The following is a 108267-nucleotide window of genomic DNA, read 5'->3' on the forward strand; positions in this document are numbered from 1 at the left end:
GGCTGGTGGTGCAGCAGGTGGGTTCGATGTGGGATGTCGAAGGTGCGGTCGACAGCACCTGGGTGCCGTTTTTCCGCTACCCGAAGCTGATCCTCAGCCAACCTTTCCTGAGCGCCGACGATGCGGCGGCGTTTGCCCACGAGCAGATTGGCCACCAGCGTGATGCGCAGTATTGCGGGGTGATCCTGCAAACCGCCAGGCAACGTTTTGTCGCCACGCTGCCTTGGCTGTGTCCTTATGGGCAGCGGTTCAACCTGGGCGCGCTGTTTCCGACGGATCACGCGGGTAGCTTGATTGTGCCGCAGGGCTTCACGCTGCACGGGCAGTACGCGTCGTGCACAGCGCTCGCGCTGCTGGACCGCACGCGCATGGAGCGTTTCGGCTGGTCGCGCAACGAGGCTTATGTCGACTGGCAACTGTTTGGCGATGATGACCTGCGCTACCTCATCGGCAACCGGCACCAGGTCGCGGTGGCGTACTTGTCCAGCGCCGAAGACGCGCTGCTCGGGTACGACCTCAGTGGTTCCGCCGCTGAACTGGCGTTGTTCAAGCAACTTGAGCCGGACGCCAACGGCAGCGTAATGATACGGCGGCGCAGTGCTGGCGATGTCCGGCCCGAGAACAGCGTCAATCTACTAGCGGCCCTGGGTTTGCGCATTGTGCGAGGCAGCCGCCTGTGGGGCGCGCCGGGTGCGCTGGCCCTGCATTGGCAGGCGTTTGCGCTGCCGCGGGCGTACGAAGCGCCGCAGCAGGTGGCGTTCGGCGCGGTATTTTCCAGCCCCGAGGAGGCGATGGCCGATGCGCACGGCCGTGTGCCTCGTGGTCACGGCTCGACGCAAACCTGCTTCGCCTTTGTGCTCAAGCATGCGCAGAAGGCTGAATACGTGGTGTCCCAACGTGTGCCAAGTGACCGGGATATTCCGTTGTTCAGCCAGTCGAGCCTGTTCGCCACTGGGGATGACGGTGCTTATACATACCCCGAGGGCTTCGCGCTGCATGCGCTGTTTTATGCCCGGCAGTGGGCGCCCCAAGGGCTGTCGAACCCGCAGCAGTGGCTGGCGGCGCATTTCATTTCGTCCGCCGACCTGTACACCGCGTTCCTCGCCGCCAAACGTTGGCGCCCGGCGGGCAGCGAGACCAGCTTGCCGGTGTTCATCTCTACCCTGGATAACGCGTTGCTACGCTTTCAGGCGCCCGTGTCGACGACGCTGTTCGACCCACAAAAACACGCATCCGGCCAATTCGAGGACGTGCATACACGCTTGGCCAGCGGCTTGCTGACGGCTCAGGCCTTCGTCAAAGAGGTGGTGGTGCAGTGCAATATGAGCGTGGTGGTCGCCAATGAGTGCTGGGATGAGGCCGGCACGCTCACGGTAGATTGGCTGCCCTACGCCGACTTTAACCGCAGGGTGTTGAGCCCGGCGTTTTTCAGCCAGGCCGATGCGGTGCGGTATGCCCAGATGCGCTTGGGGCCTGGGCGGGAACGTGTCTTCGGCGGTTTGATCCTCAAGCGCCTGGACGGCTTGTTCGTGGCCTCTGAACCGATGCCGGTACCCACGGAAGACTTCGATCCCAAATGGATTCTGCCCGACGAGGACGTGCCGCTGGACCGCCTGGCGCCTGGCATGACCCTGGTCGCGCGCTATCGCTCGCGGGTGGATATGCTGCCGGCGTTTCTGTTGGATGAGGACGAACTGGCGGTCTATCGCGGCATGTTTTCTACCGCGGTATTGGCCAAGGCGTTCGCCTGCAATCATTTGTGGAACCATGAATACTTGCTTGGGCTCAACGGCTCATTGATCGGTTTCAACTGCGATTACCCCAACAGCGACCTATTGACGACCCAACAGAAAAGCCAGATGGCGTTGGATCGCCAGGCGTTGCAACAGGCCTTGGCCCCGGCCAGCGTCACCCCCCACGACCCACAGAGCAACCTGATCGAGCAGCAATTGCGCGAAGGTAGTAAAACGCCCACCGAGTTCGTCAATCAGGTACTCAAGACGGCCACGATGCAGGTGGTGCAAGGCAGTGAGTTATGGGGGCCAGTGCAGCAACTGCCGCGAGGCTGGCAACCGGCCCATGGTTTTGTCGCACCGCACAGAGGCAATTTCGCCACCACCGATCGTGCCCTCAGCCCGGTGTTCCGCCATATCGATGACGTAGGCCGTTACGTGCATGAGCTGGCGGGAGACCGTAGCGAACTGACCTTCGGCTTTATCATCAAGGCCGGTAACGGGCACTGGATGGCCAGCCTGCCGGTGTGGAGCGACGGTCAGCAGTTCCCCACCAGCCGAGTATGGCCACGCGGGCAATTGCCGCCGGGGTGCAGCCTGCAGGGGCTCTATGTGCACGCGCCGGCCCTGCAACCGCCTGAGCTGGGCGCTTCGCCGGTCTATGCGGCGTTCGTCAACCCAAGCCTGTTGCGCGGTGCGTTGAATGCCGTGCGCGAATACAAAGCCAACGGTGACACTTTCCTACCGATGTTCCTGTCGTGTGCTGACGGTGGGTTGCTCAAGTATCAGGCTGCGGTGCATGACAGTGACTGGGATTCGCACAACCGGTTGCAGGCCTATGTGAAAAAACTCAACGGTCCGTACAACCCCATCGAATACGTGCGCCAGGTTGCCCGCGCAGGCGTGCTCGAGGTGCTGGTCACCGGAGATATCTGGGCGAGCCAGGGGCCGGTCACGCAGCGCTGGAAAGACCGTGAGGCCATCGCCTACAAACCGGGTGCTCACGAGCGAGTCGCCCTGGGCCCGCTGTTTTCCCATGCCGACGACGCCGCGCGCTACCTTTGGCGGCGCCTGCGCCATGATGGAAAAAACGCCTGGCTGGGGGCAATTCTGGGCAATGGGACTGCCCCCTCCAGCACTTTTTTGGTCACCGATCCCGTGCTGGACAATGGGCCGATCGTGGAGGTGGGGTTACGTGCCGCCACACCGGCCTACCAGCGCTTGTTCGGCCATGTGATGAACCTGCGCGAGCCCAAGCCATCACCCAAATATCCGGCGGGCTATCACGTGATCGGCGTGCAGCAGATCTACAAGCTTGAACCTGAGCGCGAAGCCCTGAACGATCGGCATGAGCAGGCGCTGGCGATCAATTTTGTCGCGCAAAAGGAAATCAGGGCGTTTGTAGAAATGCTGCGTACCGATAACGTGGTGGGGGCCCGCTACTACGTCACTCCACGTAACGGCGCGTTGTTGGTGTACCTGCCCAGTTATCAGCAGAGTGAAAGCAAGCTGCTGCGTGAAGACTGGCCGTATCACCTCAGCGACAAGCCCAGCCAAGTCATCACGACCCTGGCCAGTTCCGGCAAGTTGTACGTCCTTGAACCGGACAGGTTCTGGCAGCCGCGCGGGCAAGTGTGGCCGCGGTTCTTGATGGCGCTGCGACGGCAGTAAGGCGCTTGCGCAGGATGTTATTTATGTAGCACCCCACTTGGCGACGACGCTTTCAAGATGAGGACATGTTCAGGCCTGCACTGTGATGTGCGGGCCTGATTTATCGAATCTTGATGATGAGGTGTATTCATGGAAGAACCCTACAAACGTGCAACACGTGATGCCCGGTATCAACCACGATCAAGTAAAGGATTACGTTATGCCGGCGCACACTGAAACTGTATCGGCGAACACCCTGAGTCCATCGTTCCCGATGGCGGACGATGCTGCTCGTTATGCCATGGCGCAATTGCCAACCCCCCTGGTGACGTCCATGGGCGGTTACATTCTCAGGGCTGCCGAAGGCGTCTTTTGTGCGACCCAACCCGTTGCAAGCACGTTGCAGAACTTGCTGTTTGCGGATGCCATCACCATGGAGTCCGCCCATGACCGCCAGTTGCCGAAGGGCTATCGCTACGTCGGATACTATTTTCACAACGTGGACCGTAGCGCTGAAATACAACGTTTGCGGCCCAGTTGGACGGCGCAGCACATTGCACTGATCCAGAGTGTTCCAAGTGCCATTGAGGTCGTGGCGTCCCATTCGCACGGCATGCTGTTTTTCACCGGCAGTCCAGAGGGTTCGCTGGTTAGATTCTTCTCTCAAATGTTCGCTGAGGCGGTCATGACAGCCCCACCGAAGGAGCAAGGACTGTCGCTGCCTGTTGGACGCACACCCGTGGAGGACTATGTCCGCGAGCTGATGGGATACGGTGACGTATCGGTAGTGGTGACCTCGGACGTCTGGGCGGGATGGCGGGGGGCGCTTACTGCGCAATGGCAAGCGTTTACGGCGAGCCCGCAGACGCTCGTGTACCAGCCGTATTTCAGCCAGGTTTACCCGACTGCCGAGGGGGCCATGGCGGCGACTCATCGCTTGATGTTGCGCAGGCCAAAGCTTCAGCAAATGGGGTTTTTACTCAAGAACCTGAGCTCGGGGTCCTTTACTGCGACTGAGCCGATAGAGGCTCGGCCGGCGGACTTTGACCCCCTGCGAATCTTGCTCACCGACACCGACGGTGGGTTCTACTTGCCGAACAATTTTTACTTCGAGGCGTTCTATGTGTTTGCCGGTGCTGTCTCTGTTCCGTCGACAGTACAATATCCAAGGCTCTATGCGCGGTTTGTTCAGCCCAAGACATTGGCCCATGCGCTCTACAGGAAGTACCTGGGCAAAATTGCCGTGAGTGCGCTGTACATCAGCCTCCTTGACGGCGCGCAATTGCGCTACACCTTTTCCGGATCAACGGCTGAAGCCAAGCTCTACAACGCGGACCAGGTGCCCGAACGCAGTGTTGATAACGGCCTGCAAGCCGAGTTGGACAGCGGGCGCCTGACGGGCGAGGCGTACGTACGGCGTGTGGCTGCTGCGGGCGATTTGAGCGTACTGAAGACCAGCGCGCTGTGGCGTACCACCGGCCAGATCAACGCGCATTGGCAGCGGCCCGCACAGCGTGCCTTTCCGGGTTTGAGCCCGGTGTTTGTGTTGGCAGACGATGCCGCGCGGCATGCCCATGGGCTGATCGGTAGCCGCAGGGAGCGTGAGTACATCGGCCTGATTCTCCAGAACGCACAGCAGCGCTTCATCGCAACGCTACCGCAAGCGAACCCCGCCAGCCGCTTCGACTTGAGCCGGGTTTTCGCCGTCGACAGTGCCGGTGTGCCTACCGAGTTGCCCGAGGGGTTGAGCCTGTATGGCCTATACAGTTCGCGCGCGCGCAGCGAGACGGTGGGGCGGACATGGGAAGGCGTCGAGGCGCAAGTTGCGGCGCAGATGTTCATGGATACCGATATCCATCGAATACTCGCACTGGGCACCGCCATTGCGATGGCCTATTTGTCCGGGTCGCCAGATAGCCTGCTGGCCTTCCAAGCGTTCACGGCGGGGCCTGGTACGTCGTTGTTCGAGCTGACTGCGCCGGGCAGTGGCGGCAGCCAGCTGCATCAGCAATTGCAGGCTCGGACCCAGGTCCCGAGTGGCGTCGTGCTGGAGCTCGGCCTGGCGGGTGAGCTGCGGGTCGTGGCGGGCAGCCCGTTGTGGGGGCCTCCTGGCAAGGTCGAAAGCGACTGGTCGCCCCCTCACGTGCTTGACCGTCGTGGGGTGCCCGCGCAACCCGAGCTGGGGCCGGTCTTTTCCAGCGCCCGCGAGGCCGTTGCCGAGGCCTGCGAGCGAGGGCGCCGGGCGTACGCAATCGACGCTTGCGGCCTGGGGTTTGTGCTCAAGCACAAGACCCGCGATGCATTCGTCGCCACGCAGACGGTGCCGGGCGAGGTGCTGGATCGCCTGTACCACGCCAGTGAATTCGGTGCGCCAGCGTTGATCGAGTCATTTGCGGTGCACTGCGTCTACTACCGGGCCAGCCGGTTGCCCAGAAGCCTGACCGGATATGCCGCCTGGGTCGCCCGGCACTTTATCGGTGCCAATGATTTTTATCACGCGCTGTTCGACCCGCAGGGCGTGCGTCGCTTGAACCCGTTGCAAGACCTGACGCTCTACCTGTCGCCGCTCGACGGGAGTTTGCTGGAGTACCGCACCGGCGATGAGCCCTCGTGGTTGTTTCAGGACGACAAGGGCGCAGTCGATCCGCGTGCGCTCCCGGCCAAGCTCGGGTTGACGCTGACCGAGCAGGCGTACGTGCGCCATGCGGCACGGGATGGGCAACTGACGGTATTGACGACCAGCGAGTGCTGGGACGAGCCGGGGCGAGTGGGCGCCGAGTGGGTCCCTTTTGCACAAATCAACCGACGTCAACTGGCCCCGGTGTTTCTGAGTGCCGATGATGCCGCGCGTTATGCACAGACGCGCATGGGTTACGCGCGTGATCAGGTTTACGGCGGGCTGATCCTGCGGCGCACCGACGGTTTGTTTACCGCCACGGAACCGGTCGCGGTGTACGTGGAGGATTTTGCGCCAGGGTGGATTCGCCTGGATTCATTGGTTGACCAGTCACAGTTCCTGGGCGGTAGTACCGCGGTAGCCCGCTATCACTCGCGGGTGCCAGGGCAACTGCCATTTGCACTGAGTGACAGTGAGCGGGAGTTGTACCAGAACATGTGGGCGACGGATTTCCTGGGCGCGATGCTCAACCTGTCCCCTCTCGACCCGCACACGTTTACTGGCCTGGAATACTTGATGTGTGCCAATGGCGCCTTGTTGAGTGTGGCGACCCAAGGCGGTGCGCTTGAGCACTCTCTCGCCGGGTTGTTGAGCGTGCGTGCCGGCGCCGAGCCGCTGGACAACGCGATCGAACGTTCCTTGCGCGACGGCACGCTGCAGCCCCGCGAATATATTGATCGGGTCGCCCGCGCGCTGGTGTTGCGCGTCGTCACGGGCAGCGGTTCGTGGGGCCGCGCGGGGCGTGTCGAAAGCTGGCTGACGAAGTGGCCCGGGGTGACAGTGGATGTTCCGTTCAGTCCGATTTTTGTGCAGATGGACGATGCGTTGCAGTGGGTCCGTGAGCAAAATGACATTCGTCAGGTATTGAGCTATGGCGTGGTACTCAAGGCCCGTCACGTTGAACAATACGTGGCCAGCCTGACAACGCTGGTGGACGGGGGACCGTTGAAATTGGATCGGTTGTTGTTCAATGGTGCGCCGCCAGAGGGCTTTGAGTTAAAGGGGTTGTACCTGTGCCCGCCGGAGCAGCCGGAAATTTTGCCCGATAGCGCGGTGTATCGAAATTTTGTGTCGCCCACCGACCTGGCGCGAACCTGGGGTATCAGGGGTTCGAAAAAGCAAGGGTATTTGCCGGTGTTCCTGGGGTGTGCCGACGGTGCGTGGTTGCAGCTGGAGCCCAGCAATGGCGTGCCCGTCGGGATGGATATGAACGCGGCGGCTACCGACCTGGCGCGCCTGAGCCGGAGCATGTTGTTGCCTCTGGCGTATGTACGTCAGGTGGCTGTGGGCGTGCCGCTGACGGTGCTGGTAACGAGTGCGATATGGAGCATTAAAGGCCGGGTGACTCGTGATTGGATGCCGCGTCGTGCTGCACCGGCAATAGATCCTGGACTGACATTCGGGCCGCTCTTTTCCCACCCGGATGACGCGGCCCGCGACGCTCGTCGCCGGCTTGGGGCCGGTACGTCGGGCGAGTTCATCGGGCTGGTGCTGGAGGACTCGGCGGGTACTGCGTTCCTGGCAGCCCAGCCGCAGATCGACCTGGGTATTGAGTCGTACGCTTCCCAGCGGCTGTTTTTGTACGAAAGCACCTTGCTGGCGCCATCCCCACCGGTACCGGCCTACCCCGCAGGCTTCAAGCTTTACGCGGCCCACTTGTTCTTCAAGGCCAGGGCTGCCGTCGAGGGTGACAGTGTCGAGGATCGGCGGGTGAGTGAGCATTTTGCGTCGCGACAAGCATTGGGTTTTTACCGCAACCTGTTACGGGTCGGTGAGGCCCGGGGTGGGTCTTGCTATCTATCGACACGCCAGGGCGCCTTGCTCAATTACCAGCCCGGCTGGACGGAGCGCGAAGAACAGCTGTTTGCCGACGGACTCCTCGACCCAACGCCGTACCCTCCCTCGCAGTGGCTTGCTCGTCTAGCCAGCGATGGCGTCTTGATGATACTGGAGCCTGACGACTACTGGCCGCGTCGGGGCGTGTTGAAAGTGGAATGGACAAAGCAAAACGGTGAAGAAGTGCCACGCCAGTCCATTCAACCCGGGCATCCCGCCAGGGACGAACTCTGACGACGCAGGCTATTTATCTACCGATCTGAAACCGCGCCCGGCCCCGACAATCAAGGGGCCGGGCGTTGTGCCTCGGCATTCTTTCAAGGAGTGGTCATGGCTATCAGATTGTCACGCGAAGAGCGGGCTGCCAGTTCGAACCGTGGGGCTGCAAAGTTGCCCACGCTGAGCCCGGCGTTTATCAAGGAGATTGATGCTGCCTACTGGGCGCATATGCACATCGGCGAACGCCGTGATGTGGAGTACGGCGGGGTGATTCTGCGCGATTCAGCCGGCCTGTATTTCGCAAGTTACCCGTTCCAGGGTGGGACCCTGCAGTTTGATCTGCGCGATATATTGGCGTTGGGAGACGATGGCCTCTTTCTACAGCCGTCGGGCTATACCTGTGTGGCCAGTTACCACTCCCATCCTGCTCAACATGCGCATATCAGCAGTCGAAACCCCAGTTTCGATGAGCGCATGACCAAGGCATTTCTTGGGTTTTTCTCCGGTACGGACTTTTACTCGGATGTGTATGAGCGCAATTTTTTTCCCTCTGCTTATTTGTCAGGGCCGGACGGTTCGCTGATTCGTCACACCCCCAGCGGTTCGCCGGCGGAATTCAGTTTTGCGTTGTGGGTGCAGGCCGGCAAGCCAGCCAACAATCCTGTCGGGGTTTATGGTCCTTTTGACGAGTTCATCAAGAAGGTTTCCAGCTTCGGTTCGCTGAGTTTTATCGTGTCCACCGAGTGGTGGGGCGGCTCTGTCGGGCAGGTACCCGCCGATTGGGTGGTGTTCGAACCCTTTACCTCCTCCGAGGTAACCGAGCAACCGTTGTGTTCAAGCGTCTTTGATCAGGCGAAGCTGGCGGTGATGACGGCGCTACCTTCGCCGGCGCCAGAGGCTCAGGTGGGTTATGTGCTCAAGCACCTCACCGAAGAACGCTACGTGGCCACCGTGGCAGCCCCCAGGCATGCGCCGTTGTTTGCGTTGGATGGCGTGTTTCCAAAAGGCCCTGACGGTACGCCGCAATTGCCTATCGACTATCGCCTGGAGGCCATTTACTTCAGCGACTGGTACGCCAAAGAGGAGGTGTCGGCCCGGGAAGACTGGCTCGCCAGCGTGTTTTTCTCCCCGGCACAGGTGGTCGCGGCGATTCAACAGGGGCAAAGCACTGAGGCGTTACACGCTCCCAGCCGTGGGTTGGACCTGTACATGCGAGCCTTGGACCACACCCTACTTCAACTCAAGGTGCCTTCGGCGGCGTTGTCCACCGAGCTGTTCAAGCGCGCGAGTGACGGTACGATCAATGACAACGGCGCCCAGGCGGCGCTGACCGCAGGCACCTTGAGCCCACGCAACTATGTGCGCAGGGTGATCGACGCCACGCCGCTGTGGGTGGTGCAGTCCGGAGGGCTGTGGCATGAAGTGGGCAGTGTGGACAATCGCTCGGCGTTGTTGAGCCCACTTTACTCGGCCACACTGAGTCACTCGTTTTTCTCCGCCCGTGATGCGGCGGTGTATGCCCATGAGCAAGTCGGTCAACAGCGCAGTTTTTACTATGGCGGGTATGTACTAAGGGACGCAGATGGTCGCTTTGTGATCACCCAACCGCTGGAAAGTGTCGTGCATCCTTTTGCGTCCACGCTGTTTTTTCCGGTGAACGAACCAGGCCCGCTGATTCCGCCAGAGCCTTATGAGCTGTATGCCCGTTACGGCTCCCACACAGCGCTGTCTATGGTCGACCCCGATTGGGTTAAACAGCGGGGCTGGTCACGGGACGAAGCCTTGATCAACTTGCAGGTGTTTTCCACCGAAGAGATGTACTCGATCATTCAGGATCGACGGGTGGTGTACTTGTCCGGGGCTGAGGACTGCCTGTTGGAGTACACGCCGAATCAGTCACCTGAAGAAGCGTTGCTGCTGGCCAATATCGCGCCTGGTGCCGGGGAGAACAGCCTGGGGCGGCGCCTCGATCGCGGTGAGATCCGGCCGGGCGATTGGGTACGGCGCCTGGCCGTGGCTGGGGAGTTCAAGATCGTTCAGGGCAATGCATTGTGGGGGCCACGTTCGGTGGTCTACAGCGATTGGTCGCCCAATTTTACCTATGCCCCCCGATCCGGTCCGCCTGATTACATAACCTATGGCGGTATCTTTACCAGCGCCGATGAGGCGGCTCGAGACGTGCAATCGCGAGTGCAGGGGCGTCGGTTGCCGGAAGAGGCGTGCTTTGCCTTTGTGCTCAAGCATGAAAGCCGGCCACAGTTCATCGCCACCGAAGTGGTTGGCGCGCGCACCGTAGAAGATCTGTTCAAACTGAACCGTCTGTTTCCCCGTGTACACCGGCGGGACCTCTACCGACTGCCCGAGGGGTTTAGGCTGCATTCCTTATTCCGCTCGCAGCAATGGTCGCCTCACTGGCTGTCGGGCGCCTCTGGCTGGTTAACACAGCATTTCGTCATGCCCGACGTATTGTTGGCGGCGCTCACTCGCGCCCTGGAGGATGAAAATGCACACATGGCGATTTACTTTTCCACGCTTGACGGCGCGCTGTTACGGTATAGACCCTCGCCTATAAACCTGGAAAAGGGTGGCGAGGCCGACCGGTTACTGGGGGAGGCAAGAACCCAACTGTCTTCTGGTGCGAAGACACCGCAGGCGTTTATTCAGGACTGGGCGGCCAGGGGCGACCTGCAAGTGGTGCGTGTCAGCCTTTACTGGGACAAGGTCGGGCTGGTCGGTACTGAGTGGAACGGCTATGAACACATTGCGCCGCGCCGTTTGACCCCGTGTTTCGCGTTTGCAGATGATGCCGTGCGCCACGCCCAGACATTGGTCGGTAATGGGCACAAACGCACGTATGGCGGGGTCGTCCTGCAGTTGGTCAATGGGCTGTTTGTAGCGACAGAGCCCCTGCTGATTCCTCCTCAGGGCGCGACACTGAGTTGGGTCTACCCCGATGCTACGATTGCTACCGGGCTTTACCCAGGCGGCAGTACCCTCGTTGCCAACTACCGGTCGTTGCCGGAGCGAGAGGTGCCCATACTGCTGTCGCCGACGCAAAAAGCCGTTTACCAAAGCATGATTCCCACTGAGGTACTGGCTCATCTACTGCGCCAGACCACTAAGATCAAACGTCAATACGTGTTCGGCCCCACCGGTTCGATACTCAGCTATCAATTGTCAGACACTATTGATGAGGCGCAGCTCAAAAAAAGCCTGAATCTCAATGGCCGCTACACCGGCGACTTCGTTGACAATTTCGCCGAACAGAAAATGCGTACCCAAGCCCTGCTGCCTCAGGACTTCGTCGAGAGTGTGGTCCGCGCCGGCGAGTTGCGCGTGGTGCAGGGCGATACCTTGTGGGGTAGCCCCAGGCTGTTAAGACCCAGGTTTTCACTGAATCAATATCAGGCCAAGCCATGGGAGGTTATCTCCACACCTGCCGATTCGCCATGCGGTCCGATATTTACACGCCCTCTGGATGCCGTCCGGCACGTCCAGCGCCATTGGCGACCACAGGCTCGTGTTGCTGTCGGCTATGTGCTTAAGGCATTCGGACGGGAGTATTACGTGGCCACCCAGCCCTTTCTCAGAGATAGCCATGAGAATTTAAGGGCGATCTTCCATGATGGAAAAGTACCTCAGGGTTATTCGATTATTGGCGTGTATTTGTGTGCGTCGACCGAAACGATCGCTACGGCTGACGATGCAATGGCCCAGCATTTTTTCGCACCAGCGAGGATCGCCCAAGCGCTGCTGTTCATGACCACGCCTCGCAACGGGAACACGTTGCCGTTGTACCTGCTGTGCGCTGACGGCGCGCTGCTTGGGTATACCGTGCCCAAGACGGCGTCCGTGTCGCAACGCCTGAGCAAGGTGAGTCAGGACGCCACGCAACTGCGAGATGGCACGCTGACGGTGCGTGACTATGTCGTCAAGTTGGCTGAGCTCGGTGAGTTGCAAGTCAGGCTCACCAGTGAAATATGGGGGCGCAAGGAGCGTGTCACTGCGCAGTGGCAGCCCAAGCGGGTGGCCCACACGTTTACCAGCGATCCCTATTTCCATTCGTTCTGCGGGCCACTGTTTTTCTTTGCCGACGACGCCGCGCGTTATGGCCAGCAGTTGATCGCACCGTTTCAGGCCAAGACGTATCTGGGGGCCCTGCTGGTGCCCCCGCGCCTATCGGGGTTTGTTGCGATTGACCCGGTGGAAGACCGGCCCGGGCTTGGCAACAGTTCGCTGGAGTGGTTCTTCTGGCCTGGGCATGCCGGGTTCGACGTACCGGCGGGTCACGACTTGCATGACTACAAAATTGCTGCGGTGCATGCGTTCTTCAAATCAATCCCGTACACCAGCAGTCTCAAACCACTGGACATCAGTCTGCTGCCCAATTTTGTCTCCAGTCAGGACCTGAACAGTTACCTGTCTGTGCACATCAGCAATCTTCCCGACGCCCAATGCATCTATCTCTCTTGCCGGGGGGGTGGCCTGCTCAAGTACGTACCCGCAGTGTCGAGCGCGGAGTCGACACTGCTTAGCGCTCGGCCTGCGCCTTCGCCCAGTGCATTGGTCAGTCATTTGTGCCGTTTGGGCAGCTTGTCGGTATTGATCACTGACACGTTCTGGAAAAGGCGAGGGGTGCTGGGGGTCGAATGGGCAACGGTCAGTGGGGAGGCCGGCGAGCCCTGGTATGGGCGTGCAAAAGACGAACTCTAATCTCAGCGCCTGCGCATCAATCCGATAAAAAACAACCCGCCAATCGCCGCTGTGGCCACGCCGATGGGCAGGTCTTCGGGGGCGATCAGCGTGCGCGCAGCCACATCGACCCAGACCAGAAACAGGCTGCCGAGGAGCGCGCACACCGGCAGTAACCGTCGATGCTCGGCGCCCACCAGGCGCCGGGCAATGTGCGGGATCATCAGGCCGACAAAACCGATGGAGCCACTGATGGAGACCAGCACGCCGGTCATCAGCGAGGCCACCAGAAATACCTTCAGCCGCACGTTGCGCGCATTCAGGCCCAGGGTCACGGCGGTCTGTTCGCCGGCCATCAGCGAGTTCAGCGGGCGGGCCATGCCCACCAGCACCAGCAGGCCCAACACGACCGCGGCGGCCGGAATCGCCAGCAGTTCCCAACGTGCCAGGCCCAGGCCGCCAAGCATCCAGAACATCACCGCCGAGGCTGCGCGATGATCGCCCATGAACAGCAACAGGTTGGCCGCCGCCATCATCACAAATGACACCGCCACCCCGCACAACAACAGGCGATCGCTTTCCAGCCGCCCATTGCGGCTGGCCACCGCCAGCACCACCAGCATGCTCGCCAATGCCCCGATGAACGCGGCGATAGGCAAGGTCAGCAGGCCGATGACTTCTCCCACATGCAGCACCACGATCACCGCGCCCAAGGTGGCGCCGGAAGTGACGCCCAACAGGTGCGGGTCGGCCAGCGGGTTGCGCGTGACGGCCTGCAACACCGCGCCAATCAATGCCAACCCAGCCCCCACCAACGCGCCCAGTAGCATGCGGGGCACGCGGATCAACCAGACGATATGTTCCTGCCCGGCAGGCCAGTTCACCTCGCCGATGCCGAAGGCTTTGTACACCACGATCCGCCACACCACGTCCACCGGCACCCGCGCCGGGCCGAAGCCCAGCGAGATCACGCAAGAGACCAGCAGCACCGCAGCCAGGACGATGAGCAGCAAGGCGTAGCGGCTGCTGATCATTCGCCGTGGAACCCCTTGGCCAGTGTCTCGACGGCCAGCACGTTATCGATGCCCGGCGTGGCCTGCACGTAAGGGATCACGATAAACCGTTGGTTCTTGATCGCGTCCACCGCTTGCAGCGCCGGATTGTTCATCAGGAACGCCTGCTTCTGCTCGGCGGTGATCTCGCTGTAGTCAACGATCACGATCACCTGCGGGTTGCGCTCCACCACCGTTTCCCAGTTGACGCGGGTCCAGCTGGCGTCCACGTCATCCAGAATGTTGTGCCCACCGGCCGCGTCGATCAGCGCCTGGGGCATGCCGAGGCGGCCAGAGGTCATGGCGCGGTCTTCGCCGCTGTCGTAGAGGAACACGCGGGGTTTGTCGGCGGGCAGGTCTTTGCGCACCTCGTCTATCTGCGCCTGCATTTGCGCGATCAAGGTATTGGCGCGGTCCTGCACGTCGAAAATCTTGCCCAGGTTGCGCAGATCATTGTAGGTGTCTTCGAGGGTCGCGGCGGGGCGCTTCATCACGAAGGCACAGGATTCGGTCAGCTCATACACGTTGATGCCCAAGGGTTGCAGCGTGCTGGGCGTGAGGTCGCCGCCCACGCGCATGCCGTAATCCCAGCCGGCGAAGAAGAAATCCACATTGGCGTTGAGCAGGGTTTCCACCGACGGGTATTTACTCGCCAGCTCGGGTAGACCTTCGAGGATCTCGGCCATTTCCGGGGTGACTGACTTCCAGCCGGTCACGCCGCTGTAGCCGGCCATGCGCGGCTTGAGGCCCAGGGCGAGCATCATCTGGGTCATATTGATATCGTGGCTGATCGCGTGTTTTGGCGCTTCCTGGAAGGTCACGTCGCGGTTGCAGCTTTTGATGGTGACCGGGTAATGGGTCGCTTCGGCGAACGCGTGGGCAGAACCGAAGAGCAACGCGAAAGACAGCAGGGAGCGCAGGATCATGGTTGGGTTATCCAGGTGATTCGGGGGTAGCCGGACAAAGGGTGGGTGTCGATCAGTGCTTCGACGCCAAACACCTCGCGCAGCAACTCGGCGGTCAGCACTTCATGGGGCGTGCCGCTGGCGACGATGCGCCCGTGGTGGATCACGTACAGACGATCACAGAACGCGGCGGCCAGGTTCAGGTCGTGGATGCTCGCCAGGGTGCCGATGTTGAGGCGCTTGACCAGCCGCAGCAGCTCCAACTGATAGCGTGGGTCGAGGTGGTTGGTGGGCTCGTCGAGGATCAGCAGTTGCGGTTGCTGGGCCAGGGCGCGGGCCAGGATCACACGCTGTTTTTCGCCGCCGGAGAGGGTGGCGAAGGCGTGGTCTTCGAAGCCTTGCATGCCGACGGACGCCAACGCATTTTGCACCAGTTGCCGGTCATGCAAGGTATCTCCATCGAACACGCCCTTGTGCGGTGTGCGCCCCATGGCGACCACTTCATCGACCCGCAGCCCAAAGGCGTCGGGAAACTCCTGTAGCACCACCGCGATGCGCTGCGCACACCATTTTGAACTCTGCTTCCACAGGTTCTGATGGTCCAGCCGCACATCACCCTGTTCCGGTTTGCTGAACCGGTAGGCGCAGCGCAACAGGCTGGTCTTGCCGCTGCCATTGGGCCCGATCAGCCCGACGAACTCCCCCGCACCGACCTGCAGGCTCGCATCACGCAGCTGGAACCGGTGATGGCAGTGGCCGTGGTCCGACGGCGTCCAGGCCAGGTCGGTGAGGGTGAGTGAAGTCATCAGAAGCTGTAGTCCGCGGTCACGAAGAATGAGCGTGGCTCGCCGAGGATCCACTGTTGCCCGTCGTTGTACTGGCTGACGGCATAGGTGCGGTCGAACAGGTTATTCAGTTGCAGGCCCAGGGTGGTGTTGCGCATGGCCTTCCACGACACAGTGGCGTCGACCACGGTGTAGCTCGGCAGCTCGTTCTGGTTGGCCATGTCGGCATAACGCGCATCGACATAACGCACACCGGCACCGGCGCGGATGTCGTCGGTCACGGCTTTGCTCAGCCACAGGTTGGCGGTACGGCGTGGCACGTCCACCGGGCGGTTGCCGTCGCGCGAGACTTGCACGCCGTTGACGTCCTGGCTGAAGTCGTCGTACTGCGCATGCACGATGGCGGCGTTGGCTTGCAGGGCCCAGGCGTGGGGCAGTTGCAGGTCGAGGCTGGCTTCCAGGCCTCGGGAAGATTGCTGGCCGACTTGTTGCTGATGCTCCGGGTCACCCGGAATGTCGGTGAGCAGTTTCTTTTTGACGATGTGATAAGCCGCCAAGGTCCATTCGCCGCGCTGGTCCCAGAAGGCTTGCTTGATGCCGATCTCGGTCTGCTTGGCCGTGGATAGGTCAAATTGCTGCTGGCTCGGGCTCAGGGAGATCAGGCCGCCGACGCCGTCGGTGCTGGTGGCGTATTGGCCGTAGATCGAGGTATCGGGCGTGATCGCGTAGACCAGGCCGGCTTTCCAATTATTGCCGGTGAGGGTCTTGTCGGTCTGGCTGCCATCGCGCAGGCCCTCGCGTTCGACGTGGGCGTAGTCGCGGCGGATGCCGGTGATCAGCGACAGTTGGTCGGTGAGTTGCAGGCGGTTTTCGGCGAAGCCGGCGACGGTTTTGGTGGTGGTGGAGAACAGTGGCGCGAACGCGTTTCGGCTACTGAACGGCGCAGGTGCCGGGTGATTGATATCGATCGGCTGGCCGCTGGGCAGTACATCGTTGAACGGCGAGTTACTGGCCAGGCGGAAGCGAATCCGGTTGTACTCCACGCCGGTCACGGTCTGGCTGTCGAGGCCGAACAGCGTGTGCTTGAAGGTGAAAGTCTGGCGGTCGCCCACCTGCTCCTGATTGTGCTTGATACCAAAGTTGCCACTGCGTGTGAGCTGGCCGTTGGTGAAGTTGTAGTTCTCGGCGTTCTGCCAGCGGCGCTGGTTTTTCAGGTAGAACAGCTCGTTGGTGGCGCTGACACTGTCGTTGATCTGCCACTCGCTGGTCAGGCGTGTCCATTGGTCGTTGTAGTGCTGAGTGTCGTTGCTGACGTTGTAATTCTTGTCGCGCAGGCCCTTGTGCAATTGGCCGTTGATCAACGGCGTGCCGAAGTAGTTCTGCGGACGCTGGTCGCCGTAGTCGCTGGCCAGGGTGAAGCTCAGGTTATCCGCTGCCTGCCAGCGCAGGGCGCCGCTGACGAAGTCGCTGCTGGAGTCGCCACGGTCGATAAAGCCGTTGCTGCGCAGCCGATTGAGGTTCAGGCGATAGCTCAGGGTGTCGGTCAGCGAACCGCCGCTGTCCAGGGCTTGCTGCTGGCGATCATAAGAGCCGTAGCCCAGGCGGATATGGTTTTCGATCTCGCCTGCAAACGGCTTTTTCGGCACGGTGTTGATCACTGCACCGGTGGCGCCTTCGCCATACAGCACCGAGGCCGGGCCGCGTAAAACGTCCACCCGCTCTACCGACCAGGTGTCCACCGGGAAGGTCGAGGTGCCCATGCCCATGTACATGCGGTTGCCGTCGTACAGCTGCATCACCGAACCCTGGCCGGTAAAACCACGGGCCGACAACGAGGTGCCGCCATCGCCCGGCGTGCCGGTACGGCTGATGCCGGTGGCGCGGGAGATTGCGTCTTGCACACTGGCATCGCCGCGTTCGCGGATCTGCGCGCCGGTCTGGCTTTCGACGCTGCCAGGGGTTTGCAGCGACGTGAGGTTCAAGCGCGAGCCGGCGGTGGTCGGGGTCTTGAGGTCGACGCGTTCGTCATCCACAGCGGGCGCGGTGATGGGGCTGGCGGGCAGGGTCAGGGCTTGGGCGTTGTGATGCAGGGCGAGCAGGCACAGCCCGGACGCAAGGTACTTGTTCATCGGTCGATCAGTCTTCTTGGAGGGGTACTCGCCGCAGGGTGCGGCGAGCAACGATAACGCAGAAAGTGTTATAAGTTAACACTTATTCGCAGCGCGGCCAAAGTCCGCGCAAGGCTACAGAAAGGCTCTGTGCCGGGCATCTCGCCTGCTTCATGCAGAACCTGAGGCGGATTCACGTTGCGCAAAAAAACGTGAAAGCACCAGGCGGTCCAATGCCCACACCAGGATCAACGAGGCGCCCACCAGCGGAAAAATGATCGCCAGGGCGAGCATGATCACCATCGCGGTTTTCCACTTCGGCAGGTCATGACGCAGCGGTGGAACGCCCAGCCCGCCTTGAGGCCGCCGCTTCCACCAGATCACCACACCGCTGACCGCGCTGAGCAAAATCATCAGGCAAATCAGCAGCACGATCAGCTGATTGACCCAGCCGAACATCTTGCCTTCGTGCAGCATCACGCCGGTCTCGGTGGTCCGCGCGACCAGGTTGTAATGTTCCCAACGCACATCGGCCAGCACCTTGCCGGTGTATTGGTCCACGTGCAGGGTGGCGTCATTGCGTGGGTCGTTGGCGAACACCGCGACGGTGAATACACCTTCGGCGGTGGTGGGGAAGGTGATGCTGTAGCCGGGCTCGACGTGACGTGCATTGGCCAGGTCGACCACCTGCTGCAAGCGCAAGGTGGGCGCCGCCGGACCCGAGTGCATGGCGCCGTGGTTCATGTGTTCGGCGTGGTCGCCGGACATCGGCATCGGCGTGTTTTCCATGGCCCAGGGCACGGTCTGTTGGCTGGCCGTGTTGAGCACGCGCGCCTGCTGATCCGATTGCGGCACGTTGTTCCACATTGCCGCCGGAAAGGTGTTCCACAGGTCGGCGTATTGCTTGCCCCAGAAGCCGGTCCAGGTCATGCCGCTGAGCAGCATCACCAGCAACAAGGACGCGCCCCAGAAACCGGTGACTGCGTGCATATCGCGCCACAACACCCGGCCACGACTGTTGAAACGCGGCCACAGCACACCTGCCGAAGACTTGCCGCGCGGCCACCACAGGTACAGGCCCGACACCACCAGCATCACGCCCCAACCGGCGGCGAGTTCCACCAGGCGGTCGCCGACGGTGCCGATCATCAGCTCGCCGTGCAGGGCGCGGGCGATGGCTTGCAGGTTGTATTTCGAGTCCTGCTCGCCGAGGACCGTGCCGCGATAGGGATCGACGAACACGGTCACTTCGCGGCCTCCGTTGTGCATCACGAATTGTGCGCTGCTGGTACTGTCGGCAGGGGGCAGGTATTTGCTGATCGCAGCGTTGGGGAAGGCGGTTTTGGCGCGTTGCAGTTGCTCATCGGCGCTCAGGGCGTGCTCGGCGGTCTGGACCTTGAGCAGGTCGCCGTACATCAGCGGGTCGAGTTGGGGTTTGAACAGGTAGATGATGCCGGTCAGTGCCAGCAACACCATGAAAGGGGCGACGAAGAGGCCGGCGTAGAAGTGCCAGCGCCAGGCCAGGTTGTAGAAGGAAATCTTTTGAGTGTTCATCAGGGGCTCCGCAAGGCATTAATTTTTTATGTCCGTGATGCTTTTAGAAGTTCATATCGACTTTGGTCCAGAGCGTGCGCCCTGGCTCCTTGATGGCTTGCGGGTCACTGGCCGGGTAGCCGAACCCGGCGTTGCCGGCCAGGTTCAGGTGCTCGGCGTAGGCCTTGCCGAACAGATTGTCGACGCCAGTGCTGACCTTGAAGTGTTTGTTGATGCGATACGCCGCGTTCAGCGAGAACACACCAAAACCGCCGCTCTTGTCGAAGTCCTTGCCGACCACGTTGCCCTTGTTCTGGTCGATGCGGTTTTGTGCGGCGACCACACGCCACAGCGCGCCGGCGCTCCAGTCATCTTCGCTGTAGGTGAGGCCCAGGCGTGCATCCAGTGGCGGCATTTGTGGCAGCGCCTTGCCGTCGCTGCTGTTCTTGCCCCAGGCGTAAGCGAGGGTGGCGTCGGTTTTCCAGTGGCGCGTCAGTTTGTACGCCGCGCCCAATTCGCCGCCCATGATGCGCGCGTCGACGTTACGCGCCTGGGAGGTGGTGCCCATCATGCCGGGCCGGTAGTCGAACAGGATGAAGTCCTGCACCCGACCGATGTAACCCGAAGCCCAGGCTTCAAGGTCTTCAGCTTTGTATTGCGCGCCGAAATCGAGTTGGGTGGTCTTCTCTGGCTTCACGCCGTCGAAAGCATTCACTGAACCGCTCGCGCCGGTGTTGGGCGAAAACAGCTCCCAGTAATCGGGGAAACGTTCCGAGTGGCCCAGGCCTGCATAGAGGGTGGTGGGGCTGTCGGCCAGGTCGTGTTCATAGCGCACGAAGCCGGAAGGCAAGGTGTCGGCGCGAGTGTTGTCGGCGGTCGGGTTGGGCCGCGTCATCATGCCGGAGCCGGTGCTTTGCCGGAAGTCCTTGGCCGAGGCGCGGTCCAGGCGCGCACCGGTGATCAGCCGTTCGCGGTCGGCGGCGTACCAGGTGAGTTCGCCGAATACGCCGTAGTTATGGAAATTGGCATCCTTGACCCGTGGCAGGTCCTTGTAGGTGTCGACACCCATGCTGCTGCGCTGGCGATGTTCGTTGGTCTGCGCATCCAGGCCGCTGATCAGCTGCACATCGGCCCAGCGCCAGGTGGCCTTGATCCGCGCGCCGAGGGTGCGGCGATCGACGTTGGACGCCATAGGCCCGGCCATCATCCCGGTGCCCGAGGGCGTGCGCAGGCTGTAGTTGTCCATCACGTGGTCGGCGTAGTTGTAGTAGACCTGGGCTTCGACCTTGTCGAGGACGTCGCCAATGTTGGATTTTTCGAAACGCAGCCCCAGGCTTTCCCGCAGGAATTGCGAGCCATCCATGCCGCGTCCGGCGTAGCGTGCTTCGCCATCGCCACGGCCGGCGGTGAGTTCCAGCAGGGTGTCGGCGTCGGGGGTGAAACCGACGGCCACGTCGCCGTTCCACTTGTCGTAGCGCGAGGCGACGGTGTCGTTGTTGCCGTCCTTGTAGTCATCGGCATGGGCCTGGTTGCCGATCACCCGTACATAGCCCAGTGGCCCCCCGGCAGCGGCATCGATGACTTTGTCAAAGCGCCCGTTGGAACCGGCCAGCACGCTGGCGTTGAGTCGCGTGCCCAGCTCGCCGAATTGCTCCGGTTCACGCTCGAACAGCACGGTGCCCGCCGAGGCGCCAGGGCCCCAGAGTACGGTTTGCGGGCCTTTGATCACGGTGAGCTTGTCGTAGGTCTCTGGCGAAATGTACGAAGTGGGCGCATCCATGCGGCCGGGACAGGCACCGAGCATCATGCTGCCGTTGGTAAGGATGTTCAGGCGCGAGCCAAACATGCCACGCAGCACCGGGTCGCCATTGGTGCCGCCGTTACGCACCAGGGCGAAGCCGGGGATGGTCTTGAGGTAGTCGCCGCCATCGCTGGCGGGCACCGGCTGGCGCGGGTCTTTCGGGTTGGTGATCACAGTCAGCGGTGAGCTGGGGGCGATCGCCGTAATGACGGTGGGGCTCAATTCATTTTCGTCGGCGTGAGCCATCGGAGCCAGCAGTGCGCCGCACAGAACGGCGAACACGGGAGTACGTCCCAAACGGGTGTCAGCAGAAAACCTGGACATGACAAATTCCATCAATCAATCGTAAACAACACGGCCAGCAGCCTGCGGCTGTCTGTCTAAAGTCGGCCGGGGTGAAGTAACGCTGTGAAGTGCTTACGAAGCGATGGGCGGCGCGCGGCTGCGGGCGCCGGGGAAGATGCTCTGCCGGGCATGGCCCAGGCGCGTGGCGGGGGTGAGGGCGTTGGCGGGTGGCGGACTGCTCAGGGTGAAGGTTGAAACGCCGCCGGGCAGGGCGGGGCAGCTGTAGAGCAGGTCGCAATAGCCGCACTTGGACCAGAGGGCGTGGTGTTCGTTGGGGGCTTTTGGGTGATGGGAGTCGCCGTGGTCCATCGGCATGTCCATCGACATACCGGCGTGATGATCCATCGGCATCGCTTGGGAAATCAGCGGACCGATAAAGATCATCAGCATGGCGAACAGGCTGATCCAACCGCCGCGCCTTACGCGGGCGTGCGGGGAGAGCCTGGCGCGAGGGGCGCCCATCGAATGTCAGCCTATTGCGGGTGCTTGTGCGCGTGGCCGGCCATCGGCGGTACTTTCTGCACCGACACGTCCACCTCGATCTTGCCGGCTTTTTCGAAGGTCAGGGTCAGCGGGAATTGCTTGCCGTCGGCCAACAGGCTGCGGTCTTTGAGGCCCAACAGCATCACGTGGTACGCCATGGGCGCGAAGGTCAGGTCACCCTTGGCCGGCACGGCAACGCTGGGCACTTGTTGCATCTTCATCAGGTCGCCCTGCATGACGTGTTCGTGCAGCTCGGCCTTGTCCGCCACTGGCGTTTCGACGCTGAGCAGGCGGTCCGGGGATTCGCCGGTGTTATGAATCACAAAATACGCGGCGACGGTGGGCGCATTCGGCGGCAACTCCTGGGACCAGGGTTCGCTGACCACCAGGTCGCCGGCCTTGTAGTCCTCGGCATTGGCAGCACTGAACACCGGCAGCAGCAACGCAGCCAGAAGCAGGGAAGATTTGAGCATGGCAGTTCTCCAGAACGGTTCTAAACGCAGTTCACTTGCGAAGAAAATCAGACCGTTGGAGAGGCGCGGGGGTTGAGGCTTGGCCATTGCTGGCGCGGGGTCGGGCTTTGCAGCCGGGGCGGCGGCAAGCTCTGTGAAGTGTTGAATTGCGTGAGGTACAACTGCGGCACATGCCCCGGCAACGCCACCAACGGCGCCGAGCCCGAGCAACACCAGCAATGTTGCATGGTGGAGTGATCGTCCTGCTGCGGCGCCGGGATTTCCAGCTGGCCCAGGGCGATGGTCTTGAGCGTCGCACCATTGGACGAGCAGAAACTGCCCCACAACAATTGCTGCACCGGGTCCTGGGATTGCTGCATCGCACTGGCCAGCGGCATGGCAAAGGCGTTGAACAGCACTGCAAGGCAGGCGATCCAGGCGATTGCAAAGCGTTGACGGGCCATGGCGGACAATCCGTAGGGTTAAACGATCAGGCGGGTATTTAGCCTGATCGTGGGGGATAAGTAAAAAGGGCTGGTGTGGTTTGGTGTCGCAGTGCTATCAGATCGCTGTGGCGTGAAGCTTCAGGCCCAACGCTTTCATGACTTTCATGATAGTCGTGAATTCGGGATTGCCAGTGGCGGAGAGGGCTTTGTATAGGCTTTCGCGGCCGAGACCGGCGTCGCGGGCGATTTGGGTCATGCCTTGGGCGCGGGCGATATCGTTGAGAGCGGTGCGAATCAAAAGACCATCGCCTGCATCGTCTTCAAAGCAGGTCTCCAGGTAGGCGGCCATTTCCAAAGGGGTTTTCAAATATTTTGCCGCGTCGAAGCGAGTATAGGATTCGCTCATGAGTCATTCCTCATTGCCAAGGTTTAATGCAATTAGCTTTGCACGCTTGATGTCCCGGCTTTGTGTTGATTTGTCACCACCGACTAGCAGCAGATAAACCGCCTTGTTTCGACGAGTGAAGTAAACGCGATACCCAGGACCGTAGTGGATTCGCATCTCGGACACCCCATCACCTACAGGCTCACAGTCACCGAAGTTTCCGGCTTCTGCCATTCGTATTCTCTTCACAATACGCACTTTTGCGAATGGATCCCGAACGGCCTCCAGCCATTGGACAAACTCAATGGTTTCATTGAAATCAATCATCTCGGATCGTATTCCTTGGGATACATCATGGCAAGTGCGACGCACTGTGAAAACAGTGCATCTCCATCGCGGATGCTGGTGCGAATTCGCGAGGAAGAGAGGTTAGGGCGGGGGCTTTTGGCTGAGCCAGCCAGCTGGTTCGGAAGTGTTTGTAGGCGGATTCGGCTTTTATGAGAAGGCCAAATGGTTGGTCATTTTTCGGGTTATTTGAAACGAGAGGAATTGCTCGGCGTTGCGCAATTGATTGAGCTGGCGCAATTGCTCGCGAAGGCGGAGTGTCATCCAATAGATTTGGTGACTGACACACAGCCTTCGCGAGCAAGCCCGCTCCCACAGGGATTTGTGGTGGTTAGAGAGTGTTGATTGCCTGTAGTAGAGAAGGCATGGTGGTAAATTCTCGATCTACCTGAGCCAGAACGGGCCGCTTCAACACCAACACCGGCACCCCAAGCTCCCTTGCCACCTCCAGCTTCGGCTCCGTTGCCGTGCTACCGCTGTTCTTGCTGATCAGCACATCAATCCCACGCAGCTCGAACAACGCCCGCTCATCCTCGATCAAAAACGGCCCGCGCGCGCCGATCACTTCGCAGCGTTCATTGCCCGGATAAACATCCAGTGCACGCAGCGTCCAGAACTGCTCCGGCGGGATCTCATCAAGGTGTTGCAACGGCTCGCGCCCCAGCGTGAACAGCGGACGCTTGAAGGGTTTGAGCGCTTCAATCAACGCGGCCCAATCACTGACCTCGCGCCAATCATCTCCCGCCTGCGGCTGCCACGCCGGGCGGCGCAAGGCCCAACATGGCACGCCGCTCAACTGCGCGGCCTCGGCAGCATTGCGGCTGATCTGCGCTGCATACGGATGGGTCGCGTCGAGAATCAGGCTAATCCCTTCATCCCGAACAAACTGCGCCAAGCCCTCAGCGCCACCATAACCACCGACCCGCACTTGGCAGGTCAGGTCGGTGGGCACGCGGCCAACGCCAGCGAGGCTGTAGATATGTTCCGGGCCCAATGTGCGAGCGATAGCCAGCGCCTCAGTCACGCCGCCCAGCAGAAGGATGCGCTTCATAGTAGCTTGACCACTTCCAGCAAGGTGATCGGCAACGCCTGGCGCCACGTGTCAAATTCCCCCAGCGGCTGCGCCTGGGCCACGTGGATACGCGTCAGTTCGCCGCCATGCCGGGCGCGCCACTCCATCAAGGTCATTTCACTTTGCAGGGTCACGGCGTTGGCGACCAAGCGCCCGCCCGGCCGCAGGTGTTGCCAGCAGGTGTCGAGTACGCCGTCGCGGGTGACGCCGCCGCCGATGAAGATGGCGTCCGGGGCTTCCAGTCCGTTCAACGCCTCGGGCGCCTTGCCGCGAACCAATTGCAGCCCGGGCACGCCAAGGGCGTCGCGATTGTGTTCGATCAGGCCTTGGCGACCTTCATCCGTTTCAATCGCCAGGGCGCGGCAGCTCGGGTGAGTACGCATCCATTCGATCCCGATGGAGCCGCTGCCCGCGCCCACGTCCCACAGCAGTTCGCCGGGCATCGGCGCGAGGCGGGCCAGGGTCATGGCGCGTACATCGCGTTTGGTCAGTTGGCCGTCGTGTTTGAAGGCTGAATCCGGCAGGCCCGCCAGGCGCGACAGACGGGGTGTTTCGCCGGAGGCTACGCAATCAATGGCAACCAGATTCAAATCGGCGACTGACGCGTGTTGCCAATCCGTAGCCAGACCGTCGATGCGCCGCTCATGCGCGCCGCCCAAATGTTCAAACACGCTCAAGCGGCTCGGCCCAAACCCGCACGAAGCCAACAAAGCGGCAATCAACGCCGGACTGCGCCCGTCATTACTCAACACCAACATCCGCACGCCACTGGCCAGATGCGCATTCAGCGCCGACAGCGGCCGGGCGACCACGGATAAGGTCACCACGTCCTGCAACGGCCAGCCCAAGCGCGCCGCTGCCAACGACACCGACGAAGGCGCCGGCAAAATCAGCAACTCTTCAGCCGCCACCTGTCGCGCCAGGCTCGCGCCTACGCCATAGAACATCGGGTCCCCACTGGCCAACACACAGACCGGCTCGCCACGCCGAGCCAGCACCGGCTCCAGGGAAAACGGGCTCGGCCACAACGCCCGCTCGCCGCGAATACACACCGGCAACAGGTCCAACTGGCGCTGAGCACCTATAATCCGCGTGGCGCGCAACAGGGCATGCCGGGCATTCCTGCCCAGCCCCTTGAAGCCGTCTTCACCGATGCCTACAACCGTCAGCCAGGGCGACATAAAGATTCCTTGAACGACATCCGACGGGCAGGCTTTTCATGCCGCCGGACAAAGCAGGCATAATACCGCGCCTTTACCCATCAACCGGTAGCCCCGTGAACCCAACGCCCGCTGTGAATACCTTGCGCCCCTCGGCTTGTCCGGGGTTGCTGCGTATTGTCCAGGCGCTGGACGGCGGCATCTGCCGGATCAAATTGGCCGGTGGTTCGATCACTGCCGCCCAAGCCCACGCGGTGGCGGATGCCGCCCAGGCCTATGCGGGCGGGGTGATCGAGGCGACCAACCGCGCCAATCTGCAGATTCGTGGGATTGGCACTGAAGAAAGCGCGCTGATTGCGATGCTGTTGGCGGCCGACCTCGGCCCCAATAACGCGGCTGGCGACGACGTGCGCAACCTGATGCTCAGTCCGAGCGCCGGGATCGATCCGCAGATGCTCTTCGATACGCGCCCGCTGGCCGAACAGATCCTGAATACCCTGCAGAGCCACCCGCGTTTCCATGAGCTGTCGGCCAAGTTCGCCGTGCAACTGGATGGCGGTGAGGCGTTGGCGATGCTCGAACATCACCATGACCTGTGGCTGTCGGCGTTCGTGCGGGAGGGCGAGACGCTTCTGGCCTTTGGCCTGGCGGGTTGTCCGGGGCTGGATGCGCCGCTGGCCGCCGTGCCATTGGACCAGGGCCATGCACTGGTGGTGGCCGTGCTGGAAGCATTTCTGGACATCGCCACGCCGGAACAGACGCGTATGCGGCATCTGTCTGTGGATAACTTATTGAGTCGTCTAACACTGCCGCTGCTGCCCTCCGATGGCTTCAACCGCCCGCCCAGTGGCGCTTTGCAGCACCTCGGCACTTATCCACAGCATCAAAATAACAAGCTCTACATCGCCGCCATCGCCCCCTTGGGTCGCCTGGATGCGACGATGCTCAAGGGCGCTGCGCACCTGGCCAGCGAATACGGCGACGGCACGCTGCGTTTCACCCCCTGGCAGGGCGTGCTGCTGCCCAACGTCGAAAAACCGCACGCTGTGACCGAACACCTGGCGCAGCTTGGCTTTCTGTGTTCAATCGACCAGCCCCTGGCGCGCATGATCGCCTGCACCGGCTCCAGCGGTTGCGGCAAGGCCCTGGCCGACACCAAGGCCGACGCGGTGCAACTCGCTGCCTTGAGCACTGACCACAACGTGCACCTGTCCGGCTGCCCGCGTTCCTGTGCCGCTGCGCACGTTGCGCCGGTGACCTTGTTGGCCGTGAGCCCCGGCCACTACGACCTCTATTTTCGCGAGGCAGCCCAGCCCGGTTTCGGCCGGCTGCACGCACGCAACCTTTCTATTGAAGCGACGGGCGCCCTGCTGCGCGCCCGCCCACGGAGCAACACCGATGATTGATTACATCCGCGACGGTCAGGAGATCTATCGCAACTCCTTCGCCATTATTCGCGCGGAAGCCAAGTTGGACCGCATCCCGGCCGATCTGGAAAAACTCGCGGTGCGGGTGATTCACGCCTGCGGCATGGTCGACGCCATCGACGGCCTTCAGTTCTCCGAAGGGGCGGGCAAGGCCGGGCGCGATGCGCTGGCTGCGGGCGCGCCGATCCTGTGCGATGCGCGGATGGTCTCCGAAGGCGTGACCCGCGCACGCCTGCCGGCCAATAATCCGGTGATCTGCACCCTGCGTGATGACAGCGTGCCGGAGCTGGCGCGGGAGTTGGGCAACACCCGTTCCGCTGCCGCACTGGAGCTGTGGCGCCCGCACCTGGAAGGCAGCGTGGTGGTGATCGGCAATGCACCGACCGCGTTGTTCTACCTGCTGGAAATGCTCGATGCGGGCGCGCCGAAACCGGCGTTGATCCTCGGCTTCCCGGTGGGTTTTGTCGGCGCCGCCGAGTCCAAGGCGATGCTGGCCGCCGACAGCCGTGGCGTGCCGTTCGTGATCATGCAGGGCCGCCTGGGCGGTAGCGCCATGGCGGCCGCTGCGGTGAATGCCCTGGCCACGGAGGTCGAATAATGCAGACACGTGGACGTTTGATCGGCCTGGGCGTGGGCCCCGGTGACCCGGAACTGATCACCCTCAAGGCCCTGCGCCTGCTGCGCGAATCGCCGGTGGTGGCGTACTTCGTGGCCAAGGGCAAGAAGGGCAACGCCTTTGGCATTATCGAAGACCACCTGGTGCCGCAACAGACGCTGATGCCGTTGGTGTACCCGGTGACCACCGAAGTGTTGCCGGCGCCGATGTCCTACGAGCAGGTGATCAGCGATTTCTACGACGCCGCAAGCGTTGACGTCGCCGCACACCTGGACGCCGGCCGTGACGTGGCGGTGATCTGCGAAGGTGACCCGTTCTTCTACGGTTCCTACATGTACCTGCACGACCGCCTCTCCGAGCGCTATGAAGCGCAGGTGATTCCAGGTGTTTGCTCGATGCTCGGCGGTGCCTCGGTGCTGGGCGCGCCGTTGGTGTATCGCAACCAGAGCCTTTCGGTGCTTTCGGGCGTGTTGCCCCATGACGACCTCAAGCGCCGCCTGGCGGATGCCGATGCGGCCGTGATCATGAAGCTGGGTCGCAACTTCCCGAAAGTGCGCCAGGTGCTGGAAGAGCTCGGCCTGGCCGGGCGTGCGCTGTATGTGGAGCGCGCCACCATGGCCAACCAGAAGATCGTGCCGCTGGAACAGGTCGACCCGTCGTCGTCCCCTTACTTCTCGCTGATCATCGTGCCCGGTGAACGGTGGCAAGGTTGATGAGCCCGGCGATTGTTATTTTGGGCCAGGGCAGCCTGGCCACAGCGCGCAAGATCCAGCAGGTCTACCCCGGCGCGTTGATCCACGGCCTGGCCGGACGGGTCGACGGTGCGGACCAGGCCTACAGTGAATTCGGCGCGACCCTGCGCCAGCTGTATCAGCAAGGTACGCCGCTGATTGCGTTGTGCGCGGCCGGTATCGTTATTCGTACCTTGGCGCCGCTGCTGCTGGAAAAAGGCGAAGAGCCCGCCGTGCTGGCCGTGGCCGAAGACGGCAGCGCGGTGGTGCCGTTGCTTGGCGGCCTCGGCGGTGTGAACGTGATGGCGCGCGAAATCGCCGCTGCGTTGAACGTGGCCGCTGCGATCACCACCAGTGGCGAGCTGCGTTTCGGCACCTGCCTGCTTAATCCGCCTGCAGGTTATGCACTGGCGGATCTGGAGCTGGGCAAACGTTTCGTCTCCGACCTGCTGGCCGGCGAAAGCGTACGCATCGAAGGCGCCGCGCCGTGGCTGGACCAGGCCAACCTGCCCCAGGACCAACAGGCACGCCTGGCGATTCACGTGGGCAGTAACGCGCGCATGCCTGCCGCCGATGAATTGCTGATCTATCCGAAGAACGTCAGCGTGACCTGCAAGCCCGGCGCGCAACTGGCTGAGCGTGTACGCACGGCGTTGCATGAGGCGGGCATCGCCGTGCAGTCCCTGGCGTGCCTGCTGGCCAGTGATACGCAGATGGCCGAAGCGTCGTTGCATGAGGCAGCGTTGGTGTTGGGAGTACCGCTGCGATTTGCCAGCGTGATCCAGGACGCCGATATCGTCATCAACGTTGCCGAGCAACCCCTGGACTTGTCGCAAGTCGGCCGCGTGCGTGGTCGCCTGGCCGTGATCGGCCTGGGCCCCGGCGCTGCCGAGTTGATGGTGCCAGCGGTCAAGGCTGAACTGGCACGCTGTACCGATGTGCTGGGTTACGAAACCTACGTGCGCATGGCTGGGCCCTTCCGTGACGATCAGGTGCAGCACTGCACCGACAACCGCGAAGAAATGCAGCGTGCCCGCCACGCCTTCGAACTCGCGGCCCAAGGTCGTTCGGTGGTGGTGGTGTCGTCTGGCGACCCCGGTGTGTTCGCCATGGCCGCTGCGGTGATCGAAGCCCTGCACGAATCCGGTGATCCGGCCTGGCATCAGGTCGACCTGGAAATCCTGCCGGGTGTTTCGGCCTCGCTCGCCACCGCCGCCCAGGCCGGTGCACCGTTGGGTCATGACTTCTGCGTGATGTCGCTGTCAGACAACCTCAAGCCCTGGTCGATCATCGAAAAGCGCCTGGACCTGGCCTCCCAGGCCGACCTGGCGCTGGCGTTCTACAACCCGATCTCGCGCTCGCGGCCGTGGCAACTGGGACGTGCGCTGGAAATCGTCGCACTTCATCGCACGCCTGAAACGCCGGTGGTGCTGGGCCGGGATATTGGCCGGCCAGGCCAGACCCTGCGCGTCACTACCCTGGGGCAACTGACGCCGGAGCAGGTGGACATGCGCACCATGGTGCTGATCGGTTCGTCCACCACCGTCACCTTCCCGCGAGCCGGTGGCGGTGAGTGGGTGTACACGCCGCGCTGGTACGGCGAGAAACCCGCCTCCTGAAAAGGGCCCCTCGGGGGCCTGAAAGCTCCGAATGACCCAGGGATTTTCCTGGCGTTGTCCGGGGCTTTTTCTTTTTTCTGCGACGAAATCCGGAAGCCTGTCAGGCATGCCGCGTGATTGCTGGGCGGCACGGTTTGACGGCGTGCGCCAAGGGATGTTTGTCGTCTGGAAAACGCTCCAGCCAGTGGACTAGGGTGGACATAAGCCCCGAGTTGGGGTGCTTGTGGAGAACCAAAATGGAGCGACATCACAGAAGGATCAACAATAAAAAAAGGCGCAAGCTGATTGCCGCCTACAAGTTGCCGGGAGCGTCTGGAGCGCTTAAGGCTTTGCCGTTGGACATCGAGGACGACTTCAACGCCGCCGTGGTCAACAACGGCGTCATCTCGTTTGCCGAAGGCTTGTCCGGCTTGAATCGGGAATACGTGCGCAAGAGCTATTTGCTGGCCAGCAGCTATGTCAGCGATGTGTTGAAAGTACAGCGCGGTACTGAGGGTTGGTACGACGAGTTCATCAAGGTGATGGTCAGCCTGGGGTGGCTGCCGGTGCGCAGCCGCTTCGAACGGGTTTCACGTTCCGGCAAGGGCCTGACCGTGCAATGGGCGGCGCTGAATATCATCACCACCCTGCTGGCGTCGACCTCATTGTCCGGGCACTTGCTGAGCACTTTGCCGAAACTGGCGGCCGATGCTTTGGACGCATTGAAGCAGGCGCCGGGGACGTTCGAACTGTTCAAACGCAACAGCGCGGTACACCAAGGCGGCGACTTCGGCCTGGCGTCCTGTGCCGAAACGGACGGTGAACTGATGATGGTGCTGGTGACCTACAGCAGCCATGGCGTGAGCAAGCAGGTAGGGCTGCCCTTCCTGGAGTGGGACAGCTCCTCGTTCGAGGCCTTCAGCGGGCAGACGTGCCTGGTGCTGAATACCTCGGTGGTCAACGAAAAGACGATCCAACTGATGCGCGAGAGTGCGGGTGACAAGGTGCAGTTGGCAATCGCCAAGTACCGGATCTAAGGCACCAGGTAACCGCGCACACCGGTGAAGATGATTTGCGCGGCCAGGGCGCACACAAACAACCCCATCAACCGACTGACAATCTGCAAACCCTGGTCACCGAGGATGCGTTCGATACGGTTGGACAGGTACAGCACCACGCCCACCGTGAGGCTGGCCAGGGCGATGCTGAGGATGGCGGTGAGCTTGTCATCCCAGTGCGGCTGGCTCACCCCCATGACCAGCAGCGCACCGATGGTGCCGGGGCCGACGGTGAGGGGAATGGTCAGCGGCACGATGGTCACATCCTGCTGCACGTTGTCGGTCTGCACCGCCGACTTGCCCTGAGCCATGCCCAGGGCGGAGATAAACAGCACACTGCCGGCGCCGATGCGGAAGGCGTCGACGGTGATGCCGAACACGCTGAAAATCACGCGGCCGAACAAGTAGAGCAACACGCTCGATACCAAGGTCGCCAACGCCACTTTCCACGCCAGGCGCCGCCGTTCTTTGCTGGAGTAGCCACGGGTCAGGCTGATAAAGCAGGACAGCACGAAGAACGGGCTGTAGAGCACCAGCATTTTCAGGTAGACACTGAATAACACGTGGAGCATGTGAGTGGCTCGCGGCAGAGAAAGAGTCGGGGAAGTCTATCAGGCGACAGAGAACAAATGTGGGAGCGGGCTTGCTCGCGAATGCGGTGTGTCAGTCAATGCATCTTTAACTGATCCACCGCATTCGCGAGCAAGCCCGCTCCCACATGGGGACTGTATTTCAAGTCAAGAAGGTGCGTGTTCCGGGCGTTGCTGACGCTGCGCCACCCAGAACTCCACCAGCTCACGCAACTGCGACAACTCCACCGGCTTGGCCATATGCCCATCCATCCCGGCCTGGCGTGCGCGTTCTTTATGTTCCGACAGGATGTGCGCCGTCAGCGCCACCACCGGTGTGCGAATACGCTGGTGGCTGACTTCCCACGCGCGCAGCTGTTGGGTGGCCGAGAAACCATCGAGGATCGGCATTTCACAGTCCATCAACACCAGGTCATAGCGCTGGGCTTTCATCGCTTCCAGCGCTTCTTCGCCATTGCTGGCGGTGTCGGGGTTGAGGTTGAGCTTGCCGAGCATGCCGCGGATCACTTTGGTGGAGATGCTGTTGTCTTCGGCCACCAGGATGCGGAAATCCGTCGGCACGGTGATGGCCGCCGGCGTATTGAGGACCGGGCGAGGTGGAACGTTGCCCTTGCTGCGTTGGGTCAGTTCATCGGCCAGGGTGGTCTTGAGCGTGTAGCCGGCCACGGGTTTGGCGAGGATGCGCTTGATCCCGCAATTGCGCGCGATGATCTTGCTCGGCGCGTTGCTGATGCCGGTGAGCATGATCAGCAGGATGTCGTGGTTCAGACTCGGGTCTTCCTTGATCTTCGCCGCCAGTTGCATGCCGGTCATGCCGGGCATGTTCTGGTCCAGCAGCACCACGTCGAAGTAATCGCGCAGGTGCGCCTTGGTGCGCAACAGCGCCAGGGCTTCCTTGCCCGATGGCACGGCGCTGACGTTGAGGCCCCAGGCCGAGCATTGCTGCACCAATACTTTACGGCAGGTGTCGTTGTCGTCCACCACCAGCACCCGTGCGCCCTTGAGTGGGCCGTCGAGGTCGGAGGTCGGGTGTTCCAGGCGTTCCGGGTCCAGCGGCAGGGTCAGCCACAAGGTGCTGCCCTGGTGGCTGCCGCTCTTGATGCCGAACTCGCCGTTCATCAGCAGGATCAGTTGGCGAGCGATGACCAGGCCCAGGTGACCGTTCAGGCGGGTGGCGGAGAAGAAGTTCTTGCTGTGCAGTTCGCTGTGCAGCAGGGCGTCACGCTCGGCGGCTTCCATCGGCAAGCCGCTGTCTTGCACGGCAATGCGCAGGCGGGGCTTGGTGCTGCGATCATCCAGCGCGACGACGATCAGCACTTCGCCTTCGTCGGTCTTCTGCAGGGCGTTTTCCAGCAGGCTCAACATGGCCTGGCGCAGGCGCGTCGGGTCGCCGCTGATCACGCGGGGCACCTGGGGTTGGATAAAGCTGATCAGCTCGACGTTCTGTTGTTCAGCCTTGGCGCGGAAGATACTCAGGCAATCTTCGATCAGCGCATTGAGGTCGAACTGCACGTCATCCAATTCGATCTGGCCGGATTCCAGCTTGGAGATGTCGAGGATTTCGTTGATCAGCGTGAGCAGTTCATTGCCGGCGCTGTGGATGGTCTGCACGTAGTCGCGCTGTTTTACCGACAGCGGCGTGCCCAGCAACAGTTCGGTCATGCCCAGCACGCCGTTCATGGGCGTGCGGATTTCGTGGCTGATCTTGGCCAGGAACTCGGCCTTGGCGGCGATCTCGGCATTGCTTGCCGCCAGGTCACGGCTGAGGCTGAAGCGCGCTTCGACAATCGCCCGCTGGCGTTCGCCCAGCGCCAGGCTCATCAACAGACCGCTAAGGCAGATAAACGCCAGCAGTGTGACGATCAGGCCCTGGGGCGTGACCATCGTCAGGCCCAACAGCGCCGGCAAAATGATCAGCGTGCCGATGTTGAACACCACCATCGCCGCCACGAACAGGCGGGCCGGACGGTAGCCTTTCTGCCAGTGGTAGGCCGAGACGAACAGCATGCTCAAGCCGGCCAGGGCCACCAGGGCATAGGTGATGATGTTCAGCGGCAGGGTGTTGACGAACAACAGCAGCAGGCCGCACAGCACGATAAACAGGATGTCGGCCATCAACAGCTTGTTCAGCGGGTGTGGGCCCAAAGGCATGAAGAACCGGTAGGCAAACATCAGCCCGCACGGCGCGGTCAGCAGCAGGGCCAGGTAGGCGCCTGGGGTCTGGATAGCGTGCCAGTTCGGCAGCCAAGGGCCGATCAGGTTCAGCAGCAGCGCGAGGCTGAGCATCAGCAGGATCTCGCAGGCCGCCAGCCACAGGCTGCTGCGCGAGCGGTGGTAGGCGAAGCGTGTGAGGTTGTGCAGGATCAGCATCAATAGGCAGCCGAACAGCAGGCCGTAGATCAGCGTCTGGGTCTGGTCGGCGGCGGCGAGCACGGCCGGTTCCAGGGTGATATACGGGCGCAGCTCATGTTCCGAGACCAGGCGCAGGTAAACTTCCAGGGGCTTCTGGCTCTGGGGCATCGGCAGCATGAAGTCGCTGCTCGGCAATGGGCGCTCCGCCTGGGGCTGGCGTGTGCCGGTGCTCTGCTGCTCCACCAGGGTGTCGCCGTCCAGTACATAGAGGCTCAGGTGGGACAAATCCGGAGCAAAGACCCGCAGCACTTGTTCGTGTCTGCCGGGTTGCAGCTTGAAACGCACCCACAACGCACCGTCCGGTTCCGCGGCGGTAATGCGGTCCAGTTCGATGGGGCTGAATTGATTGGTGTAGCGCGAGGAACGGATGTCGCTCAGTTGCAGGTCGGCCTGTTCATCAAGCAATACTGCCCAGCCACTGCCTTGCGCGGCGGCCTGGGCCGGGAACAAGCAGAGCAGTGTCAGCAGACTGACAGTGAAACCTATGGCGATCCTGAGCCAGCGCACGGCGAAATCCCTTCGTAGGTTGATGCACGGTTAACTATGCGCGGGTAGGCCTGCATACGGCAAGGGCCAGAGGCCCTTGCCTAGCCGAACGGATAGCGACTTACTGGCTTTCGCCACGCTCCCGCGCAATGGCGCGATAGCCGATGTCCTTGCGATAGAAGCAGCCTTTCCAGTCGATTTTTGCAGCCAGCTTATAAGCCTGTTGCTGCGCGGCGTCGACGCTGGCGCCCATGGCGGTGGCGCACAACACACGGCCACCGGCGGTCACGACCTGGCCATCCTTGAGCGCAGTGCCCGCATGGAACACTTTACCTTCCAGCGTAGCCGCCGCGTCGAGACCTTCAATCACGTCGCCCTTGGCGTAATCGGCAGGGTAGCCACCGGCCGCCAGCACAATGCCGACGCTCGGACGTGGATCCCACTGGGCTTCTACCTTGTCCAGGGCCTGGGCCAGGGCAGCTTCCACCAGCAATACCAGGCTCGATTGCAGACGCAGCATCACCGGTTGGGTTTCCGGGTCGCCGAAGCGGCAGTTGAACTCAATGACTTTCGGGTTACCGGCTTTGTCGATCATCAGGCCGGCATACAGGAAACCGGTGTACACATTGCCTTCGTCGGCCATGCCACGCACGGTCGGCCAGATCACCAGGTCCATGACGCGCTGGTGCACGTCGGCGGTGACCACCGGGGCAGGGGAGTAGGCACCCATGCCGCCGGTGTTCGGGCCGGTGTCGCCGTCGCCGACGCGTTTGTGGTCCTGGCTGGTGGCCATCGGCAGAACGTTCTTGCCGTCGACCATCACGATAAAGCTGGCTTCTTCACCGTCGAGGAACTCCTCGATCACCACACGGGAACCGGCGTCACCGAATGAGTTGCCGGCGAGCATGTCGCGCACGGCGTCTTCGGCTTCCTGCAGGGTCATGGCGACGATCACGCCTTTGCCGGCGGCCAGGCCATCGGCCTTGATCACGATCGGCGCACCTTTTTCACGCAGGTAAGCCAGGGCCGGCTCGATCTCGGTGAAGTTCTGGTAGTCGGCAGTCGGGATCTTGTGGCGCGCCAGGAAGTCCTTGGTGAATGCCTTGGAGCCTTCCAGTTGGGCGGCACCCGCGGTTGGGCCGAAGCAATCCAGGCCACGGCTGCGGAACAGGTCCACCACGCCGGCAACCAATGGCACTTCCGGACCGACGATGGTCAGGGATACATTTTTTTCCGCGAAATCTGCCAGCTGCTCAAGGGCCAGTACGTCGATAGCGACGTTCTCGCACTTGGCTTCAATGGCGGTACCGGCGTTGCCGGGTGCTACGAATACTTTCTGGACGCGCGGGTCCTGGGCAACTTTCCAGGCCAGGGCGTGTTCACGGCCACCGCTGCCAATGATCAAAACATTCATGTCAAAAACCTCAAATTCTGTCAGTGGCGGAAGTGGCGCATGCCGGTGAAGACCATGGCGATGCCGGCTTCATCAGCGGCGGCGATGACTTCTGCATCACGCATCGAGCCACCCGGTTGGATCACGGCGGTAACACCCGCTTTAGCGGCGTTGTCCAGGCCGTCACGGAACGGGAAAAATGCGTCGGAAGCCATCACCGAACCCACCACTTGCAAACCAGCATGTTCAGCCTTGATCGCGGCGATACGCGCCGAGTTCACGCGGCTCATCTGGCCGGCGCCGACACCGATAGTCTGGCGGTTCTTGGCGTAGACGATGGCGTTGGATTTAACGTATTTAGCCACTTTCCAGGCGAAGATCAGGTCGTTGATCTCTTGCTCGGTCGGCGCGCGCTGGGTCACCACTTTCAGGTCTTCGCTGCCGATCATGCCGATGTCGCGGCTCTGTACCAGCAAGCCGCCGTTGACGCGCTTGTAGTCCCAGGCAGCGGCACGTTCAGCCGACCATTCGCCGCAGGCCAGCAGGCGCACGTTGGCTTTGGCCGCCACGATGGCGCGGGCTTCCTCGCTGACGCTTGGGGCGATGATCACTTCAACGAACTGACGCTCAACGATCGCCTTGGCGGTCTCGGCATCCAGCTCACGGTTGAAGGCGATGATGCCGCCGAACGCCGACTCGGTGTCGGTGGCGTAGGCCAGTTCGTACGCTTGGCGGATACCGCCTTCAGCGTCCGGGCTCACCGCCACGCCGCACGGGTTGGCGTGCTTGACGATCACACAGGCTGGCTTGACGAAGCTCTTCACACACTCCAGCGCGGCGTCGGTGTCGGCCACGTTGTTGTAGGACAGCTCCTTGCCTTGCAGCTGGGTCGCGGTGGCGATGCCCACTTCGGCCGGCTTGGCTTCCACGTAGAACGCCGCGCTCTGGTGCGGGTTCTCGCCGTAGCGCATTTCCTGGGCCTTGATGAACTGGCTGTTGAAGGTGCGCGGGAATTGGCTGCGGCCTTCGGTCGACAGGGTTTCAGCCGCCTGGTTAACAGTGCCCATGTAGTTGGCGATCATGCCGTCGTAGGCGGCGGTGTGTTCGAAGGCCTTGAGCATCAGGTCGAAGCGCTGGGCGTAGGTCAGGCCACCGGCTTTAAGGCTTTCCAGCACGTTGGCGTAATCGCTGGCGTTGACCACGATGGCCACGTCTTTGTGGTTCTTGGCCGCCGAGCGCACCATGGTCGGGCCGCCGATATCGATGTTTTCGATGGCGGTCGGCAGGTCGCAGCCTGGCTTGTTGATGGTGGCTTCGAACGGGTAGAGGTTAACGGCCACCAGGTCGATCGGCTTGATGCCGTGCTCGGCCATGATCGCGTCGTCGGTGCCGCGACGGCCGAGGATGCCGCCGTGGATTTTCGGGTGCAGGGTTTTGACCCGACCGTCCATCATTTCTGCGAAACCGGTGTAGTCCGCCACTTCCACTGCGGCCACGCCGTTGTCCTGCAGCAGTTTGAAGGTCCCGCCCGTGGAGAGGATTTCCACGCCCAGGGCTTCCAGCTCCCGGGCAAATTCGAGGATGCCGGTCTTGTCGGAAACGCTGATCAAGGCGCGGCGGATCGGCAGGCGGGTAGTCTGGTCGGTCATTTCAATTTCCATCAAAAGCAAAGGAGTCAGCAAAAAAGGCGACCGTTTTTACGCGGGCGCCTTTCTGGTTTGATTGAATGCTTACAGCAAATCGTATTGCTTGAGCTTTTTGCGCAAGGTGCCACGGTTGAGGCCCAGCAGCTCACTGGCTTTGGTCTGGTTGCCCTTGACGTAGTTCATCACGCTTTCGAGCAAGGGCGCCTCGACTTCGGAGAGCACCAGGTTGTACACGTCCGTGACGGAAGCGCCCTCAAGGTGGGCGAAATAATTGTGCAGCGCCTTCTCGACACTCCCGCGAAGGGTCTGGCCTTCTTCGCTCGGCGTGTTGAGGTGCTGTTTCAAATTGACGTTGTCGCTCACGGGTGTTGTTCCACTCACTAAAGTCTCGGTCATCATCGTCATGCGGCCACCCCCTCTCCGTCCCCTGTCCCCAGGCTCTTGTAACGCTCGCTGAAAAACTCACGAACGTTGGCGCACTGTGCTTCCGTATCATCCAAACGATTGAAGTGGGCGCGAAACTCCCTGGCGCCCGGCAGGGTTGCGAGATACCAGCCGACATGCTTGCGAGCAATGCGTACTCCCATCACGTCTCCATAGAAGGCGTGCAGGGCGGCCAGATGCTCTAGCAGAATACGTTCCACCTCGATCAGCTCCGGTGCCGGCAACACTTCACCGGTACGCAGAAAATGCTCGATCTCACGAAAAATCCACGGCCGCCCCTGGGCAGCCCGGCCAATCAACAAGCCATCGGCGCCGGTCGCGTGCAGCACGCGCCGGGCTTTCTCGGCGGAGTCGATGTCGCCATTGGCAAACACCGGCATCGACACCGCCTGCTTGATCGCGGCGATGGTGTCGTACTCGGCTTCACCTGTGTAAAGGTCGGCGCGGGTGCGGCCATGCACCGCCAGCGCTGAAATGCCTGCCTGTTCGGCGATCTTCGCCACCGTCAGGCCGTTCTTGTTGTTCCGGTCCCAGCCGGTACGGATCTTCAGGGTGACCGGCACATCCACTGCGGCGACAACGGCCTGCAGGATCTCGGCAACCAATTGCTCATCTTTCAACAGGGCGGAACCGGCGGCCTTGTTGCAGACCTTCTTGGCCGGGCAGCCCATGTTGATGTCGATGATCTGCGCCCCCAACTCCACATTGGCCCGGGCCGCATCCGCCAGCATCTGTGCATCGCCACCGGCGATCTGTACCGAGCGCGGCTCGGGATCACCTTCGTGGATCATGCGCATCCGCGATTTGCGGGTGTTCCACAAGCTCATGTCGCTGGTGACCATTTCCGAGACTACAAGACCTGCGCCCAAACGCTTGCACAGCTGACGAAAGGGCTGGTCGGTAACCCCCGCCATCGGGGCGAGGATCAAGCCGTTCTGCAATGTATATGGGCCGATGCGTACCGCCGACATAGGACTTCCCTGTTGTGGGGCCGGATCATTAGAGTTCGAAAAAGGGTTGGCATGATACCCGCTCTCGATGACTGGATAAAGGCTGAATTGGATAAAATCTGAACAGTTATTTCTTTATCGCCACCGGTTTGGTTGCGCAGGGCAAAGTCAATAACCTGCCGTCAAATCTCAACCCATGCACCGATTCACTCGGGCGAGTGAAAGCTCAGGCTGTAATTCACGGCTTTGTTGCCGGGATCGAGGATGTCCAGGGAGATATGGATCGGGGTTTGCGATGGCATTTCGCTAACACCGGCCAACTCACCGCTGAGGTATTCGGCGGGCTTGAAGCGACGACTGGCAATCAGGCTGCCATTCAAATCGGCAAACCGCAGCTCCAGCAGCGGAAAGGGCTGGGAGAAGGTCGCGCGGTTATAGATGATCGCGTCCACCACCAGTGCCCCGGCGAAATCCGGGTGGCTGCGCACCACCAGGTTGCTGCTCTTGATGTGGGCGATATCGACCCGTGATGGCACCGTGCAGCCCAGTGTGGGGCACAGTTGCTGGAACCACGGGCGATAGGCGTCCTGGCGGGCCAGGTCGTCGAATTGATAGGCAATGTACTGGCCTGCCAGACCGGCGGCGGCGATCAGGACCAGCAATAGCCAGATCAGCCGGCGGCCCCAGCCCGACGGGCGTTTTTGCGCGTAGAGGTGCAGCGGGTCGTCTTCGAGGTCCAGCAGTTGGTCGTCTTGCACGCTCGTTTGGGCGCGCGAGCGCTTGCGACGGGGTTTGGGGCGTTCTTCGGGTTCTACGTCATCGGCCGATTGGGTCAGCGGCGTAAACGGCGGGTCGATGTCGTCATCGTCGGGCGTTGAACGCAGTGGCGGCTCATCGTCGATATCGTCGGTGTGGAACGACATGGAGGGTTCGGTGCGCTGCTGAATCGCAGGTTCCGGTTCGTCCTCTGTGACGTGGAGGCGCTCTTCAGGCGGCTCGCTGAACAGGCTCGCTGCCCATTTTTCCTCTTCGGCCTTGACCGTGTCGCGGCTGGCGCTGAAGGATTCTTCCTTTTGGCGGCGGTCAGTGCCGGGCTGGCGACGATCTGCGCCCATCGGCAACGTGTGCTGAATCTCGCGGCGTTCCAGCTTGGCCAGTTCTTCGTCCAGGTCCAGGTTGTCCAGGTCCAGCTCTTCGGCAGTCCACTGCTTCTGGCTGATGGCTCGCGCTGGCTCAAGCGTCAGCTCTACCGGCACGTCTGGCACTTGCGGTTCAGGCGCGGACACCTGGTCGCGCTGCTCCAGCAACTGGCGAGCGGCATTGAACACTTGCAGGCACGAGCCGCAGCGCACCACGCCACGGGCCACGCTCAATTGAGCGTGGTTGACGCGAAAGCGGGCTTGGCAGTGCGGGCACTGGGTGACGAAACTGTCGGTCATGCGGCTATCCGATTCAGGCAAGCGCTCATTCTAGCGCCGACGACCGCTGATGCGTACCCAGCCATCGCGGTTGGCGATCGGGTCCAGCTCGAAATCCTTGGCGTAGGCGGCAGCGACGTCTTCGCCTTGCTCGGCCAGGATGCCCGACAGCGCCAGGCGTCCGCCCGGCTTGACCAGGCTCGACAGCTGCGGCGCCAGGGACACCAAGGGGCCTGCGAGGATGTTGGCCACCAGCACGTCGGCCTGCACCTGGGGCAGGTCTTCAGGCAAATACAGTGGGAATTTGCCTTCAGGGACATTGTTGCGCCCGGCGTTATCGCGGGAGGCTTCCAGGGCCTGCACGTCGATGTCGGTGCCCACAGCTTCCTTGGCACCCAGCAACAGCGCAGCGATCGCCAGGATCCCCGAGCCGCAGCCGAAGTCCAGCACGTGGCTGTCGGTCAGGTCCTGGCCGTCCAGCCATTCCAGGCACAGCGCGGTAGTGGGGTGAGTGCCGGTGCCGAACGCCAGGCCTGGGTCGAGCAGCAGGTTGACGGCATTCGGCTCAGGCGCGGCGTGCCAGCTCGGCACGATCCACAGGCGCTGGCCGAAGCGCATCGGCTGGAAGTTGTCCATCCAGCTGCGTTCCCAGTCCTGGTCTTCGATGACTTCGCTGTGATGCTCCGGCAGCGGGCCGCCGGTGAGCAACTCCATATGGGCCCGCACGGCGGCGGCATCGGTGCCGTCTTCGAACAGGGCCAGCAAATGGGTGTGGGACCACAGCGGAGTGGTGTTGAGTTCAGGCTCGAAGATCGGCTGGTCTTCGGCGTCCATGAAGGTCACCGAAACAGCGCCTACCTCGAGGAAAGCGTCTTCATAGGTTTCGGCTTGTTCTGGGCTGATGGCGAGACGGACTTGCAGCCAAGGCATGGCGGGCACCTTTGAAAAAATGAATGTGCGACTACATCTGTCGCGAAAGCGCGGGAGTTTACGCGAGAGCGGAGTGTGTGGCGAGGGAGCTTGCTCCCGCTGGGGCGCGAAGCGGCCCCGCTCTGTTTAAAAGAATGGGACTGCTGCGCAGTCCAGCGGGAGCAAGCTCCCTCGCCACAGTGGCCTTTGAGTTATCGGCGGCCAAAAACAACAAAACCGCCCGAAGGCGGCTTTGTTGGGTGGAGCACTTACTGGTTAGCCAGCTTGTGTTCCAGGTAGTGAATGTTCACACCACCTTCGCAGAAGCCTTCATCGCGGACCAGGTCCCGGTGCAGCGGGATGTTGGTCTTGATGCCGTCGACCACGATTTCGTCCAGGGCGTTGCGCATACGGGCCATGGCCTCGTCGCGGGTGGCGCCCCAGGTGATCAGCTTGCCGATCAGCGAGTCGTAGTTGGACGGAACCTTGTAGCCGCTGTACAGGTGCGAATCCACACGTACGCCGTTGCCGCCGGGCGCGTGGAAATGCTTGACCAGGCCAGGGCTTGGGATAAAGGTTTTCGGGTCTTCGGCGTTGATGCGGCACTCCAGGGAGTGGCCGTGCATCTTCACGTCGTCCTGGGTGAAGGACAGCGGGTTGCCGGCGGCGATGCTGAGCATCTCCTTGACGATGTCGATACCGGTGACCATCTCCGACACCGGATGCTCTACCTGCACACGAGTGTTCATCTCGATGAAGTAGAAACGACCGTTCTCGTACAGGAACTCGAAAGTGCCCGCGCCACGGTAGTTGATGTCGATGCACGCCTTGACGCAACGAGCCAGTACTTCCTGGCGCGCTTTTTCATCCAGGCCCGGTGCTGGTGCTTCTTCCAGAACCTTCTGGTGACGACGTTGCAGCGAGCAATCGCGGTCGCCCAAGTGGATGGCGTGGCCTTGACCGTCGGACAGCACCTGCACTTCCACGTGACGTGGGTTGGTCAGGTACTTCTCCAGGTAGACCATCGGGTTGCCGAACCAGGCGCCCGCCTCGGAGCGAGTTTGCTTGGCCGCTTCGATCAGGTCTTCTTCCTTGTGCACCACGCGCATGCCGCGACCACCACCGCCACCGGCGGCCTTGATGATCACCGGGTAGCCGACTTCGCGACCAATGCGCAGGGCGGTTTCCTCGTCTTCCGGCAGCGGGCCGTCGGAACCTGGAACGGTTGGCACGCCGGCCGCGATCATGGCGTCCTTGGCCGAAACCTTGTCACCCATCAGGCGAATGGTTTCGGCTTTCGGGCCGATGAAGGCAAACCCGGATTTTTCCACCTGTTCGGCGAAGTCGGCGTTTTCCGCGAGGAAGCCGTAGCCAGGGTGGATGCCATCAGCGCCGGTCACTTCCGCGGCCGCGATGATGTTCGAGACTTTCAGGTACGAGTTCGTGGCCAGTGGCGGGCCGATGCAGATGCTTTCGTCCGCCAGTTTCACGTGCATCAATTCGGTATCGGCCGTCGAGTAAACAGCGACGGTCTTGATGCCCTCTTCCTTACAGGCGCGCAGGATACGCAGCGCGATCTCGCCGCGGTTGGCGATCAGGACTTTTTGCAGTTTCTTCGCAGGTTTCAACATCGAAGGCGCTCCGCGGTTCAAACGATGGTGAACAGCGGCTGGTCGTACTCAACCGGCTGACCGTTTTCTACCAGGATGGATTCGATGACGCCGGCTTTTTCCGCAGTGATGTGGTTCATCATCTTCATCGCTTCAACGATGCAGATGGTGTCGCCCACTTTCACGGTTGCGCCGACTTCAACGAAGGCAGGCGAGGTCGGTGCCGGGGTGCGGTAGAAGGTACCGACCATTGGCGACTTGACCACGAAACCGTTCAGCGCAGGAGCAGCTGGAGCGGCAGGTGCAGCGGCAGCAGCAGGTGCGGCGGCTGGAGCAGCAGCCGGCGCCGGTGCTTGCATCTGTGGCGCGTAGAACTGCTGGGCCGGGGTCTTGCTGTGGCGGCTGATCCGTACGGACTCTTCGCCTTCCTTGATTTCCAGCTCGTCGATACCGGATTCTTCCAGCAGTTCGATCAGTTTCTTAACTTTACGGATATCCATGAATCATCAACTCCCAAGGGTCGGTCAGGGGCGCTTGGCCGGTTGTTCAAGTTGTTCCAGGGCGGCCTCCAGGGCCAGTCGGTAACCGCTGGCGCCAAGGCCGCAGATCACACCTACCGCTACGTCGGAGAAGTAGGAGTGATGGCGGAAAGCTTCGCGTTTGTGCACGTTCGACAAATGCACTTCGATGAATGGGATGCTCACCGCCAGCAATGCGTCACGTAATGCAACGCTTGTGTGTGTAAAAGCGGCGGGATTGATCAGGATAAAGTCCACGCCTTCGCCACGCGCGGCATGGATGCGATCAATCAATTCGTACTCGGCATTGCTTTGCAGGTAGAGCAGATGGTGGCCGGCTTCACGCGCCCTGCGTTCCAGGTCGAGGTTGATCTGGTCCAGGGTGACTGCCCCGTAGACGCCCGGTTCACGGGTGCCGAGCAGGTTCAGGTTGGGTCCGTGAAGAACCAGTAAGGTCGCCATCGGCTGTTCCTTGTTATTGATGTGGGTACGGCAGAACCCGGCGACTATGCCGCAAAGCCTTTGTGACTGTCCAGTTCTATGCAGTAGGCAGCACGATTAGCGAGGATAGCGCGAAATTTGTGACTGTGAGGCCGGATTCGGTCAGTTACACACGAAACGCCTGCACGGCGGTGTTGAGCTGCCCACCCAGCACCAGCAAGTGCTCACCTTGGCTGCGGCCTTGGCCGATTCGCAGCAAGTTATCCTCACCCAATTGGTGAATCCGCTCGCTGTTGTCGCGAATCTCACTGACGGCGCCACTCTGCTGTGCCGTCACATCGGCGATGCGCACGGCGGTGTCGGAAATGGTCTGGATAGCCCCGACGATTTCATCCAGCGCGCCGTCCGCTGCCTGGGCTTGCTGGGCGGTGGCCTCGGCGTGCTCGACCTGAGCACGCATGCCTTGCACCGATTGATGGGCGGCGCTTTGCAGGCCGGCGATCAGGGTCTGGATCTCTGCGGTGGCGCCGGCGGTGCGTTGGGCCAGGGAGCGGACTTCGTCGGCGACCACGGCGAAACCACGTCCGGCTTCACCGGCGCGAGCGGCCTCGATGGCGGCGTTGAGGGCGAGCAGGTTGGTCTGGTCGGCAATCGAGCGGATCACCGTCAGCACGCCGCCGATGGTGGCGGATTCTTCGGCGAGTTTTTCGATCATCTGTGCGTTTTGCTGCACTTCACCCACCAGGGCATGCAGCCCGGTCAGGCTCAGGCCGATCACGCGTTGGCCTTGCTCCACTGCCTGGCCAGCACTGCGACTGGCACCCGCCGCCTGGCTGGCATCGCCCGCCACTTGCTGGATGGTCGCTTCCAGCTCACCCAGCGAATCACGGATCTGCGCGGTATCCCCGGCCTGGCGTTCGGCGCCATCGTGCAGGCCGCTGCTCAGTTCGGCCAGCGCACGGCTGCTGCCGGCGACTTCCTCGGCATTGCCGCGAATAGTGCCGACCAAATCCACCAGATAAGCCCGCAGGCGGTTCAGGGAGGCTTCGATGTCGTGCAGCTCGCGGTTGGTCTTGCCCAAGGCAATCGGCTGGCTGAAATCGCCCTCGGCCCAGGTCGACAGGGCCGGTGCCAGGTTGGTCAGCACCCGCGCCAGGCGGCGTTGCAGGGTGTCGATCAGCAGCGCGATCAGCAGGATCAGGCCGATCATCACGCCTTGCATCAGACGCACTTCGCTCTGGATCTTGCCGTGCTGCGCGCGCACCACGGGTTCCAGACCGGCGATGGCTTGCTGCACGGTGTCGATTTTCTGGTGGGTCTTGGCGGCCAGGTCGGTGCGTTGCTGGATCTGTTCGCGGGTGCGCTTGAGTTCGGCGGGGTAGCGGGTGAGCAGGCTGTTGAGTTCGCGCTTGAGGTCGACGCCTGTGTCCAGGGCTTCGGTTTTCTCGGTGTTCTCCAGGCCCATCAGTGCGGAAAAGTCGTCGGCGCTGGATTCGGCGCTGGCTTTCACACCCAGCAACGGCAGCTGTTCCAGCGCATCGGCTTGACTGCGAATGTTGCCGACTTCGCGCTCCACGTCATCGGCCAGCTCTGCGCGCCCACTGCTTACCAATTTGTCGCGGGCCAGGGACAGTTTGCCCAGGTGTTGTGACGCGGCCAGCAAGGGCGGTAGATAACGGGCGGCCTCCGGGGTATTCACGCCAATGGCGTACTGGCTCAACTGCTCCAGGTTCGCGCCCAATTCGCGCTCGGCCTGCAGCAACAGGGCTTGCGGGTCGCCCGCCAGTTTGCCGGCCGCCAGCAAGTCGGTCTTGCTGAACGCATCCAGGTCCACCAGGCTCGGGCGCAGGTTTTGCGCGAGGTCCGCCGGCAACTCATCCAAATGCTGCAACAGGCTTTCCAGGCTCTGGCTGGCACTGCTCAAGCGCAGGGCGTCGCCGCTGGCCAAGTAGTCGTCGATATTGCGCGCGGCCTGGTTCTGGAAAGCCTGGGACAAACCCAGGTAGCGTTCCATCAGCAAATACGGCCGTTCCAGCGCGCGTTGCGACCACCACAGGGTCGCGCCCAGCGCCAGGCATACGGCCACCAGTAGGAGGGTGTTGAGATTGGTCAGCAGCTTCAGGCGCATGCGGGGTTTCAACCGACGGCAAAAGATAAGTGCCTGAAGTTATTGCGTTTTCGTTACAGGGTTATGACCGAATCAGTGAATTCCGGTGAAAAGATGGCACTTTGCTTTGACGTGCGCGCGGCTTGCACGCGGTTGCGTCCCGCGTCCTTGGCGCGGTACAGCGCCTCGTCTGCCTGGGCCGCCATCATCAGGCTGTCGCAGCCATCATGCAGCTCCACCAGGCCAGCGCTGAAGGTGCACCACAGATCCTGGGGCTGGGCGGGGTAGTGGATTTCGGCGAAGCGGCAACGGATCTCGTCGAGCACCTTGCACGCGGCTTCCAGGTCGGTATCGGGCATCACAATGGCGAACTCTTCGCCGCCGTAGCGCCCTATATAGTCAGTCTTGCGCAGGCGCTGCTTGAGAAACAGCGCCAAGCTCTTGATCACGCGGTCGCCCATGGGATGGCCGTGGCTGTCGTTGACCCGCTTGAAGTGGTCGATATCGAGCATGGCAAAGCTCAGCGGCTTGTTCTCGCGGCGCGCGCGGAAGCTGCAGTCTTCGAGCAATTGCAGGATATGGGTGTGGTTGTACAGGCCAGTCAGGCTGTCGCGCACCATCCGCGCCTTGAGGTTGCGTGCGCGGGCCGCGCGGTTGCGCACGGTGGTGATCAGGTGGCGTGGCTTGATCGGCTTGGTGAGGAAGTCGTCACCGCCTTCGCTCATGGCGTCCAACTGTTTGTCCAGGTCGTCTTCGGCCGACAGGTAAATGATCGGCACGCTCACATAACGATCGTTATGACGGATGACCTTGGCCAGTTCCGTGCCGGTACAGGCAGGCATGTACATGTCGAGGATGATCAGGTCGGGCTGGAAATCCGCCAGCTCGGCCATGGCCTGGATCGGTTCGATCAGCGTGCGGGTGACGATGCCGGCACTGTTGAGCAGGCGCTCGGTGTGCAGCGCCTGGGCCCGGGAGTCGTCGATGATCAGTACTTTGTACGGTTCGTACTGGGCGACGCAGGTCAGCACTTCGATCTTTTCCAGCAGGCTGGAGGCTTCCAGCGTGCCGGTGAGGAATTCCTGGCCACCAGCGCGTACGGCGGCGAGGCGGGTCGGGGTATCGGTTTCGTGCAGGCTGAAAAACAGCAGCGGCAGCTTTTGCTCCAGGCCTTCCTGGGCTTCGGCGGCGAGCTTGAGGCCCAGACCGGCGCCGCAGAAGTCTACGTCCATCACAATCGCCGAAGGCAGGCGCTCGGCCATCGACGCGCGAAATGCCGCCACGCTGTCGAGGGACTGAGCGCTCATGCCAAAGAATTCCAGCTGCTTGGCCAGGCGCTCGGCGCGGTCGTGATCGGCCAGCATCACGTAGATCGGCTTGCGCATCGGCGGCAGGAAGGTTTGTTCGAGCTGGTCGCCCTGGCGCAGGCCGGTGCGGGACAGGCGTTGCATCAAGCGGTTGAGTTCGGTGATCAGGTGGCTGCTCAGGCGGCCACGGTTCTCGTCCACCGCCCGGAGGGAGTCGCCGATATGTCGCGCCAACTGGCTGTGTTCCGGCTGTTCGAAGCGCTCGGCAAAACGCAGCAGGCGCAAATTGGCTTCGCTGAGTTCCGAGAGGTCGGCGCCGGACCATTCGCTGCGTTGCAGGCGCTGCCAGATCTCAAGAATTTGACGTGCCTGATGAATTACCCGCTGGGCAAAATGCTGCTTGAGACGCTCACGGCTGGGGTCTTCTGGCTCGGTCATATCCTGACTACTAGTTAGGGTGCATGCTGAGGTCGACTGATGGCTCTATGCTAGCACCTCTTTTCCATAGGATGAGTGTCATACGTCAATAAACTGCGTCTGGGTAGTATTCAGTTGCTGACTGGGTGGTCGCGCACGGTAAAAAGCCCCGCACGGGTGGGCACGATGCGGTAGGGTTATGGTCGGAGTGTTTGAACGTACGCCCTGAACTCAAGTGATTGAAAGGATATCGCCATGCTGGACTGGAAAAACCGTGCAGGCAGCGCCAAAGGCCCCGCGCCTGAGCCCAAGTCGGCCAACCGCGGCTATTTTCGTACCGTGCTGATGAGCCGCGCCGTGCTCAGCGTACTCGGCCTGTACCTGTTGGTCACCGGCGCCCTGGGCTGGTACTGGAGCGAAGAGCCGGCGCTGTTTCCGGTGCAGCAAAATGCGCAGCTGGCCGCCGAGAAGGAAGGCAAGCAGATGGTGGTGGGCTACACCACGGTCGAAACCCTCAAGACCGTGGTCGGTACTTTGCTGAACAAGCCCGGTGGCTACATCTCCAACGACCGCTTCCCGCCGGGCCTGTGGATGGACAACATGCCGAGCTGGGAATACGGCGTGCTGGTGCAGGTGCGCGACCTGACCCGCGCCCTGCGTAAAGACTTCGCCCGCTCACAGTCGCAGTCAGCCGAAGACGCGGACTTGGCCAAGGCCGAGCCACGCTTCAACTTCGACAACAAGAGCTGGGTGCTGCCATCCAGTGAGTCGGAATACCAGGAAGGCATCAATTCCCTGAGCCGCTACGAAGCACGCCTGTCCGACCCGAACCAGCGCGGCGCGCTGTTCTATGCGCGTGCCGACAACCTGAACAACTGGCTGGGCGACGTCGCTACGCGCTTGGGTTCGTTGTCGCAACGCCTGTCGGCCAGCGTCGGCCGGGTGAAACTGAACACCGCACTGAAAACCGAAGCCCTGGCGCCGGGTGAAGTGCCGCAGGTCGATGAAGAAGTGGTGGAAACCCCATGGATGCAGATCGACAACGTGTTCTACGAAGCCCGTGGCCAGGCTTGGGCGTTGTCGCACTTGCTGCGTGCCATTGAAGTCGATTTTGCCGATGTACTGGCCAAGAAGAACGCCACGGTCAGCGTGCGCCAGATCATTCGTGAGCTGGAAGCCTCGCAAGAACCGGTTTGGAGTCCTATGATTCTTAACGGCAGTGGCTTCGGGGTACTGGCGAACCATTCGCTGGTGATGGCCAACTACATTTCCCGGGCAAACGCTGCAGTGATCGACTTGCGTCAGCTACTCAACCAGGGTTGATGATGGACGCTACTCAAAAGGAGGCCGCACACCGCGCGGCTTCCGATGCTGAACTGATCTGCTGGGTCGACGAGCGGGACACCCTGCTCGGCACCCTCGTCAGGTCCGACCTGCGTCAGCGCGGCCTGATTGGCCGTTGCACTTTTATCTTCCTGTTCAACTCCCGTGGCGAGCTGTGTGTGCATCGGCGCACGCTGAGCAAAGCCATGTATCCAGGGTTCTGGGACACGGCGGCGGGTGGAATGGTAGCGGCGGGTGAATCCTATTCAATATCGGCCGCCCGCGAGCTGGAGGAAGAACTGGGCGTCAGCGGAGTGGAGTTGGTCGAGCACGACCATTTCTATTTCGAGGATGGCGACAGCCGGCTCTGGTGTAAATCCTACTCTGCCGTCTGGGATGGGCCGCTGCGCCTACAGCCGGAAGAGGTCATGGAAGCGCGCTTTTTACCCCTTGAAACAGTCCTGCAAGAAGCTGGGCAAAAGCCTTACTGCCCGGATGCCCAGGAAGGGTTGCGGCGTTATCTGGCCTCGCGTCGCTAAAGTTGCATAAATTGGCGCCATTTGACTCTTAGCAAGTCGGCTTTTTGTGGTTACACTGCGCGACTTTTCACCCGAACCGCCTTGGCGGTCCGGTAGCGCTGCCCCTGCCTGAGTGGGGCTTCGCGGTCGGTTCACCGCTTTGCGGGTGCCGATCAGTCTTCATCCTCCCAAGAGGATTGCCGGTGGCCAAAAAAGCCGCATCCTTCGCCGCCCTTGGTGGCCTGGTATTTTCCACCGACGCAGGTCGACACTGCCCGGACTGTCGTCAGCCCGTGGATTCGTGTACCTGCAAACAGACCCTGATCCCTGAAGGCGATGGTATTGCCCGCGTACGCCGCGAGAGCAAAGGCCGTGGCGGCAAGACGGTGACCACCATCACCGGCGTGCCGTTGGCCGAAGAAGCCCTGAAGGAACTGGCCACGACGCTGAAAAAACGCTGTGGCACCGGTGGCGCGTTGAAAGACGGCGTCATCGAGATCCAGGGCGATCACGTCGAGTTGCTGTTGGCCGAGCTGATCAAGCTCGGGTACAAGGCCAAGAAGTCCGGCGGCTGAAAGCCTCTTCCCGACCTGTGTCTAAACTCTGTCCTGCGCGTGGGGTCCTACCTTGCACGCAGGCAAATCGTCATTTTCATTCTTTAGACTGCGCCAGCCTCAGATAGGGGCGGTGCCTTCGACTTCATTTATAGGGGACTTCGATGTCCGTACGACGCACACGCAAAGACGATGGCAGCCAATGGACAGTTGCGGACAGCCGCAGTGTTTACGGGATTCGCCATTGGGGGGCCGGGTATTTCGCGATCAATGATGCCGGTCGCGTTGAAGTCCGTCCGAACGGCCCGAACAGCACGCCGGTCGACCTGTACGAACAGGTCGATGAGCTGCGCAAGAGCGGCCTGTCGTTGCCGCTGCTGGTGCGCTTCCCCGACATCCTGCAAGACCGTGTACGCCAACTGACCGGCGCCTTCGATGCCAACATCGAGCGCCTGGAATACCAGAGCAAGTACACCGCGCTGTACCCGATCAAGGTCAACCAGCAAGAAGCGGTGATCGAGAACATCATCGCCACCCAGAACGTGTCGATTGGCCTGGAAGCCGGCTCCAAGCCTGAGCTGCTCGCCGTATTGGCGCTGGCGCCGAAGGGCGGCACCATCGTTTGCAACGGTTACAAAGACCGTGAGTTCATCCGCCTCGCGCTGATGGGCCAGAAGCTCGGCCACAACGTGTTCATCGTGATCGAGAAAGAATCCGAAGTTGAACTGGTGATCGAAGAAGCCGCCAGCCTCAAGGTCAAGCCACAGGTTGGCCTGCGCGTGCGTTTGTCGTCGCTGGCATCGAGTAAGTGGGCGGACACCGGCGGCGAGAAATCCAAGTTCGGCCTGTCGGCGGCGCAACTGTTGTCGGTGGTCGAGCGCTTCCGCGCGGCCGGCCTGGACCAGGGCATCCGCCTGCTGCACTTCCACATGGGCTCGCAGATCGCCAACCTGGCGGACTACCAGCACGGGTTCAAGGAAGCCATCCGTTACTACGGCGAGCTGCGCAACCTTGGCCTGCCGGTGGACCACATCGACGTCGGCGGTGGCCTGGGCGTGGACTACGACGGTACACACTCGCGTAACGCCAGCTCGATCAACTACGACATGGACGACTACGCCGGCGTGGTCGTGGGCATGCTCAAGGAATTCTGCGACGCGCAGAGCCTGCCGCACCCGAACATCTTCTCCGAAAGCGGCCGTTCCCTGACCGCCCACCACGCCATGCTGGTGGTGCAGGTCACCGACGTCGAGAAACACAACGACGAAATTCCGGTGATCGAGAATAAAGAAGCCCTGCCGGAAACCGTGCAGTGGCTGGTGGACCTGCTCGGCCCGACCGACATCGAGATGGTCACCGAAACCTACTGGCGTGCAACGCACTACATGAGCGACGTGGCCACCCAGTACGCCGACGGCAAACTGACCCTGGCCGAGAAAGCCCTCGCCGAACAGTGCTACTTCGCCGTGTGCCGCCGCCTGCACAACTCGCTCAAGGCCCGCCAGCGCTCGCACCGCCAGGTGCTGGACGAGCTCAACGACAAGCTGGCCGACAAGTACATCTGCAACTTCTCGGTGTTCCAGAGCCTGCCGGACACCTGGGCCATCGGCCAGGTCTTGCCGATCCTTCCGCTGCATCGCCTCGACGAAGAGCCGCTGCGCCGCGCCGTGCTGCAAGACCTGACCTGCGACTCCGACGGCAAGATCAAGCAGTACGTCGACGAGCAGTCCATCGAGACCAGCCTGCCGGTGCACGGTTTGAACGAAGGTGAGGACTACTTGCTGGGTATCTTCCTGGTCGGGGCTTACCAGGAAATCCTCGGCGACATGCACAACCTGTTCGGTGACACCGACTCGGTGAACATCTACCAGCGTGAAGACGGTTCGGTGTACAGCGCCGGTATCGAGACCCACGACACCATCGAAGACATGCTGCGCTATGTGCACTTGTCGCCGGAGGAGTTGATGACGCATTACCGTGACAAATGCGCGAGCGCGAAAATCAGTGCTTCGGAGCGTACCCAGTTCCTGGATGCTTTGCGTCTGGGCCTGACGCGTTCTTCGTACCTGTCCTCGTAACCGCGTAAAACTCGGTCTTTGTGGTGAGCGAGCTTGCCTCGCGCGGGGCAAGCCCGCTCACCACATTAGTCTGTCTTCACACGTATAAGGGGTTGGCGATGTCGAGAGTATTCTTGCAAGCGTTCACCCTGGTCGTCGCGGCATGCCTTGCGGCCTGCTCCCCGATCAAAGTGCTCAACGCACTCACCCCCTCCAACACCTTCACCAAAACTTCAGCCATCGCCTATGGCGATGATCCCCGGCAAAAACTCGATATCTACCGGCCTGTCCCTGTTATCTCCAATGCTCCAGTCGTGGTGTTTTTCTACGGCGGCAGCTGGAACAGCGGCTCCAGGAGCGACTACGGTTTCGTCGGCGAAGCCCTGGCCTCACGCGGCATCGTGGTGGTGATCGCCGATTACCGACTTTACCCGCAAGTGCGTTATCCCGCTTTCCTCCAAGACAACGCCCACGCCGTTGCCTGGACCTATCAACACGTCGCCCAATATGGTGGTGATCCCCAACAGCTCTATGTCATGGGGCATAGCTCCGGCGCCTATAACGCGTCGATGCTGGCGCTGGATGCGCGTTGGTTGAAAGAGGTTGGCCTGACGCCGTCAATCTTTAAAGGCTGGATCGGCCTGGCGGGGCCCTATGACTTTCTGCCGATTGAAAACCCTGACGTGAAACCGGTGTTTTTCTTCCCGGATTCACCGCCGGATTCCCAGCCGATCAACCACGTCAGCCGTGACGCACCGCCCAGCCTCTTGATCGCGTCGACGGATGACAAGCTCGTCAACCCCAAACGCAACACCGGCGGGCTGGCCCAGCAATTACGGGCGGCGGGTGTGCCGGTGGAGGAAGTCTATTTCGGCAAGACCAACCACCAGACGCTGGTGGGGGCGATCGCCAGACCTTTGCGTTGGTTGGCGCCGGTACTGGACCGCGTCACAGCCTTTATCCAAGCCACTGGTCCTGCCGGTTCAAGCGCCAGGCAATCGCCCACAAGGTAAGGCTGCGCAGGGCCATAAATAGAAGGAAGGTTATCCACAGCCCGTGGTTGCCCAAACCCTGCAACGCCCAGGCGAAGGGCAGTGTCAGCAAGACGGTCAGCAGCATGCCATTGCGCATCTCCCGCGCGCGGGTGGCGCCGATGAACAGGCCGTCGAGCAAGTAGCTCCACACCGCAATCAACGGCAGTATCGCCAGGTAAGGCAGGTAGAGGTCGGCGGTTTCGCGCACGCTGGGGATATCGGTCTGCATGGCGATAAACAGGTGGCCGGCCACGGTGAACAGCAGCGCAAAGCCGATGCTCGCGATCAACGACCAACCGCCGGCCACCACCAATGAACGACGCAGGGCCTGGCGGTCGTGGGCGCCGATGGCATGCCCGCACAGGGCTTCCACCGCGTGGGCCAATCCATCCAAGGCGTGGGCGGCCAGCAACAGGCCGTTGAGCAGCAGCGCATTGGCGGCCACGGTGGCATCGCCCAGTCGCGCGCCCTGCACCGTGATCATGAAAAACACCGATTGCAGCGCGAGGCTGCGGATGAAAATGTCTCGGTTGACCGCCAGTAGCGGGCGCCAGCTCTCCCACAGTTTGAGTGCGGCCCAGGCAATATGGCCGGGGTAGGCGCGCAGGGCTTTCTGCGTCATCGCCAGGCCGAGCAAAGCGCCGGTCCATTCCGCCACCACGGACGCACGCGCCGAACCGACCACGCCCCAATCCAGGCCGAGGACGAACCACAGGTTCAACGCGATGTTGACCAGGTTGGTGGTCAGCAGGATCGCCAACGGCGCCCGCGCATTTTGTGTACCGAGAAACCAGCCGACCAATGCGTAGCTGGCCAATGCGGCGGGCAGGCCGAACAGGCGGGTGTGGAAAAAATCCTGGGTCAGTTGATTGAGTTCGGGAGAGGGCTGCATCCACTCCAAGGCCAGATGGCTCAGCGGAATGCCCACCGTGCCCAAGAGCATCGCCAGTCCCAGTGCGAGCAGCAGGCCTTGCAGCAGGATCTGCCGCAGCGCCGCCCCGTCATTGCGCCCGGCAGCCTGGGCGGCGAAACCGGTGGAACCCATGCGCAGGAAACCCATGGCCCAGGCGAGGAAGGTGTACAGGCTGGCGCCGACGGCCACGGCGCCCAACTGGTGGGCGTGAGGCAGGTGGCCGATGACCATGCTGTCCACCAGCGCCACCAACGGCACCGAGATATTCGACAGGATCATCGGCGCGGCCAGGGCCCAGACGCGGCGGTGGGTGGGGCGGTGGCGCCAGTCGGTGAGTAAGGTGGGCATGCGGGCTCCTTGGGGGAGCGGCATTGTAACTGGCTGCCCTTGGCTGTGGGATTTGACTTGATCAAGGATGACCTCAGAACCAAACCACCCTCCGTCGGTCAATGTGACCAGCACCGCATCGGCCCCCTGCGGGCTGATATATAGTTCACCTCTCGGACCCCCTCACAAACGAGTGCCCCATGCTTAACAAAGGACTGTTCCTTGCTTGCGCGCTGGCCCTGCTGAGCGCCTGCGATTCCTCCGATAAACCGGCGGTACCGACCGCTCCCGCAGCAGCGACAGTGGCGCCCAAACCGGCGAAGGCCGCGGTGGATGTGGCGGCGCTGAAACAGCGTTATGCCGGGCGTGAGTTAAGTGTGGTGGACGTTTCCGAAGTGCAGCTCGACGGCGCCAGCACGCTCTCTGTGAGCTTTTCCATTCCGTTGGATCCCGATCAAAAATTCGCCGACAAACTTCACCTGGTGGACAGCAAGTCCGGCAAGGTCGATGGCGCCTGGGAAATCTCCGACAACCTGATGGAATTGCGCCTGCGCCATCTGGAGCCACAGCGCAAGCTGGTGCTGACAGTCGACGCCGGTGTGAAGGCGGTCAACGACAACACCCTCGCCGCCGAATACAGCGCGCGCCTGGAAACCCGCGACCTGCAAGCCACCGTCGGCTTTGCCAGCCGTGGCACCTTGCTGCCGACGCGCCTGGCCGAAGGCCTGCCGGTGATCGCGCTGAACGTCGACAAGATCGACGTCGAATTCTTCCGCATCAAGCCCGAATCCCTGCCCACCTTCCTCGCGCAATGGGGCCGCAACACCAGCCTGCAAAGCTATGAATCCCGCGAACTGCTGCCGTTGGCCGACTTGGTCTACGGTGGCCGTTTCGACCTGAACCCGGCGCGCAACACCCGCGAAACCCTGCTGCTGCCGATCGCCGGCCTCAAGCAACTGCAGCAGCCCGGCGTGTACCTGGCTGTCATGCGGGCTTCGGGCACGTACAACTATTCCCAACCGGCCACGCTGTTTACCCTGAGCGATATCGGCCTGTCGGTGCACCGCTACGCCAATCGCCTGGACGTGTTTACCCAGGCGCTGGAAGGCGGCAAGGCGCTGGATGGCGTCGACCTTGAAGTACTCGACGCCGAAGGCCGCGTGTTGGGCCAGGGCAAGACCGAGAAGGGCGGCCACGCCGAGTTGCCATTGCCGAAAAAGGCCCAGGTGTTGCTCGCCAAGCAAGGTGAACAGACCAGTATGTTGCGCCTCGACAGCGCGGCGCTGGACCTGGCCGAGTTCGACATTGGCGGCCAACCCTCCCACCCTTTGCAGTTCTTTGTATTCGGCCCGCGCGACCTGTATCGCCCTGGCGAAACCGTACTGCTCAATGCCCTGCTGCGGGACAAGGACGGCAATGCCGTCAAGCCGCAGCCGGTGAGCGTCGAAGTGCGTCGCCCGGATGAGCAGGTCAGCCGCAAATTTGTGTGGGACGCCGATGCCTCCGGCCTGTATCAATATCAACTGCAACTGGCTGGCGAAGCGCCGACCGGGCGCTGGCAGTTGGTATTCGACCTGGGTGATGGCAAGCCGCAGCTGTATGAATTCCTTGTCGAAGACTTCCTGCCCGAGCGCCTGGCGCTGGAACTCAAGGGCAGCGACACCCCGTTGAAGCCGGCGGACGACGCGGTGATCCAGGTCAACGGCCGTTACCTGTACGGCGCGCCTGCCTCGGGCAATCGCGTCAGCGGCCAAGTCTATGTACGACCGTTGCGCGAAGCGGTCAAGTCGCTGCCGGGCTATCAGTTCGGCTCCGTCACCGAAGAAGAACTGAGCCAGGATTTCGAACTGGACGAAAGCGTACTCGACGCCAAGGGCCAGGAATCGCTGACCTTGGAAAGCAAATGGGCCGAGGCCAAGTCGCCGCTGCAACTGATCGTGCAGGCCAGCCTGCAAGAGTCGGGCGGACGGCCGATCACCCGGCGTCTGGTGCAGCCGATCTGGCCCGCCGAGCAACTGCCTGGCCTGCGCGGACTGTTTGACGGCAAGGAAACCAATGGCGACGGCCCGGCGGAATTCGAAGTGCTGCTGGCCAACCAGGACGGGCAGAAGCTCGCCGCGCCTAACCTCAAGGTGCGCCTGGTGCGTGAGCGCCGCGACTACTACTGGAACTACTCCGAGAATGACGGCTGGAGCTATCACTTCAACGAGAAATTCCTCAACCTCGACGAGCAGACCCTGAACATCAAGGCGGGAGACACGGCCAAGGTCAGCTTCCAGGTGGAGTGGGGCCCTTACCGCGTCGAGGTTGAAGACCCGCAAACCGGCTTGGTTAGCAGCCTGCGTTTTTGGGCTGGTTATCAGGCCCAGGACAACACCGAAGGCGGCGCCGTGCGACCCGACCAGGTCAAGCTGGCGCTGGATAAACCGGCCTACGGCGATGGCGATACGGCCAATGTGACCGTCACGCCGCCGGCTGCGGGTAAGGGCTACCTGTTGGTGGAGTCCGCCGAAGGCCCGCTATGGTGGCAGGAAATCGAGGTGCCGGCTGAAGGCAAAAGCTTTGCCGTGAAGCTCGATCCGAAATGGTCGCGCCATGATTTGTATGTCAGCGCCTTGGTGATCCGCCCCGGCGAGCGCAAAGCCAACATCACGCCCAAACGGGCGGTGGGCCTGCTGCACCTGCCGCTGGATCGCACCCAGCGCAAACTCGGCGTGACCCTCAGCGCGCCGGAAAAAATGCGTCCCAAACAGCCGCTGACCGTGAAAATCGCCGCCAAGAATGCCGATGGCAGCGTGCCGAAACAGGTGCACGTGCTGGTGGCGGCGGTAGACGTGGGCATCCTGAATATCACCGAATACCCGACGCCGGATCCGTATTCCAGCCTGTTCGGTCGCAAGGCCTACGGCGTGGACCAGTTCGATATCTACGGCCAGTTGATTGAAGCCGGCCAGGGCAGGTTGGCCAGCCTGGCATTTGGCGGTGACGCGGCCTTGGCCAAGGGTGGCAAGCGTCCGGACACCAGCGTGACCATCGTCGCCCTGCAAAGCGCGCCTGTGACGTTGAACGAGCAAGGCGAGGGCGAAGTCAGCGTCAATATTCCCGACTTCAATGGCGAGCTGCGCCTGATGGCCCAGGCCTGGAGCGATGATCGCTACGGCATGGCCGAAGCCAAGACGGTAATTGCCGCGCCGCTGATTGCCGAACTGTCGGCGCCGCGCTTCATGGCGGGTGGTGACCAGACCACGTTGGCGCTGGACCTGTCCAACCTGTCGGGCAAAGCGCAGAAACTCGACGTGCAATTGAGCGCCGATGGGCAATTGGAACTGGTCAGCAACGGCGCGCAAAGCGTCGAACTCAAGCAAGGCCAGCGCACCACCCTGCGTATCCCGGTGAAAGCCTGGGGCGGGTTGGGGCAGGGCAAGGTCAAGGTGACGGTGAATGGCCTGGACCTGCCGGGTGAGAACCTGCCGCCGTTTACGCGCGAATGGACCCTGGGCGTGCGCCCGGCTTATCCGGCGCTGCTCAAGCACTATCGCGCGGTGCTGAAGGATCAACCGTGGAGCTTGCCGGCGGGGACGCTGGATCAGTTCGACGCCTCGGGGCGCCAGGCGCTGCTGAGCCTGTCGAGTCGGCCGCCGCTGAACCTCGGTGCGCAGATCAGTGCGCTCAAGGCCTATCCCTACGGTTGCCTGGAGCAGACCGCGAGCGGCCTGTACCCGTCGCTGTATGCCGACGATGCATTGCTCAAACGCCTGTCGATCAAAGGCGAGTCGGACAGCGAACGCAAACGCAAGATCGAGCTGGGCATCGAACGCCTGCTGGGCATGCAGCGCTACAACGGTAGCTTCGGGTTGTGGGGCGCGGATGGCGAAGAGGAATATTGGCTGACGGCTTACGTCACCGACTTCCTGCTGCGCGCTCGCGACCAGGGTTTCGCGGTGCCGCCTGAAGCCTTGAAAAAGGCGAGCGAGCGTCTGCTGCGCTACGTGCAGGAACGCAACCTGATCGACGTCGACTACAGCGACAACGCCGACCACACCCGCTTTGCCGTGCAGGCCTACGCGGGCATGGTGCTGGCGCGCAGTCAGCAGGCGCCGTTGGGCGCGTTGCGCAGCATCTTTGAGCGCCGCAGTGATGCGCGCTCCGGTCTGCCGCTGGTGCAGTTGGCTATCGCGTTGCAGAAGATGGGCGACCAGCCGCGTGCGGACCAAGCCTTGCTCGCTGGCTTGGCCGCGCAACGCAATGCCAATGAATGGCTGGCCGACTACGGCAGCCCGTTGCGCGACCAGGCGATGATCCTGGCCTTGCTGGAAGAGAACGACTTGGCCAAGGGCAAGCGTGAGGAGCGCTTGTTCACGCTGTCGGATCAACTCGCGGTCAGCCCGTATTTGTCGACCCAGGAGCGCAACTCGCTGTTCCTGGCCGGGCGCCTCGGGTTTGCCAAGCCTGATGCGAACTGGCAAGTGTCATTGACGGGCAGTGGCGGTGTGCAGGAACTGAACACTCAGCAGTCGACGCTGGAATTGGAGGGCAAGTGGTTGTCCAGTGATCTGACCTTGAGCAATCAGGGTGAGACGCCGGTGTACCAGCAACTGACGATTTCGGGTTATCCACAGGTGCCACCGGCACCGGGTGGCGACAACCTGAGCATCCGCCGCGAATACCTGGGCATGAACGGCCAGCCGTTGAACCTGCGCAGCCTCAACAGTGGCGATCTGGTGCTGGTGCATTTGGCGGTCAGCGCCAAGCAGCGGGTGCCGGATGCGTTGGTGGTGGACCTGTTGCCGGCGGGCCTGGAACTGGAGAACCAGAACCTGGCGCAAAGCGCCGCCAGCCTGGAAAACGCCAGCAGCCAAGTGAAGGAGTGGCGTGAGTCGATGCAGAACGCATCACTCAAGCACCAGGAGTTCCGTGATGACCGCTACGTGGCGGCGATCAACCTGGAAGGCTCCGGCTCCACGCACCTGCTGTACCTGGCGCGTGCCGTGACACCGGGTACTTACCGTGTGCCATCGCCGCAAGTGGAGTCGATGTACCGGCCGAACTGGCAGGCGGTAGGGGAGACGCCGGCGGATCTGGTGATCAAGGGGCGGTGAAGGTCTCAATTTGAAGTGGGGTTCAAATGTGGGAGCGGGCTTGCTCGCGAATGCGGAGTATCAGTCAGCGCATCTATGACTGACTCACCGCATTCGCGAGCAAGCCCGCTCCCACAAGGGATTTGTGGTGTTTTTGGGTTAGTGGACAACCCAGCTCAGTAGCCACAGGCCCAACAGTAACCAGATAATCCCCATGATGATCGACGCCCGCATGAAGGCGCGCACCGCCGAGTACAGCAGCATCAGGCCGATGATCAGGGTGATGATGCTGATGATCGAGGTGTCCATGCCCAAGGTGCGGGACAAGCCATCGATGAAGTTGCCGCCGGCATTGGTCAGTGCACCGAACAGGCCGCTGAGGCCGTCGACGATAAAACGGATGATGGAACCGAGCGCCTGGCCCAACCATTCGAAAAAGCTTTCTACCTGCATATGTGTGTCCTGATGAGAAGGTGGGCGTATCTGTGCCTTTGGTTGTTATTGCAACAGGCTAGTTCCCTACCAGCATAGAGGTTTGCCCGTTTGAGTTTGCGTTTAGTTGCCCGTTGGACACTGGCCGGCCTGTTGTTGGTGGTGGCCTTGCTGTGGCTGGCCGACCGCATCTGGCCGCTCCCCTTGCCCAAGGATGACCTGGCGCGGGTGGTACTGGCCGAGGATGGCACGCCGTTGTGGCGGTTTGCCGATGCCAATGGCGTGTGGCGCTACCCGGTGCAAACCAGCGAAGTATCGCCGTATTACCTGGACGCGCTGCTCACCTATGAGGACCGTTGGTTCTACCAGCATCCCGGCGTGAACCCGCTGGCGCTGGCGCGGGCGACCTGGCAGAACCTCACGGGCGCGCGGGTGGTGTCGGGCGGAAGCACCTTGTCGATGCAGGTGGCGCGCTTGCTCGATCCGCATTCACGCACCTTCCACGGCAAGTTGCGCCAGTTGTGGCGCACGGCGCAGTTGGAATGGCACCTGTCCAAGGCCGAAATCCTCAACCTCTACCTGAACCGCGCACCGTTTGGCGGCACGTTGCAGGGTGTGGCGGCGGCCAGTTGGGCGTACCTGGGCAAATCCCCTGGGCAACTGACCCACGCCGAAGCCGCCTTGCTCGCCGTGCTGCCCCAGGCGCCCAGCCGTCTGCGCCCGGATCGCCATCCCCAACGTGCCCAGCAAGCCCGCGACAAAGTGCTGCGCCGCCTCGCGGAGTTCCAGGTCTGGCCACAATCGGCCGTCGATGAAGCCCTGGAAGAACCGCTGCTGCTCGCCCCACGCCTGGAGCCGAGCCTGGCGCCCTTGCTAGCGCGCCGCCTGAACCGCCCCGACAGCCCGCCGCTGATTCGCACCACCCTGGATGCCACGTTGCAACGCCGTCTTGAAGACCTGCTGCTGGGTTGGCGCGCGCGGCTGCCGGAGCACACGTCCGCTGCGATCCTGGTGGTGGAGGAGGAAAGCATGGCCGTACGTGCTTACCTTGGCTCGGTGGATATCAACGATGCCAAGCGCTTCGGCCACGTGGACATGATCAGCGCCTTGCGTTCGCCGGGTTCCACCCTGAAACCATTCCTCTATGGCATGGCCCTGGATGATGGGCTGATCCACTCTGAATCCTTGTTGCAGGATGTGCCCCGGCGTTATGGCGATTATCGGCCGGGCAACTTCTCCATGGGGTTTACCGGTGCAGTGCCGGCGAGTACGGCACTGTCGAGTTCGCTCAACCTGCCGGCGGTGCAGTTGCTGGAGGCCTATGGGCCCAAGCGCTTTGCTGCGCAAATGCGCATCGGCGGCGTGCCCTTGGCGCTGCCGGCGTTGGCCGAACCGAACCTGGCGTTGATCCTGGGCGGCGCAGGCAGTCGCCTCGAAGACCTGGTGAGCGGCTACAGTGCCTTCGCCCGGGACGGCAGGAGCGCCACTATTCGATTGCAGCCGGACGATACGCTCAGGGAACGGCCGTTACTGTCGCCAGGGTCCGCCTGGATTGTGCGGCGCATCCTCAGCGGCCAGGCGCGGCCCGACCGCGACCCGCGTGCCGAACTGGTGCAACGCCCGGTGCTGGCCTGGAAAACCGGCACCAGCTACGGTTTTCGCGATGCCTGGGCCATCGGCGTGGGCCCGCGTTATTTGATCGGCGTGTGGATCGGCCGCCCGGACGGCACGCCGGTGCCGGGCCAGTTCGGCCTGGCCTCGGCCGCGCCGTTGATGTTGCAGGTGCATGATGTGCTGACCAACCGCGACAGCCAGCGTGGTATCAGCGCCCCCGTCAAACCGGTGCCGGCCAATGTCGGTGTGGCGGCGATCTGTTGGCCGCTGGGCCAGCCCATGAGCCGCAGTGACCCCAATTGCCGGCGCCAGCGTTTTGCCTGGACCCTGGATAACACTACGCCGCCCACCTTGCAGGCACTGGACCAGCCGTTGAGCGTGGGTTTGATGGAAAGCGTGTGGGTCAATGCCAAGGGCTTGCGGGTCGACGCCCATTGCCCCGGCGCCGAGCCGAAAAACATCGCCCTGTGGCCCGCGCCGCTGGAACCCTGGCTGCCACGGGTCGAGCGCCGTGAAGCGCGTATCCCGGCCGCCGATCCCGAGTGCCCGCCTCCGGCATTGGCGGCGTCGTCGCCGTTGTCGATTGTCGGCGTGCGCGAAGGCGACCAACTGCGCCTGCCCGCCGCCAGCCAACAGCCCCTGCGCCTGAAAATCTCCGCCTTGGGAGGCAGCGGGCGACGCTGGTGGTTCCTCAATGGCGCGCCGCTGGGGGATAGCGCCAACCAGGACTTTATCAACACCAGTTTCGAGCGCCTGGGCCGCTACCAGTTGAGTGTGTTGGACGAGGCGGGGCAGACGGCCAGGATCGAGTTCAGTGTGGTGGATTAACTTGCCTTCCGGCGCTTTCGGCCCGAAGCTATCCACCTTCAGGAGCCTGCCGCATGAACCTCGAACACCTCACCGAACGCCTGCACCGCATCCGCGATACCAACAATTGGAAACAATTCCACAGCCCAAAAAACCTGGCCATGGCCGCCAGCGTGGAAATGGCCGAGCTGGTGGAAATCTTCCAATGGCTGACCGAAGACCAGTCGCGCCAACTGCCGGCCGACACACTCGCCCATGCCGGGCAGGAAGTCGGCGATATCGTGCTGTATCTTCTGTTGTTGTGCAGCGAGTTGGGCTTGGACATGAACGAGGTGGTGCGCGCCAAGTTGGCCGACAGTGAACGGCGGTTTGCCCATGAGTGATCGTCATTTCGACCAGCTGGCCACGCGTTTCGCCGAGAAAATCTACGGCGGTGCCAAAGGCGCGATTCGCCTGGCGGTGCTCCAGGCCGACTTGACCGAAGCGCTGCCGAAACGCCCTTTGCGCGTGCTGGATATCGGCGCGGGCCTGGGCCATATGTCGCTGTGGTTGGCCGAACAAGGCCATGAGGTCACCCTGGCCGAGCCCGCCGAGCCGATGCTCGAAGGCGCCCGCCAACGCTTCGCCGATGCCGGGCAGACTGCCACCTTTATCCATGCGCCCTGGCAAGACCTGCTCGGCCAACTCACTGAGCCTTACGACCTGGTGCTGTGCCACGCCGTGCTGGAATGGCTGGCCGAGCCCCACGCGATCCTGCCGGTGCTGCACCAGCTCACGGTGCCCGGCGGCTGGCTGTCGCTGGCGTTCTACAACCGCGATGCGCTGATTTACCGCAACCTGCTCAAAGGCCACTTCCGCAAAATGCGCAAGAACGACATGGCCGGCGAAAAGCAGAGCCTGACGCCGCAACAACCCCTCGATCCCCGTGAGTTGGCGGCGCAACTCGATGGCCTTTGGCAGGTCGAAAGCCAAAGCGGCGTGCGGGTGTTCCACGACTATATGCCGGTGGAATTCCAGGCCCGCGCCAATTTGCAGGACCTTTTGGAGATGGAACTCGCTCACCGTCGTCACCCAAGCTTTGCCGGACTTGGGCGTTATTTGCACTGGATCTGCCGTCCGGTTTAAGCGGCCCAGTCTGCGGAGGTCGAAATGCGTCGTCTCTGTTTGATCCTGTTGTCCCTCGGTTTGGGCGCGTGTTCCAGCCCGAACCCCTATGTTGCCGCTTCGGCGCCGATTCCTCCGGCGCCGCCCCAGGCGGCCAATACCTTTGATGCCAGCGCCTACCCGGCGCCCGTGCGCGACTACGGCGCCTACCGCAATTGGGCCTGGCGCAACGGCCAGTTGCCGGCGGGCACGGCCTGGGCGGATTCGGCGCAGATTGCCGAAGCGGTCAGCGGTGCCCTTGACCAGCGCGGGCTGCGCCCCTTGCATGACAATCGCCCGGCAGACCTGTTTGTCAGCGCCGATGTGCGCCTGGAGAAGCGCCTCAAGCAGGTCCAGGACGACTACGGCTACGGTTACGGCGGCTACAACCGCTATGGCAATGGTTATGGCATGTACAACTCGGTGCCGATCGTGCGCACCTATGAAGTGCAGGTCGTGGTGGTTCGCGTCAACCTGTTCGATGCCCGCACCGGCCAGCCGGTGTGGAGTGCCAGTGCGGAAACCGGCAGCCAGGGAAGCCTCAGTGAGCGGGGAGATGCCTTGCGCCAGGCGGTGCAAAAGGCGATGACGGCGTATCCTCCCAGTTAACAGCTACTCTCATCTTTAGCGCGGTTCGCTCTTTGGAGAAAAACCATGTTTCGTCGTATCGCTATGCTTGCTTTTGCAGTGCTGCTGGGCGGTTGCCAGACCAGCCAGGTCAACCACGATTTTGACGCCAGCCGGGACTTCGGTGCCTACCGCAGTTGGGCCTGGAAAGACCCGGCGCTGCAATATCGTCCGGATGATCCGCGCATCAAGAGTGACCTCACCGAACAGCGCATCCGCCAGGCCGTGGGCGAACAACTCGACCAGCGCGGCCTGCGCCCAGCGGCGCCGGGCAGCAAGGCTGATCTGAATGTACAGGCCTACCTGATCGTCGAAGACCGCCAGCAACAAGTCACCACCAACTACGGCGGCGCCTGGGGCGGCCCATGGAACGGCTATTGGGGCGCGCCGATGTACAACGAAACGCGCAACATCACCTACAAAGTCGCCACCATCCAGATCGACCTGCTCGACGGCAAGGACGGCAAGCTGGTGTGGCGCGGTAGCGACGAACAGATGATGGCCACCTCGCCCAACCCCCAGGATCGTGATAAAGCCATCCGCACCACCGTCACCCGCGTCCTCGCCAGCTACCCTCCGCACTAGAAATACCTTCCGCCAGTCGCCAATGTGGCGACTGGCCAGCGCGCACCCGAAGCCTTGTCTACACTCCAACCCAACGACGGAGAGTAAGTGCTAAGGAGTGCCTGATGTCTCCCCGACTTGGTTCCCGGCAACGTGGTGCGATTGGCTTGATGGCGGCAGGCACCCTGGCGGTGGCCATGGTGTTTATGCTGCTGGCGGTGGACAGCGGTCGCCTCTACCTGGAAAAGCGCAGGTTGCAATTGATCGCCGACACCGCTGCGTTGGAAGCCGCCGGTCGGGGCGGCCTGTGTACGCCCACCGCCACGGCCAATGATTACGCCAAGGAAAACGCTGCGCGCAACGGCTTCACTGTGGTCGCTGGCGACAACAGTCGGGGTTTGGCTGTGACCTGCGGCACCTTGACCACCAATGCCAGCAATATCCGCGTGTTTGCCGTTGATGCGACCAAGAACGACGCCGTACGCGTCATTGCGACCCGCAGCGTCATGACGAGTCTCGCCAGCGGCCTCTGGAACCTGTTCAGTGGCGCGCCGATCGCCACCCGGACGAACTTGAGCGCCACCGCCGTGGCTGCGACTGGGCCACCGGTGGCACAACTGACGATTCGCAGCAGCCTGGCCTCTGTGAACTCGGCCAATTCCCCATTACTGAACATGGTCATCGGCAATCTGTTGGGCGGTAGCCTGTCGCTGACGGCAGCGGGCTGGAATGGCTTGCTGACGACCAACGTGAATCTGCTCAGTTATCTGGATCAATTGGCGATTGAATTGAAAGTCACGGCGGGTGACTACGACGCGCTTCTGAGCACCGCTGTCTCCGCCAGACGACTGCTCGATGCCGCCGTGACGGTCCTGCAAAAAAACGGCTCGGTCGCCACGGCGGTCATCAACGATTTGATTGCCGTGAAAGCCATTGCGCCAGATACCGAGCTTTTGAAGGTGGGAGACTTGCTGAAACTCGCCACCGGAACGCCCGCGGCCGCCTTGAATACCAGTGTTCAGTTATTTCAGTTGCTGGAAACCGTGGCGCAACTCTCCAGTAGCAAGAACGCAGTGAGCGCGGCAGCCAAGGTCAATATCCCGCTGGTCGGCACCGTTTCGATCCAGACCAAAGTCATCGAACCACCGCAGTTGTCGGCGATTGGCAATCCGGCCAAGGCCAAGGCGGGGCTTTTGAATAACCCGCCGACGGATCAGATCTTTGTGCGAACTGCCCAGGTACGTACCTTGGTCACGATTGATGCGCCGATCATCAAGGTGGTGTCGGGTGTCACGTCGATCCTTTCCGGGCTGGGTACGCCGGTGTCGAAGGTGGTCAGCGGTCTTTTGAACCTGAATATTCCAGCGGTGGTCGGCGGTGTCTTGTGCCTGGTGGCGTGCAATGTCACGGACGTCGACATCACTCAAACACTGTCCATTTATATCGAGGCGGGCAGTGCGCAAAGCTTTGTCACGGACTACAACTGCGCCACGCCTGCCACCAAGTCGTTGACGGTAAAGACCACCACCGCGCTGGCTACATTGGGCGTAGGTTATGTTGACCCGGTTGCCGCATTTTCCTCACTGGCACCGGTCACCGTGCAACCGGTCAGGCTGATCGACTTTGGCGAACGCTATTGCATTGTGCTGACGCTGATCTGCGGTCCGCGTACAGCGGGTGTAGGCGGGGGGTTGAATTTGAAGGCGCTGTCTACCGTGGCCGCGCAAACCAACCCGATGCTGTTTTTACCCGTGGCCGAAATGAACACGACGCCGACCTACAAAAAAGCACCCGGCACCGCCGATATCCTTTATAGCCTGGGAGATACATTGAAGGGGCTGCAGGTCACCTACGTACCGCCAGGCGGGAGCACACCCAACCCGGCGAACGGCACCGTTACCAATGCGCTGGCGACCATCATCAGTTCGGTGGTGGGCCTTGTGCAGAACGTGCTGTCGCCGATACTCGACCCCATCGTCAACACCTTGCTCTCGGCGTTGGGCATCAGCCTGGGCAATGCCGAAGTCGGCGCCAATCTCAGTTGCCACATGGGCCGCGCCTACCTGGTGATCTGACTCACCGGCAACTCCACACAAAACCTTGCGCCGTGCTCCCCATTGGCGACGCTCAGGCGTCCGCCCATGTTTTCCACAATGCCGTAGCTCACCGACAAGCCCAGCCCCGTGCCCACGCCAATCGGCTTGGTGGTGAAGAACGGCTCGAAGATCCGCTCCAGCAACCGAGGGTCAATACCGCCGCCATTGTCCTCCACCCAGATCCGAATATGCCCGCTGTCATGCTCGCAATGCACGGCGATCCACGGGCGGAACTCGGGAGCCTTTTCCCGTTTGCTCAACAGCGCATCACGGGCATTGACCATCAGGTTGATCAGCACTTGCTCAAGCTGGTCGATATGCCCTTTGACCTGCACCGTGAAGTCCGCAGGCGTGATGCGCAGATCCACGCCCTTGCCGCGCAGGCCTTCGCCGAGCAGTGACAGGGTGCCTTCCACTGCCTGTGAGGGGTCGAAGGGCTGTTGCTCGATTTCCGAGCGGCGCCCGAACACGCGCATGTGGTCCACCACCCGCGCTGCGCGCTGTACCTGGGTATCAATGCGCTGGAGCTTTTCGGTGAGGTAGTCAACTTGTGCATCGCCGTTGCTCAGGCGCTTGAGCACATTGACGATGGCCATGCGCATCACGTTCAGCGGCTGGTTGATCTCATGCGCCAGGCCCGTGGCCATTTCGCCGAGGGTGGCCATCTTGGCGCTTTGCGTCAGTTGCTGCTGGGAGCGGCGCACTTCGGTGTTGTCGCGACCCACTGCTTGCACCTCCACCAGCGTGCCCTGTTCGTCGAACACACCACGGTCCGACCACACCCACCAGGCATGTTCGCGGCCGGGCAATTGCAGGCTGATTTCGGCGGTGCTGACCGGGAATTCCGGGCTCAATCGGGCGATGCGTTGCACAAAGGCCTGGCGTTGTTCGTCGGACAGCCAGTGCCCCAGGTTCAGCCCCGGTAATTGCGCCGGCGGGCATTCCAGGTAGTTGGCCAGCGGTGTGTTGCCGAAGGTCAGGGTCAGGTCCGGGCGATAGCGGCAGATCATCGCCGGGGAGTCTTCGACCAGGATGCGGTAGCGCTCTTCGCTCTGTTTGATCTGTTCGGCGGCCAGGGTCGCCTCGGTGACATCCAGCCACAGACCGACGGCTTCCACCGGCAGGCCGAGGTCATCGCGCAACAGCTTGGCTTCGTCTAGCAGCCAGTGGTAATGGCCCTGTTTGTCACGCAGGCGGTAACGGCTGCGCACGCTGCCTTCGCGCAGCAACTGGCGGCTGCGCTCGAAGTACAGTTCGCGGTCTTCGGGGTGGATCAGTGAAGCCAGGCTGTCGGGGTTGCAGTCGGCCAGGGTCCAACCCAGCAGCGGCAGCAGGCTGTCGCTGAAGAAGGCCGGGAGCAGGGCGCCACTGACATAGCGCTGCACGTAGATCACCGCCGGTGAACTGGCGATCAGGTTGTCCAGGCGCGCATGGGCAGCGGCGGCTTGCAGTTGCTGGTTCTTGATGTCGCTGATGTCGAGCATGAAGCCGATCCAGCGCCGGTTATCGCCCACGCCCAGCACCTGGCCTTGAACGCGATACCACAGGGGGTTTTGTTCTGCGTCGGTGCGTTGCAGGCGTACGCTGGTCAGCAGAGGTTTGCCCAGGGCTTGCAGGTCGTTCAGGCGGCTGTTGAGCGCCTGGCGATCGGCGGGGTGGATCAGTTCAAGCCATTGGCTCTGCGGCTGGCGGGTTGGGCCGTCCTCCGGGCTGAGGCTGTGCAGCAATTGCGGGGCCAGCTGGATTTCCTGGGTGGCCGGCAGCAGTTCCCACCAGCCGGTACCGAGCAGGCCTTGCAAGGCTTCCATGCGGTCGAGCTGTTGGTGGTAGCGTTGCTCGCGCAAGCGACTCAGCAACGGGGCAGCGAGGGCTGCGGTGAGGTTCAGCCAGTCGCGATCGCTGGTGTGCTGCTGGCCGCTGTAAAAGCCGCAGAGCAACCAGGCGGCGACGCCTTGGCTGTCACGGTAAGGCACCAGGAATCCATCGGCATTGCCGAAAATGCCTTGCACGCGCGGGTTGTCGCCGCGCCCCTGGGCCAGGCTCAACGGCATGTTGCCATTGGCGCTGTCCAGGCTGGTGCCCAGTGACTGGCCGGTCTGCCATAAGGCGGGCGCATCGTGGGCGGCGTAGCTGTTGTAGATCCGCCAGCCCTGGTTTTCTTCATCGAGCAAAGCCATGGCCACGCAGGGGATCCGCCAGCGCTGGGCCAGGCTGCGCAGGTGTTCGTTGAACACCTCGGGCAGGCGGGCCAGGCTGCACGCCCGCAACTGTTCGCTCATCTGGCAGGCGAGCTGATGGTTCTGTTCGCGGTGCTGGGCCAGTTGCCGGCCGGCCAGCAAGTCGCTGACGTCTTGCAGGTGCAGGCTCCAGCCGTCGCCCTGGGGCTCGATCCAGCCACGGGTGTGCAGGATCTGGCCGGCGCTACCCTGGAAGTCCAGGTCCAGGCTCTGGCGTTGCCAGTCGGCGGGATGGCCTTCGATGCTCAACGCGCTGCTGGCGCACAACAAATCGCGCAGCAATGGGCGAGGGTCATGTTGGGCGAGCAGTGAGCGCAGGGTTCCACTGATGCCCAGCACATGGCCCTGAGCGTCCAGTTGCAGGTGCAGTCCCGGCATGGGCGTGCCAGGAGTATCGAGTGCGGGCGCGCTGCTGCGGCCGAGCAGGCGCCCGAAAAGCTTGTCCCCCGAGGTCAAAGTTGCAGACTCGAACTGACCAACAGGTTGGCCGGCAGATTCGGCACAGTGCCGATGCCCGGTAACACCAGCGCGGGGAACACTGAATAGAGCCGGTTGGTGGGGTATTTGATGGTGACGGTCAGTTTGTTGCTGTTGTAGGTGGCGGTGACAAGGTCTTCGGAAAACCGGAAGCTGGCCGGTATCCATTTCAACTGGTTTAACGCTGTGGTTTTGGCCCGTGCAGTCACCTGCGCGTTGTAGGCCGTGCCGGCGGCTACCGGGTCCACCGCCATGGCTTGGCGCACGCCCTCCGCTGCTGCTTGATTGAACGACTGCAACATCAGCAGCGGCAGGCTATAGCTGATCAACCCATAGAACACCGCAAAAAAGATCCCGAAGACCAGGGCGAACTCAATCGCTGCTGCACCTTTTTGCTTTCTAGGGAGGCCTGTTTTCATGACTGCGTCTACCCTGACGGCTACTACTTGATATCAGCATAGAATCATTCAGAGAAAAGGGATGTTTTTTACGTGATCCATAGCGTGGTGATACTGCTCTGGCTGGGGCTCTGTGCGTTGCAGGACATGCGTCAACGGCAAATCGCCAATAGCCTGACCCTGGGGACGGCGCTGTTGGCGTTGATCTACCTGGTGTGGACGGGCACGACCTGGTTGGGGGCGCCCGCCGGGGACGGCGGCTGGGCCTTTGCCGTGGCGCTGTTGCTGACCTTGCCGGGGTACGCGCTGGGCCGCTTTGGTGCGGGGGATGTAAAGCTGCTGGGCGCGCTGGCCCTGGCGAGCAATCTGGATGTTTTGTTGTGGTCGTTGATCGGTGCCGCCGTGTTCCAGGGCGCCTGGGTGCTTATCTGTCAAAGGCTTAGCGCGCGCCGGAAGGTACAGCCTGCGGGAGCGTCAACAAAGCAGCCTTTTGCTCCATTTGTATTGACAGGGTTTGCGCTGTACTGGCTTTGGATCCATTAGTCGCACAAGGCCTCTATTGCTATGTACATAGTCGGAAAGTAGGTCTACGTTTATTGGGTGGATGTGTAGGAATCTTCGTTAAAAGGGATAGGTCAATCTTTTGGCTGGCCAGGCATGGAGTAACGCGTGAACAAGCTTACCTCGGCGGTAAAAGTGCTCGTGGTCGACGATCAGCCATTGATCGTGGAAGAGCTCTGCGAATTTCTTGAAAGCAGGGGTTACCGTTGCGTCCCTTGTGAGTCCAGCCGACACGCCTTGCAGCGCTTCAGCGAAGACGCCGAGATCGGCCTGGTGCTGTGCGACCTGCACATGCCGGACATGGACGGCATCGAGCTGGTGCAGGCCATGCAAAAGGTGGCGGGCAAGCAACGGGCGTTCGAGGCCATCATGCTCACCGGGCGGGCCGACAAACAGGACGTGATCAAGGCCCTGCGCGCGGGGATCTCGGACTACTACCAGAAGCCGATCAATCTCGATGAGTTGCTCGAAGGCCTCCAGCGCCAGGAAGCGGCATTGGAGGAGCGGCAGAAAGAGCTGCAACTGGGGCACCTGAACCAGAAGTTGCAGTACCTTTCCGAATCGATCAATGACTTGTACCAGGACCTCGACAAAGTGCGCCGTAGCCCTGGCGCCGGCTTGGCGGACGATGCCGAACTGACCGCTGAAGAAACCGGGCCGCTGGAGATACCGACCATCTTCAATCAGCTGTCACCGCGCCAGCTGGACGTTGCGCGCTTGGTGGGCAAGGGCCAGACCAACTACCAGATCGCCTGCGAGTTGGGGATCACCGAGAATACCGTCAAGCTGTACGTGTCCCAGGTGCTGCGCCTGACGCATATGCATAACCGTACCCAACTGGCACTGGCGTTGTCGCCGAGCAACTCGGCGATGCGCCAGCGGGTGACCGCCCACTGAGCGTCATTGACTCTTGCCGCCTTTGGAACCCCCACCCGACTCCGATTCAAAAAACTCTGGAATCGGATGCTTGTGACTGTCCAACCAGCGCTGCAAGGACTGCTCCCGTTCTGCGGGGGTGGCCCTTTGTGGCGTCGGCGAAGCGGCCCGCCCGTTGATCTGCAAGGCCATCCAGTTCTCGGTTTCCGCCTGCTGCGGGGACGACGGGCCGGGTTCGATGGCCAGGGCGCCCAGCGGTAGCAGCGCGAGGCCGATCAGGTAATGTGCTTTCATCGATCACTCCTTACTTGAGGGTCACCGGCAGGGCATCACGGACCGTCGCGACTTTGCGCGCCGGCGTGCGGGCACCCTTGAGTTTTTCCGCGCGGGCCTGGGCATCGGTGACCTGCTCGCGGCTCAGGCCCAGCTGGCTGACGACCTTGGCCGCTTGCCCCCAATCGTCTTGGTAGATCAACAGCGTTACCAGGTTGACGGCGGCCAGCGGATCGCCTTGCTTGAGTTCGATGGCGGTCATGAATTCAAAGCGGGCCTCTTCCATGCGCAGTTGATTGAGGTACACCACGCCCAAGTCATTCCGGATCTTTTCATCAGTCGGCGCCAGCTGCGCCGCCCGTTGCAGGTGGGCCATGGCCAGGCCATTGTCGCCCTTGGCAGCCGCCAGTTGCCCCAGGCCGTGCTCGCCTTCGGCGGTCATGCACGTACCGAGCAGGCTGCGGTACAACGGTTCTGCCTCGCTACGTCCGAGCAGGCGGTAATTGCGTGCCTTACGCTGGCGCACTTGAGGCAAGCCGTCGGGCAGGCTTTCCAGGTTGGCCAGGCTGGCGTGCAGCTTGCCTTCATTGGCCAAGTCATCGGAGAGGTTGAGCGCCAACTCCTGCTCCGAACTCGGTTTGGCGCAACTGCCCGGTGAGGTCAACGCTGCCCAGGGTGATTGGCCATGGGTGGCGCAGCCGCCGAGTGTCAGCAGGGCCAGGCCTGCAATCAGAACTTTCATCAACACCTCCTCAAAAATGGGCCAATGCACGGGCGATGCCGATAAAGGCCGGACCGCCGAGCACGATCAGCAGAGCGGGGAACAGAAACACCATCATCACCACCGACATTTTTGCCGACATCTTTGAAATGTATTCCTGCAGGCGAGTCAGGCGCCGGTCGTCGAGCAATTGCTTGAGCGCTAGCAGGGACTTCATCGCGCCGCCGCCCTGCTGGATCAATTGTTGGAGGATGATGCTGGTGTCGGTGAATTCATCCACGTCCAGCAAGCGCGCGGTCTTGCCCAGTTCTTCGCCCAGCTCCAACCCGGAGTCGACCCGTGCCAGGATCAGGCGCAGCTCGTGCGTGAGTTGGGGCAGCAAGCGTTGGGCTTCGGTGCCCATGACGCGCAGCGACTGTTCAACCGCCATGCCCGACTCGAACAGGATGCGCAGCAGCGGAATGAACGTAGAAATTTCCTTGGCGATGGTCTGCTGACGATGCTTGGCGGCGGCGGCCAGCACGCGTTTAGGCAGGAGGTAGCCGATACCCAGGCCAAACACGGGCGCAATCCAGGCGGGGTGCATTTCGGGGAAAAAAATCTGTTGGCCGAGGAAGGCCAGGCTCAAGAGCACGATGGGCAAGCCGATCTGAAAGGCCGCAAACAACGAGCGTTGACTGGCCTTGCGCCAACCGATGCGGTTGAGCAGCACCTGGGTCTCGTTGTCCAGGCTGATCGAACGTTGGGCCAGCGTGCTCCCGCCGAGTTGGCGCATGAGGGTGCCGAGCTTGGCATCTGCGCCCATGCGCCCTTGCAGGCGTTCAGCCACCCGGCGATCACGCCGGCGATTTTCAAGCAACTGGCCGCCCACCAGCACCAAGGCGGCGAGCAACAACAAGGCGCACGCCAGCAGCACCATCTCAGACACTCCTCAGCATGCGCCACATGAGCAAGGTGCCGCAGATGTCCATGGCCAACGCGCTGAACAGCATGATGCGCCCCGTACTGTCGTTCCACATGGTCATCAGGTAGTCGGGATTAACCATGATGAAGTAGCCCACGATCAGGATCGGCAGCCCACCCAGCACATAGGCGGTCATGCGGGTTTCGCCGGTCATCGCCCTGAGCTGACGGGAGCCCTGTTCCCGTTCGCGGATCATTTTGATCAGGTTTTCCAGCAGCTCACTGGCATTGCCGCCGTAGCGGTGGTTGACCTTCAGGCCCAGGGCGAAGAGGCGGAATTCATCCTGTTCGTAGAACTCCGCGAAGTCGCTGACCGAGTCCGGCAGGCTGACGCCCATGCGCACATTGCGCTGCACCCGACCCATGGCATCCTTGAGCGGGTCTTCAACGCTCTCGACACCGCCCAGTACCGCGTCCGCCAGGGTCCTGCCGGATTTGAGGCTGCGCACGCTGTGGTCGAGCAACTGCGGCAGTTGCTCGACCATGCGTTGCACGCGGCGTTGATAGCGCCAGCTGATGTACACCCGCAGGAACAGGGGCGGCCCGATGATCATTGCAATCAGGCCAAACCCATCGGCAAGCAGCCAGCCCAGCAGTGCGCCGATTACCCAGGCGCTCAGCCACAGGCCGAGGCGGTCCGTGGGTTTGCCCAGCCCGGCACGCTGAAACATGCGCTCAAGGCCCGTCCAGCTGGTGTTGGCTTCCTGTACTTCGGGCTGACCGTCGCCCAGACGTTCCAGCACACGGTCCGTCTGGGCCTTGCGCAGGCCGTGCTGAAACTGCCAAAGCGACAGGATGATCAGCAACAGGCAGATAAGGAGCAGCACAGGTCCGGTCATCTGGTGCTCCCTAGGATTGCAAGGCCGATTCACGGCGCAGTTTGTCGCCGGCCGGGTTAATCGCTTCACGCAGGAAACCGAAGCCGGTGCGCCGGTCCAGGCGGAACAGGGTGTTGGTGACATACACGTCTTCGCGCACGCCGACCACTTCCACCACTTCGCTGACGCAACGGCGGCCATCGGGCATGCGTGTCAGTTGGATGATCACGTCCAGCGCGGCGCAGATCATTTGGCGCAGGGTTTTTTCCGCGACCACACGACCGGTCAACCCCACCAGGGTTTCCAGGCGCAGCAGGGCATCCTGGGCATTGTTGGCGTGCACGGTGCTCATGGAACCGTCGTGGCCGGTGTTCATGGCCGTCATCACGTCGAGCACTTCTACGCCACGGATTTCCCCGAGGATGATGCGGTCCGGGCGCATCCGCAGGGCATTGCGGATCAAGTCGCTGGAGCGCACTTCACCATGGCCTTCGGCGTTGGGCGGGCGGGTTTCCAGGCGTACCACGTGCGGGTGGCCCAATTGCAACTCGGCGACGTCTTCGATGGTCACCAGGCGTTCATGGGGGTTGATCAACTGGCTGAGGATGTTCAGCAGGGTGGTCTTGCCGGTGCCGGTGCCGCCGCTGATCAGGATATTGCAGCGCTTGCCCACGGCCTCTTGGAAGAACTCGAAAATGCTTTGGTCAATGGTCTGCATGGCCACAAGGTCGCTGCTCTTGAGCATGTCCTTGCGGAATTTCCGAATCGACAGGCACGGCCCGTCCAAGGCAATCGGCGGGATGATCGCGTTGACCCGGCTGCCGTCGGGCAAGCGCGCATCCACCATCGGCGAGGACTCATCCAGGCGTCGACCCAGCGGCGCAAGGATGCGTTGCATCACGCGCTCCACGTGGTGGTCGTCGATGAAACGCAGGTCACTTTGGTGCAGCAAGCCATCGCGCTCGATAAACACCCGATGTGGCCCGTTGACCAGGATTTCCGTCACCGAGGGGTCACGTAGCAGCACTTCCAGCGGGCCGAAACCGGTGAGTTCGTCGACGATTTCTTCGGCCAGGCGCTCCATCTCATAACGCGAGATCGCCAGGCGCATGCGCGTGATGTATTCGGAGACCTTGTCGATGACAAATTGCGCCAGGGACTGGCGCGTGCCTTCGAGCAGGTTTTTACCCGACTCCTCGATGGCGTCGATGATGTAGCGGTGCAGCACCAGCTTCAGGCCATCGTGATCGCTGTTGCCACCCGCGGCGCGGGCTGGGCCACCAAACAGTTTTTCGCCGTTCATCGTCCCGACCCCAGGAAGCGTTCAAACCAGCGCATAGACGGTTTTGCCAAACCCTCTGAGCGTTTTGCCAGGCGCTCGCCCAAGGTGCGCACGGCTTGGGTCAAAGGTTCACGCGGGGCCAGGGCAAACAGGGTCTGGCCCTGGTTTTTCACATTCAGGCGCAGTTCGGCGCTCAGGGGCAATACAGCGATGCACTCGAGGCCGAAGCTTTTTTCCAGGGCTTCAGTGTCGGGGGCGCACGCCTTGATGTAGCGGTCCACCACCAGCTTGGCGTGATCGAGTTTCATGCCTTTTTCGCGCCAGCGGTTGAGTATCGCCAGGTTGCGGCGGCAGTCCAATACGCTCTGGTCGGTGCACCACAGCAGCTTGTCGCAGTGGCTGACAAAGGTGCGCAGCGCCTCGCTGTCGGGTTGTCCGGTAATGTTCACGACGATGTGCTGGAAGTGCTGACGCAACGCACTGAGCAACATGAACAACTCGGCCGCACTGGTGAGTTTGAGCGGTTCGTCACCGGTGGCATAGGCCAGGATGCGTAGCCCGTCCAGGGCGGTGGTGAAGGCGCTGTTGATCAAGGTGGTATCGAGGCGACGCAAATGCCGCAACGCATCACCGAAATTGAACGTGCTTTCCAGGCCCAACAAGGCCAGGCTGTCGCTGCGTGGCAGGCCGAGGTCGAGCAACAGGGTTTGCTGGCCGCTTTTCTGAACGACCAGCGCCAGGTGGGTTGCCAGCATCGCCCCGTCGGCATTGCTTTGGGTGCCAAACAGCACGGTCAGACCGCCCAGTTGTGCATTGTTGGCGACGGTGGGCAGGCGCTTGCTCAAGCGTCGCACCAGCCCCGCCACTTCACTGGAGCGCGAGCCGTAGGCCACGAAGTCGCGGGCGCCGGCCCGCATGGCGTTGAGCACAAGCTGGTTGTCCATGCCGTCGCCCAGGGCGACCACGGCGAGCATCGGCTTGGCTTCCAGGGCGCCTTCGATCAGCGCGCTCTGGGCCACGACGTTTTCGCGGTCCAGGCCAACGAACACCAGGTTGGCGAAGGTCACGTCCACCAATGCGAGCAGTTCGTCGAGGCTGCCGGTACCGGCGCTGACGACTTGACCCAGTGGCGCCAGGGCGCCCTGCAGCCACTCCAGGTCAGTGGTGTTGCGGGTGATGGCGAGAAAGGTCTGGCTCAGGCTATCGCTCATTGTGAAAGTCCACTACGACGGTCGAAGTTGCCATTTTCCAGGAAGAACAACCGGTACCAGTTGGGGTCATAGTTGCGCAGTTTTTCGCCCGGCAAGGAGGGCAGTTGTGCGTTGGACGCCAGCGGTTGCACCAGATGCGGCGTAACGATCATCAGCAATTCTTTTTCTTCGCGGCTGATGGTGGAGTCGCGAAAAAAAGCGCCGAGGATCGGGATATCGCCCAGCCCCGGAAACTTACTGATGCTGGAGCGATTGTTGGTGCTGATCAGGCCGCTGATCACAAAGCTTTCGCCATCGGCCAGGGAGACGCTGGTGTCGGTTCGGCGGACAGTCAGGGCCGGCACCTGGATGCCTTCGATCTGCACCGCGTTGCTGTAGTCCAGCTCGCTGACTTCCGGCGCCACCTTGAGGGTGATGCGATTGCGATCAATGACGGTAGGGGTCAGGGTCAGGCGAATGCCGAACTCTTTGTACTCGATCGAGATGGTGTCGCTGCCGGCGCTGGGCACTGGGATCGGCACCTCGCCACCGGCGAGAAAGGTTGCGCTCTGGCCGCTCATGGCCACCAGGCTGGGTCGTGCCAAGGTATAGGCAAAACCGCTGCGTTCCAGCGCGTTGATCATGGCTGACACACGGCCGCCGCCAAAACCGATATTGAAGTTGGTGCTGCTGACCGCCAGGGCCTGGGTGGTGGGCGTGGGGAACAGCAAGTTAGGGCTGCCGAAAAACGCATTTTTGGCGGTGCCGAGGATCGAGGTGCTGGCCTCTTTGAGCTTGGTACGGCTGACCTCCACAAAGCGGATATCCGTCTGCACCTGGCTGGGCAATAACGGGTCTTCCGACGGCGACAGCGACAAGCTGGTCAACGCCGACGTCGCCTTGCCCTTGACGAACACCATGCTCTGGCGCGGCGCGCTGGCGCAGGCGGTCCAGACCATCAGGCTGGTGGCGCCGGACGAGACACCGGTCAGCAGGAAATTGCGGTCACCATTGACCCGCACATCGGCGATTTTCGGGTCGCCGATGGCCAGGCGTGTGATTGCCACTGGCGATTGCAGCTCTTGTTGCAGACCTTCTCCCACCTCGACCACGGCGGGCAACTGGCCCAGGGCACTGCAATTTCCCGGGGCGGCCAGGGCCATTCCGACCGGCAGGCTCGACAGCATCAGAGCCCAGGCCATTTGCGTGAACAGGGGTGCGTAGCGATGGCTCATTCAAGGCATCCTTGCTCAATCACGGAGTTTGTGGCGCCGCCTGGGCGCCGCGAATCACTTCAATGCCACGGCGTACGCCAGGCCCAGCGGTGGTGGCTTGGGCGACGCGCTTGGGCGGGCCGGTCAGGGCCAGTTGGGTAAATTGGTAGAGGTCGCGGTTGGCGCTTTCCAGTCTCTCTGGCGCGTCGCTTTCGCCGGCCCAGTAACGGCTGAGCAGTTGTTCCTCGGCGCTGCGTACGGCCAGGCGCAATACACCGGCTTGCGCCGCGAGCATCAGGCGGCTTAACAGAGGTTCCGGCACAGCCAGCACCACGGTGCGTGCGCCGGTTCGGCGTTGGGCGGCTTGTGCACGTTCCTCAGGCGTGACCGGAGGAGGAACAGCAGGTTTGCCATCATTGGCCAGACCCAACTGGTCACCGACGCTGAGCAGGCGCATGGCTGGCAGCACGATCTGCGCCGACTGCTCAGCGTTACTGACATCCTGGCGCAGGAACAGCAGCACATCCACGTAATCGCCGGGCGTCAACTGACCTGCGGCGCCGCTCACCTCATCTACCGCCACGGCCAGCGCGCGCTCGTCCGGGCGAATCATGCGTGCGAGCGGGCCACCGTTGCTGAAGCTTTCTTCGGTAAGCCAGGTGCCTGCGCCCAAAGTGCGCATGGGGATGCGGCCGATGGCTTGATCGAGCTGGGTCAGGCTGCCGGCGGGCGCGGTGCGCAGTTTTTCTACGCCCAGGTCGGCGGCGGTCAGGGGCATAAAGGCGGGCACGTCATGCACCAGGACTACCACCGGTTGGCGAGTCTGGTCTTCCACGGCAGCGACAGTGTTATCAACGGAAACGACAGGTGCTACTGGGGCTGCGACAGGCTCCGGTGCGCGGCTCAGAACGAGCCCCCAGTACCCGGCGATCAATGCCCCGACCAGCAGCAAGCCAGCCAGGACCATGCTGATGCGACTGTTCATGACGGCTCTCCCTTTCCCGTTGCACTGCACACCCGTTTAATCCGAATGGGTTAATCCGCAACCTGGCTGTAATGAACATCTAACGATTTGGCTATTTGAAGGTAGCTCAGCTAGGACGAAATGCCATTACCCCTGGAAAAATTTATCTGAACTATAAAAGCGACCTTTTAAATGGCGGGTTTGTGGCGTCAACTTTACGACTAATACTTTGTGATTAATCCGTTATTACAGTTGTGAGGCCGCGGTTTGTTGACAATGCTCTAGTGGCACGCCGAGATCATCTTGTACTAGAGCCTTCCGGCTTCCTGTGGCGTTTTAGGGAGAAGATTTATGTTCCTTGACCTTATGCTGAAGATGTATGTCCAAACCCAACTATTTCTCGGTCGCAAAGAGGGTGCTTCAGGTATCGAGTACGCGATTGTTGTAGCGTTGGTTGCGCTGGTTATTGTCGGTGCAGGCACGGGGCTTGGAGACAAGATAAAAACCATTTTCACCAACATGACTAATAACATGCCGACCGGGACCTGAGTTAGTTGTGGTAGCCGTTATGATTATTCCCTCTTGAAGGTAATGCCATGAGCGCGTCTTCACGCCAGCAAATTCTATTGGTGGACGACGAAGAGGACGCTCTTATCGAACTCGCCGAATCCCTCGAAAACGAGGGATTTGTTTGCTTTACCGCCAATTCCGTCACCTTCGCCTTGCAAGAATTGACACTTCACCCGGACATTGCGCTGGTGATTACCGATCTGCGCATGCCCGAGGAAAGCGGCATCTCCTTGATCAAGCGCCTGCGCGAGCACACCTCGCGCTCACACTTGCCGGTGATTGTGATGTCCGGCCATGCCGAAATGGATGATGTGAGCGATATGTTGCGTTTGCAGGTGCTGGATCTGTTCCGCAAGCCGATCTACCTGGTGCGGTTGATCGATACGTTGAACAACCTCTTCCCCCTTCGCAAAGTGTAGTGAGCGGGCTTGTCGAATCGTCGCACCGCCCGCTCATCACCGTTACAGCTGGTAGCTGAAACTCAACGAATACCGTGGCCGCCGATCGTAGCTATCCAATGCCACGTCCGACATCGGCTTGGCGACTTCCAACGCGATGTTGTAGTACTTGGCGTCCCCAAAACGCAGCCCCAGCGCCGCCGATGACAGGTCGCTGCCTCTGACCGGCACGTCGTTGAACCAGGTCTTGGCACGGTCGAACACCACATAGGGTTGCAGGATCCTCACCCAGTCGCCGGCGCGGTTGTAGCTGTAGTTGACCTCGTAGGCCAGGCCCCAGCCCTTGTCGCCGGTGCCCTGGTCATCCGGGTAGCCGCGGCCGAAGCTTTGCCCGCCGAAGGTGGCGCGTTCGCTGTCGGGCAAGAAATCGTTGCTCCAGTAGAGCGCGCCAGATAGTACGCCTTGCCAGTTATCGAACAGCTTGTTGCTCTGCACGCCGGACAGGCGCAAGCGAAAGAAATCGAGGTCCTGCTTGAGGCCGCCGAAATCCGTGCGGGCCTTGGCGCCCAGGCCATTGATCCCTTGGTAGATGCCACCGCTGATGATGCGCAATTGCGTGGTGTCGGCCTTGCGCCAGTCACCTTCGAATGCCAGGGCGCGCAGGTCTGTTTCCAGCTCAAAGCGCTGGGGGAAACCTTCGAGTTTGTAGCGGTTGGTCTGGTCGACGGCGTAGAGCCGCGTGCCCAGGCTCAACGACTCAGTAGGAGAAGCGATGAAGGGGTGACTCAGACCAATGGAGTAACGGTCGATTTCCTGATGTGGCTTGAGTTCGAGGCCGTTACCCAATTGCACGCCGGTCTTGGGGTCGGCGCGGTAGCGTTCGCCCGAGAGCGCAAGTTGGGTGCCCTCGGTGTTGATGAATTGGCTGTAGCTTGCGCGGTAGTAATGCTCTTTGTCTTCGCCCGGTGGGAACAGGCCGCTGACGCTCAGTTGTTCGCCCATGGACGTCCACGAGTTACTGGTGGCGGTCAGCAGCGCTTGGGTGCCGCCGCGGTTGGCTTCATTGAGGCTCATGCTGGTGGTAAAGGGTTTGCGGCTGGCAGTGACCTGCATATGTGCGCCGCCATCGGTGGTGTTGGGTGGCGGCACCAGGGCTTGCACGGTGAGGCCAGGGATGGCGCTCATCAACGTGGTGTAGCGTTCGAAGGTTTTGCGTGTGAGCGGGCGCTCAGCCTTGAGTTTTTCCGCCAGCTTGTCGATGTAGGACGAGACCGAACCGGTGTCGCCTTGCACTTGGTAATCGCGGATATAACCCTCCACCAACACCACTTGTACCAAGCCGCCTTCGAAGCGTTGCTCCGGCAGGTAGGCATAGGACAGCAGGTAGCCGTCCTCTTGGTAGCGGCGGGTAATGCCGCGGGTGGCTTCGATCAGTTGCGCCAGGTTGGTTTCATGGCCAATCAGCGGCTCGAAAACCTGGGCGACTTCCTTGAGCGGGTACACCGTGCCGCCGTCAATCTGCAGTTTGCGGATGGTCACTTTGGTGTCCATCAGCAGCGGTTGCCCGGCGGTCGCGGCGGGCACTGGCACCTGGGTGGGCGTGGCGGCCGGACGGTAGGCATCGGCAGGCAGGTTGGGCACGGGCAGGTTGCGGATGGTGTCGTTGCTGTTGAGGAAGCTGGGTAGGGTGTCGGCGTGGACGTAAGCACTGAGGGTGAGCAACAACAACGGCGTCAAAGCGCGCATAGGACACTCCATGGTCAAAATTGCTGCAGCGTTTCGCAGATTCCCGCCGGGCTCTGGGGGCGCGGTTCGGGGACTTTCCGGGATCGATCACTGACCCATAAAAAAAGACGAGAGACTTAGTGGGTCTCTCGTCTCAACCAAGCGTAGGCGCTGTAGGTGAGGCCGTCTAATCGGCCAGGTGCAATTCTATTTTTTGCCGGTCAGGCCACCCAACAGCCCGCCCAGGACACCACCATTTGCACTGGCGCCTGCCCCGCCGCCCGCCGAGGCGCCGGCACCCACATTGAGGCCACCACCCAGCAAGCCGCCGCCGGTATTGGTGCCACCGGTGACCAGGCCGCCAATGGACGCCACGGTGCCACCCACTGCGGTCACGGTGCCGCCCAGGGCATTGGTGACCGGGTTGGCGTTGGTGCCGCTGATTGTGCCGCCCAGGTTGCTGACGGCACCGCCGACATTCGTGACCAGGCCGTTGACCGGGCCACCCAGGCCGGTGGCATTGCCGACGTTTTGGGTCAGGCTCTGCACGCCACTGGTGACGGGGTTGAGTGCGTTGCCGATCGGGCCGGTCAGCCCGGCTACCGGTGCGCCTGCCGCCGTGTTCGGTGTGCCGCTGCCGCCCAGGAGAGTGCCCAGCGAGGCGACGGTGGTGCCGGCTTTGACGCCGGTCACGCCGGTCGCGCTGACCACGCCATTGGTGCTGCCCGCATCCAGGCCGCTGCCAGCGCCTGCGATGATGCCGCCGATGAGTTCAGGCAGGCCCAGCGGGTTGGTGCCGCCGCCGGTACCACCGCCGCTGCCGCCACCATTGCTATTCGCATTCGGGTCGACATAACCACTGGCCTTGCCGACCACGGTGCCGACACCATTGAGCACGTCGCCCACGGCTCCGGTCACAGGGTTGCCGGTGCCGCCTGCGCCAGCGACTTTATCGCCGAGGCCGTCGACGGTCTCGCCGACTTTCTGTAGCAGACCACCCACAGGCGCATCGAGGCCTGTGGCGGTGCCGACTTTGCCGGTGGTGTTTTCCACCAGGGAAACCACCGGCACCAAGACTTTTGCGCCTACGGTGTTGGTCACCGAACCCAGTGGGCCGGTGGTGCTGGCGGTGCTGAGGGTGTCGCCGAGCATGGTCACGGCATTGCCGACCTTGCCCACCACGTTGCCGACTGCCGGTGCGGCGCCGCCGACCACAGGCACGTTGCCCAGCAGGGTGGCCACGTTAGTACCGGTGACGGTCACGCCATCGCCCAGGTCGGAAACGCCGTTGGCCACGCCAGCAACGGTTTTGCCCAGTGCGTTGCTGTCAGTGCCCAGCGAACCCAGGCCGTCTGAAAGGCCGGTGCCGATGCTGCCGACGGCGGTGCCGGTAGCGGTCACCAGGCCGCCAGCGGTCGCACCCACGATCGGCAAACTGCCCAGGGTGGTGCCCAGGCTGCTGACGGTGCCGCCGAGGCCGGTCACGGTATTACCGACGGTGTCGACGACAGTCGCGGTGACTAATGGCGTCGTGCCGCCGCCGGGGTTGGTGCCTGGATCGGTGCCAGGGTCTGTGCCCCCACCGGTACCGCCGCCACCTGTACCGCCACCCGCGCCAGCGCCAGCATCGGAGGAACCACCACTGTGATGTCCACCACCACCGCTGCTGCAGCCGCCGAGTGCCAGTGCTACTGCCAGGGCCAGCGCGGTACTTGCTTTCCAAAACACGACTTGAGTTTTCATGATTGAGTTCCTTGCACCTGTACAACCTTGGTTGTCTTCAAACACTCACTACTTCTCGGGGTAGCGATGTGTTTGTCCGTATGGCTATAACAGCCCCGGCGGTGCGATCTCTCAATGCTCAACTTGGTATTAACGATTTATATACTGGCGTTTAATCTGCGCTTAGCAACTAATACCAAGGGTGTAAGGGCGAGATGTATCTGGATGTAAATATTATATAAATCAAAACGTTGAATAAAAAAGCGGACCTTGAAAAGTCCGCTATTACTAAGGGTGTATATATACAATTAATCAGTTTATTTCAGGCGATCGGCTGCCACTTGCCTACCATGTGTTCAATATCGCCCGCTCCTTTCAACCACAACTCACCGCTGGAACCAGCGGCGCTGGCCAATAACGTCACTTCACCGGGCAGGCGCACGGGTTTTTTGAACTCGACGCAGATCTCGATATTGGCGGTGGGCAAGTGTTCGCCAAGGGCGGCGAGCGTGTGTGCCTTGTTCCACAGCCCATGGGCGATGGCCTGGGGAAAACCGAACAGCTTGGCGGTCAGGGCGCTGAGGTGGATCGGGTTGTAGTCGCCGGAGACCCGCGCATAACGGCGGCCGATATCGGCAGGGGCTTTCCAGCGGGTCAGTTCGCTGACCTGGGTGGGGGAGGGTTGGGCGTCATCCTCAGGTTCGCCTTCCAGCTTTACGCCCCGGCACAGCATGCGGCTTTCGGCTTCCCACAGCAGGCCGAGTGAATCTTCGACGGTGGTGATCAGATCAAAAGTCGCGCCCTTGGGGTGGGGCCTGAGGTTCTGCGTGTGGACAGCGACGGACAGCTCACTCACCCCCCCGAGCGGGCGATGAATGCGAATGCGGTTACTCAGGTGAATCAACCCCAGCAGGGGAAAGGGAAAACGGTTATCGGTGAGTAGCTGCATTTGCAACCCGAACGCCAGGACATGGGGATAAGTCGCTGGCAGTATCGGGCTCTGCGCAAAACCACAGACCTTGCGATACGCAGCCACTTGCGTGGGATTGACGCTCACCCGGCAGCGCAACCCCAACTCGGGCAGCGTGTTGCCGGTGATCTTGCGCTTGAGCGCCGCGCGCCAATACAGCGGCGGCAGGAATGGCGTAGTGCCTAGCGTCGTCCATTGCATGTTTATGCTCCCAAGAGGCTTTGCCCACACACCCGCAGCGCTTGCCCGCTGACCGCACCGGAACCCGGTTGACCCAACCACGCCACTGCTTCGGCGACATCCTGCGGCAGGCCGCCCTGGCCCAGCGAACTCATGCGGCGCCCGGCCTCACGCAAGGCAAACGGAATATGCGCAGTCATCTGGGTTTCGATAAATCCGGGCGCTACGGCGTTGATACTGATGCCGCGCTCCTTGAGCTGCGGTGCCCACGCTTGTGCGAGGCCGATCAGCCCGGCCTTGCTCGCGGCATAGTTGGTCTGCCCACGGTTACCAGCGATGCCGCTGATGGAGGCCAGCAACACCACGCGGGCGTTGTCACGCAGGGTGCCGCTGTCGAGCAATGCCTGGGTCAGCACCTGTGGCGCATTGAGGTTGACCGCCAGCACCGCATCCCAATATTCCGGGGTCATGTTGGCCAGGGTCTTGTCACGGGTGATGCCGGCGTTGTGCACCAGAATGTCGAGGCCATCGGGCAGGTGTTCGATCAATTGGCTGGCGGCGTCTTCAGCGCAGATATCCAGCGCGACCGTGCGTGCCCCCAGGCGCGCCGCCAGGGCTTCGAGGTCGGCCTTGGCTTGGGGCACGTCGAGCAGAATCACCTCGGCGCCGTCGCGGGCCAGGGTTTCGGCGATGGAGGCACCGATGCCTCGGGCAGCACCGGTGACCAGCGCCTTGCGCCCGGCCAGGGGCCGTGTCCAATCCTCGACGGGGGTGGCGCACGCTTCCAGGCGAATGACTTGGCCGGAGATATACGCGCTTTTGGGCGAGAGGAAAAAGCGCAACGCACCTTCCAATTGGTCCTCGGCACCGTCACCCACATAGAGCAATTGCAAGACGCCGCCGTTGCGCAGCTCCTTGGCCAGCGAACGGCTGAAGCCTTCCAGGGCGCGCTGGGCACTGGCGGCGAAGGGATCGCTGAGGCTTTCCGGCGCGCGGCCAAGGATCACCAGGTGCGCGCTGTTATCCAGGTTTTTCAGCAGCGGCTGGAAGAATTCGCGCAGTTGTTTGAGTTGATCGGTGTGTTGTAACTCGCTGGCGTCGAACATCACGGCCTTGAGCTTGGGACCGTGGCCGGGGATCCACGTCGATGTCTCGGTGCCGTAGGTATAAATTGCGTCGGTAAGTTTGTGGGCAAACGCCTGTACGTTGCTCGTTAGCGCGCCGCCGCCCAGCAGCAATGCACCTTCCACCGGACGCAGGCGCCCGGCTTGCCAGCGTTCCAGGCGTACCGGTGACGGCAGGCCAAGGGCGGCGACCAGGCGATGGCCGAGGCCTGAGTTGGCGAAGTCGATATAACGGTCAGACATGGAACGCTCTCCGAAGGCTGGGGTTCAAAGGGTTGACCACCCCTGGGTGGCAGTCGTTCGATCAGCCTAGGCTAGGCTTGATGATTACACCCACAACTATCAGGGAGCTTTCCATGACTCAATTGCGCCGTGTGGCGATCATCGGCGGTAACCGCATTCCGTTTGCCCGCTCCAATGGCCCTTACGCCACGGCGAGCAACCAGGCGATGCTGACCGCTGCCCTGGAAGGCTTGATCGAACGCTACAACCTGCACGGCCTGCGCATGGGCGAGGTGGCCGCTGGCGCGGTGCTCAAGCATTCGCGCGACTTCAACCTGACCCGCGAATGCGTGCTGGGCTCGCGCCTGTCGCCGCAAACCCCGGCCTATGATATTCAGCAGGCCTGCGGCACCGGTCTGGAAGCGGCGTTGCTGGTGGCCAACAAGATCGCCCTGGGCCAGATTGAGTGCGGGATTGCCGGCGGGGTGGACACCACGTCCGATGCGCCCATCGGGGTGAATGAGGGCCTGCGCAAGATCCTCCTACAAGCCAACCGCAGCAAATCCATGACGGATAAATTAAAAGTCCTGTTACAACTTCGTCCTCATCACCTCAAGCCGGAACTGCCACGCAATGGCGAACCCCGCACCGGTCTGTCCATGGGCCAGCACTGCGAATTGATGGCGCAGACCTGGCAGATCCCCCGCGCCGAGCAGGACCAACTCGCCCTGGAAAGCCACCAGAAAATGGCCGCCGCCTACGCCGAAGGCTGGCACAACGATTTGCTCACCCCGTTTCTGGGCCTGACCCGCGACAACAACCTGCGCCCCGACCTGACCCTGGAAAAACTCGCGACTCTCAAGCCCGCCTTCGAACGCAGCGAAAAAGGCACGCTCACCGCCGGCAACTCCACGCCGCTTACCGATGGCGCCTCGCTGGTGCTCTTGGGCAGTGAAGCCTGGGCTAAAGAGCGCGGTTTGCCGATCCTCGCGTACTTGCGTGATGGCGAAGCGGCGGCCGTGGATTTCGTCAACGGTGCCGAAGGCCTGCTGATGGCGCCGGTGTATGCGGTGCCGCGCTTGCTGGCGAGGAATGGTCTGACGCTGCAGGACTTCGATTACTACGAGATCCACGAAGCCTTCGCTGCCCAAGTGTTGTGCACGCTCAAGGCCTGGGAAGACGCGGACTACTGCAAGACGCGCCTGGGACTTGACGCCCCCCTGGGCACCATCGACCGCAGCCGGCTCAATGTAAAGGGCAGCTCCCTGGCCGCCGGACACCCGTTTGCCGCAACGGGTGGACGTATCGTCGCCAATCTGGCCAAGTTGCTGGATGCGGCGGGCAAGGGCCGCGGGCTGATATCCATCTGTGCGGCAGGCGGGCAGGGCGTTACGGCGATCATAGAACGCTGAAACTGGCCTATGGGTTGCATTCTTAAGTGATCAACGGTCGGTAGCCCCTCCCACCGACGCGCTGATTGCCGTATAACGAGTGCCATACGCGTATTTGGTAATAAAGGACCCACAATAAAAGCTGATGAAGACTCCTAAACGCATTGAACCCCTGATCGAAGACGGTCTGGTCGACGAAGTGCTGCGCCCACTCATGAGTGGTAAAGAAGCAGCTGTTTATGTGGTGCGCTGCGGCAACGAATTGCGTTGCGCCAAGGTTTACAAGGAGGCGAACAAACGAAGTTTTCGTCAGGCATCCGAATACCAGGAAGGCCGTAAGGTCCGTAACAGCCGGCAGGCCCGGGCCATGGCCAAGGGCTCCAAGTTCGGCAAGAAAGAAACCGAAGATGCCTGGCAGAACGCCGAAGTGGCGGCGCTGTTCCGCCTGGCCGGTGCGGGCGTTCGCGTGCCCCAGCCGTTCGACTTCCTCGAAGGCGTGCTGCTGATGGAACTGGTGGCCGACGAGTACGGCGATGCGGCGCCGCGTCTGAACGACGTAACGCTGGAGCCGGACCAGGCGCGCGAATACCACGCCTTCCTGATTTCCCAGATCGTGTTGATGCTGTGTACCGGCCTGGTGCACGGTGACCTGTCCGAGTTCAACGTGCTGCTCACGCCGACCGGCCCGGTGATCATCGACCTGCCCCAGGCGGTGGATGCGGCGGGCAACAACCACGCCTTCAGCATGCTGGAGCGCGATGTGGGCAACATGGCGTCCTACTTCGGGCGCTTTGCCCCGGAGCTGAAGAAGACCAAGTACGCCAAGGAAATGTGGGCGCTGTACGAAGCCGGCACCCTGCACCCGGCCAGTGTCTTGACCGGTGAGTTTGACGAGCCGGAAGAACTGGCGGATGTCGGCGGCGTGATCCGCGAGATCGAAGCGGCGCGGTTGGACGAGGAGCGTCGCCAGGCGATTCGGGCGGCGGATGATGCGCCACCGAGCAAGGTCCCGGACGAGCCACCGCCACCGCCGTGGATGCAATGATCTCCAGATACATGGAGATCTAAAAATGTGGGAGCGGGCTTGCTCGCGAATGCGGTGGATCAGTCAGCAAATGTATCGACTCTCACCCCGCATTCGCGAGCAAGCCCGCTCCCACATTTGGTTTGTATGTATTCAGATAGACTCCCTCAGGCGCAACAGCTACCGGACGCCAACTCCTTGAGAATCGGACAATCCGGCCGATGATCGCCCTGGCAGTGTTCCACCAAGTCCTGCAAGGTATCGCGCAGTTGCCCCAGTTCCAGAATCTTCTGGTTCAGTTCATCGATATGCTGGCGCGCCAAGGCTTTCACGTCGGCGCTGGCCCGTTGCCGGTCCTGCCACAGGGTCAGCAACCTGCCGACCTCTTCCAATGAAAACCCCAAGTCCCGCGAGCGTTTGATAAACGCCAGGGTGTGCAAGTCATCCTGGCCGTATACGCGATAGCCACTGTCGGTGCGATGCGCGGCTTTGAGCAGGCCGATGGATTCGTAGTAGCGAATCATCTTGGCACTCAACCCGCTCTGGCGTGCGGCTTGGCCGATGTTCATGGGCGCTGATCCTCCAGGTTCTTGGGCTTCCACGTCTTCAACAGTAACGCATTACTCACCACGCTGACGCTGGACAAGGCCATCGCCGCACCGGCCAACACCGGGTTGAGCAGGCCGAATGCCGCCAGGGGAATGCCGATCAAGTTATACACAAAGGCCCAGAACAGGTTCTGGCGGATCTTGGCGTAGGTCTTGCGGCTGATTTCCAGCGCGGCTGGCACCAGGCGCGGATCGCCGCGCATCAGGGTGATACCGGCGGCGTGCATGGCCACGTCGGTGCCGCCGCCCATGGCGATGCCGATATCGGCGGCGGCCAGGGCCGGGGCGTCGTTGATGCCGTCACCGACCATGGCCACCACGCCGGTTTTTTTCAACTCGGCGACGGTGGCGGCTTTGTCGGCGGGCAATACTTCGGCGTGCACGTCGTCGATACCCAACGCCTCGGCGACCACGCGGGCGCTGCCGCGATTGTCACCGGTGAGCAAATGGCTGCTGATGTGCTGGGCCCTGAGTTGCTCCACCGCTTCCAACGCGCCGGTTTTGAGCGTGTCGCCAAAGGCGAACAGTCCCAGCATACGGGGTTGTGAGCCTTGCTCGATCAGCCAGGACAAGGTGCGGCCTTCTGCCTCCCAAGCCTTGGCTGATTCGGCCAACCCGCCCGCGTTCAAGCCGCTTTCTTCCAGCAGGCGACGGTTGCCCAGGGCCAGTTGCCGGCCGTCCAGCGTGCCGGCGATGCCGCGTCCGGTCAGGGATTGGCTGGCCGTTACATCAGCCACCTTCAGCCCTTTTTCATCACAGGCATCCAGCACGGCTTTGGCCAGCGGGTGTTCACTGCCCCGTTGCAACGCGCCGGCTTGCTGCAGCAGCAAGGCCTCATTGCCATCCACGGCCGCCAGGTGCGCAATTTTTGGCGCGCCGGAGGTGAGGGTACCGGTCTTGTCGAAAACCACCGCGCTCACTTCATGGGCGCGTTCCAGGGCTTCTGCGTCCTTGATCAAAATGCCGTGGCGAGCGGCAACGCCTGTACCGGCCATGATGGCGGTTGGCGTCGCCAGGCCCAGGGCGCAAGGGCAGGCGATCACCAACACGGCGACGGCATTGATGATCGCGGTCTCCAGGGGCGCGCCATACAGCCACCAGCCCACCAAGGTCATCAACGCCAGCACCAGCACGGCCGGAACGAATACCTGGCTGACTTTATCCACCAGTTTCTGGATCGGTGCCTTGGCGGCCTGGGCGTCTTCCACCAGACGGATGATCCGCGCCAGCACGCTTTCGGCGCCGAGGGCCAGGGTGCGCACCAGCAGGCGACCTTCGCCATTGATGGCGCCACCGGTAACCTGATCGCCGGGTTGTTTCGGTACGGGCAGGCTCTCGCCACTGATCAGGGCTTCGTCGGCATGGCTTTGGCCCTCGACGACTTCACCGTCCACCGGGAAGCGTTCACCGGGTTTTACCAGCACCAAGTCATTGAGTTTCAGGGCATTGATGGCGACATCTTCTTCACGGCCTTCAATCACCCGAATCGCCCGCTCCGGACGCAAGGCTTCCAGGGCGCGGATAGCGCTGGCGGTATGGCGCTTGGCGCGGCTCTCCAGGTATTTGCCCAGCAGTACCAGGGCGATCACCACCGCAGAGGCTTCGAAGTACAGGTGCGGCGCCATGCCAGGATGCGCGGTGAGCCATTCATAAATACTCAGGCCGTAACCGGCGCTGGTGCCGATCGCCACCAGCAGGTCCATATTGCCGGCACCGGCACGCACGGCTTTCCAGGCGGCGATGTAAAAGCGCGCGCCAAAGATGAATTGTACCGGGGTGGCCAGCGCGAACTGCGCCCAGGCGGGCAGCATCCAGTGCAGGCCGAAGGGTTCCACCAGCATCGGCAGCACCAATGGCAAAGCCAGCAGGATCGCCAGCAGCAGCGACCAACGCTCGCGGTGCAGGCGCTGGGTTTGATTGGCGTCGGTGGCGGTTTCGCTCTGGGGCAGGGTGGCGGTGTAGCCGGCTTTGTCGACGGCGGCGATCAACACGCCGGGGTCCATCTGGCCGAGTACTTCGATATGGGCGCGCTCATTGGCCAGGTTGACGCTGACGCGTTGCACCCCCGGCACCTTGCCCAGCGCACGCTCGACCCGGCCGGCACAGCTGGCGCAGGTCATGCCGCTGATGGGCAGGTCAAAGGTGGTGGATCCATTCATGGGGCAGTCCTCCAAGAGAAGTTGCCCCTAGGATCAACCTTGACCTGTGGGGAAGGTCAAGCGCCTTTAATATTCCAATTTGGCGGCTTTGAGGTACATCCCATCCGGTCCCTGGGCAATGCGCAATTTGCGCACATCACCGGCCTTGAGCGTGATGTTCTGCGCCGGTGGCGCCAGCATGCCCGGCAGGCAGCCGGGGGATTGGCCCGGCAGCAATTTCAGGCGCAACGACAGATTACCCGCCGGCAAGTTGAACGACGTAGCCTGTTCCTGGAACAGCCGGCCGGCGAGTTGGTCATTCAGGTACAGGCCGATCTCGCAGTTGGTCGGCACTTCCAGGCGTTCCCGGGAAATGATCAGCACCGCATAGTCTTCTGCGGCGAAGGCCTGAGGCACGGCGGCCGACAAGCTCATCAGGCCCGCAAGGGCAAAAAACGACCAGCGCATGGCGAATGCTCCGTGGTGTGAATCAAAGATGGGTGAAGCTTGGCCTTTGGAGCGGCCAAATACCAGCCCGGCAGAAGTTTTCAGAACTTGACCTTGCCATCGTGGCAAGGTCGAGACTGGGTCCAACCTCATCAAAGGAGTCATGTCATGCAAGTATTCAGCGTTGAAGGAATGACCTGCGGCCATTGCGTTCGAGCGGTGACCCAGGCCGTGCAGAGCCAGGACCCGGCGGCCAGCGTGAAGGTCGACCTGGCGGCCAAGGAAGTGGGCGTCGAAAGCCGTTTGTCTGCCGAGCAAGTGATCGAGGCGATCACCGAAGAGGGCTACAGCGCCAAGCTTGCCTGATACGGGTAAATAGTTAGCGAGCTATCGTGTTCAATGCACCCAAGCGCGGCTAGACTATCGGGCTGCCGTCTCACTTGGGTGCCCGATGAACCTTCGCATAATCCTGATTCTGGGTGCCTTGAGCGCCTTCGCGCCGTTGGCGATCGACTTTTACCTGCCCGGCTTCCCGGCCATGGCCAAGGCTTTCGCGACGGATGAAAAACACATCCAGCTGACCCTGGCGGTGTATTTCGCTGGCCTGGCCATCGGCCAACTGATCTATGGCCCACTGGCCGACCGCTTTGGTCGACGCGGCCCGCTGCTCAGTGGCGTTACGCTGTTTACCCTGGCATCGTTCGCCTGCGCCTTTGCACCGACCCTGGAGTGGCTGATCGCTGCGCGTTTTGTGCAAGCCCTCGGCGGCTGCGCCGGCATGGTGATTTCCCGCGCAGTGGTCAGCGACAAATGCGACGCGGTCGGCTCGGCCAAGGTGTTTTCCCAGTTGATGCTGGTCACCGGCCTGGCGCCGATCCTCGCACCGCTGGCCGGTGGTTTGATGGTGGGCATATGGGGCTGGCAGTCGATCTTCCTCGCCCTGTCGATCTTCAGCGTGATGGCGGCCATCGCCGTCGCGGTCGGGCTGCCGGAAACCTTCCCGGCCCATCAGCCGCGCCAGCCGTTGTCCGGGTCGCTGCGTCGTTATGCGGCGCTGCTGTCGGACCGGGTTTACCTCGGCTATGCCCTCACCGGTGGTATCTCGATTGCCGGGATGTTTGCCTACATTGCCGGTTCACCTTTCGTATTTATTCAGCTCTATGGCGTGCCTGCCGAGCATTACGGCTGGCTGTTCGGCTCCAACGCTGCGGGCTTTATCCTGGTAGCGCAGGTCAACGCGCGGTTGCTGTCCAAGCGTGGCCCGGCGTTCCTGTTGTCGCGCAGTGTGTGGGTCTATCTGCTGGCCGCGTTGAGCTTGCTGGGTATCGCGGCGCTGCGCACCGATGCGCTGTGGCCATTGCTGGTGCCGCTGTTTATTTGCATTGCCAGCCTGGGCTGTATTTTGCCGAATACCTCGGCTTGTGCCATGAGCGGGCAGGGTGCACGGGCCGGTAGCGCTTCGGCTTTGCTCGGTTGCATTCAGTTTGGCGTGGCGGCAGGGGCGGCGTCGTTGGTCGGGGTTTTGCACGACGGCACGGCGATGCCGATGGCGATGGTCATCAGCCTGTGCGGTGTGTTGGCGGTGACGATTGCGATGTCGACCCAGCGCCTGCAACGCAAACGGGCCTTGCAGGCGCAGGTCTGAACAGCGGATCAGCCAGCGACGGAGCGTTGCTGGCTGTTGGGGAAACGGTGAGGGGCCTGGATACGGGCTTGCAGGGTGTCGGCAAAGGCACGGGCCTCGGCCTCGGTGCGGAAGGTGAAGGCGTCCTGGTCGAGACGGACCTGCCATTTATTGCCTGCGGATTTTGCTAACGCTTTTATCAGGATTTTCATTGCTGACTTCCTCACGTAAAAGAATCGTGGCAAAGGCGGCCAATATAAACCCGAATACGCTCACAAAGATGACAAAGGTCAACTCTCTGACTAGCGGTGTCGTCCATTACCCACATGAATAATGGACGGCCCTGACAGCTATTTTTTAGAAGCCTTCCAGCACGATCTTGCCCTTGGCCTTGCCACTTTCCAGCAGCGCGTGGGCACGGCGCAGGTTTGCCGCATTGATCACACCGAAGTGCTCACCCACCGTGGTTTTCAGGGTGCCGGCGTCGATCAGTTCGGCCACGCGATTGAGCAGGTTGTGCTGTTCGATCATGTCCGGGGTTTCGAACATCGAGCGCGTGTACATGAACTCCCAATGCAGCGACAGGCTCTTGCGCTTGAGTTTGCTGACGTCCAGCGCCTTTGGGTCGTCGATCAGCGCCAGCTTGCCCTGGGGTTGCAGGGCTTCGACCAACTGGTCCAGGTGATGATCGGTCTGGGTCAGGCTGGCGACGTGGGTCACTTGCGGGTGGCCGGCGGCTTTCAGCGCTTCGCTCAGCGGTTGGCTGTGGTCGATCACCAGGTCGGCGCCGAGGGCCTTGGCCCACTCCTGGGTTTGCGGACGTGAAGCGGTGCCGATCACTTTCAGGGCGGTGAGTTGGCTGGCCAGTTGAGTCAGGATCGACCCCACGCCACCGGCGGCACCGACGATCAGCAGGCTCTGGCCTTCGTCTTGCGTACCTTCCTGCACTTGCAGGCGCTCGAACAGCAATTCCCAGGCGGTGATGGCGGTCAGCGGTAACGCGGCGGCGTCGGCAAACCCCAGGCTTTTCGGCATATGCCCGACGATGCGCTCGTCCACGGTGTGCAATTCGCTGTTGCCGCCAGGACGCACCAGGGAGCCGGCGTAGAACACCTTGTCACCGGCCTTGAACAGCGTCACGTCGCTGCCGACGGCCTTGACCACACCGGCCACGTCCCAGCCCAGTACCTTGGCGGCGCCATTTTCCGGGGCGACGTTCTGGCGCACCTTGGTGTCTACCGGGTTGACCGAGATGGCTTTGACTTCCACCAGCAAGTCACGCGGGCCGGCGACAGGCGCGGGCAGTTCGATGTCTTGCAGGGCATTTGGATCGTTGATCGGCAGTGAGGCGTAGTAGGCAATGGCTTTCATGATGGCTCCAGAAAAGGGGGGATCAGGCGAGGAACTTCAGGCGCTTGAGTTCGAAGTGTTCGAGCACATCGGCGGCTTTGGCGCGAAAGCTCTGGATATGCGCGCTCTGGTCGTGGTCGGCCAGCGCCGCGTCGTCGCTCCAGCGTTCGAGCATGTAGAAGGTTTCGGGGTGTTGCAGATCCTGGTGCAGGTCGTACTGCTCGCAACCGGCTTCCAGGCGCGTGGGCTCCAACAGGCCGCGCAGCAGGGTTTCCAGGGTGGCTTGTTGGCCGGGTTTGGCGATCAGCGTGGCAATGACGTTAAAGGCGGTGGACATATTCAACTCCAGACACGTGATGAACGGGATGCACAGATGATTGGCTATTTCCCGCGCAGATAAAACCCGCTAAAACTGCAGTCTGTTTCAACAAAATTTTGATAATGAGCGGAAGAGCATGCTGCGTTTTGATGATTTGCAGTTGTTTGTGCGTGCGGCAGACCTGGGCAGCTTGTCCGCAGCAGCCAGGGTAATGGACCTGTCGCCTGCGGTGGCGAGTGCGGCGCTCAAGCGCATCGAACAGCAACTGGGCACACGCTTGCTGGCGCGTTCCACTCGCAGCCTGCGCCTGACCGCCGAAGGCGAGGGCTTCCTGGAATATGCTCGGGCGGCCTTAAGCTCGCTGGATGAAGGGCGACGCTTATTGGCCAGCGGCCAGGACCATGTCAGTGGTGTGCTGCAGTTGTCGGCCCCGTCGGATTTCGGGCGCAATCAGCTGTTGCCGTGGTTGGATGAGTTCCAGCGTGACTACCCGCAACTCACCGTGCGGCTGTTGCTGGGCGATCGGATTGCCGATCTTTTCCGTCAGCCGGTGGATATCGCCCTGCGCTACGGTGAGCCTGAAGACTCCAGCCTGATTGCGCTGCCCATCGCCCCGGACAATGTGCGTGTGCTGTGTGCGTCTCCCAGCTATCTCGCACGGTATGGCGAGCCTCGGCACCTGGAGCAACTGGCCCAGCACAATTGCCTGTTGTACATGCTCGGCAGCCGGGTCCACGACCACTGGAGCTTTCACGACGGTAAACGTGAAATCAGCCTGACCGTCACCGGTGACCGCTTCAGTGACGATGCCGATGTGGTCCGGCGCTGGGCGGTGGCGGGCGTGGGCATTGCCTATAAGTCCTGGCTGGATGTGAGTACCGATGTGCTGGCAGGACGTTTGCGCCTGATCCTGCCGGAGCTGCGGGGCGAGCGTACGCCGCTCAATCTGTTGTGTGCCCATCGGGCGCAACTGAGCAAACCCATTAACTTGTTGCGGGAAATGCTCGTGTCCCGTTGTGCGACATTGACCGCCCAATTGCCAGAGCGATCCGGCACCACGTAAAGGACTCCATCAAAGCCGGAAATTTCACTCATATCCTGTCCCTATCTACGCTGTCAGACGCCATGGAACCGGCGGTTTGCGCCCCTATACTTTGGTGCCAACCTCAGCAGAAAAATAAATCGACAGGGAGTGAAAAGATGGAAGCTGCACCTTGCATCAGTCAGATCGCCAGCTTGCTCGCCGAGCCCAAACGTACTGCCATGCTGTGGGCCTTGATGGATGGCTCGGCCAAGTCGCCAGCCGAGTTGGCGATGCTTGCCGGGTTGTCACCGACCTCCGCCAACGCGCACCTGGCGCGAATGACGGCCAGTGGTGTATTGCGGGTGGAAGCCCGGCGTGGCAAGCGCTTGTTCCGTGTCGCGGCACCTGATGTCAGCGCCGCCATCGATGCCTTGGCGAGGACCACCATGGCCTGCGCCGCACGCCGCGCGCCGGATGCTCTGCCACCGGCCCTGGTGGCTCCCGCATTGTTACGCCATGCCCGCCTGTGCCATGGTCACCTCGGCGGGGAATTGGGCGCGCAGTTGTATCAGCACCTGCTGGAAGCGGATTGGATCGAACGTCATGAGTACCGCACCGATATCACGGTCAAGGGCGCGCAGCGCCTGGCAGGCCTGGGGATTTTTACCCAAGCCCTGGCGTCGCCGCTGGTGTGCAATTGTTTCGACTGGAGCCAGCACCAACCCCATCTGGGCGGTGCGCTGGGCGCGGGGTTGTTGCAGCTGTTTCTGCAGTCGAACTGGATCAGTGTGATCAATGAGTCCCACGCATTACGGGTCAACGCCGTAGGGCACAGGGAAATCACCCGATTGGCCATGTCTGTGTGACATAGCCAACCGCTTTTACTCAGTCATGGCTTTACGAGGCGCGCATCCAGGCTGTTCTGTGCCAGGCGTTTAGCCTGGTCCTGGGTCATGCCCAGCGAGGTGTACAGCGCGTGGAAGTTCTCGGTGACATAACCGCCGAAGTAGGCCGGGTCATCGGAGTTCACCGTCACCTTCACGCCACGCTCCAGCATGTCGAGGATGTTGTGCTGGGCCATGTCGTCGAACACGCACAGCTTGGTGTTGGACAGTGGGCACACGGTCAGCGGGATCTGCTCGTCGATGATGCGCTGCATCAGGCGCTCGTCTTCGATGGCGCGCACGCCGTGGTCGATACGCTGGATTTTCAGCAGGTCGATCGCTTCCCAGATGTACTCGGGCGGGCCTTCTTCGCCGGCGTGGGCCACGGTAAGGAAGCCTTCGTGGCGGGCACGGTCGAACACGCGCTGGAACTTGCTTGGCGGGTGCCCCATTTCCGAGCTGTCCAGGCCCACGGCCACGAATGCGTCACGGAACGGCAAGGCCTGGTCCAGGGTTTTCTCGGCCTCGGCTTCGCTCAGGTGGCGCAGGAAGCTGAGGATCAAGCCGCTGGTGATACCCAGTTGCTGCTCGCCATCTTTCAGCGCGGCGGCGATGCCGTTGAGCACCACTTCGAACGGGATACCACGGTCGGTGTGGGTCTGCGGGTCGAAGAAGGGTTCGGTGTGGATCACGTTCTGCTCTTTGCAGCGCAGCAGGTAGGCCCAGGTCAGGTCGTAGAAATCCTGGGAAGTGCGCAGCACGTCGGCGCCCTTGTAATACAGGTCGAGAAACTCTTGCAGGTTGTTGAAGGCATAAGCCTTGCGCAGGGTTTCGACGTCGTTCCACGGCAGCGCAATCTTGTTGCGCTCGGCCAGGGCGAACAGCAGCTCAGGCTCCAGCGAGCCTTCCAGGTGCAGGTGCAGTTCAGCCTTGGGCAGGGCGTTGAGCCAATCGTACATTTTCTAAATTCTCATCAGGTGCAATGGCGGCATTCTACAGGCCATGGCCGAAATAATCGGCAAAACCTGACCAGCAGGATTGTTTTCGTTGCATTCGCGCAAGGGCCACGTGAACTAAGGTGTAACGAAACGTTAGCGGCGTGACGCAGTCTGTACCCCATCAATGACTGATTTGCCGCACTAAAAGGCCCGGAATGCTCACATCCCTCAAGCAAGAAAGATTCATGCTGCTGGCGCTGATTGCCGCCATCGCTGCCTACCCGTTGGAGCACTGGATGCTGCACAACGGGCAGATCACGGCGTTGCTGGCCGGCGTTGTGCTGATCGGCTTTATCGTGGTGGCGTCGATGCGCGTGGCGCACCATGCCGAGCAACTCGCGGAAAAAGTCGGCGACCCCTACGGCACCATGATCCTCACCCTGGCGGCTGTGCTGGTGGAGGTGGTGATCCTGGCGATCATGATGAGCAACGAACCGTCGCCCACCTTGGTGCGGGACACCATTTATTCCGCGGTCATGCTCGATATCAACGGCATCCTCGGCCTGGCCGCGCTGATGGGCGGCATCAAACATGGTGAACAGTCCTACAACGATGATTCGGCCCGCACCTACAGCGTGATGATCCTCACCGCCATGGGCGTGTCGATGGTGGTGCCGGAATTCATCCCCGAAGCCGACTGGAAAATCTACTCGGCCTTTACCATTGGCGCGATGGTGGTGTTGTACACCCTGTTCCTGCGTATGCAGGTGGGGCCGCACAGTTACTTTTTCAGCTACAGCTACCCGGAAAAACGCCGTAAGAAGTTGCCGGAAGAACAGGAGGCGCCGCCGGTCAACCTGGCATTTTCCATCGGCACCCTGGTGTTTGGGGTGATTGTGATCGGCGCACTGGCCGAGGTGATGTCCAAGACCCTGGATCTTGGCCTGGAAGGTACGGGAGCGCCGCCGGTGATCACGGCGATTGTGGTCGCGGCGATTTCGGCTGCACCGGAGATTTTGACGGCATTGCGCGCCGCGTTGGCCAACCGCATGCAGTCGGTGGTGAATATCGCGTTGGGCGCTTCGCTGTCGACGGTGATCCTGACAGTGCCGGTGATGGAAGCGATGGCGCTCTACACCGGCCAGCCGTTCCAGATGGCAATGACCCCGGTACAGACCGTGATGGTGTTTATCACGCTGATCGTCAGCGCGATCAACCTCAACGATGGCGAAACCAACGCCATCGAAGGGATGACCCATTTTGTGTTGTTTGCGACCTTTATCATGCTGTCGCTGTTGGGGCTGTAAGCACCGTATATCCCCTGTGGGAGCGGGCTTGCCCGCTCCCACATTTTGACTTGTGTAGGGCTTAGGTACCGGCGATCAGTTGGCGTGCGGCTTGGCTGTGATCGGCGATCAGGCCCTTGAGGTCCAGGCCTTCGACCTGGCCATCGATCACGCGCCATTTGCCTGCAATCATCACCCGGTCTGCACGGTCGGCGCCGCACAGCAGCAGCGCCGAAATCGGATCATGGCTACCGGAGAAGCGCAGCTCGTCGAGCTTGAACAGCGCCAGGTCGGCCTGTTTTCCTACTGCCAACTCACCGATATCCGTACGGCCCAACAACTGCGCCGAGCCTTTGGTCGCCCAGCCCAGCACGCCTTGCGGGGTGATCTTTTCCGCGCCGTAACGCAGTCGCTGGATATACAAAGCCTGGCGCGCTTCAAGGATCACGTTCGACGCATCATTGGAAGCGGAACCGTCCACACCTAGGCCGATAGGTGCGCCGGCGGCGAGCAGGTCCAGGGTCGGACAGATACCGGACGCCAGGCGCATGTTCGAGCTTGGACAATGGCAGATACCGGTGCCGGCGGCGCCCAGGCGTGCAATTTCATCCGGGTTGAAGTGAATACCATGGGCCAGCCAGGTGCGCGGGCCGAGCCAGCCGACGCTGTCCAGGTAGTCCACGGTGCGCAAGCCGAAGCGCTGCAGGCAGAAGTCTTCTTCGTCGAGGGTTTCCGCCAGGTGGGTGTGCAAGCGCACATCCAGGCGGTTGGCCAGCTCGGCGCTGGCTTCCATGATTTCCGGGGTCACGGAAAACGGTGAGCAGGGCGCCAGGGCGATCTGGATTTGCGCGCCGTCACCACGCTCATGGTATTCGTGGATCAGGCGTTGGCTGTCTTCAAGGATGACTTGGCCCTGTTGCACGGTCTGTTGCGGTGGCAGGCCGCCGTCGGCTTCGCCCAGACTCATGGAGCCACGGGTGAGCATGGCGCGCATGCCCAGTTCGCGCACGCTTTCAACCTGCACGTCGATGGCGTTTTCCAGGCCGTCGGGGAACAGGTAGTGGTGGTCGGCCGCCGTGGTGCAGCCCGATAGCAGCAATTCGGCCAATGCGACTTTGCTGGCGAGGGCGAGTTTTTCCGGGGTGAGCCGCGCCCACACCGGATACAAGGTTTTCAACCAGGGAAACAACGGCTGATTGACCACCGGCGCCCAGGCGCGAGTCAAGGTTTGATAGAAATGATGGTGGGTATTGATCAGCCCCGGCAGGACCACATGCTCACGCGCATCGAACACTTGGGCGCAGGGTTGCGCAGGTTCTTGGCCTTGGGCCAGCACTTCGGTGATCACACCGTCTTGCAGCACCAGGCCGCCACGGGCGTCGAGGCCATTGGCGGTGAAAATCGCGAGGGGGTTTTTTAACCAGATACGGGTCGCAGGCATTGGCCGGCTCCTCTGAATGATGGGTTCAGGTTTGCCAGCTCAGTGTTGCCCTGTCTGCTGATCCAGGGTCGCCGGTGAAGGCGAGGGGGCAGTCTACGCGCGGATCGCTACCGACGGCAATCGGTCGATAACGATCCCCCGGGTTTTACCAGGCGATGGTGTCGCCTTTGTAATCGATGAAGTGATGGCCGCCTTTGCCGGTGTAGGCGTTCACCTGATCCACCAGACCGCGCACGCTGGTATCGACGTCAATGTGCGCGTTTTCGCCGCCCATGTCGGTCTTCACCCAGCCTGGGTGCAGCGACAGCACGGTCGGCTTGTGATCGCCCAACTGGGTGATAAAGCTGTTGGTCATGGAGTTGAGTGCCGCCTTGCTGGCTTTGTACAGCGCCAGGTCGGAGCCGTCCGGGATGGTCACGCTGCCCAGTACCGAACTCATGAAGGCCAGCACGCCAGTGTCTTTGCGGATCTGCGCGACAAAACGCTGGGCCAGGTTGATCGGCGCAACGGCGTTGGTGAAGAACAACTGGCCGACTTCTGCCAAGGTGGCGTGCCCCGGCTCCTGATTGGCGGGGCCTTTGACGCCGGCGTTGACGAACAGCAGGTCGAAGGTGCGTTCCTTCAGGCGTTGGCTCAGGGCGATCACGGCTTGCTGGTCGTCCATGTCGAGTTTCTCGATCTGTACCGGGCCCACGGCTTTCAAGGCATCGGCCTTGCTCGGATCACGCACGGTGGCGGTCACGTCCCAACCGTCCTGCAACAGTTGCTTGACCAGGCCAAGGCCCAGCCCACGCGAGGCGCCGATGATCAATGCGGTTTTTGGCGTAGACATGAAAAGCTTCCTTTAAGCGTCGCGGTTCAGGGATTTCAGCGTTGGAGCAGGATACGCCCACGGCTGAGGTCAGCGAGTTGAATTTGCAGGGTGTCGATATGCGCTTCGCCCAAGGCAAGCTGCAACTCGACGCCGTTGGCGGTGAAGGTTTCTTCGACCACCAGCCCGCCCAGTTCTGCAACGCGCAGTTTAACCAGATTCAGCTCGGCGAAAGCGCAGGCGCAGTTCAACGGTACGCGGCTGATCAACTCAATGCGTTCAGCCGTTTGCAGGCATTTATTCGCACCGCCGCCGTAGGCGCGGGCCAGACCGCCGGTGCCCAACTGAATGCCGCCGTACCAGCGGATCACCAGCACTGCGACCTGATCAAAACCCTGCGCTTCAATAGCGGCCAGTATCGGTCGACCAGCAGTGCCGCCGGGTTCGCCGTCGTCATTGCTGCGGTACTGGTCAGCGAGCTTCCAGGCCCAGCAGTTGTGCGTGGCGTTCAAGTCGCTGTGCTGCTCGAAAAACGCCTGGGCGTCTTGCGCGCTGGTGATGGGCGCCGCGAGGGTGATAAAGCGGCTTTTACGTATTTCTTCGCGAAACTCGCAAAGGCCGGTGAGCGTGAAAGGCATAAGTCGCTTCGTTTACAGGGTCGGCTTGATGCCGCAACCCTTGAGAATGATGTGGATCAGGTTGGTGCCGGCGTCTTCCATATCCTGCTTGGTCAGCTTGGTGCGACCGGTGACGCGGCAGATCTGGGTGGCGAAGTCGGCGTAGTGCTGGGTGCTGCCCCAGAGCAGGAAGATCAGGTGCACCGGGTCGATCGGGTCCATCTTGCCGGCGTCGATCCAGGCCTGGAACACTGCCGCTCGGCCGCTGAACCAGGCGCGATAGTCCTGGCTGAAATATTCGGTCAGGCATTCGCCACCGCTGATGATCTCCATGGCGAAGATACGCGAGGCCTGGGGCTGGCGACGCGAGAACTCCATCTTGGTGCGGATGTAGCGGGTGAGGGCCACGGCCGGGTCGTCTTCGGCGCTCAGTCCGTTGAAGGTGCTGTCCCATAGTTCAAGGATGTTGCTGAGCACCGCAATGTACAGGCCCAGCTTGTTGGTGAAGTAGTAATGCAAGTTGGCCTTGGGCAGCCCGGCACTGGCAGCAATCGTGTTCATGCTGGTGCCTTTGTAGCCATGACGCGCGAACTCATCTTCAGCAGCCTGGAGAATCGCTTGTTCGTTCTTTTGCCGAATACGGCTGGCGGGCTTACCGGCGTGGTTGCTGTGGGCAGGAACTTCGAGGCTCATGGAGGTTTCCGTGCTGATCGATAGAGACGACGTGTGCACAGATAACCCACCCTCAAGCCTCAGACAAGTCCTGATGCAATAAAACCGTCAAAGCGATTCCAGCGTGTCGCTTTCCGGTGCGTGGTTTGCGGCAGTCGTGGCGGCTTTGGCTTCGGGCAACAACAGGCACAACACAATCGCGGTCAGCCCGCCGCTGGTGATGGCGGAGTCGAACAGGTTCTGTACCAGCGTCGGCATCAGGTGCAGCAGGTTCGGTTGCGCGGCGATGCCCAGGCCGACGCCAAACGAGGTGGCGATAATCAGCATGCTGCGTCGGTCCAGTGGCGCCTGGGCGAGGATGCGCACACCGGCAGCGGCCACGCTGCCGAACATCACCAGGGTGGCGCCGCCCAATACCGGTTTGGGGATTTGTTGCAGTACCGCGCCAATCAATGGAAACAAGCCGAGGCAAAACAGCACCACGCCTATATATAAGCCGACGTAACGGCTGGCCACGCCGGTCAGTTGGATCACACCATTGTTTTGCGCAAAGGTGGTGTTGGGAAAGGCGCTGAACGTGGCGGCGATCATGCAGCTCACGCCATCGCCGAGTACGCCGCCCTTGAGCCGGCTTATATAAGAAGGGCCGCTGATGGGCTGGCGGGCGATCATGCAGTTGGCGGTGAGGTCGCCGACGGTTTCGATGCTGCTGATCAGATAAATCAGCGCAATTGGCAGGAAAGCGCTCCAGTCGAAGTTGAAACCGAAGCGAAACGGAATCGGCAGGCTGACCAGAGGCAGGTCGGGCAGGGCTTGCGGCACGAGCTTGCCGCTGAACCAGGCGGCCAGGCTGCCGAGGGCCAAGCCGATGATGATGGCCGAGAGGCGTACCCACGGCGTATTGGAACGGTTGAGCAGAATGATCGTCAACACGACGAAAACGCCCAGCGCCAGGTTGGTAGGGGCGCCGAAGTCGGGGGCGTTGAAGCCGCCGCCCAAGTCAGTGATACCGACCTTGATCAAGCTGATGCCGATCAGGGTGATGACAATCCCGGTCACCAAGGGCGTGATGACTCGACGCAACTGACCGATAAAGCGGCTCAGCACGATCTGCACCGCAGCGCCGAAAAAGCACACGCCAAAGATCATCGCCATGATGTCTTCCGGGCTGCCGCCGCGTTGTTTCACCAGGAAGCCCGCCGATAACACTGCGCCAAGAAACGCAAAGCTGGTGCCTTGCAGGCAGATCATCCCGGCGCCGATGCCAAATGGCCTACGTGCCTGGATGAAGGTGCCTACGCCGGAGACCATCAGCGCCATGCTGATCAGGTAGGGCAAATGGGCCGTGAGGCCCAAGGTGGAACCGATGATCAGCGGTGGGGTGATGATGCCGACAAATGCAGCAAGTACATGTTGCAGTGCGGCGAGAAAAGCCGGGCCGGGTTTGGGGCGGTCGTTGAGGCCGTAGATCAGGTCGCTGCTGTTGGATGCTTCTGGTGGCATGGCGGGCAAACTCAAGGTCTATGTCCTTGGGTTGTTGCAAAAAGCTGTCCAACTGCTCAGCTTTTAGCTGCAAGGCCGATTTAGCGGGTTGCCGCGAGACTTTCCAGGAAGCTTTCCAGCACCAAATGGGGGCGACGGCCCTTGCGCGTGACCGATGCGAGGCTTAAATCGTAAAAACGTGTAGCCGGTTTCAGCGCACGCAGTCGGCCTTGTTGTACCCACAGGCTCGCGTAGTGGTCGGGTAGGTAGCCGATGTAGCGGCCGGTGAGAATCAGGAAGGCCATGCCTTCGCGGTCCGAAGCGCTCGCGGTGCAGTTGAGCGCCTGGTAATGGGCCTGGATTTCGGCGGGCAGGCGGAAGGTCGGGGCGATCGCGTCTTGGGCATCGATGCGTGCGTCGTCCAGCTGCTTGTTGTCGGCGTAAAACAGCGGGTGACCCACCGCGCAGTAGAGCAGTGAACGCTCACTGTACAGCGGCTGGTATTCCAACCCCGACAGCGCGCTGGCCTGGGGCACTACGCCGACATGCAGGCGGCCGTCGAGTACACCTTGCTCGACTTCGTTAGGGGCGATCATGCGGATCTGGATTTGCACGTCCGGACCACGTTCCTTCAATTGCGCGAGCGCATGGGTGATGCGCATGTGGGGCAGGGTGACGAGGTTGTCGGTGAGCCCGATGATCAACTCGCCGCGCAAGTGCTGGTGCAAACCGTTGACCTCGGTGCGGAAACTTTCCAGGGCGCTCAATAGTTGCAGTGCGGATTGGTAGACCTCGCGGCCCTCTTCGGTCAGCGAGAAGCCGGCGCGGCCGCGTTGGCACAGTCTTAATCCGAGGCGTTGTTCGAGATCGCTCATTTGCTGGCTGATCGCCGAGCGCCCGATGCCCAGTACGGTTTCCGCCGCCGAGAAGCCGCCGCATTCGACCACGCTGCGAAAGATGCGCAGCAGGCGGATATCGAAGTCGCTGACTTGGGCCAGGGGATCGGGTCGACGGCTGCTCATAGTTTAGTGAAGGCCTGACTGAAGGTTAGAAGAGTTGAATTTCACCGACTTTATCGCCGTGGCAATTTAGCTGCAACAACGCTTTTCAATCCCGACGCTGCCTTTTGCCCTGCGAGGTTTTGCTGATGAACATGCCCGAAAACGCCCCATCGTCCCTGGCCAGCCAATTGAAGCTGGACGCGCACTGGATGCCGTACACCGCCAACCGTAACTTCCAGCGCGACCCGCGCCTGATCGTGGCGGCCGAAGGTAGCTGGTTGACCGATGACAAGGGACGCAAGGTGTACGACTCATTGTCGGGCCTGTGGACCTGTGGCGCCGGGCATACCCGTAAGGAAATCCAGGAAGCGGTGGCCAAGCAACTGGGCACTCTGGACTACTCGCCGGGCTTCCAATACGGTCATCCGTTGTCCTTCCAACTGGCGGAAAAGATCACCGACCTGACCCCTGGCAACCTGAACCATGTGTTTTTCACCGACTCCGGCTCCGAGTGCGCCGATACGGCGGTGAAAATGGTGCGTGCCTACTGGCGCCTGAAAGGCCAGGCGACCAAAACCAAAATGATCGGCCGCGCTCGCGGTTACCACGGTGTGAACATCGCCGGTACCAGCCTGGGCGGTGTGAACGGCAACCGTAAGATGTTTGGCCAGGCGATGATGGACGTTGACCACCTGCCGCACACCTTGCTGGCGAGCAATGCTTTTTCCCGTGGCATGCCGGAGCAGGGCGGTATCGCGCTGGCCGATGATCTGCTCAAGCTGATCGAGCTGCATGACGCGTCGAACATCGCGGCTGTCTTTGTAGAGCCAATGGCCGGCTCTGCGGGTGTGCTGGTGCCGCCTCAGGGGTACCTCAAGCGCCTGCGTGAGATTTGCGACCAGCACAACATCCTATTGGTGTTCGACGAAGTGATCACCGGCTTCGGCCGTACCGGCTCGATGTTCGGTGCCGACAGCTTCGGTGTGACCCCGGACCTGATGTGTATCGCCAAGCAAGTCACCAACGGCGCGATCCCGATGGGCGCGGTGATTGCCAGCAGCGAGATCTATCAGACCTTCATGAACCAGGCAACGCCGGAGTACGCGGTGGAATTCCCCCACGGCTACACCTACTCGGCACACCCGGTCGCCTGCGCTGCTGGCTTGGCGGCGTTGGACCTGTTGCAGAAGGAAAACCTGGTGCAGAGCGTCGCCGAAGTCGCACCGCACTTTGAGAATGCGCTGCACGGCTTGAAGGGCAGCAAGAACGTGATCGACATCCGCAACTACGGCCTGGCCGGCGCGATCCAGATCGCCCCGCGTGACGGTGATGCGATTGTGCGTCCATTCGAGGCTGGCATGGCCTTGTGGAAAGCCGGTTTCTACGTGCGCTTTGGCGGTGACACCCTGCAGTTCGGGCCAACCTTCAACAGCAAGCCGCAGGACCTGGATCGCCTGTTCGATGCGGTCGGCGAAGTGCTGAACAAGATCGACTGATTTCTCCTTCTATATAGAACAATTTTTCAGGAGCCCCGCATGAGCCTTATCCAGCATTTGATCAACGGTGAATTGGTCAACGACAGCGGTCGCAGTGCCGACGTATACAACCCGTCCACTGGCCAGGTGATCCACCAGGTGCCGTTGGCCAGCCGTGAAACCATTCAACAGGCAATCGACTCGGCCAAGGCGGCGTTTCCGGCCTGGCGTAATACACCTGCGGCCAAGCGTGCCCAGGTGATGTTTCGTTTCAAGCAATTGCTGGAGCAGAACGAAGCGCGTATCTCGCAGTTGATCAGCGAAGAGCATGGCAAGACCCTGGAAGATGCTGCGGGTGAATTGAAACGCGGGATCGAAAACGTCGAGTACGCGTGCTCGGCGCCAGAGATTCTGAAGGGCGAGTACAGCCGTAACGTAGGACCGAACATTGATGCGTGGTCGGATTTCCAGCCGCTGGGTGTAGTCGCTGGTATTACGCCGTTCAACTTCCCGGCGATGGTGCCGTTGTGGATGTATCCGCTGGCAATCGTCTGCGGTAACTGTTTCATCCTGAAGCCATCGGAGCGTGATCCGAGTTCCACGCTGTTGATCGCACAGTTGTTACAGGAGGCCGGTCTGCCTAAAGGTGTGCTCAGTGTGGTGCACGGCGACAAGGGCGCGGTGGATGCACTGATTGAAGCGCCGGAAGTGAAGGCGCTGAGCTTCGTGGGCTCGACGCCGATTGCCGAGTACATCTATTCGGAAGCCACCAAGCGTGGCAAACGCGTGCAGGCGCTGGGGGGTGCCAAGAACCACGCGGTGCTGATGCCGGATGCGGACCTGGATAACGCCGTGAGTGCACTGATGGGCGCGGCGTACGGTTCTTGCGGCGAGCGCTGCATGGCGATCTCAGTCGCCGTGTGCGTGGGCGATCAGGTGGCGGATGCCTTGATTGCCAAGCTGGTGCCACAGATCAAGGCGCTGAAAATTGGTGCGGGTACGTCCTGCGGCCTGGATATGGGGCCACTGGTTACAGGCCAAGCGCGTGACAAAGTCAGTGGTTATATAGAGGACGGCGTGGCAGCGGGTGCCGAGCTGGTGGTTGATGGTCGTGGCTTGAGTGTTGCCGGGCATGAAGAGGGTTTCTTCCTTGGTGGCAGCCTGTTTGACCGTGTAACGCCGCAGATGCGCATCTATAAGGAAGAGATCTTCGGGCCAGTACTGTGCGTGGTCCGGGTGAATAGCCTGGAAGCGGCAATGCAACTGATCAATGATCACGAATATGGCAACGGCACCTGCATCTTTACCCGTGATGGTGAAGCGGCACGTCTGTTCTGTGACGAGATTGAAGTGGGCATGGTCGGCGTGAACGTTCCTCTGCCGGTGCCGGTGGCGTATCACAGCTTTGGTGGCTGGAAGCGCTCGTTGTTTGGTGACCTGCATGCGTATGGGCCGGATGGGGTACGTTTCTATACCCGTCGCAAGGCGATTACCCAGCGTTGGCCGCAACGGGCCAGCCATGAAGCATCGCAGTTTGCTTTCCCTAGCTTGTAATGTGGGCTGAAAGCCGGCCCCTTGGGGCCGGCTTTCGCGTTTTTGGAGCTTTTCTGACTTATATGACAGAAATATGAAGAAAGGCATTGACGGCAGATTCCAGATGTCTATAATTCGCCCCACTTCCGGCGCAGTCGAAACGGAAAACTCCTTGGTAAACAATGAGTTATGTAGGTTTCGGCAGCAGGTTGCTTCAGTTCATCGAAGCCAAAAGGAAGTTGAAAAAGAGGTGTTGACAGCAGCGTGTAACGCTGTAGAATTCGCCTCCCGCTGACGAGAGATCTGAAGCGCAAGTGGTTGAAGTTGTTGAAGAAATCTTCGAAAGCTTCTGAAAATAATCACTTGACAGCAAATGAGGCTGCTGTAGAATGCGCGCCTCGGTTGAGACGAAAGATCTTAACCAACCGCTCTTTAACAACTGAATCAAGCAATTCGTGTGGGTGCTTGTGGAG

At 61.7% G+C, this 108267-nt stretch carries 87 protein-coding genes and 1 pseudogene; 33 read left to right on the forward strand and 55 right to left on the reverse strand.

From position 1 onward, the window contains the following. The 3 genes and pseudogenes from HX823_RS25910 to HX823_RS25920 all read left to right on the forward strand — a co-directional run. Positions 1–3404, forward strand: a pseudogene (locus HX823_RS25910) (DUF4329 domain-containing protein); the annotation flags it as partial. 199 nt (positions 3405–3603) lie between these two features. Then, positions 3604–8130: a hypothetical protein gene (locus tag HX823_RS25915; RefSeq protein ID WP_177077368.1), complete on the forward strand. Its 4527-nt coding sequence runs from the start codon at positions 3604–3606 to the stop codon at positions 8128–8130. A gap of 96 nt (positions 8131–8226) precedes the next feature. Further along, complete coding sequence (locus HX823_RS25920; protein WP_177077370.1) at positions 8227–12828, forward strand: DUF4329 domain-containing protein; 4602 nt, start codon at positions 8227–8229, stop codon at positions 12826–12828. Positions 12829–12830: 2 nt separating this feature from the next. Here HX823_RS25920 and HX823_RS25925 read toward each other — a convergent pair whose 3' ends face one another. The 13 genes from HX823_RS25925 to cbiE form a co-directional block, all read right to left on the reverse strand. Next, positions 12831–13841, reverse strand: coding sequence for an iron ABC transporter permease (locus HX823_RS25925; RefSeq protein WP_177077372.1), 1011 nt, complete (start codon positions 13839–13841; stop codon positions 12831–12833). Beyond that, positions 13838–14785 (reverse strand): ABC transporter substrate-binding protein, encoded by a 948-nt coding sequence (locus HX823_RS25930; protein ID WP_177077374.1) that lies wholly within the window; start codon positions 14783–14785, stop codon positions 13838–13840. Before HX823_RS25930 ends, HX823_RS25925 begins: the two co-directional genes overlap by 4 nt. Then, a complete protein-coding gene (locus tag HX823_RS25935) occupies positions 14782–15570 on the reverse strand; it encodes an ABC transporter ATP-binding protein (RefSeq protein ID WP_177077376.1) in 789 nt (262 codons plus the stop codon). The genes HX823_RS25930 and HX823_RS25935 overlap by 4 nt, the downstream gene beginning before the upstream one ends. Next, positions 15570–17678, reverse strand: coding sequence for a TonB-dependent siderophore receptor (locus tag HX823_RS25940; RefSeq protein WP_177077378.1), 2109 nt, complete (start codon positions 17676–17678; stop codon positions 15570–15572). The genes HX823_RS25935 and HX823_RS25940 overlap by 1 nt, the downstream gene beginning before the upstream one ends. 150 nt (positions 17679–17828) lie before the next feature. Then, a complete protein-coding gene (locus tag HX823_RS25945; protein WP_177077380.1) occupies positions 17829–19211 on the reverse strand; it encodes a PepSY domain-containing protein in 1383 nt (460 codons plus the stop codon). 43 nt (positions 19212–19254) lie between these two features. Beyond that, on the reverse strand, positions 19255–21315 hold the full coding sequence (locus HX823_RS25950) for a TonB-dependent copper receptor (protein WP_177077382.1): 2061 nt from the start codon (positions 21313–21315) through the stop codon (positions 19255–19257). Positions 21316–21408: 93 nt separating this feature from the next. Then, positions 21409–21798 (reverse strand): DUF2946 domain-containing protein, encoded by a 390-nt coding sequence (locus tag HX823_RS25955; protein ID WP_177077384.1) that lies wholly within the window; start codon positions 21796–21798, stop codon positions 21409–21411. 11 nt (positions 21799–21809) lie between these two features. Then, positions 21810–22292 carry a copper chaperone PCu(A)C gene (locus tag HX823_RS25960; RefSeq protein WP_177077386.1) on the reverse strand — a complete coding sequence of 161 codons (483 nt, stop codon included), beginning with the start codon at positions 22290–22292 and terminating at the stop codon, positions 21810–21812. Positions 22293–22339: 47 nt separating this feature from the next. Next, a complete protein-coding gene (locus HX823_RS25965) occupies positions 22340–22735 on the reverse strand; it encodes a DUF2946 domain-containing protein (protein WP_177077388.1) in 396 nt (131 codons plus the stop codon). Positions 22736–22832: 97 nt separating this feature from the next. Continuing rightward, entirely contained in the window at positions 22833–23123 is a 291-nt protein-coding gene (locus HX823_RS25970) for an addiction module antidote protein (protein WP_038842899.1), read from the reverse strand. Between the two features lie 3 nt (positions 23124–23126). Continuing rightward, positions 23127–23429: a type II toxin-antitoxin system RelE/ParE family toxin gene (locus HX823_RS25975; RefSeq protein WP_177077390.1), complete on the reverse strand. Its 303-nt coding sequence runs from the start codon at positions 23427–23429 to the stop codon at positions 23127–23129. A 349-nt stretch (positions 23430–23778) separates the two neighbouring features. Further along, positions 23779–24498 (reverse strand): cobalt-precorrin-6A reductase, encoded by a 720-nt coding sequence (locus HX823_RS25980; RefSeq protein WP_038842893.1) that lies wholly within the window; start codon positions 24496–24498, stop codon positions 23779–23781. After that, positions 24495–25700, reverse strand: coding sequence for a precorrin-6y C5,15-methyltransferase (decarboxylating) subunit CbiE (gene cbiE / locus HX823_RS25985; protein ID WP_177077392.1), 1206 nt, complete (start codon positions 25698–25700; stop codon positions 24495–24497). The genes HX823_RS25980 and cbiE overlap by 4 nt, the downstream gene beginning before the upstream one ends. Positions 25701–25738: 38 nt before the next feature. On the opposite strand from cbiE, the gene cobG reads away from it, so the two are divergent. From cobG to HX823_RS26010, 5 genes are all read left to right on the forward strand, one after another. Continuing rightward, on the forward strand, positions 25739–27085 hold the full coding sequence (gene cobG / locus HX823_RS25990; protein WP_177077394.1) for a precorrin-3B synthase: 1347 nt from the start codon (positions 25739–25741) through the stop codon (positions 27083–27085). After that, the gene (locus tag HX823_RS25995; protein WP_016976987.1) at positions 27078–27704 is read left to right on the forward strand and encodes a precorrin-8X methylmutase; all 627 of its coding nucleotides are present in this window, start codon (positions 27078–27080) and stop codon (positions 27702–27704) included. The genes cobG and HX823_RS25995 overlap by 8 nt, the downstream gene beginning before the upstream one ends. Continuing rightward, positions 27704–28435, forward strand: coding sequence for a precorrin-2 C(20)-methyltransferase (locus HX823_RS26000; protein ID WP_177077396.1), 732 nt, complete (start codon positions 27704–27706; stop codon positions 28433–28435). Before HX823_RS25995 ends, HX823_RS26000 begins: the two co-directional genes overlap by 1 nt. Beyond that, on the forward strand, positions 28435–30072 hold the full coding sequence (gene cobJ, locus HX823_RS26005; RefSeq protein ID WP_177077398.1) for a precorrin-3B C(17)-methyltransferase: 1638 nt from the start codon (positions 28435–28437) through the stop codon (positions 30070–30072). Before HX823_RS26000 ends, cobJ begins: the two co-directional genes overlap by 1 nt. Before the next feature lie 236 nt (positions 30073–30308). Next, the gene (locus tag HX823_RS26010; protein WP_177077399.1) at positions 30309–31088 is read left to right on the forward strand and encodes a hypothetical protein; all 780 of its coding nucleotides are present in this window, start codon (positions 30309–30311) and stop codon (positions 31086–31088) included. On the opposite strand, the gene HX823_RS26015 is transcribed toward HX823_RS26010, so the two are convergent. From HX823_RS26015 to HX823_RS26075, 13 genes are all read right to left on the reverse strand, one after another. Beyond that, positions 31085–31681 carry a MarC family protein gene (locus tag HX823_RS26015; protein ID WP_003171467.1) on the reverse strand — a complete coding sequence of 199 codons (597 nt, stop codon included), beginning with the start codon at positions 31679–31681 and terminating at the stop codon, positions 31085–31087. The two genes, HX823_RS26010 and HX823_RS26015, sit on opposite strands and share 4 nt — an antisense overlap. A gap of 165 nt (positions 31682–31846) precedes the next feature. Next, the gene (locus HX823_RS26020; protein WP_038844710.1) at positions 31847–34618 is read right to left on the reverse strand and encodes a hybrid sensor histidine kinase/response regulator; all 2772 of its coding nucleotides are present in this window, start codon (positions 34616–34618) and stop codon (positions 31847–31849) included. Between the two features lie 100 nt (positions 34619–34718). After that, a complete protein-coding gene (gene purD, locus HX823_RS26025; protein WP_038844711.1) occupies positions 34719–36011 on the reverse strand; it encodes a phosphoribosylamine--glycine ligase in 1293 nt (430 codons plus the stop codon). A 20-nt stretch (positions 36012–36031) separates the two neighbouring features. Continuing rightward, a complete protein-coding gene (gene purH / locus HX823_RS26030) occupies positions 36032–37639 on the reverse strand; it encodes a bifunctional phosphoribosylaminoimidazolecarboxamide formyltransferase/IMP cyclohydrolase (RefSeq protein ID WP_177077401.1) in 1608 nt (535 codons plus the stop codon). Positions 37640–37720: 81 nt separating this feature from the next. Continuing rightward, positions 37721–38041, reverse strand: coding sequence for a DNA-binding transcriptional regulator Fis (gene fis / locus HX823_RS26035; protein ID WP_002555375.1), 321 nt, complete (start codon positions 38039–38041; stop codon positions 37721–37723). After that, the gene (dusB, locus tag HX823_RS26040) at positions 38038–39051 is read right to left on the reverse strand and encodes a tRNA dihydrouridine synthase DusB (protein WP_177077404.1); all 1014 of its coding nucleotides are present in this window, start codon (positions 39049–39051) and stop codon (positions 38038–38040) included. The genes fis and dusB overlap by 4 nt, the downstream gene beginning before the upstream one ends. Positions 39052–39236: 185 nt before the next feature. Further along, the gene (locus tag HX823_RS26045) at positions 39237–40469 is read right to left on the reverse strand and encodes a DUF3426 domain-containing protein (protein WP_177077406.1); all 1233 of its coding nucleotides are present in this window, start codon (positions 40467–40469) and stop codon (positions 39237–39239) included. 30 nt (positions 40470–40499) lie between these two features. Beyond that, positions 40500–41378, reverse strand: a complete 879-nt coding sequence (gene prmA, locus HX823_RS26050) for a 50S ribosomal protein L11 methyltransferase (RefSeq protein WP_177077408.1) — start codon at positions 41376–41378, stop codon at positions 40500–40502. Positions 41379–41626: 248 nt separating this feature from the next. After that, positions 41627–42988 (reverse strand): acetyl-CoA carboxylase biotin carboxylase subunit, encoded by a 1362-nt coding sequence (accC, locus tag HX823_RS26055; RefSeq protein WP_010213490.1) that lies wholly within the window; start codon positions 42986–42988, stop codon positions 41627–41629. A gap of 17 nt (positions 42989–43005) precedes the next feature. Continuing rightward, positions 43006–43467, reverse strand: coding sequence for an acetyl-CoA carboxylase biotin carboxyl carrier protein (gene accB / locus HX823_RS26060; protein WP_017136744.1), 462 nt, complete (start codon positions 43465–43467; stop codon positions 43006–43008). Positions 43468–43491: 24 nt separating this feature from the next. Beyond that, on the reverse strand, positions 43492–43947 hold the full coding sequence (aroQ, locus tag HX823_RS26065; RefSeq protein WP_010213488.1) for a type II 3-dehydroquinate dehydratase: 456 nt from the start codon (positions 43945–43947) through the stop codon (positions 43492–43494). 145 nt (positions 43948–44092) lie between these two features. After that, on the reverse strand, positions 44093–46054 hold the full coding sequence (locus HX823_RS26070; RefSeq protein WP_177077410.1) for a methyl-accepting chemotaxis protein: 1962 nt from the start codon (positions 46052–46054) through the stop codon (positions 44093–44095). 53 nt (positions 46055–46107) lie between these two features. Next, positions 46108–47778, reverse strand: a complete 1671-nt coding sequence (locus HX823_RS26075; protein WP_038844720.1) for a PleD family two-component system response regulator — start codon at positions 47776–47778, stop codon at positions 46108–46110. Between the two features lie 324 nt (positions 47779–48102). Here HX823_RS26075 and HX823_RS26080 point away from each other — a divergent pair, with 324 nt between their 5' ends. From HX823_RS26080 to HX823_RS26100, 5 genes are all read left to right on the forward strand, one after another. Then, positions 48103–49080, forward strand: coding sequence for a DUF2333 family protein (locus tag HX823_RS26080; protein WP_370468598.1), 978 nt, complete (start codon positions 48103–48105; stop codon positions 49078–49080). A gap of 2 nt (positions 49081–49082) precedes the next feature. Then, the gene (locus tag HX823_RS26085) at positions 49083–49619 is read left to right on the forward strand and encodes an NUDIX hydrolase (protein ID WP_177077412.1); all 537 of its coding nucleotides are present in this window, start codon (positions 49083–49085) and stop codon (positions 49617–49619) included. Positions 49620–49801: 182 nt separating this feature from the next. After that, entirely contained in the window at positions 49802–50173 is a 372-nt protein-coding gene (locus tag HX823_RS26090; protein WP_012722004.1) for a translation initiation factor Sui1, read from the forward strand. A 143-nt stretch (positions 50174–50316) separates the two neighbouring features. Next, positions 50317–52230: an arginine decarboxylase gene (gene speA / locus HX823_RS26095; RefSeq protein WP_033897339.1), complete on the forward strand. Its 1914-nt coding sequence runs from the start codon at positions 50317–50319 to the stop codon at positions 52228–52230. 98 nt (positions 52231–52328) lie between these two features. Beyond that, a complete protein-coding gene (locus tag HX823_RS26100) occupies positions 52329–53222 on the forward strand; it encodes an alpha/beta hydrolase (protein WP_177077414.1) in 894 nt (297 codons plus the stop codon). Here the strand turns inward: HX823_RS26100 and HX823_RS26105 are convergent. Then, a complete protein-coding gene (locus HX823_RS26105) occupies positions 53167–54504 on the reverse strand; it encodes an MATE family efflux transporter (RefSeq protein WP_033897337.1) in 1338 nt (445 codons plus the stop codon). The two genes, HX823_RS26100 and HX823_RS26105, sit on opposite strands and share 56 nt — an antisense overlap. A 179-nt stretch (positions 54505–54683) precedes the next feature. On the opposite strand from HX823_RS26105, the gene HX823_RS26110 reads away from it, so the two are divergent. Continuing rightward, positions 54684–59582: an alpha-2-macroglobulin gene (locus HX823_RS26110; RefSeq protein WP_177077416.1), complete on the forward strand. Its 4899-nt coding sequence runs from the start codon at positions 54684–54686 to the stop codon at positions 59580–59582. Positions 59583–59720: 138 nt separating this feature from the next. Here HX823_RS26110 and HX823_RS26115 read toward each other — a convergent pair whose 3' ends face one another. Beyond that, on the reverse strand, positions 59721–60014 hold the full coding sequence (locus HX823_RS26115) for a hypothetical protein (RefSeq protein ID WP_010213476.1): 294 nt from the start codon (positions 60012–60014) through the stop codon (positions 59721–59723). Between the two features lie 90 nt (positions 60015–60104). Between HX823_RS26115 and pbpC the strand changes: the two genes are divergently transcribed. From pbpC to HX823_RS26145, 6 genes are all read left to right on the forward strand, one after another. After that, a complete protein-coding gene (gene pbpC, locus HX823_RS26120; RefSeq protein WP_050572392.1) occupies positions 60105–62435 on the forward strand; it encodes a peptidoglycan glycosyltransferase PbpC in 2331 nt (776 codons plus the stop codon). 53 nt (positions 62436–62488) lie between these two features. Further along, positions 62489–62797 (forward strand): MazG-like family protein, encoded by a 309-nt coding sequence (locus tag HX823_RS26125; RefSeq protein WP_038843772.1) that lies wholly within the window; start codon positions 62489–62491, stop codon positions 62795–62797. Continuing rightward, a complete protein-coding gene (locus HX823_RS26130; protein WP_033897334.1) occupies positions 62790–63539 on the forward strand; it encodes a methyltransferase in 750 nt (249 codons plus the stop codon). Before HX823_RS26125 ends, HX823_RS26130 begins: the two co-directional genes overlap by 8 nt. Positions 63540–63563: 24 nt before the next feature. Then, on the forward strand, positions 63564–64166 hold the full coding sequence (locus HX823_RS26135) for a DUF4136 domain-containing protein (protein WP_016977011.1): 603 nt from the start codon (positions 63564–63566) through the stop codon (positions 64164–64166). A gap of 45 nt (positions 64167–64211) precedes the next feature. Beyond that, positions 64212–64769, forward strand: a complete 558-nt coding sequence (locus HX823_RS26140) for a DUF4136 domain-containing protein (protein ID WP_038843769.1) — start codon at positions 64212–64214, stop codon at positions 64767–64769. A 104-nt stretch (positions 64770–64873) separates the two neighbouring features. Beyond that, on the forward strand, positions 64874–66823 hold the full coding sequence (locus HX823_RS26145) for a pilus assembly protein TadG-related protein (RefSeq protein ID WP_038843767.1): 1950 nt from the start codon (positions 64874–64876) through the stop codon (positions 66821–66823). Here the strand turns inward: HX823_RS26145 and HX823_RS26150 are convergent. Together HX823_RS26150 and HX823_RS26155 are read right to left on the reverse strand one after the other, a co-directional pair. Beyond that, positions 66808–69537: a PAS domain-containing sensor histidine kinase gene (locus HX823_RS26150; RefSeq protein ID WP_177077417.1), complete on the reverse strand. Its 2730-nt coding sequence runs from the start codon at positions 69535–69537 to the stop codon at positions 66808–66810. The genes HX823_RS26145 and HX823_RS26150 overlap by 16 nt on opposite strands. Next, entirely contained in the window at positions 69534–69977 is a 444-nt protein-coding gene (locus HX823_RS26155) for a TadE/TadG family type IV pilus assembly protein (RefSeq protein WP_038843763.1), read from the reverse strand. The genes HX823_RS26150 and HX823_RS26155 overlap by 4 nt, the downstream gene beginning before the upstream one ends. A gap of 72 nt (positions 69978–70049) precedes the next feature. On the opposite strand from HX823_RS26155, the gene HX823_RS26160 reads away from it, so the two are divergent. Then, positions 70050–70499 carry a prepilin peptidase gene (locus HX823_RS26160; RefSeq protein ID WP_038843761.1) on the forward strand — a complete coding sequence of 150 codons (450 nt, stop codon included), beginning with the start codon at positions 70050–70052 and terminating at the stop codon, positions 70497–70499. Between the two features lie 126 nt (positions 70500–70625). Next, positions 70626–71414 (forward strand): response regulator transcription factor, encoded by a 789-nt coding sequence (locus tag HX823_RS26165; protein WP_038843760.1) that lies wholly within the window; start codon positions 70626–70628, stop codon positions 71412–71414. A 3-nt stretch (positions 71415–71417) separates the two neighbouring features. On the opposite strand, the gene HX823_RS26170 is transcribed toward HX823_RS26165, so the two are convergent. Genes HX823_RS26170 through cpaB form a run of 8 tightly spaced genes read right to left on the reverse strand, consistent with a single transcriptional unit; the run spans position 71418 to position 78839 of the window. Beyond that, positions 71418–71687 (reverse strand): DUF3613 domain-containing protein, encoded by a 270-nt coding sequence (locus HX823_RS26170; RefSeq protein WP_038843759.1) that lies wholly within the window; start codon positions 71685–71687, stop codon positions 71418–71420. Between the two features lie 10 nt (positions 71688–71697). Then, positions 71698–72408 (reverse strand): tetratricopeptide repeat protein, encoded by a 711-nt coding sequence (locus HX823_RS26175; RefSeq protein ID WP_038843758.1) that lies wholly within the window; start codon positions 72406–72408, stop codon positions 71698–71700. A gap of 10 nt (positions 72409–72418) precedes the next feature. Then, complete coding sequence (locus tag HX823_RS26180) at positions 72419–73306, reverse strand: type II secretion system F family protein (protein ID WP_038843757.1); 888 nt, start codon at positions 73304–73306, stop codon at positions 72419–72421. A 1-nt stretch (position 73307) separates the two neighbouring features. Further along, positions 73308–74189, reverse strand: coding sequence for a type II secretion system F family protein (locus tag HX823_RS26185; RefSeq protein ID WP_038843755.1), 882 nt, complete (start codon positions 74187–74189; stop codon positions 73308–73310). Between the two features lie 10 nt (positions 74190–74199). Beyond that, a complete protein-coding gene (locus tag HX823_RS26190; RefSeq protein ID WP_016977022.1) occupies positions 74200–75471 on the reverse strand; it encodes a CpaF family protein in 1272 nt (423 codons plus the stop codon). Next, the gene (locus tag HX823_RS26195) at positions 75468–76661 is read right to left on the reverse strand and encodes a pilus assembly protein (RefSeq protein ID WP_038843752.1); all 1194 of its coding nucleotides are present in this window, start codon (positions 76659–76661) and stop codon (positions 75468–75470) included. Before HX823_RS26195 ends, HX823_RS26190 begins: the two co-directional genes overlap by 4 nt. Then, on the reverse strand, positions 76658–77875 hold the full coding sequence (locus HX823_RS26200) for a type II and III secretion system protein family protein (protein ID WP_038843750.1): 1218 nt from the start codon (positions 77873–77875) through the stop codon (positions 76658–76660). The genes HX823_RS26195 and HX823_RS26200 overlap by 4 nt, the downstream gene beginning before the upstream one ends. A gap of 19 nt (positions 77876–77894) precedes the next feature. Then, the gene (gene cpaB, locus HX823_RS26205; RefSeq protein ID WP_177077419.1) at positions 77895–78839 is read right to left on the reverse strand and encodes a Flp pilus assembly protein CpaB; all 945 of its coding nucleotides are present in this window, start codon (positions 78837–78839) and stop codon (positions 77895–77897) included. A 330-nt stretch (positions 78840–79169) separates the two neighbouring features. Between cpaB and HX823_RS26210 the strand changes: the two genes are divergently transcribed. Together HX823_RS26210 and HX823_RS26215 are read left to right on the forward strand one after the other, a co-directional pair. After that, positions 79170–79367 (forward strand): Flp family type IVb pilin, encoded by a 198-nt coding sequence (locus HX823_RS26210; protein WP_038843746.1) that lies wholly within the window; start codon positions 79170–79172, stop codon positions 79365–79367. A 47-nt stretch (positions 79368–79414) separates the two neighbouring features. Continuing rightward, entirely contained in the window at positions 79415–79807 is a 393-nt protein-coding gene (locus tag HX823_RS26215) for a response regulator (protein ID WP_038843744.1), read from the forward strand. A 42-nt stretch (positions 79808–79849) separates the two neighbouring features. Here the strand turns inward: HX823_RS26215 and HX823_RS26220 are convergent, their stop codons facing one another. The 4 genes from HX823_RS26220 to HX823_RS26235 form a co-directional block, all read right to left on the reverse strand. Next, positions 79850–81532 carry a ShlB/FhaC/HecB family hemolysin secretion/activation protein gene (locus tag HX823_RS26220; RefSeq protein ID WP_177077422.1) on the reverse strand — a complete coding sequence of 561 codons (1683 nt, stop codon included), beginning with the start codon at positions 81530–81532 and terminating at the stop codon, positions 79850–79852. A gap of 186 nt (positions 81533–81718) precedes the next feature. Then, positions 81719–83254, reverse strand: coding sequence for a collagen-like triple helix repeat-containing protein (locus HX823_RS26225; protein WP_177077424.1), 1536 nt, complete (start codon positions 83252–83254; stop codon positions 81719–81721). Positions 83255–83555: 301 nt separating this feature from the next. Then, positions 83556–84404, reverse strand: a complete 849-nt coding sequence (locus HX823_RS26230; RefSeq protein WP_177077426.1) for a MaoC family dehydratase — start codon at positions 84402–84404, stop codon at positions 83556–83558. 2 nt (positions 84405–84406) lie between these two features. Continuing rightward, positions 84407–85750: a 3-oxoacyl-ACP reductase gene (locus HX823_RS26235; protein WP_177077428.1), complete on the reverse strand. Its 1344-nt coding sequence runs from the start codon at positions 85748–85750 to the stop codon at positions 84407–84409. Between the two features lie 113 nt (positions 85751–85863). Here HX823_RS26235 and HX823_RS26240 point away from each other — a divergent pair, with 113 nt between their 5' ends. Together HX823_RS26240 and HX823_RS26245 are read left to right on the forward strand one after the other, a co-directional pair. After that, a complete protein-coding gene (locus tag HX823_RS26240) occupies positions 85864–87141 on the forward strand; it encodes an acetyl-CoA C-acetyltransferase (protein WP_177077430.1) in 1278 nt (425 codons plus the stop codon). A 124-nt stretch (positions 87142–87265) separates the two neighbouring features. Continuing rightward, positions 87266–88165 (forward strand): PA4780 family RIO1-like protein kinase, encoded by a 900-nt coding sequence (locus tag HX823_RS26245; RefSeq protein ID WP_016977033.1) that lies wholly within the window; start codon positions 87266–87268, stop codon positions 88163–88165. A 146-nt stretch (positions 88166–88311) separates the two neighbouring features. On the opposite strand, the gene cueR is transcribed toward HX823_RS26245, so the two are convergent. The 3 genes from cueR to HX823_RS26260 form a co-directional block, all read right to left on the reverse strand. Continuing rightward, positions 88312–88713: a Cu(I)-responsive transcriptional regulator gene (gene cueR / locus HX823_RS26250; RefSeq protein WP_038845809.1), complete on the reverse strand. Its 402-nt coding sequence runs from the start codon at positions 88711–88713 to the stop codon at positions 88312–88314. Further along, on the reverse strand, positions 88710–90911 hold the full coding sequence (locus HX823_RS26255; RefSeq protein ID WP_177077432.1) for a cation-translocating P-type ATPase: 2202 nt from the start codon (positions 90909–90911) through the stop codon (positions 88710–88712). The genes cueR and HX823_RS26255 overlap by 4 nt, the downstream gene beginning before the upstream one ends. A 66-nt stretch (positions 90912–90977) precedes the next feature. Further along, positions 90978–91358: a hypothetical protein gene (locus HX823_RS26260; RefSeq protein WP_038845813.1), complete on the reverse strand. Its 381-nt coding sequence runs from the start codon at positions 91356–91358 to the stop codon at positions 90978–90980. A 147-nt stretch (positions 91359–91505) separates the two neighbouring features. Here HX823_RS26260 and HX823_RS26265 point away from each other — a divergent pair, with 147 nt between their 5' ends. Together HX823_RS26265 and HX823_RS26270 are read left to right on the forward strand one after the other, a co-directional pair. Then, complete coding sequence (locus HX823_RS26265; RefSeq protein ID WP_016977037.1) at positions 91506–91703, forward strand: heavy-metal-associated domain-containing protein; 198 nt, start codon at positions 91506–91508, stop codon at positions 91701–91703. A gap of 85 nt (positions 91704–91788) precedes the next feature. Further along, entirely contained in the window at positions 91789–92982 is a 1194-nt protein-coding gene (locus HX823_RS26270; RefSeq protein WP_038845817.1) for a Bcr/CflA family multidrug efflux MFS transporter, read from the forward strand. An 8-nt stretch (positions 92983–92990) separates the two neighbouring features. On the opposite strand, the gene HX823_RS26275 is transcribed toward HX823_RS26270, so the two are convergent. The 3 genes from HX823_RS26275 to HX823_RS26285 all read right to left on the reverse strand — a co-directional run bounded on the left by HX823_RS26275 (position 92991) and on the right by HX823_RS26285 (position 94648). After that, on the reverse strand, positions 92991–93173 hold the full coding sequence (locus tag HX823_RS26275) for a hypothetical protein (protein ID WP_038845820.1): 183 nt from the start codon (positions 93171–93173) through the stop codon (positions 92991–92993). Positions 93174–93318: 145 nt separating this feature from the next. Next, positions 93319–94332 carry a zinc-binding alcohol dehydrogenase family protein gene (locus HX823_RS26280; RefSeq protein ID WP_177077434.1) on the reverse strand — a complete coding sequence of 338 codons (1014 nt, stop codon included), beginning with the start codon at positions 94330–94332 and terminating at the stop codon, positions 93319–93321. A gap of 22 nt (positions 94333–94354) precedes the next feature. Then, positions 94355–94648, reverse strand: coding sequence for a putative quinol monooxygenase (locus HX823_RS26285; RefSeq protein ID WP_016977041.1), 294 nt, complete (start codon positions 94646–94648; stop codon positions 94355–94357). A 118-nt stretch (positions 94649–94766) separates the two neighbouring features. Here HX823_RS26285 and HX823_RS26290 point away from each other — a divergent pair, with 118 nt between their 5' ends. Then, a complete protein-coding gene (locus HX823_RS26290) occupies positions 94767–95693 on the forward strand; it encodes a LysR family transcriptional regulator (protein WP_016977042.1) in 927 nt (308 codons plus the stop codon). Between the two features lie 137 nt (positions 95694–95830). Further along, positions 95831–96520, forward strand: coding sequence for a helix-turn-helix transcriptional regulator (locus HX823_RS26295; protein WP_177077436.1), 690 nt, complete (start codon positions 95831–95833; stop codon positions 96518–96520). A 23-nt stretch (positions 96521–96543) separates the two neighbouring features. Here the strand turns inward: HX823_RS26295 and HX823_RS26300 are convergent, their stop codons facing one another. Beyond that, positions 96544–97497, reverse strand: a complete 954-nt coding sequence (locus tag HX823_RS26300; RefSeq protein WP_012722045.1) for an adenosine deaminase — start codon at positions 97495–97497, stop codon at positions 96544–96546. Between the two features lie 194 nt (positions 97498–97691). Here HX823_RS26300 and HX823_RS26305 point away from each other — a divergent pair, with 194 nt between their 5' ends. After that, the gene (locus HX823_RS26305; RefSeq protein WP_177077437.1) at positions 97692–98783 is read left to right on the forward strand and encodes a calcium:proton antiporter; all 1092 of its coding nucleotides are present in this window, start codon (positions 97692–97694) and stop codon (positions 98781–98783) included. Between the two features lie 61 nt (positions 98784–98844). On the opposite strand, the gene HX823_RS26310 is transcribed toward HX823_RS26305, so the two are convergent. The 6 genes from HX823_RS26310 to HX823_RS26335 form a co-directional block, all read right to left on the reverse strand. Continuing rightward, positions 98845–100203: an 8-oxoguanine deaminase gene (locus HX823_RS26310; protein WP_177077438.1), complete on the reverse strand. Its 1359-nt coding sequence runs from the start codon at positions 100201–100203 to the stop codon at positions 98845–98847. A 145-nt stretch (positions 100204–100348) separates the two neighbouring features. Next, positions 100349–101035: an SDR family oxidoreductase gene (locus HX823_RS26315; RefSeq protein WP_177077439.1), complete on the reverse strand. Its 687-nt coding sequence runs from the start codon at positions 101033–101035 to the stop codon at positions 100349–100351. A gap of 35 nt (positions 101036–101070) precedes the next feature. Then, positions 101071–101652 (reverse strand): YigZ family protein, encoded by a 582-nt coding sequence (locus HX823_RS26320; protein WP_038845832.1) that lies wholly within the window; start codon positions 101650–101652, stop codon positions 101071–101073. 12 nt (positions 101653–101664) lie between these two features. Next, positions 101665–102324 carry a TetR/AcrR family transcriptional regulator gene (locus HX823_RS26325; RefSeq protein ID WP_177077441.1) on the reverse strand — a complete coding sequence of 220 codons (660 nt, stop codon included), beginning with the start codon at positions 102322–102324 and terminating at the stop codon, positions 101665–101667. Positions 102325–102411: 87 nt separating this feature from the next. Beyond that, positions 102412–103806: a uracil-xanthine permease family protein gene (locus HX823_RS26330; RefSeq protein WP_038845835.1), complete on the reverse strand. Its 1395-nt coding sequence runs from the start codon at positions 103804–103806 to the stop codon at positions 102412–102414. Positions 103807–103886: 80 nt separating this feature from the next. Continuing rightward, entirely contained in the window at positions 103887–104807 is a 921-nt protein-coding gene (locus tag HX823_RS26335) for a LysR family transcriptional regulator (RefSeq protein WP_038845836.1), read from the reverse strand. 125 nt (positions 104808–104932) lie between these two features. Between HX823_RS26335 and HX823_RS26340 the strand changes: the two genes are divergently transcribed. Both HX823_RS26340 and HX823_RS26345 read left to right on the forward strand, forming a co-directional pair. After that, entirely contained in the window at positions 104933–106282 is a 1350-nt protein-coding gene (locus HX823_RS26340; protein ID WP_177077443.1) for an aspartate aminotransferase family protein, read from the forward strand. Between the two features lie 39 nt (positions 106283–106321). Then, a complete protein-coding gene (locus HX823_RS26345) occupies positions 106322–107815 on the forward strand; it encodes a CoA-acylating methylmalonate-semialdehyde dehydrogenase (protein WP_177077445.1) in 1494 nt (497 codons plus the stop codon). Positions 107816–108267 lie beyond the last annotated feature (452 nt).

It is taken from the genome of Pseudomonas sp. P7759 (assembly GCF_013386445.1).
Lineage (GTDB): Bacteria > Pseudomonadota > Gammaproteobacteria > Pseudomonadales > Pseudomonadaceae > Aquipseudomonas > Aquipseudomonas azotoformans_A.

Bases quoted from the DNA above. Each gene is read 5' to 3' on its own strand.
- HX823_RS25915 (WP_177077368.1), top strand. From the start codon at position 3,604: ATGCCGGCGCACACTGAAACTGTATCGGCGAACACCCTGAGTCCATCG.
- HX823_RS25920 (WP_177077370.1), top strand. From the start codon at position 8,227: ATGGCTATCAGATTGTCACGCGAAGAGCGGGCTGCCAGTTCGAACCGT.
- HX823_RS25925 (WP_177077372.1), bottom strand. From the start codon at position 13,841: ATGATCAGCAGCCGCTACGCCTTGCTGCTCATCGTCCTGGCTGCGGTG.
- HX823_RS25930 (WP_177077374.1), bottom strand. From the start codon at position 14,785: ATGATCCTGCGCTCCCTGCTGTCTTTCGCGTTGCTCTTCGGTTCTGCC.
- HX823_RS25935 (WP_177077376.1), bottom strand. From the start codon at position 15,570: ATGACTTCACTCACCCTCACCGACCTGGCCTGGACGCCGTCGGACCAC.
- HX823_RS25940 (WP_177077378.1), bottom strand. From the start codon at position 17,678: ATGAACAAGTACCTTGCGTCCGGGCTGTGCCTGCTCGCCCTGCATCAC.
- HX823_RS25945 (WP_177077380.1), bottom strand. From the start codon at position 19,211: ATGAACACTCAAAAGATTTCCTTCTACAACCTGGCCTGGCGCTGGCAC.
- HX823_RS25950 (WP_177077382.1), bottom strand. From the start codon at position 21,315: ATGTCCAGGTTTTCTGCTGACACCCGTTTGGGACGTACTCCCGTGTTC.
- HX823_RS25955 (WP_177077384.1), bottom strand. From the start codon at position 21,798: ATGGGCGCCCCTCGCGCCAGGCTCTCCCCGCACGCCCGCGTAAGGCGC.
- HX823_RS25960 (WP_177077386.1), bottom strand. From the start codon at position 22,292: ATGCTCAAATCTTCCCTGCTTCTGGCTGCGTTGCTGCTGCCGGTGTTC.
- HX823_RS25965 (WP_177077388.1), bottom strand. From the start codon at position 22,735: ATGGCCCGTCAACGCTTTGCAATCGCCTGGATCGCCTGCCTTGCAGTG.
- HX823_RS25970 (WP_038842899.1), bottom strand. From the start codon at position 23,123: ATGAGCGAATCCTATACTCGCTTCGACGCGGCAAAATATTTGAAAACC.
- HX823_RS25975 (WP_177077390.1), bottom strand. From the start codon at position 23,429: ATGATTGATTTCAATGAAACCATTGAGTTTGTCCAATGGCTGGAGGCC.
- HX823_RS25980 (WP_038842893.1), bottom strand. From the start codon at position 24,498: ATGAAGCGCATCCTTCTGCTGGGCGGCGTGACTGAGGCGCTGGCTATC.
- cbiE (WP_177077392.1), bottom strand. From the start codon at position 25,700: ATGTCGCCCTGGCTGACGGTTGTAGGCATCGGTGAAGACGGCTTCAAG.
- cobG (WP_177077394.1), top strand. From the start codon at position 25,739: ATGCCGCCGGACAAAGCAGGCATAATACCGCGCCTTTACCCATCAACC.
- HX823_RS25995 (WP_016976987.1), top strand. From the start codon at position 27,078: ATGATTGATTACATCCGCGACGGTCAGGAGATCTATCGCAACTCCTTC.
- HX823_RS26000 (WP_177077396.1), top strand. From the start codon at position 27,704: ATGCAGACACGTGGACGTTTGATCGGCCTGGGCGTGGGCCCCGGTGAC.
- cobJ (WP_177077398.1), top strand. From the start codon at position 28,435: ATGAGCCCGGCGATTGTTATTTTGGGCCAGGGCAGCCTGGCCACAGCG.
- HX823_RS26010 (WP_177077399.1), top strand. From the start codon at position 30,309: ATGGAGCGACATCACAGAAGGATCAACAATAAAAAAAGGCGCAAGCTG.
- HX823_RS26015 (WP_003171467.1), bottom strand. From the start codon at position 31,681: ATGCTCCACGTGTTATTCAGTGTCTACCTGAAAATGCTGGTGCTCTAC.
- purD (WP_038844711.1), bottom strand. From the start codon at position 36,011: ATGAATGTTTTGATCATTGGCAGCGGTGGCCGTGAACACGCCCTGGCC.
- purH (WP_177077401.1), bottom strand. From the start codon at position 37,639: ATGACCGACCAGACTACCCGCCTGCCGATCCGCCGCGCCTTGATCAGC.
- fis (WP_002555375.1), bottom strand. From the start codon at position 38,041: ATGACGATGATGACCGAGACTTTAGTGAGTGGAACAACACCCGTGAGC.
- dusB (WP_177077404.1), bottom strand. From the start codon at position 39,051: ATGTCGGCGGTACGCATCGGCCCATATACATTGCAGAACGGCTTGATC.
- HX823_RS26045 (WP_177077406.1), bottom strand. From the start codon at position 40,469: ATGACCGACAGTTTCGTCACCCAGTGCCCGCACTGCCAAGCCCGCTTT.
- prmA (WP_177077408.1), bottom strand. From the start codon at position 41,378: ATGCCTTGGCTGCAAGTCCGTCTCGCCATCAGCCCAGAACAAGCCGAA.
- accC (WP_010213490.1), bottom strand. From the start codon at position 42,988: ATGTTGAAACCTGCGAAGAAACTGCAAAAAGTCCTGATCGCCAACCGC.
- accB (WP_017136744.1), bottom strand. From the start codon at position 43,467: ATGGATATCCGTAAAGTTAAGAAACTGATCGAACTGCTGGAAGAATCC.
- aroQ (WP_010213488.1), bottom strand. From the start codon at position 43,947: ATGGCGACCTTACTGGTTCTTCACGGACCCAACCTGAACCTGCTCGGC.
- HX823_RS26070 (WP_177077410.1), bottom strand. From the start codon at position 46,054: ATGCGCCTGAAGCTGCTGACCAATCTCAACACCCTCCTACTGGTGGCC.
- HX823_RS26075 (WP_038844720.1), bottom strand. From the start codon at position 47,778: ATGACCGAGCCAGAAGACCCCAGCCGTGAGCGTCTCAAGCAGCATTTT.
- HX823_RS26080 (WP_370468598.1), top strand. From the start codon at position 48,103: ATGAGCCGCGCCGTGCTCAGCGTACTCGGCCTGTACCTGTTGGTCACC.
- HX823_RS26085 (WP_177077412.1), top strand. From the start codon at position 49,083: ATGGACGCTACTCAAAAGGAGGCCGCACACCGCGCGGCTTCCGATGCT.
- speA (WP_033897339.1), top strand. From the start codon at position 50,317: ATGTCCGTACGACGCACACGCAAAGACGATGGCAGCCAATGGACAGTT.
- HX823_RS26100 (WP_177077414.1), top strand. From the start codon at position 52,329: ATGTCGAGAGTATTCTTGCAAGCGTTCACCCTGGTCGTCGCGGCATGC.
- HX823_RS26105 (WP_033897337.1), bottom strand. From the start codon at position 54,504: ATGCCCACCTTACTCACCGACTGGCGCCACCGCCCCACCCACCGCCGC.
- HX823_RS26110 (WP_177077416.1), top strand. From the start codon at position 54,684: ATGCTTAACAAAGGACTGTTCCTTGCTTGCGCGCTGGCCCTGCTGAGC.
- HX823_RS26115 (WP_010213476.1), bottom strand. From the start codon at position 60,014: ATGCAGGTAGAAAGCTTTTTCGAATGGTTGGGCCAGGCGCTCGGTTCC.
- HX823_RS26125 (WP_038843772.1), top strand. From the start codon at position 62,489: ATGAACCTCGAACACCTCACCGAACGCCTGCACCGCATCCGCGATACC.
- HX823_RS26130 (WP_033897334.1), top strand. From the start codon at position 62,790: ATGAGTGATCGTCATTTCGACCAGCTGGCCACGCGTTTCGCCGAGAAA.
- HX823_RS26135 (WP_016977011.1), top strand. From the start codon at position 63,564: ATGCGTCGTCTCTGTTTGATCCTGTTGTCCCTCGGTTTGGGCGCGTGT.
- HX823_RS26140 (WP_038843769.1), top strand. From the start codon at position 64,212: ATGTTTCGTCGTATCGCTATGCTTGCTTTTGCAGTGCTGCTGGGCGGT.
- HX823_RS26145 (WP_038843767.1), top strand. From the start codon at position 64,874: ATGTCTCCCCGACTTGGTTCCCGGCAACGTGGTGCGATTGGCTTGATG.
- HX823_RS26155 (WP_038843763.1), bottom strand. From the start codon at position 69,977: ATGAAAACAGGCCTCCCTAGAAAGCAAAAAGGTGCAGCAGCGATTGAG.
- HX823_RS26170 (WP_038843759.1), bottom strand. From the start codon at position 71,687: ATGAAAGCACATTACCTGATCGGCCTCGCGCTGCTACCGCTGGGCGCC.
- HX823_RS26175 (WP_038843758.1), bottom strand. From the start codon at position 72,408: ATGAAAGTTCTGATTGCAGGCCTGGCCCTGCTGACACTCGGCGGCTGC.
- HX823_RS26180 (WP_038843757.1), bottom strand. From the start codon at position 73,306: ATGGTGCTGCTGGCGTGCGCCTTGTTGTTGCTCGCCGCCTTGGTGCTG.
- HX823_RS26185 (WP_038843755.1), bottom strand. From the start codon at position 74,189: ATGACCGGACCTGTGCTGCTCCTTATCTGCCTGTTGCTGATCATCCTG.
- HX823_RS26190 (WP_016977022.1), bottom strand. From the start codon at position 75,471: ATGAACGGCGAAAAACTGTTTGGTGGCCCAGCCCGCGCCGCGGGTGGC.
- HX823_RS26195 (WP_038843752.1), bottom strand. From the start codon at position 76,661: ATGAGCGATAGCCTGAGCCAGACCTTTCTCGCCATCACCCGCAACACC.
- HX823_RS26200 (WP_038843750.1), bottom strand. From the start codon at position 77,875: ATGAGCCATCGCTACGCACCCCTGTTCACGCAAATGGCCTGGGCTCTG.
- cpaB (WP_177077419.1), bottom strand. From the start codon at position 78,839: ATGAACAGTCGCATCAGCATGGTCCTGGCTGGCTTGCTGCTGGTCGGG.
- HX823_RS26210 (WP_038843746.1), top strand. From the start codon at position 79,170: ATGTTCCTTGACCTTATGCTGAAGATGTATGTCCAAACCCAACTATTT.
- HX823_RS26215 (WP_038843744.1), top strand. From the start codon at position 79,415: ATGAGCGCGTCTTCACGCCAGCAAATTCTATTGGTGGACGACGAAGAG.
- HX823_RS26220 (WP_177077422.1), bottom strand. From the start codon at position 81,532: ATGCGCGCTTTGACGCCGTTGTTGTTGCTCACCCTCAGTGCTTACGTC.
- HX823_RS26225 (WP_177077424.1), bottom strand. From the start codon at position 83,254: ATGAAAACTCAAGTCGTGTTTTGGAAAGCAAGTACCGCGCTGGCCCTG.
- HX823_RS26230 (WP_177077426.1), bottom strand. From the start codon at position 84,404: ATGCAATGGACGACGCTAGGCACTACGCCATTCCTGCCGCCGCTGTAT.
- HX823_RS26235 (WP_177077428.1), bottom strand. From the start codon at position 85,750: ATGTCTGACCGTTATATCGACTTCGCCAACTCAGGCCTCGGCCATCGC.
- HX823_RS26240 (WP_177077430.1), top strand. From the start codon at position 85,864: ATGACTCAATTGCGCCGTGTGGCGATCATCGGCGGTAACCGCATTCCG.
- HX823_RS26245 (WP_016977033.1), top strand. From the start codon at position 87,266: ATGAAGACTCCTAAACGCATTGAACCCCTGATCGAAGACGGTCTGGTC.
- cueR (WP_038845809.1), bottom strand. From the start codon at position 88,713: ATGAACATCGGCCAAGCCGCACGCCAGAGCGGGTTGAGTGCCAAGATG.
- HX823_RS26255 (WP_177077432.1), bottom strand. From the start codon at position 90,911: ATGAATGGATCCACCACCTTTGACCTGCCCATCAGCGGCATGACCTGC.
- HX823_RS26260 (WP_038845813.1), bottom strand. From the start codon at position 91,358: ATGCGCTGGTCGTTTTTTGCCCTTGCGGGCCTGATGAGCTTGTCGGCC.
- HX823_RS26265 (WP_016977037.1), top strand. From the start codon at position 91,506: ATGCAAGTATTCAGCGTTGAAGGAATGACCTGCGGCCATTGCGTTCGA.
- HX823_RS26270 (WP_038845817.1), top strand. From the start codon at position 91,789: ATGAACCTTCGCATAATCCTGATTCTGGGTGCCTTGAGCGCCTTCGCG.
- HX823_RS26275 (WP_038845820.1), bottom strand. From the start codon at position 93,173: ATGAAAATCCTGATAAAAGCGTTAGCAAAATCCGCAGGCAATAAATGG.
- HX823_RS26280 (WP_177077434.1), bottom strand. From the start codon at position 94,332: ATGAAAGCCATTGCCTACTACGCCTCACTGCCGATCAACGATCCAAAT.
- HX823_RS26285 (WP_016977041.1), bottom strand. From the start codon at position 94,648: ATGTCCACCGCCTTTAACGTCATTGCCACGCTGATCGCCAAACCCGGC.
- HX823_RS26290 (WP_016977042.1), top strand. From the start codon at position 94,767: ATGCTGCGTTTTGATGATTTGCAGTTGTTTGTGCGTGCGGCAGACCTG.
- HX823_RS26295 (WP_177077436.1), top strand. From the start codon at position 95,831: ATGGAAGCTGCACCTTGCATCAGTCAGATCGCCAGCTTGCTCGCCGAG.
- HX823_RS26300 (WP_012722045.1), bottom strand. From the start codon at position 97,497: ATGTACGATTGGCTCAACGCCCTGCCCAAGGCTGAACTGCACCTGCAC.
- HX823_RS26305 (WP_177077437.1), top strand. From the start codon at position 97,692: ATGCTCACATCCCTCAAGCAAGAAAGATTCATGCTGCTGGCGCTGATT.
- HX823_RS26310 (WP_177077438.1), bottom strand. From the start codon at position 100,203: ATGCCTGCGACCCGTATCTGGTTAAAAAACCCCCTCGCGATTTTCACC.
- HX823_RS26315 (WP_177077439.1), bottom strand. From the start codon at position 101,035: ATGTCTACGCCAAAAACCGCATTGATCATCGGCGCCTCGCGTGGGCTG.
- HX823_RS26320 (WP_038845832.1), bottom strand. From the start codon at position 101,652: ATGCCTTTCACGCTCACCGGCCTTTGCGAGTTTCGCGAAGAAATACGT.
- HX823_RS26325 (WP_177077441.1), bottom strand. From the start codon at position 102,324: ATGAGCCTCGAAGTTCCTGCCCACAGCAACCACGCCGGTAAGCCCGCC.
- HX823_RS26330 (WP_038845835.1), bottom strand. From the start codon at position 103,806: ATGCCACCAGAAGCATCCAACAGCAGCGACCTGATCTACGGCCTCAAC.
- HX823_RS26335 (WP_038845836.1), bottom strand. From the start codon at position 104,807: ATGAGCAGCCGTCGACCCGATCCCCTGGCCCAAGTCAGCGACTTCGAT.
- HX823_RS26340 (WP_177077443.1), top strand. From the start codon at position 104,933: ATGAACATGCCCGAAAACGCCCCATCGTCCCTGGCCAGCCAATTGAAG.
- HX823_RS26345 (WP_177077445.1), top strand. From the start codon at position 106,322: ATGAGCCTTATCCAGCATTTGATCAACGGTGAATTGGTCAACGACAGC.